The 114519-nt window shown below is 72.8% G+C and carries 98 protein-coding genes and 3 pseudogenes (1 of these 101 running past the window's edge); 47 read left to right on the top strand and 54 right to left on the bottom strand.

Annotated elements, in window-relative coordinates; translation table 11 throughout:
- From AC0680_RS21260 to AC0680_RS21285, 6 genes are all read left to right on the top strand, one after another.
- Positions 1–293 (top strand): NAD-binding protein (locus AC0680_RS21260; protein WP_478630961.1); only part of this gene is annotated, 293 nt, incomplete at its 5' end.
- 4 nt (positions 294–297) lie between these two features.
- Complete coding sequence (locus tag AC0680_RS21265; protein WP_478630964.1) at positions 298–1395, top strand: thiamine pyrophosphate-binding protein; 1098 nt, start codon at positions 298–300, stop codon at positions 1393–1395.
- A gap of 193 nt (positions 1396–1588) precedes the next feature.
- The gene (locus AC0680_RS21270; protein ID WP_478630966.1) at positions 1589–3055 is read left to right on the top strand and encodes a catalase; all 1467 of its coding nucleotides are present in this window, start codon (positions 1589–1591) and stop codon (positions 3053–3055) included.
- 572 nt (positions 3056–3627) lie between these two features.
- Positions 3628–4377 (top strand): hypothetical protein, encoded by a 750-nt coding sequence (locus AC0680_RS21275; protein WP_478630969.1) that lies wholly within the window; start codon positions 3628–3630, stop codon positions 4375–4377.
- A 117-nt stretch (positions 4378–4494) separates the two neighbouring features.
- The gene (locus tag AC0680_RS21280) at positions 4495–5010 is read left to right on the top strand and encodes a GNAT family N-acetyltransferase (protein ID WP_478630972.1); all 516 of its coding nucleotides are present in this window, start codon (positions 4495–4497) and stop codon (positions 5008–5010) included.
- Between the two features lie 103 nt (positions 5011–5113).
- Entirely contained in the window at positions 5114–5494 is a 381-nt protein-coding gene (locus tag AC0680_RS21285) for an MmcQ/YjbR family DNA-binding protein (RefSeq protein ID WP_478630974.1), read from the top strand.
- A 125-nt stretch (positions 5495–5619) separates the two neighbouring features.
- On the opposite strand, the gene AC0680_RS21290 is transcribed toward AC0680_RS21285, so the two are convergent.
- Positions 5620–6660: a hypothetical protein gene (locus tag AC0680_RS21290; RefSeq protein ID WP_478630977.1), complete on the bottom strand. Its 1041-nt coding sequence runs from the start codon at positions 6658–6660 to the stop codon at positions 5620–5622.
- Positions 6661–6807: 147 nt separating this feature from the next.
- On the opposite strand from AC0680_RS21290, the pseudogene AC0680_RS21295 reads away from it, so the two are divergent.
- A pseudogene (locus AC0680_RS21295) lies at positions 6808–7345 on the top strand (NUDIX hydrolase); the annotation flags it as partial.
- Positions 7346–7370: 25 nt separating this feature from the next.
- On the opposite strand, the gene AC0680_RS21300 reads toward AC0680_RS21295, so the two are convergent.
- The 9 genes and pseudogenes from AC0680_RS21300 to AC0680_RS21340 form a co-directional block, all read right to left on the bottom strand.
- Positions 7371–9011: an AMP-binding protein gene (locus AC0680_RS21300; protein ID WP_478630980.1), complete on the bottom strand. Its 1641-nt coding sequence runs from the start codon at positions 9009–9011 to the stop codon at positions 7371–7373.
- Positions 9008–9322, bottom strand: a complete 315-nt coding sequence (locus tag AC0680_RS21305; protein WP_478631295.1) for a hypothetical protein — start codon at positions 9320–9322, stop codon at positions 9008–9010. Before AC0680_RS21305 ends, AC0680_RS21300 begins: the two co-directional genes overlap by 4 nt.
- Positions 9323–9630: 308 nt before the next feature.
- Entirely contained in the window at positions 9631–10758 is a 1128-nt protein-coding gene (locus AC0680_RS21310) for a tetratricopeptide repeat protein (RefSeq protein WP_478630982.1), read from the bottom strand.
- Positions 10755–12020 (bottom strand): ATP-binding protein, encoded by a 1266-nt coding sequence (locus AC0680_RS21315; protein ID WP_478630985.1) that lies wholly within the window; start codon positions 12018–12020, stop codon positions 10755–10757. The genes AC0680_RS21310 and AC0680_RS21315 overlap by 4 nt, the downstream gene beginning before the upstream one ends.
- Positions 12021–12184: 164 nt before the next feature.
- Positions 12185–12598 carry a hypothetical protein gene (locus tag AC0680_RS21320; RefSeq protein WP_478630988.1) on the bottom strand — a complete coding sequence of 138 codons (414 nt, stop codon included), beginning with the start codon at positions 12596–12598 and terminating at the stop codon, positions 12185–12187.
- 68 nt (positions 12599–12666) lie between these two features.
- On the bottom strand, positions 12667–13506 hold the full coding sequence (locus tag AC0680_RS21325; RefSeq protein ID WP_478630991.1) for a hypothetical protein: 840 nt from the start codon (positions 13504–13506) through the stop codon (positions 12667–12669).
- Between the two features lie 149 nt (positions 13507–13655).
- Positions 13656–15197, bottom strand: coding sequence for an AMP-binding protein (locus AC0680_RS21330; RefSeq protein WP_478630994.1), 1542 nt, complete (start codon positions 15195–15197; stop codon positions 13656–13658).
- 245 nt (positions 15198–15442) lie between these two features.
- Positions 15443–15643: pseudogene (gene dmpI, locus AC0680_RS21335) on the bottom strand (4-oxalocrotonate tautomerase DmpI); the annotation flags it as partial.
- Positions 15644–15833: 190 nt separating this feature from the next.
- Positions 15834–16757 (bottom strand): LysR family transcriptional regulator, encoded by a 924-nt coding sequence (locus tag AC0680_RS21340; protein ID WP_478630997.1) that lies wholly within the window; start codon positions 16755–16757, stop codon positions 15834–15836.
- A 79-nt stretch (positions 16758–16836) separates the two neighbouring features.
- On the opposite strand from AC0680_RS21340, the gene AC0680_RS21345 reads away from it, so the two are divergent.
- Complete coding sequence (locus tag AC0680_RS21345) at positions 16837–17439, top strand: GNAT family N-acetyltransferase (protein ID WP_478630999.1); 603 nt, start codon at positions 16837–16839, stop codon at positions 17437–17439.
- A gap of 209 nt (positions 17440–17648) precedes the next feature.
- On the opposite strand, the gene AC0680_RS21350 is transcribed toward AC0680_RS21345, so the two are convergent.
- The 7 genes from AC0680_RS21350 to AC0680_RS21380 form a co-directional block, all read right to left on the bottom strand.
- Complete coding sequence (locus AC0680_RS21350) at positions 17649–18911, bottom strand: GNAT family N-acetyltransferase (protein WP_478631001.1); 1263 nt, start codon at positions 18909–18911, stop codon at positions 17649–17651.
- A 9-nt stretch (positions 18912–18920) separates the two neighbouring features.
- Positions 18921–20117 (bottom strand): winged helix DNA-binding domain-containing protein, encoded by a 1197-nt coding sequence (locus AC0680_RS21355; RefSeq protein WP_478631003.1) that lies wholly within the window; start codon positions 20115–20117, stop codon positions 18921–18923.
- A 195-nt stretch (positions 20118–20312) separates the two neighbouring features.
- Positions 20313–21506, bottom strand: a complete 1194-nt coding sequence (locus AC0680_RS21360; protein WP_478631006.1) for an XdhC family protein — start codon at positions 21504–21506, stop codon at positions 20313–20315.
- A 40-nt stretch (positions 21507–21546) separates the two neighbouring features.
- Positions 21547–23034, bottom strand: a complete 1488-nt coding sequence (locus AC0680_RS21365) for an NCS2 family permease (RefSeq protein ID WP_478631008.1) — start codon at positions 23032–23034, stop codon at positions 21547–21549.
- A 246-nt stretch (positions 23035–23280) separates the two neighbouring features.
- Positions 23281–25671, bottom strand: coding sequence for a xanthine dehydrogenase family protein molybdopterin-binding subunit (locus tag AC0680_RS21370; protein ID WP_478631011.1), 2391 nt, complete (start codon positions 25669–25671; stop codon positions 23281–23283).
- Between the two features lie 2 nt (positions 25672–25673).
- Positions 25674–26294, bottom strand: a complete 621-nt coding sequence (locus AC0680_RS21375) for a (2Fe-2S)-binding protein (RefSeq protein ID WP_478631014.1) — start codon at positions 26292–26294, stop codon at positions 25674–25676.
- Positions 26285–27172, bottom strand: a complete 888-nt coding sequence (locus tag AC0680_RS21380; RefSeq protein ID WP_478631017.1) for an FAD binding domain-containing protein — start codon at positions 27170–27172, stop codon at positions 26285–26287. The genes AC0680_RS21375 and AC0680_RS21380 overlap by 10 nt, the downstream gene beginning before the upstream one ends.
- A 260-nt stretch (positions 27173–27432) precedes the next feature.
- Here AC0680_RS21380 and AC0680_RS21385 point away from each other — a divergent pair, with 260 nt between their 5' ends.
- The 3 genes from AC0680_RS21385 to AC0680_RS21395 all read left to right on the top strand — a co-directional run bounded on the left by AC0680_RS21385 (position 27433) and on the right by AC0680_RS21395 (position 31538).
- Positions 27433–29094 carry a PucR family transcriptional regulator gene (locus tag AC0680_RS21385; RefSeq protein WP_478631019.1) on the top strand — a complete coding sequence of 554 codons (1662 nt, stop codon included), beginning with the start codon at positions 27433–27435 and terminating at the stop codon, positions 29092–29094.
- 319 nt (positions 29095–29413) lie between these two features.
- Positions 29414–30268, top strand: coding sequence for a hypothetical protein (locus AC0680_RS21390; RefSeq protein WP_478631022.1), 855 nt, complete (start codon positions 29414–29416; stop codon positions 30266–30268).
- Between the two features lie 394 nt (positions 30269–30662).
- Positions 30663–31538 carry a hypothetical protein gene (locus tag AC0680_RS21395; RefSeq protein ID WP_478631024.1) on the top strand — a complete coding sequence of 292 codons (876 nt, stop codon included), beginning with the start codon at positions 30663–30665 and terminating at the stop codon, positions 31536–31538.
- A 115-nt stretch (positions 31539–31653) separates the two neighbouring features.
- Here the strand turns inward: AC0680_RS21395 and AC0680_RS21400 are convergent, their stop codons facing one another.
- Positions 31654–32352, bottom strand: coding sequence for a GntR family transcriptional regulator (locus tag AC0680_RS21400; RefSeq protein WP_478631026.1), 699 nt, complete (start codon positions 32350–32352; stop codon positions 31654–31656).
- 161 nt (positions 32353–32513) lie between these two features.
- On the opposite strand from AC0680_RS21400, the gene AC0680_RS21405 reads away from it, so the two are divergent.
- Positions 32514–33353, top strand: coding sequence for a (2Fe-2S)-binding protein (locus AC0680_RS21405; RefSeq protein ID WP_478631029.1), 840 nt, complete (start codon positions 32514–32516; stop codon positions 33351–33353).
- A gap of 195 nt (positions 33354–33548) precedes the next feature.
- On the top strand, positions 33549–34652 hold the full coding sequence (locus tag AC0680_RS21410; RefSeq protein ID WP_478631031.1) for a DUF2637 domain-containing protein: 1104 nt from the start codon (positions 33549–33551) through the stop codon (positions 34650–34652).
- A 40-nt stretch (positions 34653–34692) separates the two neighbouring features.
- On the opposite strand, the gene AC0680_RS21415 is transcribed toward AC0680_RS21410, so the two are convergent.
- Entirely contained in the window at positions 34693–35052 is a 360-nt protein-coding gene (locus tag AC0680_RS21415; RefSeq protein WP_468978912.1) for an ATP-binding protein, read from the bottom strand.
- Between the two features lie 322 nt (positions 35053–35374).
- On the opposite strand from AC0680_RS21415, the gene AC0680_RS21420 reads away from it, so the two are divergent.
- A complete protein-coding gene (locus AC0680_RS21420) occupies positions 35375–38503 on the top strand; it encodes an alpha-mannosidase (RefSeq protein WP_478631035.1) in 3129 nt (1042 codons plus the stop codon).
- Positions 38504–38517: 14 nt separating this feature from the next.
- On the opposite strand, the gene AC0680_RS21425 is transcribed toward AC0680_RS21420, so the two are convergent.
- Together AC0680_RS21425 and AC0680_RS21430 are read right to left on the bottom strand one after the other, a co-directional pair.
- Positions 38518–40260: a pyruvate dehydrogenase gene (locus AC0680_RS21425; protein ID WP_478631037.1), complete on the bottom strand. Its 1743-nt coding sequence runs from the start codon at positions 40258–40260 to the stop codon at positions 38518–38520.
- Between the two features lie 111 nt (positions 40261–40371).
- Entirely contained in the window at positions 40372–41511 is a 1140-nt protein-coding gene (locus tag AC0680_RS21430; protein WP_478631039.1) for a protein phosphatase 2C domain-containing protein, read from the bottom strand.
- 147 nt (positions 41512–41658) lie between these two features.
- Here AC0680_RS21430 and AC0680_RS21435 point away from each other — a divergent pair, with 147 nt between their 5' ends.
- Positions 41659–42141 carry a DUF456 domain-containing protein gene (locus AC0680_RS21435; protein ID WP_478631042.1) on the top strand — a complete coding sequence of 161 codons (483 nt, stop codon included), beginning with the start codon at positions 41659–41661 and terminating at the stop codon, positions 42139–42141.
- Between the two features lie 50 nt (positions 42142–42191).
- Here AC0680_RS21435 and AC0680_RS21440 read toward each other — a convergent pair whose 3' ends face one another.
- Both AC0680_RS21440 and rsgA read right to left on the bottom strand, forming a co-directional pair.
- Positions 42192–43766, bottom strand: coding sequence for an AlkA N-terminal domain-containing protein (locus tag AC0680_RS21440; RefSeq protein ID WP_478631276.1), 1575 nt, complete (start codon positions 43764–43766; stop codon positions 42192–42194).
- A 114-nt stretch (positions 43767–43880) separates the two neighbouring features.
- The gene (gene rsgA / locus AC0680_RS21445; protein ID WP_478631045.1) at positions 43881–45008 is read right to left on the bottom strand and encodes a ribosome small subunit-dependent GTPase A; all 1128 of its coding nucleotides are present in this window, start codon (positions 45006–45008) and stop codon (positions 43881–43883) included.
- A 496-nt stretch (positions 45009–45504) separates the two neighbouring features.
- On the opposite strand from rsgA, the gene AC0680_RS21450 reads away from it, so the two are divergent.
- The 4 genes from AC0680_RS21450 to AC0680_RS21465 all read left to right on the top strand — a co-directional run bounded on the left by AC0680_RS21450 (position 45505) and on the right by AC0680_RS21465 (position 50160).
- On the top strand, positions 45505–46221 hold the full coding sequence (locus AC0680_RS21450; RefSeq protein ID WP_478631047.1) for a Crp/Fnr family transcriptional regulator: 717 nt from the start codon (positions 45505–45507) through the stop codon (positions 46219–46221).
- A gap of 116 nt (positions 46222–46337) precedes the next feature.
- Positions 46338–47117: a hypothetical protein gene (locus tag AC0680_RS21455; protein WP_478631049.1), complete on the top strand. Its 780-nt coding sequence runs from the start codon at positions 46338–46340 to the stop codon at positions 47115–47117.
- Positions 47114–49285, top strand: coding sequence for a hypothetical protein (locus AC0680_RS21460; RefSeq protein WP_478631051.1), 2172 nt, complete (start codon positions 47114–47116; stop codon positions 49283–49285). The genes AC0680_RS21455 and AC0680_RS21460 overlap by 4 nt, the downstream gene beginning before the upstream one ends.
- On the top strand, positions 49282–50160 hold the full coding sequence (locus tag AC0680_RS21465; protein WP_478631052.1) for a hypothetical protein: 879 nt from the start codon (positions 49282–49284) through the stop codon (positions 50158–50160). The genes AC0680_RS21460 and AC0680_RS21465 overlap by 4 nt, the downstream gene beginning before the upstream one ends.
- A gap of 16 nt (positions 50161–50176) precedes the next feature.
- Here AC0680_RS21465 and AC0680_RS21470 read toward each other — a convergent pair whose 3' ends face one another.
- Complete coding sequence (locus AC0680_RS21470; RefSeq protein WP_478631054.1) at positions 50177–50728, bottom strand: Pycsar system effector family protein; 552 nt, start codon at positions 50726–50728, stop codon at positions 50177–50179.
- Between the two features lie 105 nt (positions 50729–50833).
- Here AC0680_RS21470 and AC0680_RS21475 point away from each other — a divergent pair, with 105 nt between their 5' ends.
- On the top strand, positions 50834–52114 hold the full coding sequence (locus AC0680_RS21475) for an OmpA family protein (RefSeq protein ID WP_478631055.1): 1281 nt from the start codon (positions 50834–50836) through the stop codon (positions 52112–52114).
- Between the two features lie 63 nt (positions 52115–52177).
- On the top strand, positions 52178–53437 hold the full coding sequence (locus AC0680_RS21480; protein ID WP_478631057.1) for a hypothetical protein: 1260 nt from the start codon (positions 52178–52180) through the stop codon (positions 53435–53437).
- 25 nt (positions 53438–53462) lie between these two features.
- Here the strand turns inward: AC0680_RS21480 and AC0680_RS21485 are convergent, their stop codons facing one another.
- Positions 53463–54998 carry a long-chain-fatty-acid--CoA ligase gene (locus tag AC0680_RS21485; protein WP_478631060.1) on the bottom strand — a complete coding sequence of 512 codons (1536 nt, stop codon included), beginning with the start codon at positions 54996–54998 and terminating at the stop codon, positions 53463–53465.
- A 251-nt stretch (positions 54999–55249) separates the two neighbouring features.
- Here AC0680_RS21485 and AC0680_RS21490 point away from each other — a divergent pair, with 251 nt between their 5' ends.
- Together AC0680_RS21490 and AC0680_RS21495 are read left to right on the top strand one after the other, a co-directional pair.
- Entirely contained in the window at positions 55250–58120 is a 2871-nt protein-coding gene (locus AC0680_RS21490) for a SpoIIE family protein phosphatase (protein WP_478631062.1), read from the top strand.
- Between the two features lie 110 nt (positions 58121–58230).
- Positions 58231–58719, top strand: coding sequence for a hypothetical protein (locus AC0680_RS21495; protein ID WP_478631064.1), 489 nt, complete (start codon positions 58231–58233; stop codon positions 58717–58719).
- A 79-nt stretch (positions 58720–58798) separates the two neighbouring features.
- Here AC0680_RS21495 and AC0680_RS21500 read toward each other — a convergent pair whose 3' ends face one another.
- Complete coding sequence (locus AC0680_RS21500) at positions 58799–59284, bottom strand: DUF4118 domain-containing protein (protein ID WP_478631066.1); 486 nt, start codon at positions 59282–59284, stop codon at positions 58799–58801.
- Between the two features lie 264 nt (positions 59285–59548).
- Here AC0680_RS21500 and AC0680_RS21505 point away from each other — a divergent pair, with 264 nt between their 5' ends.
- On the top strand, positions 59549–61519 hold the full coding sequence (locus AC0680_RS21505) for an APC family permease (protein WP_478631068.1): 1971 nt from the start codon (positions 59549–59551) through the stop codon (positions 61517–61519).
- Between the two features lie 48 nt (positions 61520–61567).
- Here AC0680_RS21505 and AC0680_RS21510 read toward each other — a convergent pair whose 3' ends face one another.
- Positions 61568–61789 carry a hypothetical protein gene (locus tag AC0680_RS21510; RefSeq protein ID WP_478631071.1) on the bottom strand — a complete coding sequence of 74 codons (222 nt, stop codon included), beginning with the start codon at positions 61787–61789 and terminating at the stop codon, positions 61568–61570.
- Between the two features lie 187 nt (positions 61790–61976).
- Here AC0680_RS21510 and AC0680_RS21515 point away from each other — a divergent pair, with 187 nt between their 5' ends.
- Positions 61977–62813 (top strand): TetR/AcrR family transcriptional regulator, encoded by an 837-nt coding sequence (locus AC0680_RS21515; RefSeq protein ID WP_478631073.1) that lies wholly within the window; start codon positions 61977–61979, stop codon positions 62811–62813.
- On the opposite strand, the gene AC0680_RS21520 is transcribed toward AC0680_RS21515, so the two are convergent.
- Both AC0680_RS21520 and AC0680_RS21525 read right to left on the bottom strand, forming a co-directional pair.
- Positions 62789–63976, bottom strand: a complete 1188-nt coding sequence (locus AC0680_RS21520; RefSeq protein ID WP_478631075.1) for an acyltransferase family protein — start codon at positions 63974–63976, stop codon at positions 62789–62791. The two genes, AC0680_RS21515 and AC0680_RS21520, sit on opposite strands and share 25 nt — an antisense overlap.
- Positions 63973–66348, bottom strand: a complete 2376-nt coding sequence (locus AC0680_RS21525) for a glycosyltransferase (protein WP_478631077.1) — start codon at positions 66346–66348, stop codon at positions 63973–63975. Before AC0680_RS21525 ends, AC0680_RS21520 begins: the two co-directional genes overlap by 4 nt.
- A gap of 667 nt (positions 66349–67015) precedes the next feature.
- Here AC0680_RS21525 and AC0680_RS21530 point away from each other — a divergent pair.
- Positions 67016–67741 carry a transcriptional regulator gene (locus AC0680_RS21530; RefSeq protein WP_478631078.1) on the top strand — a complete coding sequence of 242 codons (726 nt, stop codon included), beginning with the start codon at positions 67016–67018 and terminating at the stop codon, positions 67739–67741.
- Positions 67742–67824: 83 nt separating this feature from the next.
- Here AC0680_RS21530 and AC0680_RS21535 read toward each other — a convergent pair whose 3' ends face one another.
- Entirely contained in the window at positions 67825–69402 is a 1578-nt protein-coding gene (locus AC0680_RS21535) for a solute carrier family 23 protein (RefSeq protein WP_478631079.1), read from the bottom strand.
- Positions 69403–69789: 387 nt separating this feature from the next.
- Here AC0680_RS21535 and AC0680_RS21540 point away from each other — a divergent pair, with 387 nt between their 5' ends.
- The 3 genes from AC0680_RS21540 to AC0680_RS21550 are packed head-to-tail and all read left to right on the top strand — an operon-like array spanning position 69790 to position 73644.
- A complete protein-coding gene (locus AC0680_RS21540) occupies positions 69790–72129 on the top strand; it encodes an FHA domain-containing protein (protein WP_478631081.1) in 2340 nt (779 codons plus the stop codon).
- Between the two features lie 16 nt (positions 72130–72145).
- Complete coding sequence (locus AC0680_RS21545) at positions 72146–72694, top strand: hypothetical protein (protein WP_478631084.1); 549 nt, start codon at positions 72146–72148, stop codon at positions 72692–72694.
- A complete protein-coding gene (locus tag AC0680_RS21550) occupies positions 72691–73644 on the top strand; it encodes a serine/threonine-protein kinase (protein ID WP_478631087.1) in 954 nt (317 codons plus the stop codon). The genes AC0680_RS21545 and AC0680_RS21550 overlap by 4 nt, the downstream gene beginning before the upstream one ends.
- An 18-nt stretch (positions 73645–73662) precedes the next feature.
- On the opposite strand, the gene AC0680_RS21555 is transcribed toward AC0680_RS21550, so the two are convergent.
- Positions 73663–74967: a streptophobe family protein gene (locus tag AC0680_RS21555; protein ID WP_478631089.1), complete on the bottom strand. Its 1305-nt coding sequence runs from the start codon at positions 74965–74967 to the stop codon at positions 73663–73665.
- Between the two features lie 414 nt (positions 74968–75381).
- Here AC0680_RS21555 and AC0680_RS21560 point away from each other — a divergent pair, with 414 nt between their 5' ends.
- Both AC0680_RS21560 and AC0680_RS21565 read left to right on the top strand, forming a co-directional pair.
- Positions 75382–76413 carry a DUF6777 domain-containing protein gene (locus tag AC0680_RS21560; RefSeq protein WP_478631092.1) on the top strand — a complete coding sequence of 344 codons (1032 nt, stop codon included), beginning with the start codon at positions 75382–75384 and terminating at the stop codon, positions 76411–76413.
- Positions 76414–76625: 212 nt separating this feature from the next.
- Positions 76626–77804, top strand: coding sequence for a L,D-transpeptidase family protein (locus AC0680_RS21565; RefSeq protein ID WP_478631094.1), 1179 nt, complete (start codon positions 76626–76628; stop codon positions 77802–77804).
- Between the two features lie 87 nt (positions 77805–77891).
- On the opposite strand, the gene AC0680_RS21570 is transcribed toward AC0680_RS21565, so the two are convergent.
- The 11 genes from AC0680_RS21570 to AC0680_RS21620 all read right to left on the bottom strand — a co-directional run bounded on the left by AC0680_RS21570 (position 77892) and on the right by AC0680_RS21620 (position 90291).
- Entirely contained in the window at positions 77892–78947 is a 1056-nt protein-coding gene (locus AC0680_RS21570; protein WP_478631095.1) for an aldo/keto reductase, read from the bottom strand.
- Positions 78948–79158: 211 nt separating this feature from the next.
- The gene (locus AC0680_RS21575) at positions 79159–81216 is read right to left on the bottom strand and encodes a phosphocholine-specific phospholipase C (RefSeq protein ID WP_478631098.1); all 2058 of its coding nucleotides are present in this window, start codon (positions 81214–81216) and stop codon (positions 79159–79161) included.
- Between the two features lie 258 nt (positions 81217–81474).
- Entirely contained in the window at positions 81475–82764 is a 1290-nt protein-coding gene (locus tag AC0680_RS21580; protein WP_478631277.1) for an MFS transporter, read from the bottom strand.
- A 5-nt stretch (positions 82765–82769) separates the two neighbouring features.
- On the bottom strand, positions 82770–83978 hold the full coding sequence (locus AC0680_RS21585; protein ID WP_478631100.1) for a PLP-dependent cysteine synthase family protein: 1209 nt from the start codon (positions 83976–83978) through the stop codon (positions 82770–82772).
- A gap of 104 nt (positions 83979–84082) precedes the next feature.
- Positions 84083–84469 carry a hypothetical protein gene (locus tag AC0680_RS21590; protein ID WP_478631103.1) on the bottom strand — a complete coding sequence of 129 codons (387 nt, stop codon included), beginning with the start codon at positions 84467–84469 and terminating at the stop codon, positions 84083–84085.
- Between the two features lie 250 nt (positions 84470–84719).
- On the bottom strand, positions 84720–85166 hold the full coding sequence (locus AC0680_RS21595; RefSeq protein WP_478631104.1) for a hypothetical protein: 447 nt from the start codon (positions 85164–85166) through the stop codon (positions 84720–84722).
- A 58-nt stretch (positions 85167–85224) separates the two neighbouring features.
- Complete coding sequence (locus AC0680_RS21600) at positions 85225–85740, bottom strand: ATP-binding protein (RefSeq protein ID WP_478631107.1); 516 nt, start codon at positions 85738–85740, stop codon at positions 85225–85227.
- Positions 85741–85933: 193 nt separating this feature from the next.
- On the bottom strand, positions 85934–88045 hold the full coding sequence (locus tag AC0680_RS21605; protein ID WP_478631109.1) for a xanthine dehydrogenase family protein molybdopterin-binding subunit: 2112 nt from the start codon (positions 88043–88045) through the stop codon (positions 85934–85936).
- 39 nt (positions 88046–88084) lie between these two features.
- Positions 88085–89098 carry an FAD binding domain-containing protein gene (locus tag AC0680_RS21610; protein WP_478631111.1) on the bottom strand — a complete coding sequence of 338 codons (1014 nt, stop codon included), beginning with the start codon at positions 89096–89098 and terminating at the stop codon, positions 88085–88087.
- On the bottom strand, positions 89095–89640 hold the full coding sequence (locus tag AC0680_RS21615) for a 2Fe-2S iron-sulfur cluster-binding protein (RefSeq protein ID WP_478631280.1): 546 nt from the start codon (positions 89638–89640) through the stop codon (positions 89095–89097). The genes AC0680_RS21610 and AC0680_RS21615 overlap by 4 nt, the downstream gene beginning before the upstream one ends.
- A gap of 264 nt (positions 89641–89904) precedes the next feature.
- A complete protein-coding gene (locus AC0680_RS21620; protein ID WP_384439972.1) occupies positions 89905–90291 on the bottom strand; it encodes a hypothetical protein in 387 nt (128 codons plus the stop codon).
- 211 nt (positions 90292–90502) lie between these two features.
- On the opposite strand from AC0680_RS21620, the gene AC0680_RS21625 reads away from it, so the two are divergent.
- Positions 90503–91321: a lipase family protein gene (locus AC0680_RS21625; RefSeq protein WP_478631114.1), complete on the top strand. Its 819-nt coding sequence runs from the start codon at positions 90503–90505 to the stop codon at positions 91319–91321.
- Here the strand turns inward: AC0680_RS21625 and AC0680_RS21630 are convergent.
- Together AC0680_RS21630 and AC0680_RS21635 are read right to left on the bottom strand one after the other, a co-directional pair.
- Positions 91293–91700 (bottom strand): VOC family protein, encoded by a 408-nt coding sequence (locus tag AC0680_RS21630; protein WP_478631116.1) that lies wholly within the window; start codon positions 91698–91700, stop codon positions 91293–91295. The genes AC0680_RS21625 and AC0680_RS21630 overlap by 29 nt on opposite strands.
- Positions 91701–91799: 99 nt before the next feature.
- Positions 91800–92495 carry an isochorismatase family protein gene (locus AC0680_RS21635; protein WP_478631117.1) on the bottom strand — a complete coding sequence of 232 codons (696 nt, stop codon included), beginning with the start codon at positions 92493–92495 and terminating at the stop codon, positions 91800–91802.
- On the opposite strand from AC0680_RS21635, the gene AC0680_RS21640 reads away from it, so the two are divergent.
- Both AC0680_RS21640 and AC0680_RS21645 read left to right on the top strand, forming a co-directional pair.
- Entirely contained in the window at positions 92488–92649 is a 162-nt protein-coding gene (locus AC0680_RS21640) for a hypothetical protein (protein WP_478631119.1), read from the top strand. The two genes, AC0680_RS21635 and AC0680_RS21640, sit on opposite strands and share 8 nt — an antisense overlap.
- 167 nt (positions 92650–92816) lie before the next feature.
- A complete protein-coding gene (locus AC0680_RS21645; protein ID WP_478631122.1) occupies positions 92817–94097 on the top strand; it encodes a serine hydrolase domain-containing protein in 1281 nt (426 codons plus the stop codon).
- Here the strand turns inward: AC0680_RS21645 and AC0680_RS21650 are convergent.
- Positions 94027–94596 (bottom strand): MarR family winged helix-turn-helix transcriptional regulator, encoded by a 570-nt coding sequence (locus tag AC0680_RS21650; RefSeq protein ID WP_478631124.1) that lies wholly within the window; start codon positions 94594–94596, stop codon positions 94027–94029. The two genes, AC0680_RS21645 and AC0680_RS21650, sit on opposite strands and share 71 nt — an antisense overlap.
- Positions 94597–94770: 174 nt before the next feature.
- On the opposite strand from AC0680_RS21650, the gene AC0680_RS21655 reads away from it, so the two are divergent.
- On the top strand, positions 94771–95022 hold the full coding sequence (locus AC0680_RS21655) for a hypothetical protein (protein ID WP_468979052.1): 252 nt from the start codon (positions 94771–94773) through the stop codon (positions 95020–95022).
- Between the two features lie 113 nt (positions 95023–95135).
- Here the strand turns inward: AC0680_RS21655 and AC0680_RS21660 are convergent, their stop codons facing one another.
- On the bottom strand, positions 95136–96581 hold the full coding sequence (locus tag AC0680_RS21660; protein ID WP_478631126.1) for a hypothetical protein: 1446 nt from the start codon (positions 96579–96581) through the stop codon (positions 95136–95138).
- A 188-nt stretch (positions 96582–96769) separates the two neighbouring features.
- On the opposite strand from AC0680_RS21660, the gene AC0680_RS21665 reads away from it, so the two are divergent.
- Positions 96770–98023, top strand: coding sequence for a molybdopterin-dependent oxidoreductase (locus AC0680_RS21665; RefSeq protein ID WP_478631129.1), 1254 nt, complete (start codon positions 96770–96772; stop codon positions 98021–98023).
- Positions 98024–98118: 95 nt separating this feature from the next.
- Positions 98119–98586 (top strand): hypothetical protein, encoded by a 468-nt coding sequence (locus tag AC0680_RS21670; RefSeq protein ID WP_478631283.1) that lies wholly within the window; start codon positions 98119–98121, stop codon positions 98584–98586.
- On the opposite strand, the gene AC0680_RS21675 is transcribed toward AC0680_RS21670, so the two are convergent.
- The 4 genes and pseudogenes from AC0680_RS21675 to AC0680_RS21690 form a co-directional block, all read right to left on the bottom strand.
- A complete protein-coding gene (locus AC0680_RS21675; RefSeq protein WP_478631132.1) occupies positions 98514–99263 on the bottom strand; it encodes a class I SAM-dependent methyltransferase in 750 nt (249 codons plus the stop codon). The genes AC0680_RS21670 and AC0680_RS21675 overlap by 73 nt on opposite strands.
- Before the next feature lie 8 nt (positions 99264–99271).
- On the bottom strand, positions 99272–99946 hold the full coding sequence (locus tag AC0680_RS21680; protein ID WP_478631134.1) for a TIGR04282 family arsenosugar biosynthesis glycosyltransferase: 675 nt from the start codon (positions 99944–99946) through the stop codon (positions 99272–99274).
- Positions 99943–100623, bottom strand: a complete 681-nt coding sequence (locus AC0680_RS21685; protein WP_478631286.1) for a glycosyltransferase family 2 protein — start codon at positions 100621–100623, stop codon at positions 99943–99945. Before AC0680_RS21685 ends, AC0680_RS21680 begins: the two co-directional genes overlap by 4 nt.
- A gap of 51 nt (positions 100624–100674) precedes the next feature.
- A pseudogene (locus AC0680_RS21690) lies at positions 100675–101742 on the bottom strand (NAD-dependent epimerase/dehydratase family protein); the annotation flags it as partial.
- 242 nt (positions 101743–101984) lie between these two features.
- Between AC0680_RS21690 and AC0680_RS21695 the strand changes: the two are divergent.
- Positions 101985–103055, top strand: a complete 1071-nt coding sequence (locus tag AC0680_RS21695; protein WP_478631136.1) for a PP2C family protein-serine/threonine phosphatase — start codon at positions 101985–101987, stop codon at positions 103053–103055.
- A gap of 129 nt (positions 103056–103184) precedes the next feature.
- Here AC0680_RS21695 and pcaG read toward each other — a convergent pair whose 3' ends face one another.
- The 3 genes from pcaG to AC0680_RS21710 all read right to left on the bottom strand — a co-directional run bounded on the left by pcaG (position 103185) and on the right by AC0680_RS21710 (position 105743).
- Positions 103185–103859 carry a protocatechuate 3,4-dioxygenase subunit alpha gene (pcaG, locus tag AC0680_RS21700; RefSeq protein WP_478631137.1) on the bottom strand — a complete coding sequence of 225 codons (675 nt, stop codon included), beginning with the start codon at positions 103857–103859 and terminating at the stop codon, positions 103185–103187.
- Complete coding sequence (pcaH, locus tag AC0680_RS21705) at positions 103859–104590, bottom strand: protocatechuate 3,4-dioxygenase subunit beta (protein WP_478631139.1); 732 nt, start codon at positions 104588–104590, stop codon at positions 103859–103861. Before pcaH ends, pcaG begins: the two co-directional genes overlap by 1 nt.
- 103 nt (positions 104591–104693) lie before the next feature.
- Complete coding sequence (locus tag AC0680_RS21710) at positions 104694–105743, bottom strand: YihY/virulence factor BrkB family protein (protein ID WP_478631142.1); 1050 nt, start codon at positions 105741–105743, stop codon at positions 104694–104696.
- An 18-nt stretch (positions 105744–105761) separates the two neighbouring features.
- Between AC0680_RS21710 and AC0680_RS21715 the strand changes: the two genes are divergently transcribed.
- On the top strand, positions 105762–107411 hold the full coding sequence (locus AC0680_RS21715; RefSeq protein ID WP_478631145.1) for an acyl-CoA dehydrogenase family protein: 1650 nt from the start codon (positions 105762–105764) through the stop codon (positions 107409–107411).
- 157 nt (positions 107412–107568) lie between these two features.
- Here AC0680_RS21715 and AC0680_RS21720 read toward each other — a convergent pair whose 3' ends face one another.
- Positions 107569–107997 (bottom strand): hypothetical protein, encoded by a 429-nt coding sequence (locus AC0680_RS21720; protein WP_478631147.1) that lies wholly within the window; start codon positions 107995–107997, stop codon positions 107569–107571.
- 267 nt (positions 107998–108264) lie between these two features.
- Between AC0680_RS21720 and AC0680_RS21725 the strand changes: the two genes are divergently transcribed.
- From AC0680_RS21725 to cysC, 8 genes are all read left to right on the top strand, one after another.
- On the top strand, positions 108265–109554 hold the full coding sequence (locus AC0680_RS21725) for a helix-turn-helix domain-containing protein (protein ID WP_478631149.1): 1290 nt from the start codon (positions 108265–108267) through the stop codon (positions 109552–109554).
- 157 nt (positions 109555–109711) lie between these two features.
- A complete protein-coding gene (locus AC0680_RS21730; RefSeq protein ID WP_478631151.1) occupies positions 109712–110389 on the top strand; it encodes a class F sortase in 678 nt (225 codons plus the stop codon).
- A 158-nt stretch (positions 110390–110547) separates the two neighbouring features.
- Positions 110548–111150, top strand: coding sequence for a GNAT family N-acetyltransferase (locus AC0680_RS21735; RefSeq protein WP_478631153.1), 603 nt, complete (start codon positions 110548–110550; stop codon positions 111148–111150).
- 92 nt (positions 111151–111242) lie between these two features.
- Positions 111243–111326, top strand: a complete 84-nt coding sequence (locus AC0680_RS21740) for a putative leader peptide (protein WP_352300790.1) — start codon at positions 111243–111245, stop codon at positions 111324–111326.
- A 215-nt stretch (positions 111327–111541) separates the two neighbouring features.
- Positions 111542–113263, top strand: a complete 1722-nt coding sequence (locus AC0680_RS21745; protein WP_478631154.1) for a nitrite/sulfite reductase — start codon at positions 111542–111544, stop codon at positions 113261–113263.
- 39 nt (positions 113264–113302) lie between these two features.
- Complete coding sequence (locus tag AC0680_RS21750) at positions 113303–113491, top strand: hypothetical protein (RefSeq protein ID WP_478631155.1); 189 nt, start codon at positions 113303–113305, stop codon at positions 113489–113491.
- Positions 113488–114177: a phosphoadenylyl-sulfate reductase gene (locus AC0680_RS21755; protein ID WP_384439913.1), complete on the top strand. Its 690-nt coding sequence runs from the start codon at positions 113488–113490 to the stop codon at positions 114175–114177. Before AC0680_RS21750 ends, AC0680_RS21755 begins: the two co-directional genes overlap by 4 nt.
- 23 nt (positions 114178–114200) lie before the next feature.
- Positions 114201–114519 carry the 5' portion of an adenylyl-sulfate kinase gene (cysC, locus tag AC0680_RS21760; RefSeq protein WP_384486513.1) on the top strand. 215 nt of this gene lie beyond the right edge of the window, so only the first 319 of its 534 coding nucleotides appear in the window; it begins with the start codon at positions 114201–114203; its stop codon lies off the right edge, out of view.

Below are 114519 nucleotides of genomic sequence, written 5' to 3' on the forward strand. Positions count from 1 at the left end.
TCGCCGCCGCCCTCGACGTCCTGGGCGGCGGCCTGGCCGGCTCCACCGTCCTCGCCCGCAAGAAGGACAACTTCAAAAACCGCGACTTCAAGCCCGGCTTCCGCATCGACCTGCACCACAAGGACATGGGCATCGTCACCGACGCCGCCCGCACCGTCGGCGCCGCCCTGCCCGTCGGCACCGTCGTCGCCTCCCTCGTCGCCTCCCTGCGCGCCCAAGGTGACGGCGGCCTGGACCACTCCGCCCTCCTGCGCGGCGTCGAACGCCTCTCCGGACACACCACCGAAAGCTGAGTCCATGGCGGCGCAGCGGATGCCCGCCATTCGGGCGGCCGTCCAGATCATGAAGGACGAGGGCGTCGACATCGCCTTCGGCTGCCCCGGCGCCGCCCTCCTCCCGCTGTACACGGCGATGGAGGAGGTCGGCGGCATCGGGCATCTGCCGGTGCGCCGCGAAGAGGCGGCCGCACACATGGCGTACGGCTGGACCCGTACCAGCCAGCGGGCCGGCGTCGCCGCGGTACCCGCGGGCCCGGGGGCATCGCGGCTGGTCACCGGCCTGTACGCGGCACAGCAGGACGCCGTCCCCCTGGTCTGCATCACCGGCCGGACGGGGACCGGCCCGCTGCGCCACACGGCCTTCCGGCCGCCGGACCTGGTCCGGCTGGCCGGTCCGGTCACCAAGCGCGCCGAGCGGATCGAGGATCCCGAGCGGATTCCGGGGGCCTTTCGCGAGGCCTTCCGCATCGCGCGGGAGGGCCGCCCCGGACCGGTCCTGATCGATGTTCCGGCCGATCTGGCCGCGGCGGAGATCGCGTACGACGCCGAGCGCGGCGCGGGGACCGGCCCGCGGCCTTCGGGGGCCGGATCCGTACGCGCAGCGGCGTCGCGACCGCCGGCATCGGTCGACCTCGGCGGCCTCCGCGTCCCGGGAGCCGGGGCCCTGGCGTCCGGGGCCCTGGCGTCCGGGGCTCTGGCGGAGATCGCCGGACTCTTCGGACCGAACCCGTACGTCGTCAGCGGTGCGACGGGCGGTTACGCCCGCAGCGGCCCTCCCGGCTGGGAGGTGCCCGCCGCGATCGGCGTCCGCAAGGCGCTGGACTCCCGGGGCGAGCCGGATGCCGAGGTCGTGGCGGTCGTCGACGGCCAGGGGCTGCCGCACATGGCCGAGGAGCTGGCGGCCGCGGTGCGGCACGAGGTGCCGTTCGTACTGATCATGCTCACCCCACTCGACCACGAGGCGGACTTCACCGACCACGTGAAGCTCGCCGAGGCGTACGGCTGTGCGGGCCGTGACGTCCTCGATCCGGCGGAGCTCCGCTCGGCGGCCGAGTGGGCCCGCAAGGAAGCCGTCTCCACGCGGCGGCCGGTCCTCATCGAGGTCCGGGCCGCGTAGGGCTTCCCACCCGCTTCCGGGCGGTGGCCGCGCCGACACCTGTCCTGTCGCGCCCAGGCGCGGCCGCCGCCCGGAATACCCACCCGCACACCCACCCAGGTTTGTTTCAACAAACTGTTGACGTTTGGTCGGAGCTGTTCTTACGCTCCGACATGCGGAAGCCAACTTCCGCGCTCTCGTACGGAAGGTCACCATGTCGAAGCCCACGCTGACGACCGAGTCCGGCGCCCCGGTCGCCGACAACCAGAACTCCTCCACCGCCGGCGTCGGCGGCCCGATCATCCTCCAGGACCAGCACCTGCTGGAGAAGCTCGCGCGCTTCAACCGCGAGCGCATCCCGGAGCGTGTCGTGCACGCCCGTGGCTCCGGCGCGTACGGCTACTTCGAGGTGACCGACGACGTCACCGGCTTCACCCGGGCCGACTTCCTGAACACCGTCGGCAAGCGGACCGAGACGTTCATCCGCTTCTCGACCGTCGCCGACAACCTCGGCGGCCCGGACGCGGCCCGCGACCCGCGCGGCTTCGCCCTGAAGTTCTACACCGAAGAGGGCAACTACGACCTCGTCGGCAACAACACCCCGGTGTTCTTCATCAAGGACCCGATCAAGTTCCCCGACTTCATCCACTCGCAGAAGCGCGACCCCTTCACGGGCAAGCAGGAGGCGGACAACGTCTGGGACTTCTGGGCCCACGCCCCCGAGGCCACCCACCAGATCACCTGGCTCATGGGCGACCGCGGCATCCCGGCGTCCTACCGCCACATGAACGGCTACGGCTCGCACACCTACCAGTGGACGAACGCCAAGGGCGAGGCCTTCTTCGTCAAGTACCACTTCAAGACGAACCAGGGCATCCGCAGCCTGAGCAGCGAGCAGGGCGCCGAGCTGGCGGGCAAGGACCCCAACAGCCACCAGACCGACCTGCTGCAGTCCATCGAGCGGGGCGTGTACCCCTCCTGGACCCTGTACGTGCAGATCATGCCGGCGGCCGAGGCGGCGAACTACCGCTTCAACCCGTTCGACCTGACGAAGGTGTGGCCGCACGCCGACTACCCGCTGCAGCGGGTCGGCCGCCTGGTCCTGGACCGCAACCCCGACAACGTCTTCGCCGAGGTGGAGCAGTCGGCGTTCTCCCCGAACAACTTCGTGCCCGGCATCGGCCCGTCCCCGGACAAGATGCTCCAGGGCCGGCTGTTCGCCTACGCCGACGCGCACCGCTACCGCCTGGGCGTCAACCACACCCAGCTGCCGGTGAACGCCCCCAAGGCTGTCTCTGGCGGCCAAGCCAACAACTACGGCCGGGACGGCCTCATGGCGGCCAACGGCTACGACCGGCACGCCAAGAACTACGAGCCGAACTCCTACGGCGGCCCGGTCCAGACGAACGAGGCGCTCTCCGCCCCGCTCGCCGTCTCCGGCTACACCGGCACCCACGAGGCCCCGGCGCACACCAAGGACGACGACTTCTTCCAGGCCGGTGAGCTCTACCGCCTGATGTCGCAGGAGGAGAAGAACCGGCTGGTGGACAACATCGCCGGCGGTCTCTCCCAGGTCAGCCGGGACGACGTGATCGAGAAGAACCTCGCGCACTTCCACGCCGCCGACCCGGACTACGGCAAGCGCGTCGAGGCCAAGGTCCGCGAGCTGCGCGAGGACTGACCGAGCGCAACGAGCTGCGCCAGGGCTGACGGGAGGTCAGTTCCCTTGCGCATCCGTGCCGGCCGGCCCGTTGAGGGGTGGTCGGCCGGCACGGAGAGGCAGCGCGAGCTCCGCGGTATGCGGGGAGGTCCCAGTGCGGTGGCCGTGCTCGTCCAATAGGGAGGACGAGCCACCTTCCCCACCGCGGAGCCCGCCTGCTCCCCCACCCCCACAAGACTCCGTCCGGCGGTGCGATGTCCTGTCGCGCCCAACCCTCGCGCTGTCGGACGGGAACCACTGCACAGGGCCTGGCATCCGTATACGGTCACGGATTCCGGGCCCTGTGCGTCGTTGAGCCGGTGCGCCGTCGGGGACACGGCGGGACGCGGCACGGCCCCCGGCGTGCCCGGGGCACCGGATGCGGGCGATGTGCGCCCGTCGTGCGCCCCGCGTGCGCCCTGGCTCCCCTCTGCGTTCCCTCTGCGACCTGGCGCCGTCGGAGGAAATCGTCCCCCGACGGCCGGCTTTGGAGGGACGATGGGGTCCGCAGCAGAATCGACCTGTCTGCCGTCCCAACCCGCCAGGAGCCGACCATGGCCGACAGCGTGCCGGTGCGGTGCCCCACGTGCCGCCGCGAGAACGCCTTCACCCCGCCCACCTTCCCGTGTGCCTGCGGTGCCCCGCTGACCATGCCCGTACTGCGCGGCGGCGTGCCCGTCGAGATACTCCATCGCACCTGGCAGTCCTCCTGGGTCGAGGTGCGCTGCGAGGTCTGCGGCCGGCAGGACGAGTGGCCGGCGCCGGAGTCCGGCTGCGCCTGCGGCACGGTCGTCCGGGTCCCGGTGGTCCCGGCACCCATCCCGCCCCCGCCGAACTTCCCCTCGCCCGGAAGGCCCGCGCCCACGTCCCCACCGGCCTCGGCCACCGGCACCGACACCCCGCACGCCGTCCTGCGGCCCGCCTTCCGCCCGGTCACGATCCGGACGGCCCGCGACTGCGTCACCGCCGCCGAGCAGTATCTGAAGTGGCTGGGCTACGCCGATGTCGCCCGTACCCAGGAGCGCACCGCCTCCGGCGTTGACCTGCGCGGCACCGGCGTCGTCGCCCAGGTCGACCCCTCGACCCGCTCCACCAGACTCCGCGAGATCGAATGCGTCTGGCTCAACGGCCTCAACGACTCGGCCATCGCGGTGTTCTTCTCCCTCGCCGGCTACGCCCGCGATGCCCGGGCCCGCGCCGACGATCTGCACATCCCGCTGTTCGTCATGGACCTCACCGGCACCCCGCAGCCGGTCAACGACCCGGCCGACGAACTGATCAAGTACGGTGCGGCAGGCCGGTGAGGGCCGCCAGCGGCCCCGCGCCGCACCGCCGCCGGTCCGCGGAGCGCGTCGCACCGCCGCCGGACGGGGCCGGGAAATCCGGTCGCCGCGCCGGGCGGGACCGGCGACACTGACCCGGTGATCATCGACGAACCGGCCCCCGCCGAACTGCCCGTGCTGCGGGCCGTCGAACGCGCCGCCGGGGCGGCGTTCCGGGCGCTGGGCATGGCCCCGGTCGCGGACGACGAGCCGCCTTCGTTGGCCCTGTTGGCGGAGTATCGGCGCGCCGGGCGGGTGCTGGCCGCCTACGAGGGCGGTCTGCCCGTGGGCTATCTGCTGTGGGAGCCGGTCGACGGCTCCACCCATATCGAGCAGGTGTCGGTGCATCCGGACCACGCCCGCCGCGGCATCGGCCGCGGGCTCATCGACCGGGCGGAGCGGGCCGGGGGACCGTTCGCGCTGACACTGACCACGTTCACCGAGGTGCCGTGGAACGCGCCGTACTACGAGCGCATCGGCTTCCGCACGATGGCCGAGGCCGACCTCACGCCCGGCCTGCGGGCGATCCGCGCTCAGGAGGCGGCACTCGGCCTGGATCGCTGGCCGCGGGTGTGCATGCGGCGCGCGCCCGGCCGGCCGGGCTCCGGGACCTGACCGGCCTGCGGGTCGCGGCCGGTGCGGCCGGTCGAGGCCTGCGACAGCAGGCACCGCTGTGACGGCCGGTCAGGGCACCGGGTGCGCCGCCTATATTGGCGGGATGATCAACGCCCGTGCGCTGCGCTCCGCCTGTCTGGACTTCAACGGCGCGATCGAGGAGTTCCCCTTCCCACGGCACCCGGACGTGTCGACCTTCAAGGTCGGCGGCAAGATCTTCGCGCTGTCCACGCTGACGGATCTGCCGCTGACCGTCAGCCTCAAGTGCGAGCCCGAGCTGGCCGAACGGCTGCGCGCGGCGCACCCGGAGGTGGTGCCGGGCTATCACCTCAACAAGCGGCACTGGAACACGGTGTCCCTGGAGGGCTCCCTTCCCGACCGGTTGATCCTCGACATGATCGAGGACTCCTACGACCTCGTGGTGGCCTCGCTCCCCCGCGCTCAGCGGCTGCTGCTCGACTGGCCTGGGGAACGGCAGCACTGAGCGACGGGCTGGGGCCCCGATCCCGCGGGCGGGCCGGGGCATCGGAGCCCGCGGGCGGACGGCCGGGGCGGCCAAGCCGGCGGACGGACCGGGGCGGCCGAGCGGCGGGCGGGCTCCAGCCGGTGCTATCCGGTCTTCAGCCCCAGGCCGTAGAACGTGACGTGGTATCCGCCCATGTACGTGGCCTCTCCGCCGACTATCAGGTCGGCGGGCGTCGCCACCCCCGCGGCCCGTGCGGTGGCCACCAGCGTCTCGGCCAGCGCCCGGCCCTTGGGCTCACCGGGGCCGCCGGCGTCGATACGCCAACGCGGGTCATCGTCGTCGGGCCACAACTCCCCCGTTCCGGGGTACTCGGTGACGGTGCCCCACCCCAGGGCCGCCGGGTCCGCGGCGTCCGGTGCGAAGCAGCCCAGCGAGAGCCGGTCCTGGCAGGTGAGGTCGAAGAGGATCGGGGCGCCGCCCTCGGCCAGCCGCCCGTAGAACGGCATGGCCAGGGACGTGCCGAGCGCGGTCGTCTCGGCCGGCAGGGTGTCCAGGAAGTCGCCGAGCGCCCTGGTCACCGTCTCCCAGCTCCGGGCATACCAGCCACCGGGGAAGCCCAGGCCCGCGTTCGACGCGTCGTTGCGGCTGCCGAAGAAGCCGGTGATGGAGTGCTCCTCGCCGACGCCCTGGCGCCAGAACCAGTTCTCCACCGGATCGGTGGGCTGGAGGACCAGCTCGGGGCCGGTCCTCGCGGCGCGGAGTTCGAGGGTGTCGGGCCGGTCGCGCCAGCGCACGAACGGGGTGCCCCACAGCGGCCCGGAGTCGTAGAACGGACCCAGGTCGCCGTGCACGCCCGTGATCGACGGCTCGCCGAGCGCCGCGGTCAGCTCCTCGCGCACCGCGCGGAAGGCGGCGGCCTGACTGGCCGCGTCCGGCGCTGCGAGCCGCACCGGCACGGCGAGTTCGAGATAGGTCTCCCCGCCGGCGTAGCGCTCCTCGATCGAGCCGACCGGGCGCAGCCGGGCGTCGCCCTCGGCACGCCCCGTGCCGATGACGGGCCCCGCGCCGGAGTCCTGCCAGGTCCAGCCGAGCCCGGCGACCAGCGCCCGTGCCCCCTCCGGCGTCCAGCCGCCGGCGTCCGCGCCCCTGAGCCGCCGCGCCAGCTCCACCACACTCTCGGTCATCGTCCCGTCCCCGCTTCCCCGTGGTACGTGCCCAGCGGCGCTTCCCCGCTGTTCGTTCACCCCTTCATCTTGCCGGGTGGGTCTGACAATCGACCGAGGCGGCCTGCCGTTTGGCCGTCCATGGGCGCGACGTACCCTGCTGCGATGCGAACTCCCCGGCAGGCGGCGCGAGTCGCCGTCCTCGACCCCGACGGCGCGCTCTTCCTCTTCCGATACGACAACGAAGAAGGTCGGTGTCCACTGGGCGATGCCCGGTGGCGGGCTGGACCCCGGGGAGACGCCCCGCGCGGGGGCCCTGCGCGAACTGCGCGAGGAGACCGGCTGGCACGATCTCGAACCGGGCCCGCTGCTGTGCACCTGGGAGCACGACTTCACCCTGCACTCGGCTGCCGGCTCCGCTCCCGCAGGGGAAATCCCGGCCGGCGTCCCCGTCCGCCAGCACGAGCACATCTACCTCGCCCACGGTCCGCGCAGGGAACCGGCCGAGGGGGTGGCGGCGGCGCATGCGGACGACCGGATCCTGGAGTGGCGGTGGTGGAGTCCGGCCGAGCTGGCCGGGACCGCGGACGCCCTCTGGCCTCCGCGGCTGCCCGGCCTGCTGGCCCCGTGGCGCGGCACGGCCGGCGGGGCCGCGGTACCTGAACCGGTCGATCTGGGCTATGTCCCGAACACGGCGGTGCGGTGAGCCCGCCCACCGCACCGCCCGCCCCTCATCGCGGTACCGGCCCCAGCTCCTGGGCCAGCCGCTCGCGCAGCTCGACCTTGCGCACCTTGCCGCTGACGGTCATCGGGAACGCGTCGACGATCTCCAGGTACCGCGGCACCTTGTAGTGGGCGAGCCGGGAGCGGCAGTAGCGGGCCAACTCGTCGCGGGTGAGGGGGTCTTCGGGGTCGCGCAGGATCACGCAGGCGGCGATCTCCTCGCCGTATTTGCCGTCGGGGACGCCGACCACCTGGACGTCGGCGATCTTGGGGTGGGAGTAGAGGAACTCCTCGATCTCGCGCGGGTAGACGTTCTCGCCGCCCCTGATGATCATGTCCTTGATGCGGCCGACGATCCGGACGTAGCCGTCGTCGTTCATCACCGCGAGGTCGCCGGTGTGCATCCAGCGCGCGGCGTCGATGACCTCGGCGGTGCGCTCGGCGTCCTCCCAGTAGCCGAGCATCACGCTGTAGCCGCGGGTGCACAGTTCGCCCGGCGTGCCACGGGGCACGGTCACCCCGCTCGCCGGGTCGACGACCTTGACCTCGATGTGCGGCAGCACCCGTCCGACCGTGGCGGTGCGGTGCTCCAGGTCGTCGTCGCGGCGGGTCTGGGTGGACACCGGTGAGGTCTCGGTCATGCCGTAGCAGATGGACACCTCGGCCATGTGCATCTCGGCGACCACCCGCTTCATCACCTCCTCCGGGCACGGCGAGCCCGCCATGATGCCCGTGCGGAGCGAGGAGAGGTCGTACGAGCCGAAGTCGGGGTGGTTGAGCTCGGCGATGAACATCGTGGGGACGCCGTAGAGGGAGGTGCAGCGCTCGTCCTGGACGGTCTGCAGGGTGGTGGCGGCGTCGAAGCCCGGGGCCGGGATGACGATGCAGGCGCCGTGCGAGGTGATGCCGAGGTTGCCCATCACCATGCCGAAGCAGTGGTAGAAGGGCACCGGCAGGCACACCCGGTCGTGCTCGGTGTAGGCGATGGTCTCGGCGACCCAGTAGCCGTTGTTGAGGATGTTGTGGTGCGAGAGGGTGGCGCCCTTGGGGAAGCCGGTGGTGCCCGAGGTGTACTGGATGTTGACCGGGTCGTCGGCGGTCAGGGCCCGCTCGCACTCGGCGAGCCGGGTGTGCGGGACGGCCGCGCCGGCGGCCAGCAGTCCGCCCCAGGTCGGGTCGCCGATGTAGACCACATCGCGCAGCGCCGGGCTCTCGGCGCGCACCTGCTCGATCATCCGGCGGTAGTCGCTGGTCTTGTGGTGGATCGCGGAGACCAGGACGGTGATGCCGGCCTGTTGGAGGACATACGCCAACTCGTGCACCCGGTAAGCCGGGTTGACGTTGACGAGGATCGCGCCGATCTTGGCGGTGGCGTACTGGACGAGGACCCATTCGGCGCAGTTGGGCGCCCAGATGCCGACCCGGTCGCCCTTGCCGACCCCCTTGGCGAGCAGGCCGAGGGCCACCTCGTCGACGGCCCGGCCCAGTTCGGTGTAGGTCCAGCGGCGGCCGCTCGCCACCTCCACCAGCGCCTTGCGGTCGCCGTACCGGGCGATGGTGCGGGCCAGGTCGGCGCCGATGGTGTGCCCCAGCAGCGGCCGCTCGGCGGCCCCGCTGGCGTACGACAGCTCCTGGTGCGACGGGCTCATCGGTGGTTCTCCTCCAAGTACTCGGCACCGCCGCCGCCCGGCGCGGTGCACTCGCGCGGTGCGACACGGCGGATCCTGCCGGAGACGGTCTTCGGTGGCTCGGCGAACTCCAGCCGCCGGATGCCCTGGTAGGGGGCCAGGACTTCTCGGGGGAGCTTGTGGTCGGACGCCGTGAACGGATCGCCGTTTCCGCGGGACATGTCCCGGCCCGGCATGAGCCGGCGGCCGACCCGCCCGCGAACCTCAGGGGGCAAAAGCGCCACCCCGCCGCCCGGGAGCGACTCCCCCGGCATATCAGTCAGTGTGTCCATGAGCTCCTCCCAGAAGCCCGCCTTCAGCCATCGCTACCACACGCCGGCTGGGTTGCCCGGTGGAGAAGAGAGGTCACTCCAGGGACAACCGGTACGCGCCTTGTGCAGCATGGCATCCAGCGTGCCCGGAGGATCCCTGGCGCGCCTACCCTTTCGCCTGCGAAGACCGCCTCGACCGACCGCCCAGGCGTCATCCGTCGTCCGTCATCAGGGGAACGTGGCGCGTCCGCCCGCGGAACCACGCGCCCGCACCGTCGTCGCGCCGGCGCCGAGTGACCGGCAGACCCGGTCGCGGCTCGGGCCGCACTTCACCGGGTCTTCTTCCGGTCGAACCACATAGTGCCCAACGTCGGCGCGAGCCCTGCCCAGAACAGCACCTGCGGCACCAGGCGGTCCGTCCAGGGAACTTCGGCGATCAGCAGGGCGCACAGCATGGCCCAGGCCGCCTGGGCCAGCACTACGCGGGGCCACCGGCGGCGGCGTATCAGTGACCGCACGTTGAGCTGGACGCCGGCACGCCGTCGCCGGTAGCGCAGCAGGGCGCCGACGAGCCAGATGGCGGTCGCCACCACGAGGAACCACAGGCGCTGGCCGAGTGGCACCGGCAGCTCCCTCTGCACCTCGCCCTCGACGGCGAACAGGTCCATCCCCGTCCCGGCGAAGGCGACGCAGAGCAGGGCGAGCCACCGCACCCCGCGCAGCATGCGGTACGTGGCCTGGTCGAGGCCGCGCCGCAGCTCGGCGGAGTCCGGTACGGCGGCGAGTCCGGTGGCGTAGAGGTCGGCGGCCCGGGTGGCCTTGACGCCCGGGGCCTGGGCAGCCTTCCGGGTCTGCGCGGCCAGTGCCTCCTCGTGGGTGGGGTCGAGCCGGAGGATGGCGCGTTCGAGCTGGTCGGCAAGGACGGTGTTGAGCGAGAAGGTGGCGATCTGGTGGGCGATCTCGTGGGCGTAGACCTCCTCGGGGCCCAGCCGCAGCGCCTCCGCGGCCAGGTCGGCCGCCTCGCGCAGGACGTGGTCGCGCTCGTGGTCCGGGGGGAACTGGGAGCCGTTGGCCTGGCCGTAACGGACCAGCGACATGCGGCACACGGCGTCCGCGAGCATCGCATGGCCGTACCAGTGGTGCGGGTCGGCCCGGACCGCTTCACGCAGTACGGGCTCGGCCTCGCGCCACGCCCTGTGGGGTATGCGGGTCAGTGCCTTGGCACGCAGGATGAGTGCGAAGAAGTCCTCGGGAGCCAGCTTAAGCGCCTCGTCGGCCGCCCGGAGGGCTTGTTCCGGCTGCTCCGTGTACAGATGGCAGTAGCCGATCTTGATCCAGGCGCGCAGGTCGCCGGGGTCCTCGGCGAGGTGCTGCGACAGCAGGGCCCGGGCCTGGTCGTAGCGCTTGAAATCGATGAGGGCCTGGGCCTGTTCGACGGCCGAGTTCGGTTCGGTCACAGCTTCCGCTTCTTCTTCAGGTAGGCCACCAGGTCGTCGTACATCCCGCCGTCGTTCGCGTACATCGCCACGTTGCGGGCGGCCGCGAACCACGGCTCCGTCGAGGGCGCGATCCGCCCTGCCGCGGCCAGCAGGTCCTTCATCCCGATCAGGCGTACGGTCCCGGTACGGGCCGAGTCCAGCAGCGCCTGTTCAGCCGCCGCCTCGCAGACATGGGCCAGATCGGCACCGGACAGGCCCTCGGTGGCCTTGACGAGCTTGCCGAGGTCGACGTTCTCGATGGGCCGCTCACGGAGGTGATAACGGAGAATCGCCTCCCGGGCCGGTCCGTCGGGCGGCAGCACCAGCAAGGTCCGGTCCAGCCGGCCGGGGCGGCGCAGGGCGATGTCCACGTCCCAGGGCACATTGGTGGCGGCGAGCACGAACACGCCCTCGTTCGCCTCCGCCTCGACGCCGTCCAGTTCGGTCAGCAACTGGTTGACGGTGTTGCGCATGCCGCTGCTCTGGGTACGGCTGCGTTTCCCGCCGAGTGCGTCCAGCTCGTCCAGGAAGACCACGCACGGTGCCTGGCGGCGGGCCGTCTGGAAGAGCTCGTGCATGTTCCGTTCGGAGTTGCCGATCCACATGTCGAGCACATCGTTGACCGACACGGACAGGAAGTTCGCCCCCAGCTCACCGGCGACGGCCCGCGCGATGAAGGTCTTGCCGCAGCCGGGCGGCCCGTACAGCAACAGGCCCCCGCGCAGACTCTTGCCGTACAGGCGACGCAGCTCCGGATTGCGCAACGGCGCCAGGAAAGCCGCCTCCAGCCGCTCCTTGACCTCCTGCATGCCGCCCACATCGGCAAGGCGGACGGCCCCGGGCCGCTCCACATCCCAGGCGGCGGCAGTCCCAGGATCATCGCCGCACCCGTCAACGGTGAGCGGCGCCTCCACGAACCGGGGCGGCACCACATCGCCGACCTGATCCTCGGCGGCGACCCAGTCGAAGCCCGGGCCCGGGGCCGGGACCTGTGATGGCGCGGAAGGCGCGGCTTCGCCGGGCGTGGTTGCCGAAGCACCTGTCAGGGCCCGGACCATCAGCTCGCGTGCCTGGACATCACCGGGCGCGTGCTGCAACGCCACGGAAATCTCCCCCACGGCGGCGTCACCGTGCCCCGCGCTCAGCAGCAACTCGGCGAGGTGCAGCCGCAGGGGCACGTCCTCGGGCGCCGCCGCGACGGCCGTACGCATGCTCTGTATAAGGGGGGATTCCGCCGACATGACCCACACTTTACGGAACCGAGGCGAGTGACTTTCGGGTGCCCTCGATGTGCTCTGCGCACGACCTGCTGAGAGGTAGTCGCATGCCCCGCCCACGGCGAGGACAGACTGCATCTGACCTCACAGAGAGAACGCCACACTTCCGCCGGGCGCGTGACGCTCGATCACCTCACAAGAACGGCGCCCAAGAGTCCTGCGGCGATGACCGACGAAACCGTTGCCATCGGGCACCACTTGGGGAACTCATATCCCTCCCGCTTTACTCCTCTGCGCTGTTCGTCACGGTATTGGAGATAGGGCTTTCTATAGGGAAGAAGACCGATCGTGAACCCCGTCCACGCGAACGAGTACAGGACCAGCATCTGCTCAGCGCTCCAGTGCTGGGCCTGGAGGCCCCCTACCGCGATCATGCCGATGCAGCACCCGACGGAAACCACGCAGCACAGCACTGTCGCCTTGCGCATCTTTACGTACCTGGCTACGACGAAGCAGAAGATGAAAGTGGCGAAAGCTGCCATGAGCAGCAGGTAAGCAAGGGGGAGGCGAGCCAGCACGCCGGGCCTTTCGATCGCGCTCAAGGGTTGGCGGCGAACACCCCGCCAACCCTTGAGCATTTTTTACAGCATACCCGTCCGATCCGGGCGGATTAGGATCCCAGCCAGCCGGTGATCGGCGATATGAGGTCGTGTCCGAACTCCGTGATTTTTGCGCCGATCTGCGTGAGCCGTCCGGCTTCCTTGAAGTCGGCCAACGCTCCGATCCACTTGGACTGACCGAAGGTGATCAGGCCCAGAGCGGCGCTTCCGACGGATTGCCTGAATTCATGACTGTGCACTCCGTAGCCAAATCCGGTGAACAGGACGTTGAGTCCGCCGGCGGCGAGGGAGGCGTATCCCGAGTACTTGGCGATGCCCGCGAAGACCGCTGCGGGGAGCTCGGCACCGAACACGCCGAGCGTTCCGGCGACGAGGCCGGAACCAGCAGCGACGAATCCGGTGATGATGCTGATCTGATTGGTGACGTCTGCCAGGTCCCGAGCCGTCTGCTGCCACCAGGGAAGTTTCTTGGTCTCGTCGTTCTCCGGGGTGTCGGCAGGGTTCTTTCCGGCCTTCTTGGCCTCGTGGGATTCCTGAGCTGCTTTCTTGGCGGCCGCCTCGATTTCAGCCTTTCGCTTGGCCATGGCGATCTGGTGCGCCTTGGTCGCGGCGGCCGCCGCCGTCTTGGCGTCCCTGCCGGCCTGGAGGGCGGAATCCCGGGCGGAAGCGGCCGAGGACTGGGCCGAGTTGGCCGAAGCCACCGCGCGACGGGCGGCGTCCACAGCGCGGTTGGCGGAGTGATTGACCGAGCGTCCGGCCGAGCGAGCGTTGGCGGCCGCCTGCTTGGCCTTGCCGGCCGAGGCCTGTGCGCCCTTCGCCGACTGCTCGGCCGCGTCCGCGTTCGCATCCGAGGGCGACGGAAGGGGCCGCGTCGACACCGCGACCACCATCCCCTACGGCGGCAGCTCCTGGAAGACCATGCGGCAGTTCGCCTGAACCACCGTCCGGCCAGAGGGGGCCCCGCGCCCGGGCCCGGCAGTGATGCGGGGCCCGGGCACACAAGGGAGGCAAGGGAGGCTTGGCGCAAGGCGCAGGCCCGTCAGTTGACTCCCCGGTCGAGGTCGGCCCAATACGGCTGGCGGAGTTTGAACTTCTGGATCTTGCCGGTGGCGGTGCGTGGGATCGTGTCGCGGAACTCGACCGACGTGGGGGCCTTGTAGCCGGCCATGTGCTGCTTGCAGTGGGCGATGATGTCGGACTCCCCGGCCGTCGCGCCCTCGGCGAGGACCACGAGCGCCTTGATGGTCTCGCCCCATTTCTCGTGCGGCACGCCGATGACGGCGACCTCGGCGACCGCCGGGTGGCTGAAGATCACGTCTTCCACCTCGATGGACGACACGTTCTCACCACCGGTGATGATCACGTCCTTCTTGCGGTCCGAGATCGTGAGGTGGCCGTCGGTCTCGTCGAGGATGCCGCCGTCGCCGGTGTGGAACCAGCCGTCCTCAAGGGCGTCCTCGGTCTCCTCCGGCTTTTCCCAGTACCCGTCGAGCACCGTGTTCGAGCGGGCCAGGACCTCACCGGACTCGGAGACCTTCAGCTTCACCCCGAGCCCGGGCAGTCCCGCTCGCGCCAGCTTGCGCGCCCGTTCCTCGGCGGGGAGGTCCACGTCGGCCGGCCGGGTGCGGTTGAAGGTGAGGAAGGGGGAGGTCTCGGTGAGGCCGTAGAGCTGTGTGAACTCCCAGCCCAGTTCCTCCTGCACACGCTGGATCGTCCTGGTCGGTGGCGGAGCGCCCGCGCAGACGATCCGCACACGGTCGCGGCCCGGGATCTCGCCCGCCCACGTCGCCGCCGCGTCGAGCACCATGTTCCACACGGCCGGCGCGCCGCACATGAGCGTGACGCCGTGCTCCTCGACCCGCCGCAGGATCTCCGTACCGTCCACCTTGCGCAGCACGACCTGCTTGGCGCCCAGGCCCGCCATGACGTACGGCATGCCCCAGCCGTTGCAGTGGAACATCGGCAGCGTGTGCAGGTACACATCGCGCTCCCATGCCCGCGTGTGCAGGCCGAAGGTCAGGCCGTTGACCCAGATGTTGCGGTGGGTCAGCTGCACGCCCTTGGGCCGGGCGGTCGTGCCCGAGGTGTAGTTGATGGTCGCTGTGGCGTCCTCGTCCGGGTGGGACCAGGGACGCGGCTCGACGCCGAACCGCATGAGCTCGGTGTCGGTCTGCTCACCGAGCACGAAGCGATGGCGCGCCTTGACGCCGGAGAGGGCGTCGTCCAGTTCCGGGTCGACGAGGAGGACCGAGGAGCCGCTCTGCCGCACCACGTACTCGACTTCGTCGGGCTTGAGGCGGAAGTTCACCGGCACGCAGACGCGGCCGCTCATGGGTACCGCGAACAGCAGCTCCAGCAGGCGCGCGGAGTTGTGGCTGACCACCGCCACTCGCTCGCCCTCAGCGATCCCGAGCGCATCCAGACCGGCCTGCCACGCACGGACTCGTTCACCGAACCGCCCATACGTCGACAGGGGGACCGGCTGCGCGGGCTGGTCCGGCTCGTCGACCACCCCCGGGCCGTCGCGGAAGCCCAGTTCGGCCCTGTCGAGGAAATCCGCGATCGTCATCGGTGTCCGCATGCTCTCTCCTGTACCCGGAACCACCACGTCTGGAAGGGGGAGTCTGCCACTTGACGCATCCACCAGCAGCGAATTCGGCAGCTTCCGCGTCGGCGGCGGTCGGAGGTCGGGAGGTCAGCCGCATGGGGCAGGAAATGGCCCCTGACCCGGACATTGCGGGCGCCGGGTGTCCGGGCACCGCCCCGCGTGCACCGCCCCGCGTGCGGTGGGGCGGCCCTCCTCCGGGCCGGCCCCGCCGCGTCGTCCTACTTGTCGGCGGTCAGCGTGCCCGCCGCGCCCCAGCTGTCGGTGGGCACCTCCTGGATCCAGACCTGAACGGTCTCGGCGGGAATCTTGTACGCGTCCACGAACGCGTCGGTGATCTGCTTGACCAGCTCCCGCTTCAGCTCGACGCTGCGCGGACCCTGCTGGACGGTGACGATCGGCATGGCTGAACTCCCTTTTCGAGTAAGGCCGTCCGGTGCTTGACCGGCATGTCCTCAGTCCATCGTGAACGGGGCGCGCGACCAAGAAGCGGATCGCGCACACAGCGATCACCGATCGAGATCGGGCGGTCGAGATCGGGCGGTCGGGGGGCCAGCGGACCTGAGCGGTTCAGGGCGTACCCCGCGACCACCGGTCCCGGCCGACCGGCCTTCAGCGGGCGCTCTGGTCGTGGCCCGTGGCCGCGCAGGCCCGCAGCAGCAGGTCGAGCCCGGCGGGCGGATCGCTGCGGCGTACCGCGAGGTAGGTCGTGAGCTCCATGCCCGGGTTGCGGAACGGGAGGAAGGCGACCCTGGGGATGCTCAGCCGGGCGGCGTGCGAGGCGTAGACGACGGTCCACAGGCCGTGCTCCGGGCCGCCGGGCGCGCCGATCGCGGTGAGGGTGTCGTCCAGGGAGCCGTACCGGGGGCCCGGCACGGGGGCGAAGCCGGCCTCGTGGCAGGCGTTGACGACCAGGTCGACCAGCGCGCGGTTGTTGCGCCGCTCGGTCAGCACCAGCGGGACGGCCGCCAGGTCGGTGAGCGCGATGGTGCCGGGCCGGGCGGCGAGCGGGTGCCGGGCCGGGACGACCGCGACCAGCGGGTCCTGCCACAGCGGGACGAAGCTCAGGCCGTCGCGTCCGGCGCCGTCCGGGTCGCCGCGCAGGAACGCCGCGTCCAACTCACGGCCGGCCACCTGGTCGAGCCGCTGCTGGGCCCGTGCGGACACCAGCTCCACCCCGACCTCCGGGGCGAGACCGGCCAGTGTGTCGAGCACCCGGTCCAGATGAGCGCCCAGGCCCGTGCTCGTCCCCAGGCGCAGGGTGCGGGCGCGGCCGGCGGTCAGTTCCGTGACGACGGCACGGGCCCGCTCCTCGGCAGCCAGCAGCGCCCGCGCCTCGGGCAGGAACCGTTCGCCGACGGGCGTCAGCCGCACCTGGCGCGACGACCGGTCGAACAGCTCGGTCTGCAACTCGCGCTCCAGCCGGCGGATCTGCTGGCTCACCGCCGACTGCACGATGTGCAGCCGCTCCGCCGCCCGGCCGAAGTGCAGCTCCTGCGCGACCGTGACGAAGTACCGCACCTGCCGCAGCTCCACGCCCTCCCCTTCCCGGCCGGCTCTTCCCAGCTGGTCAATTCGCTTGCCGCACGCCCCGCGGCCTCGCCATCATCCCCCCATGATCGATGCCAGCGCACTCTCCGAGAAGCCGGTCCTCATAGGTGACCGGATCCGGCTCACACCGCTCGCTCCTCGGCATGCGGTCGCCTTCCACGCCACCTTCCTGGACGAAGAGACCCGCCGGCTGACCGGTACGCACCACGACTGGACGCTGGCCGAGCTCCAGGCCTGGTGCGAGGGGGCCGCGGAGCGCGCGGAACGCCTCGACCTGGCCGTCGAGGACCGCGAGACCGGTGCGTTCCTGGGGGACCTCGCGCTGAGCCAGATCGACCGGGACAACGCGTGCGGCAGCTTCCGCATCGCCCTCGCCGCGGAGGCCACCGGCCGCGGTCTCGGCAGCGAGGCGACCCGCCTGCTCCTGGACTACGCCTTCGAGCGCGTCGGCCTGCACCGCGTCCAGCTGGAGGTCTTCGCCTTCAACGGGCGGGCCCGGCGGGCGTACGAGAAGTGCGGCTTCGAGGTGGAGGGCCGGATGCGGGAGGCGCTCCACTGGGACGGCGAGTGGCACGACGTGCTGGTGATGGCGGCACTGGCGCCGCGGCCTCAGGCCGATGGCGGGAGCGGGCGCGGCGCCGGCAGGCCCGCCTTGGACCGCCAGTAGGCCGGGGTGTGCTGCCTGTCGTCCTTGAGCCGGTCGGTGAGCTGCTGCGCCATCAGGAAGAACGCGAACCCCAGCGCGAAGGCCTGGGTGCTCCGCCGATCCTCATCGTGCGGCCGCTCGCCGGGCAACCGGTTTCGCGGCCGCGGCCCGGCGGACAGGCCCTGGTCCTCCCGCGGCGCGCTCCTCGTACGGCGCGCCGCGTCGACGGATCAGGAGTTCTCCCCCGTGAACGGCAGCCACTCGGTCTCCAGCGCGGCATCCAGCCGGCGGACCGCGCCCGGGGTGTGCTCGGTGGCCAGACCGGTGTGCACGAACCGCCGCAGCGGGCTGCCGCCCAGGTAGCAGGCGGCCAACTCCCGTACGTCCAGGGTGAGATCGGGGGCGTCGGTGGCGGTGGTCCAGGTCGTGGGCCGGCCGGGCCCCGCGGTCAGCCGGAAGCGGCCGGCGTTGGCGGGCAGGGCGGCGTCGCCGAGGTCGATGACGAGGTCGACGGGGGACGCCCAGGAGCGGGCGGTCAGGGCGGCGCGGACGTCCACCAACCGGACCCACAGGGACGGTTCCTGGCCGGTGACGCGTACCTGGTCGCGGTCGGCGACGAGGTACAGCAGCGGGTCGTCGGCGGGGCGGGCGTCGATCTGGACCTTCGTGGTGAGGTCGATGGAGCAGAGGTAGGACCACAGGGCCGCGGCGGCCGGTGCGCTCTCCGCTTCCAGCTCGTCGACACGGACCGCGCCGGGGCGGCCGTCTCCCGGCCCGCGGGTGCGGTAGACCGCGTAGCCACCGGGCACCTCGCCGGGCGCGCCCAGCACCACCACCCGCAGGGCGCCGAAGCCGTCCAGGTCCTCGGTGCTGCGGGCGCCGTCGAGGTCCAGCACCTCGTTGCGCCACCACGCCTCGTCGCGGGTGAACCGGCCCGCGCGGTGGGCCAGGCTCGCGTCGTAGCGCGGCGCGAGCACCGCGGCCGCCTCGGCCGGGGCGATCAGCCGCAGCGGTCGGGCGTCGGGGGCCAGGCGCAGTGCCAGCGGGCGGGAGGAGTCGATCTCGACGCGGTACGCCTCGGTGGCGGCGCCGAACCCGAAGCGGCCGTAGATGGCGCTCTCGGACGCCCAGAGGCAGGCGATCGGCCGGTCCTCGTCGGCGCAGCGGCGCCAGAGCCCGTCCAGCATCGAGGTGAGCACTCCGCGACGGCGGTGCGTGGGCGCCACGCAGACGAAGTCCACTGCGGCGCAAGGGAGTCGACCGCCGGGGACGGAGAGGGTGAGGCGGTGCGCACCGACCAGGCCGGCCAGCCGCCCGCCGTCGTACGCCCCGACCCGGGCGCAGGCCCGCAGCAGGTCGTGGTGGTGCTGACGGGTCTTGTCGGCCGGCTTCAGGTGGAAGGCGAGGTAGGCCAGGTCCAGGGCCTGGCCGAGGTCGGACTCGGGGAGGTCACGGATGTCCGTGGTGGCGTGGGGGTGGTCGTCGCAGGTCACCCAGGGACGCTAACCCGCCGCGCCGGGAGGTTCATCCGTATTTTGACGCGCCGCCCCGCTCCGGGCGACCCGGCCGTAGCGGATGTCGTGGGTGGCGTCCGGGGACGTCATCCGCAGTACGCCGGCCGCCTCGTCCTGAACCGCGGCCCGCTCGGGGCGGGTCAGCGTGTCGAAGGGCTCGATGGTCAGCCACGCGGCGCCGCCCGCCGTGTCGGTCCGCCACAGCCCGCGGATGGTTCCGTCGACGAGGAAGACGCGGTAGGCCACATTGCGGTCCCAGGTGCGGCCCTGGTACTCAGGCGCGAGGATGCGGGTGCGGTCGGCGTGCGAGAGCGCGACGTTGTCGAACTCCGGGAGGAAGCGGACCGGCGCCTCGGTGTCCGGGTCCGGCAGCGGCGCGTCGGGCAGGTCGAAGAGCTCGACGCCGTGCTCGTCGCGGAAGGTGCGCAGCCGCGGCCGCAGCGGCTCGACCACCTCGCGGAGCCGGGTCAGCCCGCACCAGGTCTGGATGTCCTTGACGGACGCCGGTCCGAATGCGGCGAGGTAGCGCAGGAGGACGGCGGGCAGGTCCCGTTGCGGATCGGGGTCGGCGGGAGCCGGCCGCCGGGCCCGTTCCGGCGCGGTGGCCAGCCAGTGGTCGAGGGTGGTGTGCGCCGCCCGGCCGGCACGCCCCCACAGGCCGCGCGGGGTGACCTGGACCAGGGGGAGCAGCTGGCGGGCGGCGAGGGCCAGCGACCGGCCCTCGTGCCGCGGCCACTCCTCCTGGAGCCGCTCCCCCAGCTCCTGGAACGTCAGCGGCTGCCGGTCGACGAGCGTGCGGGCGAGGTCGGCCAGCCGGTCCAGGTCGACGCCGGCCAGCCGCCGGGCGAAGTTGCCGCGCAGGACGCGGTCGTGCACCGGCTGGAGCAGCGGGCGCAGCAGCCGGGCGTCGCGGGCGCTGACGAGGTGGATGGTGGAGCGCATCGCGGAGATGCGGACGGCCTGCCGGCTCTCCAGGAGGTCGGACAGCTGTTGCGGCCGGAAGCCGGCCAGCCGGGCGGCGAGCGCGTGGTACGGCGGGCGCGGTGCCTGGGCCTGGAGTCCGAGCAGCCGCTCGACGGCGTCGAGTACCCCCATCTCGCCGCGGCGGAGCAGGAGTTGGCGGTCCAGGGTGGCCCGGCCGAGGGCGCGGGCGGTGAGCAGGGGGGAGGTGCGGCGCTGCGTCATGGCGACGACGGTAGCGGCCCTTGCGGACGACTTCGGTCCGCAAGGGACCGTCTCTTGATCAGCACCGTCCGCACCGCCATCGGAAGGGTGGCCCGGGACCGCCGCGGACGGCGGTCCCGTCGGAGAACGACGGAGGGCGCCGCCGCGGCGACGCCCTCCGATGGTCCGGGGCGGTGGAGATCCCCGGTACGGCCCTCAGGCCACCGACCCGATCCGCCCCACCGGCCGGGCCGTGTCGTGGTGGATGGGCGTGTGGGCACCGGTCAGCGGAGCACCGGTGCCGCCGCGGCGGTTGGCGACGATCTCGGCGGCGATGGACAGGGCGGTCTCCTCGGGGGTGCGCGCGCCGAGGTCGAGGCCGATGGGCGAGCGCAGGCGGTTGACCTCCAGCTCGGTCAGGCCGACGTCGCGCAGCCGCTGCTGACGGTCCAGGTGGGTGCGGCGCGAGCCCATGGCGCCGACGTAGGCGACCGGGAGTCTGAGGGCGCGCTCCAGCAGCGGGACGTCGAACTTGGCGTCGTGGGTGAGCACGCACAGCACCGTGCGCGAGTCGAGTTCCTGCGAGTCCAGATAGCGGTGCGGCCAGTCGACGACGATCTCGTCGGCGTCGGGGAAGCGGGTCCGGGTGGCGAAGACGGGCCGGGCGTCGCAGACCGTGACGTGGTAGTTGAGGAACTTGCCGACCTTGACCAGCGCGGAGGCGAAGTCGATGGCGCCGAAGACGATCATGCGGGGCGCGGGCACGGAGGATTCGACGAGGAGGACGACGGGGCTGCCGCACCGCGAGCCCTCCGCGCCGATCTCCAGGGTGGTGGTGCGCCCGGCGTCGAGCAGGGCGCGGGCCTCCTCGACCACGGTGTGGTCGAGCCCCGGGTGGCCGCCGAGGGTGCCGGTGTGGCCGCCGTCGGGGCGGACGAGCAGGGCCTTGCCGAGGAGCTCGGCGGGGCCCTGGACGACCCGGGCGAGGGCCGAGGCCCCGCCCGATGCGGCAGCGGTCAGCGCGGCGGCGAGCGTGTCGGCGGTGTGCTCCGCCGACTTCCCCGCGCCGCCGCTGTCGCCGGCGGGGCGCGGGACGCTCGTCCGTACCGGCTGGACGAGGATGTCGATGATGCCGCCGCAGGTCAGGCCGACGGCGAAGGCGTCCTCGTCGCTGTACCCGAAGCGCTCCACGACCGGCTCACCGGTGCGCAGCGCCTCCTGGCACAGTTCGTAGACCGCGCCCTCCACGCATCCTCCGGAGACCGACCCGATCGCCGTACCGTCGGCGTCGACGGCGAGGGCGGCTCCGGGCTGGCGGGGTGCGCTGCCGTTGGTGGCCACCACGGTGGCCACCGCGAACTCGCGGCCCTGCTCGACCCACCGGTGCAGCTCTTCGGCGATGTCCAGCATGTCGGTCTCCTTACGGATTGCGGATGAGTGGAGGGGCGGGTCAGTGGTGCACGCCCAGCCAGCTCTCGATCGGATGGAGCGAGAAGTAGGCCAGGAACACCAGGGAGAGCACCCACATCAGCCAGCCGGGCTCGCGCCACTTGCCCTGTACGGCCTTGATCGCGACGTGCGCGATGACGCCGGCCGCGATGCCCGCGGTGATGGAGTACGTGAACGGCATCAGGACCGTCGTCAGGAACACCGGGATGGAGGTCGCCGGGTCGTCCCAGTTGATGTGCTTGGCGTTGGTCAGCATCATCGAGCCGATCACCACCAGCGCGGCGGCCGCCACCTGGGTGGGGATGACCTGCGCCAATGGGGTGAAGAACAGGCACAGCGCGAAGCCCAGACCGGTGATGACGCTGGCGAAGCCGGTGCGTGCGCCGTCGCCGACGCCCGCGGTGGACTCGACGAACACGGTCTGGCCCGAGGCACCGGTCAGACCGCCGACCATGCCGCCGGCGCCGTCGATGGCCAGGGCCTTGTTCAGCCCCGGCATCTTGCCGTCCTTGTCGGCGAGGTTGGCCTGCTGGCCGATGCCGATGATCGTGCCCATGGCGTCGAAGAAGCCTGCCAGGACGAGGGTGAAGACGATGACGCCGATGGTGATCCCGCCGACGTCGCCCAGCCCGCTGAAGGAGACATGGCCCAGCAGTCCGAAGTCGGGGGTGGAGACGATGGAACCGGAGATCACCGGGGCGTTGCGGCCGCCCCAGTCGTTGACGCTCAGCCCGGCGAACTGGTGGACGAGCGCGGCGAAGACCGTACCGCCGACGATGCCTATGAGGATCGCGCCGGGGACCTTGCGGACCTGCAGCAGGAAGATCAGCAGCACGGTGAAGGCGAAGCACAGCACGGGCCAGCCGGTGAGCATGTCGGCGGTGCCGAGCTGGATCGGCTTGGCACCGGCGAGGCCGCCCGGGCCGGGCATGGAGGTGACGAAGCCCGCCTGGACCAGGCCGATCAGGCAGACGAACAGGCCGATGCCCATGGTGATCGCGTGCTTGAGCGGCAACGGGATGGCGTTCATGATCAGTTCACGCAGGCCGGTGACGACCAGCAGTACGATCACGCCGCCGTAGATGATGCACATCGCCCAGGCGTTGTCCCAGGTCATCTGCGGGGCGACCTGGAAGGACATCACGGCGGAGACGCTCAGGCCGGCGGCCAGCGCCAGGGGCACATTGCCCAGGAAGCCCATGACGATCGTGGTGACGGCGGCGGCGAGGGCGGTCGCCGTGGTCACCTGGGCGGCGCTGAGCGTGGCGCCGGTGATGTCCTTGGTCGTGGTCAGGATGACCGGGTTCAGGAGGATGATGTACGCCATCGCCATGAAGGTGGTGACGCCGCCACGCACCTCGCGGCCGACGGTGGATCCTCTGTCGGAGATGTGGAAGTACCGGTCGAGCCAGGACCGGCCGGCGGGCTGACGCGAGCCGTCGCCCGCGTCTTCCGCCGTGGTCCTCGGCTCAGTGGACTGCTGGGTCATGGTGCCTAACTCCCAAGGTTCACAGGGGCACTCGCGAGGGGGATGCGAGATTTGGGATGGATCTTCGGCTGCACGACCCGGGGGACGGCCCGAGACGAACGGGGTGCTGGCTGTGTGGGGGACAGCAGCGACTGCGTGGTGCGGGGTTGGGCTCCGGGCGGTACACGGAGGAGGACGGACAGGGACACCCCTGACGCGCACCGCCCGGAGGCCGGGGTCCGGGGGGATCGCCCCCCGGACGGCTCCTTATGTGCCGGTGAGGTGTTCGGGACGCACCGGCGTCTTGTTGAGCTCCAGCCCCGTCGCGTTCCGGATCGCCGCGAGGACGGCCGGGGTGGACGACAGGGTCGGGGCCTCGCCGATGCCGCGCAGCCCGTAGGGGGCGTGCTCGTCGGCGAGTTCGAGCACATCAACCGGGATGGTCGGGGTGTCGAGGATCGTGGGGATGAGGTAGTCCGTGAAGGAGGGGTTGCGCACCTTCGCGGTCTTGGGGTCGACGATGATCTCCTCCATGACCGCCACGCCCAGGCCCTGGGTGGTACCACCCTGGATCTGGCCGACGACGGACAGCGGGTTGAGCGCCTTGCCGACGTCCTGGGCCACGGCGAGCTCGATGACCTTGACCAGGCCCAGCTCGGTGTCCACCTCCACCACCGCGCGGTGGGCCGCGAAGGAGTACTGGACGTGGCCGTTGCCCTGGCCGGTGACCAGGTCGAAGGCCTCGGTGGGCCGGTGGCGCCACTCGGCCTCGATCTCGACGGTCTCGCCTTCGAGCACGTCCACCAGGTCGGCGAGGACCTCGCCGCCGTCGGTGACGACCTTGCCGCCCTCCAGGAGGAGCTCGGCGGTGGCCCACGCCGGGTGGTAGGTGCCCATCTTGCGGCGGCCGATCTCCAGGACCTTCTCGCGGACCAGCTCGCAGGAGTGCTTGACGGCGCCGCCGGTGACGTAGGTCTGGCGCGACGCGGACGTCGAACCGGCGCTGCCCACCTGGGTGTCGGCGGGGTGGATCGTCACCTGCGTGACGCCCAGCTCCGTGCGGGCGATCTGCGCGTGGACGGTGACGCCGCCCTGGCCGACCTCCGCCATCGCGGTGTGCACGGTGGCGACCGGCTCGCCGCCGATGACCTCCATGCGCACCTTGGCGGTGGAGTAGTCGTCGAAGCCCTCGGAGAAGCCGACGTTCTTGATGCCGACCGCGTAGCCGACGCCGCGTACGACGCCCTCGCCGTGGGTGGTGTTGGACAGGCCGCCGGGCAGCTGACGCACGTCGGCGCCCTCGCTGGACTCCCACTGGCGCTCGGGCGGCAGCGGACGGGCCTTGATGCGGCGCAGGATCTCGGCGACCGGCGCCGGCGAGTCGACCGGCTGCCCGGTCGGCATGATCGTGCCCTGCTCCATGGCGTTGAGCTGGCGCAGCTCGACCGGGTCGATGCCCAGCTTGGCGGCCAGCTTGTCCATCTGCGCCTCGTAGGCGAAGCACGCCTGGACCGCGCCGAAGCCGCGCATCGCGCCGCAGGGCGGGTTGTTGGTGTAGAGCGCGACGGCCTCGATCTCGACGTCGTCGATCACGTACGGACCCACCGACAGCGAGGCGGCGTTGCCGACCACGGCCGGGGACGCGGAGGCGTAGGCCCCGCCGTCCAGCACGATCCGGCACTTCATGTGCGTGAGCTTGCCGTCCTTGGTGGCGCCGTGCTCGTACCAGAGCTTCGCCGGGTGCCGGTGGACGTGCCCGAAGAAGGACTCGAAGCGGTTGTAGACGATCTTGACCGGCTTGTTCGTGCGCAGCGCGAGCAGACAGGCGTGGATCTGCATCGACAGGTCCTCGCGGCCGCCGAACGCGCCGCCGACGCCGGAGAGCGTCATCCGCACCTTGTCCTCGGGCAGGCCGAGGACCGGGGCGATCTGGCGCAGGTCGGAGTGCAGCCACTGGGTGGCGATGTAGAGGTCCACCCCGCCGTCCTCGGAGGGCACCGCCAGGCCGGACTCCGGGCCGAGGAAGGCCTGGTCCTGCATGCCGAAGACGTACTCGCCGGAGACGATGACATCGGCCTTCTTGGCGGCCTCGTCGGCGTCGCCGCGGATGATCGGCTGGCGGTGGACGATGTTGGGGTGCGGGACGTGCCCGGCGTGGTGGTCGTCGCGGCCCTCGTGGAGCAGCGGCGCGCCGTCGGCGGTCGCGGAGGCCTCGTCGGTGACGACGGGCAGCTCCTTGTACTCGATCTTGATCTTGGCGGCCGCGCGCCGCGCCGTCTCCGGGTGGTCGGCCGCGACCAGGGCCACCGGCTCACCGTGGTGGCGGACCTTGCCGTGCGCGAGCACCGGGGTGTCCTGGATCTCCAGGCCGTAGTTCTTGATCGAGGTCGGCAGGTCGTCGTACGTCAGCACCGCGTAGACGCCGGACTGGGCCAGCGCCTCGGAGGTGTCGATGGAGACGATCTCGGCGTGCGCGACGGTGGAGCGGAGCGTGAAGCCCCACAGCATGTCCTCGTGCCACATGTCCGAGGAGTACGCGAACTCGCCGGTGACCTTCAGGGTGCCGTCGGGGCGCAGCGTCGACTCGCCGATGCCGCCCTTGGTCTGGGAGCCCTGGGTGATCTTGGTGGGGGCTCCGGTCGTACGTGTGGATCCCATGCTCAGACCGCCTCTTCCTGACGGTCCTGGCGCGCGGCCGCGAGACGGACGGCGTCCAGGATCTTCTCGTAACCGGTGCAGCGGCAGAGGTTGCCGGACAGCGCCTCGCGGATGTCCGCGTCGGTCGGCTGCGGGTTGCGCTCCAGCATCTCGTCGGCCGCGACGAGCAGGCCCGGGGTGCAGAAGCCGCACTGGACGGCGCCGGCGTCGATGAACGCCTGCTGGATCGGGGAGAGTTCGCCACCCTCGCCGGTCTGGGAGTCGGTTGCCCGCGGGCGGAGCCCGCTGTCGGACCCGTGCGCCGACCACTGCTGGGCGTCCTGGAGAGAGGTACCGCACGCTCCGGTGCCGCAGCCCCCGTGCTCCGCACGCTGCTTGGCGAAGTCCGCCAGACCCTCGACGGTCACCACCTCGCGACCCTCGACCTGGCCCGCGGCGACGAGGCAGGAACACACCGGCACGCCGTCGAGGCGGACCGTGCAGGAACCGCACTCGCCCTGCTCACAGGCGTTCTTCGAACCCGGCAGGCCCATCCGCTCGCGGAGGACGTACAGCAGGCTCTCGCCTTCCCAGACATCGTCGGCCTCCTGCTGGCGGCCGTTGACGGTGAATGTCACGCGCACTGTGCGCTCCTCTCGTTGCCGCGGTAGGACTCCCAGGTCCAGCCGAGGGTGCGGCGCGCCATGATGCCGACCGCGTGCCGGCGGTACTTGGCGCTGCCGCGTACATCGTCGATCGGGTTGCAGGCGCCGGAGGCGAGCTGCGCGAACTGCTTGGCGACGGACGGCGGGATGGGGGCGCCGGACTCCCAGAAGCCGCCCTCCTCCAGCGCCGCGGCGAGGAAGTCCTCCGCCTCGCGGGCCCGTACGGGGGTGGGCGCGGCCGAGCCGATGCCGGTGCGCACCGTACGGGTCTCGGGGTGCAGCGCGATGCCGAACGCGCAGACCGCGATGACCATGGCGTTGCGCGTGCCGACCTTGGAGAACTGCTGCGGGCCGTCGGCCTTGGGCAGATGCACCGCGCGGATCAGCTCGTCGGGCTCCAGCGCGTTGCGCTTGACGCCGAGGTAGAAGTCGTCGATGGGGATCATGCGGCGGCCGCGCACGGACTCGACCTCGACCTCGCAGCCGGAGGCGAGCAGCGCGGGGTGCGCGTCGCCGGCCGGGGAGGCGGTGCCGAGGTTGCCGCCGACGCCGCCGCGGTTGCGGATCTGCGGGGAGGCGACCGTGTGCGACGCCAGGGCCAGGCCCGGCAGCTCGGCCCGCAGGTTCTCCATGATCTGGGTGTAGGGAACGGAGGCGCCCAGGCGTACGGTCTTCTCTCCGACCTCCCACTCGCTCAGATCACCGATGCGGTTCAGGTCGAGCAGGTACTCGGGGCGGCGGTGGTCGAAATTGATCTCGACCATCACGTCCGTACCGCCCGCGATGGGCACAGCGGTGGGGTGCTCGGCCTTAGCGGCGAGCGCCTCCTCCCAGCTGGCGGGGCGAAGGAAGTCCATGGTTGGCCTCTTCTGCGAAATCGGTCATTCGTTGCTCGGGGAGCGGGCGCCGGCCCTGGTCTCCGTCAAGCTGTTCATGTCTTGTTAACGCCGTTGGGCTTAGTGAACGCTCAGCGGCCCCACCCGGTGCAGTCACCGAAACCATGAAGCGGTTGGCTGGCCAAGCCACCTGTCTTGTAGATTCGAACGAAAGACGAGGCTCTGAAACCTCGCGGCATTCCACCGGCAACACCAGACAGCAAAGAACGGCGGGCGAGGTCATGCGGCTCCGCGCACTCCTGGACACCCACATTCTCGGCCTTCGGCTGCTCGGCGGCGAGGACGAACTGGACCGCACTGTCCGCGGCGTGATGACCACGGACCTGCGCGACCCCAGTCGCTACCTCTCCGGCGGGGAGCTGGTGCTGACCGGCCTGGCCTGGCGCCGCGAACCGGAGGACTCCGAACGGTTCGTGCGCATCCTGGCCGCGGCCAACGTCGCCGGGCTCGCGGCGGGCGAGGCCGAGCTGGGCGCGATCCCGGACGACCTCGTGCAGGCCTGCGCCCGGCACCGGCTGCCGCTGTTCTCGGTCGAGGAGGCGGTCTCGTTCGCCTCGATCACCGAGCACGTCGTACGCCAGGTCTCCAGCGAGCGGGCCGGTGACCTGGCCGCCGTGGTGGACCGCCACCGCCGCCTGATGACCTCGGGCCCCGCCGGCGGCGGTCCCGAGGTGGTGCTGGACCTGCTGGGCTCCGACCTGGACCTGCGGGCCTGGGTGCTCTCCCCCACGGGGCGGCAGATCGCCGGCTCCACGCTGGCGGACTCCGGGCCCGAGCTGTCCGGCGAACTGGCCGCCCGGCTCGCCGGCGAGCATCTGGCCGCCGCCCGCACCGGCCGCCGCGGCCCCCACCGGATCACCCTCGGCGGCGCCACCTACTCGCTCTTCCCGATCCGCTACGAGGGCCGTGACCTGCGCCAGACGCTGCTGAGCGACTGGCTGCTGGCCGTCGAGGCGGACGCCGGGGACTGGCCGGCGGAGCGGTTGGACCTGCTGCACGGCGTCACCCAGCTGATCGCCGTGGAACGCGACCGGCGCGATGCCGCCCGTACGGTCCGCCGACGGCTCGCCCAGGAGGTGCTGGAGCTGGTCCAGACCGGCGCGCCGCCCGCCGAGATCGCGGCCCGGCTGCGGGTGGCGGCCCCGGTGCTGCTGCCCGGTCTGGGCACCGCCCCGCACTGGCAGATCGTGGTGGCCCGGGTCGAGTGGGAGGGCGGCGACGTCCCCGGCGGGCCGGTGGCGCAGACGCTGCTGGAGGAGATGCTGGTCGACCCGGGCACCTTCGGTCCCGAGCCCTCCGACCGGATCGCCGTGGCGCACACCGGTGACGAGGCGGTGGCGCTGGTGCCGCTGCCCGTCCCGGACGAGTCCGGGGACCCCTCGGCCGCCGGTCTGCACGCCGAGGAGTTGCTCCGTGCCGTCCAGGAGCCGCTGGGCCGCGGTCTGGCGGACGACGGGCGGCTGACGGTCGGGGTGAGCGCCTCGGTGCACTCGGCGGAGGGGCTGCGCGGCGCCCTGGAGGAGGCCCGGCACGCCCGCCGGGTCGCCGCCGCCCGTCCGGGCCGGGTCTGCGCCGCCGGGCACGAGGAGCTGGCCTCGCACGTCCTGCTGCTGCCGTTCGTGCCGGACGACGTCCGCCGGGCCTTCACCGCCCGCCTCCTGGACCCGCTGCGCGACTACGACCGCCGGCACCGCGCCGAGCTGATCCCCACGCTGGAGGCGTTCTTGGACTGCGACGGCTCCTGGACCCGCTGCGCCACCCGTCTCCACCTGCACGTCAACACGCTCCGCTACCGGGTGGGCCGGATCGAGCAGCTCACCGGCCGCGATCTGTCCCGGCTGGAGGACAAGCTCGACTTCTTCCTGGCACTGCGGATGAGCTGAGCTGCCGCAGGACGTCCCCCCGGGCGTCCCCCGACGGAAGAGCGATGCGGATCCCGTCGCCGGACGGCGGAGATCCGCCATTCGCGTTCATCCGATCGGGCGGCATCGCGTCAACGGCGCGTACGGGGGCACCCGACGCGGCACGGCGCGGCACGGCCGATCAGCGCTGCGCGGGCGGCCGCGATCACCCCATGAGTGATTGTGAAAACATTCACCCACCCCCTTGGCCCCGCTGCGGAATTCGTGCTGAGATGCGCGCACGGCTTCCAATTTCCAGCTCAATGGCGCGCTCGGGGAGGGCAACGTGGCGGATACCGCCATGCCAGGATCCGCGGAATCCACGGATCCGGTCAGTTCTGCGGATTCGGTGCCGACGGTGGTACCGGGACCGGCACCCGCACCGGAAGTACCGGCAGCCAGAACGGTCGAGGGGGACGACCCCCTCGACCGCGCCGTTTGGCGGCTGCGCTCCCGCGGCTGCTGGTGCGACGCGGCCGCGCTCCTGGAACCGCACTCCGTCCGGCACGCCCCCTCCGCACTGCGCCGCGCCGCGCTCCTGGTGGAGCGCTGCATGTTCACGGCCACCGGCTGGGCCGAGGCCGAGGACGCGCTGCGCACCGCCGAGGCGCTGGCCGGTGACGACGAAGAGCGGGGCGGCGCGGCCTGCGAGCGCGGCCACCTCGCGTACGCCGCCACGGTCCTGGGCGTACGGGACCGGGCCGACGAGGCACGTTCGGCGCTCGGCCGGGCCGCCGCGCTGCTCGCCCCCACCGCGGCCGGCCGCCCGCTGCTGGACTTCCGCCGCGGGCTGATGGCCGAGCACCTCACCGACAGCCCGGACGCGGCCCGCGCCGCCTACCGCCGCGCCCATGCCGGCGCCACCGCGCAGGGTGACGACCTGCTGCTCTCCTTCACCTGGCGCCACCTGGCGGGACTCGCGCTGCGTGACGGCGAGCTGGCGGAGGCCCGGCACGGCTTCGCCGAGTCGCTGCGGATCCGCGAGGAGCTGGGCTTCCTCGTCGGTACGGCACCGGCCCTCGCCGCGCTGGCGGACGCGGCGCCGGAGGGCGACGCGGTCCGGTTGCGCGCCGAGGCCGCCCGGCTCTTCCGCCTCATGGGCGGCGTCCCCACCTGGCTCGCCGACCATCTGTCCACGGCTGCGGCCGCGACCTGACGCGCCGCCGGCGGTCGCTCACCCACCCGGCCAACCACTCCCGCTCCGGGGGTGGTTGGCCGCGTTCGTGCGTTCGTCTCATGGCGCCGCCGCCTGCGCGCCGTCAACCCCCCGCCGTCGGCCATGCCAGGTCCTCCGTCGATTGGCCGGAAACCGACGGTCCCCGCGGCGGATCGGCCGGGGTACGACGGTCCCGCCGCCGCCCCGGGTTCGACGCGCCGAGCGAACCGGGAGGTGGGACGATGAGCGGAGGCCCGAGGGCAGTGCCGCCCCATTACGCCCCACAGGCCCCGAGAATGGCCGCAAGTCGCACTGTGACGCGACGGTGGGCACTGGATGCTGGTCCGGGACCAGCGGGACCTCCCCCTTCACAGATCCTGTATGGAGGCGATCCATGACCGCAGGAGTGACCAAGACGACCGCCGGAACCGACTGGGGCAAGGCGGATTTCGAGGCGATCTACAACTGCCCTGATCCCCGTCGGTACTTCACCACACTGCAACCCCTGGACTACCAGATTCCTCACCACGGCCAGGCGGTGTTCCGCGCCGTGACCGAGATCCTGCAGCGGCACCGCAGCGACCGCCCCCCACTGAACGTGGTCGACCTGTGCTGCTCATACGGGGTCAACGCGGCCCTGCTGAACCACCGGCTGTCCCTCGCCGATCTCTACGGCCGCTACACGAGGTACCGCCCCGACGTCCCGACGACCCGCCAACTCATCGAAGCGGACCGTACGTTCTTCGCCACTCGGCGGCGTGACGAAGCGGTGCGGATCACCGGCCTCGACGCGGCCGAGAACGCGGTCGAGTACGCCAAGGCGGTCGGCCTGCTCGACCACGGCTTCGCGGAGAACCTCGAAGTCGACGAGCCGAGTCCGGCACTGCGGCGTACCCTGGCCGGCACCGATCTGATCACCGTCACCGGCGGCGTCGGATACATCACCGCCCGCACCTTCGGGCGGCTCGTCGACTGCATGACCTCGCCGCCCTGGATCGCCGCGTTCGTCCTGCGCGAGGTGTCCTACCGGCCGGTCTCCGCGCTGCTGGCCCGCGCCGGCCTGGTGACGGAGAAACTCACCACGCGCACGTTCCGCCAGCGGCGGTTCGCGGACGGCGATGAGCGCCGGGCGGCGTTCGAGGCGCTCGCCGGGCGCGGCCTGTCCATCGCGGGCAAGGAGTCCGACGGCTACTACCACGCCGACCTGTACCTGTCCCGGCCCGCCGCCGAAGTGGCGGCGATCCCCCTGGCGGAGCTGCTGCCGCGCTGAGCCGCGGCAGCCGGGCCTCGCGGCCACCCGTACGCGTCACGCCGTACGGGTGGCCTGCGTGCGGTGGCGCCGGGGCGGGCCGCCGGCTGCGGTGCGGGTGGCCTGCGGGGCTGCTTCAGTGCGGGTGGCGCGCCACCGAGACGTGCTCGCGGGCGATCCGTTCGGCCACCGCGTACTCCTGCGCGATCAGGGCGTCGAGCAGCGCCGTGTGCTCGGAGGCGTCGGCCAGCAGCTCGGCCGTACGCCGCCGCAGCCCGCCGGGCCCCGCCCAGTGGGTGCGCCGCAGCAGATCACCGGTGACCTCGGTGAGCCGACGGTTTCCGGTGAGCGAGATCATCGCGTGGTGGAAGGAGTGGTCGGCCTCGGCGTAGCCCGCCCGGTCCCCGCGGGCGGCGGCCGCGACACCCGCGGCGGCGAGCGGGCGCAGCTCCTCCCAGCGCTCCGGGGGCAGTGCCCGGGCCAGCCGGACGATCGCGGGCACCTCCAGCATGGCGCGGACCTCGGCCAGCTCGGCGAGGTCGCGGGCGCTGCGCTCGGCGACCCGGAAGCCGCGGTTGGGCACCACCTCGACGGCGCCCTCGACGGCCAGCTGCTGCATCGCCTCGCGGACCGGGGTCGCGGAGACGCCGTAGCGCTCGGCGAGCGCGGGCGCGGAGTAGACCTCGCCGGGGTTCAGCTCCCCTCCGGCCAGCGCCTGGCGCAGCGCGGCCAGCACCTGGCCGCGGACGGAGTGCCGCCGGGGCGCGGCGGAGCCGGGCTGCGCGGGCACCCAGGCCCGTGCGCGCGGCTGCTGTTGCGCTGTGCCCTGCTCCATGACGGTCCCTCCTGACGTTCCCAGCACCATAGGCGGCCTCGGCCGCAGTTCAAATCCGGGCGCGGGTCGGGCGGGCAGGACTGGCTTTCCGCGGGCGCGGGTAAAGTCTTCGGATAAGGTAAGGCTTACCTGCTAACGATCGCGATTCGGTGGTCTCCCGCATGACTTCAGCCCTCGCCGCCCCGCTCGCCGCCCACCCCGTCGCCGATGCCTACGCCCGGCTCTTCGAGGTCTTCCCCGGTCTGCAGGTGACCGCCTGGGAGTCCGCCCCGCCCACCGGCGACGGCTGGGTGAGCGCGGCCGGGCTCGCGGCTGGCGGTGAGGCCCTCGACACCTTCCTCGCCTGGGACGACGCCCAGATCCAGCGGGACTACGGACAGCGCGGCCGGAACGACGTGATCGCCAGCTTCGCGCTGCACCGCTACGCCTGGCCGGCGTGCCTGCTGATCACCGTCCCCTGGTTCCTGCACCGCCGGGTTCCGGTGCTGCCCGTGCAGGACGTCTCCTTCCAGCGCGAGCTGGGCCAGATGGCGGTGCGCATCGGCGCCTTCGGGTGCCTTCCGGACGATCCCGCGGCGGCGCTGCCCGGCGCCCGGGTCGTCGCGGACGAGGAAGCGCTGCGCGCGGAGGTGCGGGCGGCGGTGGCCGGGCACCTCGAACCCGTGCTGGAAGGTTTCCGCTCCCGGATGCGGCGCGGGCCGCGGGCGCTGTGGGGCATGGCGTCCGACGAGATCGTCGAGGGGCTCTGGTACCTGGGGCACCTGCTGGGCGAGGAGCCGCGGGCGGTGGCAGAACTGGAGCTGCTGCTGCCGGGCGCCACCGCCCCGTACGTGGGCGGCGCCGGGTTCCGCACACTGACCGGCCCGAACGGCGAGGCGCTGCCGACCCGGGACCGCGCCAGCTGCTGCATGTTCTACACACTGCGCCCCGAGGACACCTGCGTCACCTGTCCGCGCACCTGCGACGCGGATCGCATCACGCGCCTCACGGCAACCAGCTGACCCCCACACCCCCCTTTCGGGGCACCGAATTCGAACTCGACTCGCCACTCCCACAAGGGAGTTCGACGAGACGTCCACGATCCGCCGGTCCCCGGACCTCCTTGGCGTTCTCTTGCTCCGAAACCCTCTGCACGAGGGGCCGACTCCGCCAGGATGTCGCGCGAAATCGCCTACCCCGAGGCAAGGGATCCCCACATGAGAAACACGGACATATCGCTGGACTGGATGGTTCCCGGCGCGCTGGCGCTCGGTGCCGTCATGGCCGCCGCGGCCCTGGTGGTACGCGGCAGGCGCGCCGCCGCCCAGGCCGGCGGCGACGACTCCTGGGAGCGCAGCGAGGAGCGCCGCCGCCGCAAGGAGGCCGTCTTCGCCTCCGCCTCCTATCTGTTGCTGTTCTGCTGTGCCGCGGTCGCCGCCGCGCTGTCCTTCCACGGGCTGGTCGGCTTCGGTGTGCAAAACCTCAGCCTCTCCGGGGGCTGGGAGTATCTGGTGCCCTTCGGGCTCGACGGTGCGGCGATGTTCTGCTCCGTCCTGGCCGTACGCGAGGCCAGTCACGGCGACGCCGCGCTGGGCTCGCGGCTTTTGGTGTGGACGTTCGCGGGCGCCGCGGCCTGGTTCAACTGGGTGCACGCGCCGCGCGGCCTGGACCACGCGGGCGCCCCGCAGTTCTTCGCCGGCATGTCGCTGTCCGCCGCGGTCCTCTTCGACCGGGCGCTCAAGCAGACCCGGCGGGCGGCGCTGCGCGAGCAGGGCCTGGTGCCCCGCCCGCTGCCGCAGATCCGGGTCGTACGCTGGCTGCGCGCGCCCCGCGAGACCTTCGCGGCCTGGTCGCTGATGCTGCTGGAAGGCGTGCGGTCGCTGGACGAGGCGGTCGAGGAGGTCCGTGAGGACCGACGCGAGAAGCACCTCAGCCGGCTGCGCAGACGCGAGCAGGGCAAGATCGACCGGGCCCGCATCAAGGCCATCAACCGGCAGCACCGGCACCGCTCCTGGAGCATCGGCCGGGGCGGCGGCCGCCAACTGGCAGTGACGTCCGCGTCGGCGGCCCCCGCGGAGGTCGCCGGCCCGGACTCCGCCATAGCCGGTGATCCGCCGTCACTCCCCACCGTAGAACTGCCCGTGCGCTCCCGCCCGGCCCTCAAGGCGGTATCGGGCGCTGACGCCGACGGCGTCGACGGCCCGGCCGGCCCGGCCGGCCCGCGAGCCGTGGACCTCACCGCCGAGGACGACACCCAGACGCTGCCCCGTCTGGACTCCCTCGAAGAGAAACTCGCCGAGATCGAACGGCAGTTCGGCTGACCGGTGGCGGACCGCGCCGACCGACACCCCCGCATTCGGGTCAGGCCGGTCCGCCGCCCAGCTCGAACCACACGCACTTGCCCAGCCCCTCGGTGCGAATCCCCCAGGCGTCCGCCAGGGAGCGCACCAGCATCAGCCCCCGGCCGGACGTACCGTCCGCCGTCGCGGCGCGTACCTCGGGGCGCCCGGACGCGCAGTCCCGCACCTCCACCCGCAGCCGGTCGCCGATCCTGGCCGTGACGACCGCTCCGCCCTCCGCGTGCACCAGGGCGTTGGTGACCAGTTCGCTGGTGAGCAGCGTCGCCACCTCCGTGAGCTCGCCGCCGCCGGCCCAGCGGCTCAATAACTGCCGCAGCTCCCGGCGCACCTCGCCGACCGCACGCAGGTCCGCATGCCGCACCTTGCGCTCCAGCACACCCGGCGCTCGCGCGACTCCCCCGCCCCGGCCCCCCTCGGTCGTCCCCTGCTGTCTGTCCCGTTCCTCGCGCCGCACAGGCTGACGCATTCTCTCCCCCGCCCCCAACGAACATCGGCGCCCGGTCTCGAACAGCCTCACGGTCAGCATGCCCATCGGATCAGTCGCCATGCTTCCGCCCTCGCGCCCGCTCGCCGTACCCGCGCGCCGGGTGCGCCGGGCCGGGTTGCGGTGGGTATGCCTGACCTGAGCCTGCCGTCGGTCCGGCCGGGCCCGGATGCGTCCACGACGAGCGTGAGGAGCCGCTGTGCACGACGACCGCCTGCTGGTGGAGGGGCGCCTGGAGCGGGCGCTGAGGCAGTTCATCCGGCCCGCGCAGTACGCCGCGCGACTGCCGCTGCGGCTCGCCGTATGGCATGCGCCGGGAGAACCAGTGCCGGTGGAGGAGGCGTTGCGGGCCGGGTACGAGCCGTTCACGGCCGGCGAACCGTGGGGCCCGCCGTGGTCGACGAGCTGGTTCCGGCTGGCGGGCGAGGTGCCGGACGAGTGGGCGGGGCGCCGGGTGGAGGCCGTCATCGACCCCGGCTTCAGCGGCGACGGGCCGGGCTTCCAGGCGGAGGGCCTGGTGTACGACTCCGAGGGGGTGCCCCTCAAGGGCATCCATCCGCGCAACCGCCATGTCCCCGTCGGCTCCCCGGCCCGCGGCGGCGAGGAGGTGCGGCTGCTGCTGGAGGCCGCCGCGAACCCGGCGGTGCTGCGCGACTTCCGTCCCACCGACCTCGGCGACGTGCGCACCGCCCCGGACCGCCCGCTGTACCGCTTCGCCTCGGCGGATCTCGCGGTACTCGACGAAGACGTCTGGCATCTGCTGCTCGACATCGAGGTGCTCTCGGAGCTGATGCACGAGCTGCCCGCCGACCGTCCGCGCCGGCACGAGATCCTGCGGGCCCTGGAGGACATGCTGGACGCGCTGGATCTGCACGATGTCGGCGCCACCGCGGCCGCGGGCCGGGCCGCGCTCGGCGACGTACTGAGCCGGCCGGCCGCCGCCAGCGCGCACCGGGTGTCGGCCACCGGGCACGCCCACATCGACTCCGCCTGGCTCTGGCCGCTGCGCGAGACCGTGCGCAAGGCGTCCCGCACCTTCGCCAATGTCACCCAACTCGCCGAGGAGTACCCGGAGTTGCTGTTCTCCTGCTCCCAGGCGCAGCAGTACGCCTGGGTCAGGGACCACCAGCCGCACATCTGGGAACGCATCAAAGCGGCGGTACGCGCCGGCAACTGGGTGCCGGTCGGTTCGATGTGGGTGGAGTCCGACGCCAACATGCCCGGCGGCGAGGCGCTGGCCCGGCAGCTCGTCCACGGCAAACGCTTCTTCCTGGAGGAGCTGGGGGTGGAGACCGAGGAGATCTGGCTGCCGGACTCCTTCGGCTACACCGCCGCCTTCCCCCAGCTGGCCCGGCTGGCCGGCGCGAAGTGGTTCCTCACCCAGAAGCTGTCGTGGAACCAGACCGACCGGATGCCGCACCACACCTTCTGGTGGGAGGGCATCGACGGCACCCGCGTCTTCACCCACTTCCCGCCGGTCGACACCTACAACGCACAGTTCCACGCCGGTGAACTCGCCCACGCGGAACGGAACTTCGCCGACAAGGGCCGCGCCACCCGGTCCCTGGTCCCCTTCGGCTGGGGCGACGGCGGCGGCGGCCCGACCCGCGAGATGCTGGAGCGGGCCCGCCGGCTGCGCTCCCTGGAGGGCTCGCCCCGCGTCGAGATCGAGGCGCCGGCCCGGTTCTTCGCGTCCGCCCACGAGGAGTACGGGGCGGCGGCGCCGGTCTGGTCGGGTGAGCTGTATCTGGAGTTCCACCGCGGTACGTACACCTCCCAGGCGAAGACCAAGCAGGGCAACCGGCGGTGCGAGCACCTGCTGCGGGAGGCCGAGTTGTGGGCGGCGACGGCGGCGGTGCGCGCGGGCCACGCGTACCCGTACGACGCCCTCGACCGCCTCTGGAAGACCGTTCTGCTGCACCAGTTCCACGACATCCTGCCGGGCTCGTCGATCGCCTGGGTGCACCGCGAGGCCCGCGAGACCTACGCGGCGGTCGAGGCGGAGCTGACCGCGCTCACCGAGGCCGCGATCGGGGCGCTGGGCGGACCCGAGGAGGCGACCTGGCCGCCGACGGTGTTCAACGCCTCGCCCTACGACCGGGACGAGATCGTCGAACTGCCGGCCCGGGCAGCGGGCCCGGAGCCGGACGGTCCCACCGCCGTCGCTGTCCACGTCCCCGCGCTCGGATCCGCCCCCCTCCGCCCGCCCGGCCCCGACTCCCCCACCCCGCCGCCCCCTCCCGTCCGGGCGAGCACCGACGCCCACGGCACCGTCACCCTCGACAACGGCTTCCTCCGCGTCCGCGTCGACGCCGACGGCCTGCTGGTCTCCGTACGCGATCTGCACGCCGGGCGGGAGGTCCTGGCGCCCGGCGCGCGCGGCAATCTGCTGCAGCTGCACCCCGACCACCCCAACCAGTACGACGCCTGGGACCTGGACCGGCACTACCGCAACCGGCACACCGATCTGACCGACGCCGAGTCCGTCGAGCTGCCGGCGTGCGGGCCGCTGTCCGCCACGGTCCGGGTGACCAGGGCGTTCGGCGCGTCCCGCAGCACCCAGGAACTGATCCTGCGGGCCGGCTCGCGCCGTCTGGACATCCGCACCGACGTCGACTGGCACGAGTCGGAGAAGGTCCTCAAGGTCGCGTTCCCCCTCGACGTGCACGCCGAACGGTCCACCGCCGAGATCCAGTTCGGGCATGTCCACCGCCCCACCCACACCAACACCAGCTGGGACGCCGCCCGCTTCGAGATCTGCGCCCACCGCTGGCTGTCCGTCGCCGAGCCCGGCTACGGCATCGCCCTGCTCAACGACTCGACGTACGGCCATGACGTCACCCGCACCCCGCACCCGGACGGCCTGGGCACCACCGTCCGGCTGACCCTGCTGCGCGCACCGCGCAGCCCCGACCCCGAGACCGACCAGGGCCACCACCGCTTCACCTACGCACTGCTGCCGGGCGCCGGGCCCGGTGAGGCGGTCGCCGAGGGCCTGGCCCTCAACCTCCCGCTCCGCACCGCCACCACCGCCCCGCCCGTTCCCCCGCTGATCCGCGTCGACCACCCGGCGATCACCGTCGAGACGGTCAAGCTCGCCGAGGACCGCAGCGGCGATGTCGTGGTGCGGCTGTACGAGTCCCGCGGCGGCCGCGCCACCGGCACGCTCTCCCCCGGTTTCCCTCTCGAACGCGTCACCGTGACCGACCTGTTGGAGCGCCCCCTGCACGACGAGGAGGAGGGACCGACCTCGGATGTGACGCTCGCCCTGCGCCCCTTCCAGATCCTGACGCTACGGCTGCGCCCCCACCCCGCGGCCCACGGCTGACGCGAGGAGACGCCCTACATCCGGGGGATGTTGCGCAGGTTGGAACGGGCCATCTGCAGCATCCGGCCGACCCCGCCGTCCAGCACCATCTTCCCGGCCGACAGCGCGAAGCCGGACACCATCTCCGCGCTGATCTTCGGGGGGATGGACAGCGCGTGCGGATCGGTGACGACGTCGACCAGTGCCGGCCCCTTGTGCGCGAAGGCCTCGCGCAGCGCCCCGCGCAGCTGCTTGGGCTTCTCCACCCGCACGCCGTGCGCGCCGGCCGCGCGGGCGATGGCCGCGAAGTCGGGGTTGCGGTTGGTCGTGCCGTACGACGGCAGGCCGGAGACCAGCATCTCCAACTCCACCATGGCCAGCGCCGAGTTGTTGAACAGCACCACCTTCACCGGCAGGTCGTACTGGACCAGGGTGAGGAAGTCGCCCATCAGCATGGCGAATCCGCCGTCGCCGGACATCGAGACGACCTGCCGCCCGCGGTCGAGGAACTGGGCGCCGATCGCCTGCGGCAGGGCGTTGGCCATCGAGCCGTGGCTGAACGAGCCGATCACCCTGCGGCGCCCGTTGGGGGTGAGGTAGCGGGCCGCCCAGACGTTGCACATGCCGGTGTCGACGGTGAAGACCGCGTCGTCGGCGGCCTCCTCGTCCAGGACGGCGGCGACGAACTCGGGGTGGATCGGGGTGCGCTTGTCCACCTTGCGGGTGTAGGCCTTGACCACGCCCTCCAGCGCGTCCGCGTGCTTCTTCAGCATCCGGTCCAGGAACGTGCGGTCGGTCTTCAGCCGGACCTTGGGGATCAGACAGCGCAGCGTCTCGCGGACATCGCCCCACACGGCGAGGTCGAGCTGGGAGCGGCGGCCCAGGTGCTCGGGCCGGACATCGACCTGGACGATCTTGACGTCGTCGGGCAGGAACGCGTTGTACGGGAAGTCCGTGCCGAGCAGGAGCAGCAGATCGCATCCGTGGGTGGCCTCGTAGGCCGCGCCGTAGCCCAGCAGCCCGCTCATGCCGACGTCGTAGGGGTTGTCGTACTGGATCCATTCCTTACCGCGCAGCGCGTGCCCGACCGGGGACTTCACCCGCTCGGCGAACTCCATCACCTCCGAGTGCGCACCCGCCGTGCCGCTGCCGCAGAACAGCGTGACCTTGCCCGCCTCGTCGATCATGCGGGCCAGCTTGTCGATCTCGGTGTCTCCGGGACGTACCGAGGGGCGCGCGGTGACCAGGGCGTGCTCGATGGCGCGCTCGGGGGCCTGCTCGGCGGCGATGTCGCCGGGGAGGGAGACCACCGCGACGCCGCTCTGCCCGATGGCGTGCTGGATCGCGGTCTGCAGCACCCGCGGCATCTGCCGGGGGTTGGAGATCAGTTCGCTGTAGTGGCTGCACTCGGTGAACAGCCGGTCGGGGTGGGTCTCCTGGAAGAAGCTCGTGCCGATCTCGCTGGAGGGGATGTGCGAGGCCAGGGCGAGCACCGGGGCCATGGAGCGGTGCGCGTCGAAGAGGCCGTTGATCAGATGGAGGTTGCCCGGGCCGCAGGAACCGGCGCAGGCCGCGAGCGTGCCGGTGAGCTGCGCCTCCGCGCCGGCGGCGAACGCCGCGACCTCCTCGTGCCGGACCTGGATCCACTCGATCGCGGAGTGCCGGCGGACGGCGTCCACCACCGGGTTCAGGCTGTCGCCGACGACCCCGTAGAGCCGCCGCACCCCCGCCCGCGACAGGATGTCCACGAACTGCTCGGCCACGGTCTGCTTCGCCATGTCGCGCTCGCTCCTTCGGCGGGGTGCGGGGTCGGGGCTCGGCTCCCGGGTCCCTCCCATGAACCCACGCGGGGCCCGGGTGCGCCTCCGGGAGGGTCCGTGGCGAGGGCCCTAGGACTCCCAGACCCCGACCGCCGTCCGGTCCTTCGTATGGCCCCGGGCGCGCAGTTGTGCGGTGGTGGTGAGGAAGGGGACCAGGCCCGGGGGCTCGGGGGCGGACCACTGGGCCGCCAGGCGGGCGGCGAAGTCGGGCTCCTGCTGGAGGGGTTCCGCCAGGCCGGCGCTGCACAGCAGCAGGGTGTCCCCCGGACGGCCGAACTCCGCACGGAAGCGGAAGGGCTCCGGCCGGTTGGTCGCGGCCGGCTCCAGGTCCTGCCAGGCGCCGTCGCGCAGCCGGAACAGTCCGCCCGCGCCGGCGCCGAAGAACACCCTGGTACGGCACTCCGGGTCGGCGGGCAGCAGCAGGCACCGCAGGGCCGCCGTGTAGTTCTCCGGCGCGGATCCCAGGTCCAGCGCCCGGGCGCGCAGCTTGCCGTAGGTACGGTCGGTGAGCCGCTGCAGTCCGGAGACGAGGGCGCCGCGACGGTCCGTACGGATGTCCTGGGCCAGTCGGGTGCAACTGCGGCCCACCGCGCCGCCGATCCAGGCGCAGGCGTCGTGTGCGGCGCGGTGGGCGCCCTCGGCGGCCGGCAGCCCGGTGGCGACGGCCACCAGGATCAGGGTGTGCCGGCCGGTGCCGAAGCGGGCGGTGAGCAGCGCGTCTCGGCGTGCCTCACCGCGGTAGCGGGCCAAGGCGCCGCGCTGCGAGGCGGCACGCAGGGTCAGCGAGCCGTATTGGGCGCCGTCCAGCACCGTGTCGGGCACCAGCTCGTCGAGCGCGCCGGGGTCGGCGGCGGGCAGCGCGACCGGCTCGGCGGCGGGCGACGACGGCACGCCCCAAGTGGGGGCGGGTGGGCGCGATCCCGGGCCGGTGGCCCGGAGCGGGATCGGCGCGGAGGGTGCGGGCGGCGGCGGGAGCGTCCGCGCGGGCGGTTCGGTCCGTGCGGGCGGGGCCGCCCGCCCCGGGGCCCCGACCGCCCGCAGCGCCGACTCCACCCGGTCGTCGAGGGTGTCCGAGGCGTCGGCCGGACCCGCGTCGCCCACGGCGCCGCGCCCCGGGGCTCCGCCGGCCGTGCCCTCCCCGCCGCCCTCCCCGTACAACTGCCGCCACCAGTCGTCCTCCTGGCCGCGTCGTGCCCCCTGCTGATTCATGGGCCGTATTGTTCCTGCGCGGTGGTCACCGAAACAGGGCGCGCATGGGCGTGCGTACCCCCGGCAAGCGCTTCGGGGCCGCATCCGGCAGGCTTGGGCCATGGAAGAGCGCAACGTACGGCCCGTCACGGGGGGTGCAGCCGGCGCATGAGTGCCTGGCAGCTGGTCGCGGTGGGGGCGGTCATGCTGCTCGGACTGCTCGGCGTGCTGGTACCCGGCATCCCGGGGCCGCTGATCGTATGGGCCGGTGTGCTGTGGTGGGCGCTGACCGAGACGACCACCGCGGCCTGGACGGTGCTGTTCGGCGCCACCGCCCTCCTGCTCCTCAACCAGGCGGTGAAATGGCTGCTGCCGGCCCGCGATCTGCGGGCCGCGGGCACGCCGTACCGCACGCTGTTCCTGGCCGGCACGGCCGGCATCGTGGGCTTCTTCGTGGTCCCGGTCATCGGCGGTCCGCTGGGCGCGATCGGCGGCCTCTACCTGCTGGAACGGCTCCGGCTCGGCGGCCACGGCGACGCCTGGGCCTCGACGCGCAGAGCCATGCGCGCCATCGGGCTGAGCGTGCTGATCGAGTTGTTCGCCTGTCTGCTGGTGGTCGGGGCGTGGACCGGGGCGGTGGTCGCGGGCTGAGGGACGGGCGCCGGGGGCCGCGGGCCGCCGCAAAGGACCGGCGGCGAGGGTCACCCGGCCCGGACGGCGCCGGCGTACCCGGCCGGCTCGGGCACCGCGTCCGGCTCCGCGCCCCCTGCGGCCCCGCCTCCCGGCAGCTCACCCACCGGGAGCAACCCGGCGCTCCACAGATGGTGCAGGGCGTACGCCCCCCAGGGCCGCCACGCCGCGGCCGCCCCCACCCGCTCCCGCGCCGCCCCGGTCCCCACATCCGGGTCGCCCAGGGCCCGCATCCTGATGTACGCGGCCGCGCGCGGGCCGACCCCGGGCAGTGCGGCCAGCGTCCGCTCGGCCGCGTCCCGGTCGGCGCCCGCGTCCAGCACGACCACCCCGTCGGCGAGCGCCGCGCACAGTGTCCGCACCGGCTCCGCGACCTCCCCGCCCGTCAGCTCCGCGGGCGTCGGGAAGAGGTGGGTGAGGCCGCCGTCCGCCGCGTCCAGCGGCTTTCCGTACGCCCGCACCAGAGCGGCGGCGCGCGTCGGCGGGCCGCCGAGCACGATCCGTACGGCCAGCTCCACGGGGTCCGCGGCACCGGGCGCACGCAGCCCCGGGCGCGCGGTCACCAGCGGCCCCAGCAGCGGATCCGGGCCGAGCCGCTCGGCGACGGCGTACGGATCGGCGTCCAGGTCGAACAGCCGGCGCATCCGCTGGACGGCCGTCGGCAGGTCCCGCAGGTCGGTCAGCCGCAGCCGGCACTCCAGCCACCCGCCGTCCGTCCCCCGCGCGGCCGGGCACACCAGGCCGGCCGGCGGCCGGCGCCGTCCGCGCGGCCCGGCGGGCTCGTCGACCTCGGCGATCCCGCTGCCGTAGTCGAGCCGCAGCGTGCGGCGGTACGTACGCGAGCCGCGGCCGCCGCGTATCTCCTCGACCCCCGGTACCGCCCGTACCTGAAGGAAGTCGAAGACCTCGGCCGCCGCGTACGGCCCGCGGTGGGCGAGCCGCAGCGGAATGCCGCCGAGCGCCGCCGGGCTCCCCGGCTCCGCTCCGGACCCGGCGCCTGCCCCGGCTCCTGCCCCGCTGCCGCGCCCGCGCCCGACCGCGGCCCGCAGCTCGCTCGGCGTCCCCGCGTAGATCTCCCGCATCGTGTCGTTGAACTGGCGGATGCTGGCGAAACCGGCCGCGAACGCCAGCTCGGTGACCGGCAGCCCGGTGGTCTGCAGCAGCACCCGCGCGGTGTACGCCCGGCGGGCCCGGGCCAGCGCCACCGGTCCGGCGCCGAGCTCGGCCGTCAGCTGCCGCTGCACCTGACGCGGGCTGTAGCCCAGCCGCCGGGCGAGCCCGCCGACGCCCTCCCGGTCGACCACGCCGTCCCCGATGAACCGCATGGCCCGGCCCACCAGATCGGCCCGCACGTTCCACTCCGCCGAACCGGGCACGGCGTCCGGCCGGCACCGGCGGCAGGCCCGGAACCCCGCCGCCTGCGCGGCGGCGGCCGACGCGAAGAACCGCACGTTCACCCGCTTGGGCGTGACCGCCGGGCAGCTCGGCCGGCAGTAGATACCGGTCGTCACCACCGCGAAGAAGAACTCCCCGTCGAACCGCCCGTCCCGACTGGACACCGCTTCGTACCTGGCCTCATCGTCCATCACACCCCCAGTGTCCGCCGCGCCCGGCGCCATGACTGGCGGGAATCGGACATGGCGTTCGGGGCCGGCCCACACCGGCCGGCCCCCGGGGGAGACAGCGCAAGGCCGCTCACCTCACCCCCGCGCTCCCCGCTTCCGCTCCCCCATGTGCCGCCCCAGGGCCTGCTTCTGCTTCCAGTCCCGCCGGATCTCGGCACGCAGCCGGGCGTCGGTCTTCGCCACGATGCGCTGGTTCTCGCGCAGCAGCTTCCGGTAGCTCTCCAGCCGCCGTACGGGCAACTCCCCGTGTTCCACCGCCTCTTGTACGGCGCAGCCGGGCTCGGCCTGATGGGCGCAGTCCTGGAAGCGGCACTCCTCGGCCAGCTCCTCGACGTCCGCGAAGGTCCGGGCGAGCCCGCCCTGCGCGTCCCACATCCCGACGCCGCGCAGGCCGGGCGTATCGATCAGCACCCCGCCGCCGGGCAGCGCATGCAGATCCCGGGTGGTCGTGGTGTGCCGCCCCTTGCCGTCCCGGTCGCGGATCGCCTGGACGACCTGCACGTCCTCGCCGACCAGGGCGTTGGCCAGCGTGGACTTGCCCGCGCCGGACCGCCCCAGCAGCACGGACGTCCCCCCGCAGAGCACGGCGGACAGCACGTCCAGCCCCTCCCCGGTCGCCGAACTGACCGCCAGCACCTGCACACCGGGCGCCACCGCCTCGGTGTCCGCCACGAGGTGCGCCAGTCCGTCCGGCCCCCCGGCCAGATCCGCCTTGGTCAGCGCCACGAGCGGCTCCGCGCCGCTCTCCCAGGCCAGTGAGACGAACCGTTCGATACGCCCGAGATCCAGCGCATCGGCCAGCGACACCGCGATCACCGCGTGATCGACGTTCGCGGCCAGGACCTGCCCGTCGGAACGCTTGGACGAGGCAGACCGCACGAACGACGTGCGCCGCGGCAGCAACGCCCGCACCACACCGTCGACATGGTCGCCCACCCGGCCGTTCTCCAGGTCGACGACGGCCCAGTCACCGGTGCACGGCACCCGCAGGGGGTCGCTGGTCGCCACCAGCGCGGTGTCGGCGAGCACCGTACGGACGCCGGCTCCCTCGGCCACGACGGCGTCCACCCGCCCGCGGTCCACGCGGACGATCCGGCCGGGCACGAACCCCTGCCCGGCGAAGGGGGTGAAGCTCTCCGCGAACCCCTCGTCCCAGCCGTAGCCGGTCAGGGGGTGCGCAGCGGAAAGGTTGAACTCGAACAACGGGATGACCCTTCAGGAAGAAGCGGCCCCGGCTACGCGCGCAACGTACGGATATCGCGCAACGCGCAAAGAAATACAGTGAAGTGACGTGAAGTCAGCCGGAGACCGCGGGAATGAGAGTGATGGTCTTCTGAATGCGGGCAGCGCCCACCGCAATGACAGTCATCAGTACTCACCTCCGGGATTCCTCAACGGCCGAACGACGGCAGAACGACGGAACAACGGCAGCTCCAGGCCACCGTCAGGAACGTCTCCGAGCCTAGAACAGCAGCGCGCGGCAGAGCCAACCCTTTTTTCAGCGAACACCCCGCGCCGCCCCGGCGTGGGCCGGCGACCGGCGCTTGCGTAATCCGCTGTGCGCCCCAGCGTGCGCCCAGCGCATCAAGTCGGCCATGCGCACTCTCTGCCCTGGTGCTCTCCCAACTGCTCTTCTGTGTCACATGATTCGTACGGATCGGACGAATCACGGCGGCAGCTGAGGAGAAGAGGAACGCCCTTGACGACACAGTCCGAAACCCAGGGCCGGGAGGTGTGGCCCGTCCGCAACTTCCTCGGCGGTATGCCGGAGGCCGTGCGCACCGAGCTGCTCCGGCTCGGTACCCGCTGCCGCTATCTGCCGCAGGAGATCCTGATACGCGAGGGCGACCGCTCCCACCATGTCGTGCTGCTGCGCTCCGGCTTCGTGAAGGTCACCGCCCGCCTGGACAACGGCCATGAGGCGCTGCTGGCCATCCGTGTGGGCGGCGACATCGTCGGCGAGATGGCGGCCATGGACGACGCCCCGAGGTCGGCCACGGTCACCGCCTGCGGAGAGGTGGTCGCCAGTATCGTCCGCGAGTCCGATCTGCGGTTCTTCCTCGGCACCCATCCCGATGCGGCGCTGACCATCGCGGGGATCGTCGCCCAGCGGCTGCGCTGGGCCAACCGCCGGCGCATCGAGTTCGGCGGCTATCCGGTCAAGGTCCGGCTCGCCCGGGTCCTCGCGGAGCTGGCGGATTCCTACGGCCACCCGGTGCCGCGTGGACTGGTCATCGGTGTGGACCTCACCCAGCCGGAGCTGGCCGCGCTCACCGGTTCCGCGGAGGTCACGATCCACAAGGCGCTCGCCGACCTGCGCAAGGACGGCCTGATCACCACGGGGTACCGGCGCACCACCGTGCTGGACCTGAGCCGGCTGCGGGAGGTCGCCCGGATGGGCCCGGCCGTTCCGTAACGCCCGCCACTACGGCCGAAAACCGTATTTCTACGACCCACTCGGTGTTTTCCGCCTCCGGCCGCACAGTTGACGCCCGACCTCGGTCAACTACGGCAGACAGGTGGCGAGAGCCCATGACATCGCAGCCCCCGGCCCAGTCCCAACCGCAGCCGCACACACAGGAGATCATCACCCGCCATCTGTGCATGGCGGCCGACGTGGAGAAGTACAGCCGCCTCGACACTCCGAGCCAGGAAGTCGTTCAGGCCGACCTGGTCCAGGTGCTGGAGGAGGCGGCCGTGCTCAGTGGCCTCGACCGTACGACCTGGTCCCGCCAGCCTCAGGGGGACCAGGAGTTCGCCGTGCTGCCTCCGGACACCCCGGAGGCGGTGGTGCTGGGCGACTTCGTCCGGCACCTGGCCGTCCAGCTGGGCGAGCGCAACGCCAACCGCGCCGAAGGGGACCGGATGCGGCTCCGGCTGGCGATCGACATCGGTGTGGCCCGCACCGCCGCACTCGGGTACTCCGGTCCCGCCCCGATAGCCGTGGCCCGGTACCTCAACGCGCCCCAGCTGAAGCGGGTGCTGGCGGCCATGGACTCGACCGACCTCGTGGTCATCGTCTCCGACCGGCTCTACCAGGACGTCGTGCGGCTGCGGGGGCAGGGCCTGGACCCGCAGCGGTACGTCAGCGCGCACATCCGCCAGAAGGAGTTCAACGGCTACGGCTGGATCCACGTACCGGAGCACGGCCCCGAGGAGGTGCGGCCGCTGGTCGCCGACCCGGAACCGGACGGTGCGACGAGCGGCACCGGGCCCGCGCCCACCAACCTCGTGGAGCGGATCGACGGCGGCGTCGTCCACTTCGGAAGCGGTGACGCGGCCAACACCATCGAGAAGAAGTACTACCGGTGATGGAGGGGCAGGCGGTGGACGACACCACCGGCTCCGCCGACGAACCCGTGGACGAGCCGGTGGACGACGGGTTCGCGGATCCGTCCGGCGACTTCGACGACGAGGAGGGACGGCAGCCGCAGGACCGGTCCGAGGAGGAGCTCGCCGAGCAGGCCGACCACATCCGCCGACTGCGCCGGCAGGGCCTGCGTGCGCCGTTCGTATCGGGCGGGGTCGCCGGCTTCGGCGCCGGGGATGCCGCCGGGACGATCAACAAGCACTACTACGGCACGGCTCCGCAGGACGTCCCGTTCGACGGACGGGTCCCGGGGGGCGACCTCGACCGGCTGCGGGAGTTGTATGTGGAGCCCCGCTCGCACGGCGAGCTGCGCAAGCTGCTGACGCTCCACGGTGTCGCGGTGCTGCGCGGGGCGCCCGGTTCCGGGCGCTACACCACGGCGCTGCTGACCGCGCAGGAGGTGATGGACGCCGACGTCGTCTACCTGGACCCGGAGGCCGACCTCAAGCGGCTGCTGAACAAGGACCTGCCGTCCGGCGGCCTCCAGCCGGGCCGGGGCCATGTCGTCGAGGGCGACGGCAGGCCCTGGGCGTCCGCGCTGCGCGGACAGCTCCTCAACCGCCTGCGCGCCGAGACCTACCGGCGCTCCCCACTGGTGATCATCGTCGACGACCAGGTGCCGGTCGACGGGCTGGACGACCATGTCGTCGAGCATCCAAACACGGAGGACCTGCGGTTCGAGGTGCTGACGCGGCATCTGACGGTCCTGCTCGACGACCGGCCGGAGGGCGCTCGCAAGCTCCTGGAGCACGAGGCCCTGGTCGAGGAGTTGCGCGGCCGCACGTCCATGGCGGAGATCGCTCGCCTGGCCCGCCAGTTGGCGCAGGGCGAGCGGGACGGCCACGACACCGACCGGATCGTCCAGGGGCTGAACGCCCGGCTGCGCGCCAGGGCGGAGCGGCTGCTGCGTCCGCCGGCGCCGTCCGGGGACGGCGGGGCGGGCAAGGTGCCGGTCTCCCTGTGGTCCCGGGCGTTCCTGCTGGCCTGTGTGGTGCTCGACGGGACGCCGCTGAGCCGGGTCAGCCGGGAGTCCCATCGGCTGGCGGAACTGCTGCACGGCGTGCGCTCGCCGTCCTCCGTGCCGGAGATGCCGCTCTTCCAGGAGAGCCTGAAGGACTGGCTGGACGACTCCGACGTGGAGTTCACCGACCGTGAGGGCAACACCGTCGGGGCCCGGCACCCGGAGTGCCGGGTGCGGGTCAGTCAGCGCGGTCTCGGCGAGGCCGTGCTGGAGGTGCTGTGGCACGACCACAGCGGGGCCCGCCGGCCGCTGCTGGAGTGGCTGGACGACCTGGTGATCCGGGGCGAGGAGGACATCCGGGTCGCGGCGGCCCAGACCGTCGGCCTGCTGGCCACCTTCGACTGGACCTACATCCAGGAGGAGCCGCTGGTCCGCTGGGCGACCGACAAGGGCGAGCACGCCGCCCGGCGGCGGTTCGCCGCGGCGTGGGCACTGGAACGGGCGGCGAACGACGACATGCTCGCGCCCCGGGTGCGGCGGCTGCTGCGGAACTGGTCCCGCAGGCGCGACTACCAGGCGTGCGCCGAGGCGGCGTACGGCACCCAGATCGGCGTGCTCTTCCCCGCCGAGGCGCTGGGCAATCTGGAGAAGATCGCCCAGACGCAGCAGAGGAGCGTACGCGCCGCCATCCACGAGATCTACGCCGCGGGGTCGCGGACCCAGACCCTGGAGCGGCTGGCGGACTGGTCGCTCTCACCGCACTACCGGCTGCGCGACGACGCCGCCATGTGTCTTCAGCAGCTCAGCCGGTTCCGCGGCGAGCTGGCGATCACCGGCTTCCTCAAGGAGCCGGTTCCGCGCGGGCACCTGCTGCGGCTGACCCGGAACGTGCTGCTCAGCCGCGACCTCGCCATCTGGCGGCGGGGCTGGGACACCCTGCGGCTGTGGGTGGAGCGGACCGCGGACGAGCCGGGGCTGGACACCGCGCTGGCGGAGTTCGTCGCCGAGCTGCCGCCCGACACCGACGACCCCTCGGACCGCCTGCGCGAGCGGTTCCTCTTCTACCTGCGGCTGTGGGAGCACCAGGGCGTCGGTGTCGACGCGGCCGCACACATCGCTTCCCTTGTCACCGAAAGGTGGTCGATATGACCAGCACCTCGCGTCGTGGCCCGCTCACCTGGCTGCGCGCCCTCATCGGGCGCGGGCCGCAGGCCGCCGCCCCGCTCTTCGAATCCGCGGAGGTGCACGTCCCGGAGCTGCAGGCGGCGCACCAGGAATCCACCGTGTCGTTCGAAACCCCGGCCCGAGGCGGAGGATTCGACTTCCAGGTCGAGATCCGCTGCGACTGGTGCGCCGAGGGGCGACTGGACCAGGGCACGCTGAGCCGCGCCATCGACGGCTACCGCGCGACGATGCCGCAGCTGCTCACCGAGCGGGTCCGGGACATCGCCGGCCGGTACGCGCCGTTCCGTGTGGAGGAGGCGGAGCGCGCCGTCAACGACGCCCTGCGCGAGGGTGAGTGCTTCGAGAACGGGCTGGTCACGTGCCGCACCACGGCGATTCTCAAGCCCGCGCCCGAGGTGCTGGAGCAGCAGCGCAGGGCGGCACTGGAGATGCAGCAGATCGAGCACCGCTACGCCAAGTCCGCGCTTCAGGTGCGGTTGCTGAGCGAGGTCGCCGAGCAGTGGCGGGAGTTCCTGGCCGGCGGTCTGGCCGGGGTGCGGCACGACGACGAGGCCAGTTCCTGGCTCACGCCCTGGGCGGTGCTGCTGGCGGAGCAGCCGGACAAGGCCGCCACCGAGGTCGGCAGCATGTTCCGGCTGCGCCAGGAGCAGTTCGACCGGTACGTCAAGCTCCTGGGGCGGCAGCACAAGGAGTACGAGGCGCGCGATCTGTTCGAGTTCGTCGCGAAGAACGAGCAGCAACTCGGCCATGCGATGCGGCTCTTCGGGCTGGCCCTGCCGGGCGAGGACGGCTCCGGCGAGGGGCCGGCCGAGCCGCTGCCGCGGCCGGCCCGGACCTGAGCGGCCTCGGGGCGGCTCAGGCCAGCAGCGGACCGGCGAGGAAGGAGAGCCCGGCGGCCACTGCCATCAGCCCCGTCCAGACCACCCCCCGGGCGATGTACCGGTGCTTGGCCATCACCACTCGGGCCAGCACCGGGATCAGCTGCCAGATCTCCGCCCGCTCGCTGTCCTCGTCCGGCGGTGGGGGGCTGCCGTCGGCGGCGGCCAGCAGCGGCAGGCTGAACCGGTTCGGCGCGGGGGGCGGCCCCAGCCGGGGGCGGAGCGCCTGGACGACGCAGTACACGGCCGGCAGGAACGCGGCCACATGCAGCACGAGCAGGGCGACCGCCACCCCGGCTCCGGGGCCGCCGCGCCCCCAGGCCTCCCGCACCACGCCGCCCTGCGGGATCGCGGTGGCCGCCAGCGCCACCTGGACGGCCCCGAGTATGCCGACCTTCGTGTCGGCGAACTGGGCCGACGCCTGGAGCGAGGTGTAGACGGCCAGCCCCGACCGGAGGCCGGCGGCGCCGCCCCCGTCCTCGCCGGAACCTCCGGCGGTGCGGGGGGCTGGGGGAACGGAGCTGGACACGGAAACCTCCTGGCGCCGGGTGGTCGAAGGCTCCCAGTAACTCCCCTGGCGTGGCCCGACAACAGTCATAAATGCGGATTCCGCTCACTTTTGGAGAGCCCAGCAATGCCCCTGACACGCATATCCCCCCGCCGCTTCGTCGCCCTGGCCCTGACCATGACCGCGGTCATGGCGGGCAGCGGCTGCGGCGCCTTCGACATGCCCACCGCACAGCCCTGCAACTGGCTGGCCGGTGTCTCCGACGACGCGGGCAGCGCCCGCAAGCAGACCGTCGTGCTCGTCGACCGCAGCTCCTCCACCCGGCCCGGCAAGGCCACCGCGGCGACGGCCCGGGTACCGGACTGGGCGGCCACCCTGCTGGCCGCCCCTGGGCTCGCGCTGCCGGAGCTGGAGGGCGGACTGCTCTCCGTCGCCGGCTTCGACGGCACCAGGGCCACCGTGGACTGGCAGGTGGACCGGGTCTCCGTCACACCGGCGAAGGGCAACGAGACGCTGAAGGAGGACCGGCGCGACGCCCGGCGCGGCTGCCTGGAGAAGCGGCTGCGGCAACTGTCCGCCACGGAGCCGGGCGCCGATCGCACGGACGTGCTCGGTGCCCTCGCCGCGGCCGCCGACCAGCTCGCCCCGGGCAAGGGCCGCCGCCGGATCGTGATGGCGACCGACGGACTGGCGAACACCGGCTGCACCGACCTGCGCTCCGCCGGGTTCGACGGCGTGCCGGAGATCGAGGCCATCGTGCGGCGCTGCCGCACGGCGGGCGAACTCCCCGCCCTGAAGGGCGCCGAGGTGAGCCTGGTCGGCATCGGCCGCACCGCCCGGGGCCAGGCCCCGTCGTCGCCGCAGACCGCCTGGCTCACCTCGCTGTGGACCCGGCTGTGCGAGGCCTCGGGGGCCGCACGGTGCAAGGTGTCCGCCACCGCCCGGTCCCACGCGGCCGGAAAGCACACCGGGGCCGGGAAGAAGGCCGGCCAGGGCGAACCCGAGGTGGCCTTCCCCGCCGTCTCGGAGCGGCCGGCCGGCCGGGTCACCACCCTCACCCTCCCCGGCTCCGTCCTGTTCGCCACCGACAGCGCCGAGCTGTCCGCGGCGGCCCGCAGCACGCTCGACGACGTCGCACGCCGGGTGCGGGAGCTGCACCCGCTGTCCGTCGCCGTCTTCGGGCACACCGACTCGCGCGGCAGCGAACAGCACGGCCGGCAGCTCTCCCTGGCCCGCGCGAAGGCCGTACGGTCCGCGCTCGTCCAGCGCCGGATCGCCGTCGCCTCGGTGCGCGGCTACTCCGACGACCGGCCCAGCTGCACCCCCGAATACCGCGACGGCGTACCGGACTACGCGGCCATGGCCTGCAACCGCCGGGTCGAGGTCGCCGTGACGGTGCGCCGATGACCGGCTCCCGGGCCGCCATCCGACTCCCCGACGCAACCCGGCTCTGAAGCAAAGGACTCCTCCATGTCCCACAACCACCGAGGCATCCCCTGTCACCACGGGTGCGGATGCGACATCCGGCACCTGGTGAAGGGCGCCGAAGAGGGCCCCGAACGGGAGCCCGAGCACCTGGACAACGGTGAGATGCGGATGCTGCTGCGCGCGGCCCGCGAGGTCGCCGAACTCGTCGGCCAGAACCGCGACCAACTCGCCGCCGCACGGGCCCGCACCATCGACGCCCACGCCAGAACCGAGGAGACGCTCCACTCCCTGGCCCGCTTCGAGGCCGCCGCCTCCCTGCGGACGGCCCGGACGGCCCACGAGGCGGTCCAGGCCCGCCACGTGGCGGACGGGGCCCACGACCGGCGCCGCCGCGAGATGTGGATCCGGGTGCTGCGCTGGCCGGTCATCGGTGCCATGGCCGTGTTCGACGCGTGGTACTTCATGCGGGTCTTCCAGTACCTCACCGTCAGCGAGGCGGACGTCTCGCTGATCGAGCAGACGGTCTCCTTCCTGCCGGGTGTCGTGCTGGCCCTGGCCCTGATGCTGTCCGGGCACGCCATCGCGGCTCCGCTGCACCGGATACGCGAACGGCTGCACGCGCTCCGCGAGCGCCGCCCCGTCCTCGCGCTGCTCGGCTCGCTCGCCCTGCCCGCCCTCTACCTGGCCGCCGTGCTGTTCACCGTCACCGTGTGGGCGGTGCTGCGGGCCCGCGACACCGGAGTGGAGGAGGGGGCGATCGAGGGCGCCCGGTACGCGCCCGGATGGGTCGCGGTGCTGATGCTGGTGCTCGCGATCACCGCCGTGGCCATGAAGGTCGTCGCGCACAACCCGTACGCGGACAGCGCCGCCGAGGCCCGCCGCGGTCTGCTGCGCACCCGGATGACGTACGCCTGGCTGGTGGGGCGGACCGGCCAGGCCCTGCGCGAGCACGAGCAGGCGTGGAGCGACCTGTGCGCGCTGCGGGACGAACTGGCCTCCCACGTCCGGTTGGAGAGCATGCGCGTCTGGGAGGCGGCCATCCTCACCGCCCGTATGCTGCACGGCCAGGCCGGTCCGACGCCGCCCACCCCGGCGCTCCCGGGCGACGGGCCGGTGCAGGCTCCGACGACGGCCTTGATGGCGCCGCTCTTCGCCGGTGTGGTCGAGCCGCCGCCGGAACTCGGCCCGCTGGTCGAGGCGCACCGCATCGCCCTCACCTGCGCCCCGGCCGAACTGCGCCTGCGCCGCGCCGAACTGATCGGCCGCATCGACCGCCAACTCGGCCCGGCGCAGGCGGTGTGAGGCGCCGAGCGGCCCACTTCGGGCGTCAGGGGGCCGACAGGCGGGCGCGCAGCTCCTTCTTGAGGATCTTGCCCGTGGGCCCCTTGGGCAGCTCGTCGACGATCCGGATCTCGCGCGGGTACTTGTAGGCGGCCAGCTGCTGCCGGCAGTGGGCGGTGAGGTCCTCGGCGGTGGCCTGCGCGCCGGGGGTGAGGCTGACGACGGCGACGACCTCCTCGCCGAGCCGGTCGTCGGGGCGGCCGACGACCGCGGCCTCGGCGACGGCGGGGTGGGTGTGCAGGACCTCCTCGACCTCGCGCGGGTAGACGTTGTAGCCACCGCGGATGACCAGGTCCTTCTTGCGGTCGACGACGAAGAAGTAGCCGTCGTCGTCCCTGTGGCCGAGGTCTCCGGTGTGCAGCCAGCCGCCGCGCAGCGCCTCGGCGGTCTCCTCGGGCCGCCCGTGGTAGCCCTTCATGACGTTGTGGCCGCGGACGAGGATCTCGCCGACGTGGTCGGGGCCCGGTGGGAGTACGGCACCGGTGTCGTCGACGATGCGCACCTCCACGCCCCAGATCGGCTTGCCGATGGAGAGCACCCTGCGCTGCTCGGTGCTGATGTTGAAGGTCGTGGTGCTGGCCGTCTCCGACAGGCCGTAGCCCTCCAGGATGGCCACGCCGGCGAACTTCTCCTCGAAGGCGCGGAGGATCTCGCCGGGCAGCGGCGCGCCGCCGCAGACGCCGATCCGCAGCGCGCCGAGGTCCCGGCCGGCGATGTCGGCCTGCAGCAGGGCGGTGTACATGGTGGGAACGCCGGCGAAGATCGTGCAGCGGTGCCGTTCGAGGGCGTCGAGGACCGCTGCGGTCTCGAAGCGCGGTACGAGGGCGAGGGTCCCCCCGTGGCGTACGGCGATGTTGAGGACGCCGGAGAGGCCGAAGACGTGGAAGAGCGGCAGGACGGCGAGGCCGACGTCGTCGGGGCGGTAGCCGAACACCTGCCCGGTGACGGTGCAGTTCATATAGAGCTGGAAGTGGGTCAGCTCGGCGCCCTTGGGGCGGCCGGTGGTACCGCTGGTGTAGAGCAGGACGGCGGTGTCGTCGGAGCCGGTCGGCGCGATCTCGCCGGTGTCGTCCGCGGCGTACAGCTCCTCGTAGGGGCGGGTGCCGGCGATCGTCCGGTCGCTGCCGGGCAGCGGGACGACGTAGGTGGCGACGCCGTCGGCGAGCTCGGCGCCCTTGACGGCCTGGTCCGCGAACTCCTCGAAGGTGACGAGGAGTCGGACGCCGGCGTCGCGGAGCTGGTAGGCGATCTCGGGGGCCTTCAGCAGCGGGTTGAGCGGGACCATGACCAGTCCGGCCTTGAGGATGCCGAAGTAGGCGAACAGGAACTGCGGCACGTTGGGCAGTTGGACGGCGACCCTGGCGCCGGGCCCCAGGCCCAGGGCCCGCAGTGTGGCCGCGATGCGGCCGGACGCCTGGTCGGCCTGGGCGTAGGTGACGGTCAGCTCCCCGATGTGGCACAGGGCCTTGTCCGGGTGGGATCGGCGGGATTCACGCAGGGCGGTCGCGAGATTGAAGCTCATCCGGGCTCCTGGCGGGCTGCGGCTCGTATCACGCGGTGCATCGATGGTCGGTGCAACGATGGCTGCCGAGCATAGGGAGCCGCTAAGCACCGCTCAATAGGGCCTCCGTCCACCCGGGACCCCGGGAGCCGTGCGAGGGGTGCAATCCGGCCGGAGTCATGGGGAATCGACCTGCGGTCGCCCCCGAAGCGGCGGCACAACGCTGACGCAGCTGATCACCCCTCAGGGGATCAGAATGCTAAATATGGGGCATGACGGAAAAATTCCGGCGAGAGGGTGACGCCCCACAGCGGTCGTCGCCCTCCCCCCGGCAACCCCTCCGCTCGCTGCTGGAGGCGCACAGCGTCGCCGGCCAGGTGTTCGTGTTGCAGCTCGCCCTTGTGGTGCTGCTGGTCGTCGCGGCCGTGCTGGCCCTGGTCTTCCAGGCACAGGGAGCGCTCACGCAGGAGGCCCGTCAGCGCTCGGTCGTCGGGGCCGAGATCTTCGCGCACGCGCCGGGCACCCTCGCCGCCATGAAGTCCGCCGACCCCAGCGCGGTGTTGCAGCCCCAGGCGGAGGCGGCCCGGAAGGGCTCCGGCGTCGACTACATCGTCGCGTTCCGTCCCGACGGCATCCGCTGGACCCACCCGGACCCGCGCCTGATCGGCAAGCGTGTCGTCGGCGGCTCCTTCCAGCCGGCCCTGCACGGCAAGGCGTTCACCGCCACCGTCCCCTCGGCCCTCGGCCCCGCGGTGAACACCGTGGTCCCGGTCGTCGACCGGGACCGCTCGGTCGCCGGGCTGGTGTCCGTCGGCATCCGCATCCAGCGGACCGACGAGCGGGTGGTCGACCAGCTGCCGCTGCTGCTCGGCTTCGCGGCCGCGGCGCTGCTGCTGGTCGCCGGCGGAGCGGTGCTGATCAACCGTCGGCTGCGGCGGCAGACCCACGGGCTGTACCCGGCCGAGATGCGGCGGATGTACGACCACCACGACGCGGTGCTGCACGCCGTACGGGAGGGCGTGCTGATCATCAGCAGTGAGGGGCGGCTGCTGCTGGCCAACGACGAGGCACGGCGGCTGCTCGGCCTGCCCGAGAGCGCGGTGGCGGACCGGCTCCCGGTCGCCGGCCTGGGCCTGGAGCCCCGGTTGAGCGCGCTGCTGACCTCCGGCCGGGAGGTGACCGACGAGGTGCATCTGGCGGGCGACCGGCTGCTCGCCGTCAACGTCCGGCCGACCGCCCCCTACGGCGGCCCGGCCGGGTGCGCGGTGACGCTGCGGGACACCACCGAACTGCGGGCGGTCTCCGGCGCGGCGGAGGTGGCCCAGGAGCGGCTGAAACTGATCTACGACGCGGGGCTGGGGATCGGCACCACGCTGGATGTGTCGCAGACCTCCCAGGAACTGGCCGATGTCGCGGTCCCCCGGTTCGCCGACGTCGTCACCGTCGAGCTGCTGGAGCCGGTGCTGCGCGGGGACGAGCCGGAGAGCGGGTCGGGCACCGATCTGCGGCGGATGGCGGTCCGGGGCGTGACCGAGGACTCGCCCGTCTACCAGATCGGTGAGGTGCTCCGGTTCCCGCCCGGCACGCCGATGGCGTCGAGTCTGGAGAGCGGCCACCCGGTCCTCGTCGACGACATGGGCGGCTCCGACGAGTGGCGGGAGCAGGATCCCACGGCCACCCAGCGGATCCTGGACATCGGCATCCGCTCGGTGATCGCCGTCCCGCTGCAGGCGCGGGGGGTGGTGCTGGGACTGGCCAACTTCTGGCGGTCCGCGGGCTCCGGCGGCTTCACGGGGGAGGATCTGTCCTTCGCCGAGGAGCTGGCCGCGCGGGCCGCGGTCTCGATCGACAACGCCCGCCGCTACACCCGCGAGCACACCCTCGCCGTCACCCTGCAGCGCAGCCTGCTGCCGCAGGCTCTTCCCGCGCAGACCGCCCTGGAGGTGGCGCACCGCTATCTGCCCGCGCAGGCCGGCGTCGGCGGCGACTGGTTCGACGTCATTCCGCTGCCCGGCGCCCGGGTCGCACTGGTCGTCGGCGATGTCGTCGGACACGGTCTGCACGCCGCCGCCACCATGGGCCGGCTGCGTACCGCGGTGCACAACTTCTCCGCGCTCGACCTGCCGCCCGACGAGCTGGTCAACCACCTGGACGAACTGGTCAGCCATATCGACACCGACGAGGCGCGGGCGGCCGGCGGGGCCGCGGGCGAGGGGAACCCGGCGGACGACGAGGCCTTCTGGCCGGGCGTCAGCAGCGAGGGCGACAGCGTCCGCCCGGAGGGCAGCCGTACCGGGATCACCGGCGCGACCTGCCTGTACGCCATCTACGACCCGGTCGGGGGCCGGGCCACCGTGGCCAGGGCGGGCCATCCGGGACCGGCCCTGATCCGCCCCGACGGGACCGTCACCTTCCCCGAGGTGCCGGTCTCGCCGCCCCTGGGCCTGGGCGGCAGCGTGCCGGTGGAGACCGCGGAGCTCACCCTGGCCGAGGGCTCCCGGCTGGTGCTGTACACGAACGGGCTGGTCGAGGACCGCGAGCGCGATATCGGCACCGGACTGGAGCTGCTGCGCACCGCCCTGGCCTCCGGGGCGGACCGCACCCCGGAGCAGACCTGTACGGCGGTCCTGGACGCCATGCTGTCCGAGCACCCCAGCGACGACATCGCCCTGCTGGTGGCCCGCACGCGGCTGCTGGACCCCGCGCGGGTCGCCGAATGGGAGGTGCCCTCGGACCCGGCGGCCGTCGCCCCCATCCGGTCCGCCTGCCTGCGCAGGCTGGAGTCCTGGGGGCTGGAGGCGATCGCGTTCACCACCGAGTTGATCCTCAGCGAGCTGATCACCAACGCCATCCGCTACGGCGCCCAGCCCATCCGGGTCCGGCTGCTGCACGACCGCGCCCTGATCTGCGAGGTCTCCGACGGCACCAGCGCCTCACCGCATCTGCGCCGGGCCGCGACCACCGACGAGGGCGGCCGCGGCCTGTTCCTCGTCGCCCAGTTCGCCGAGCGCTGGGGCACCCGCTACGCCCCGGGCGGCAAGGTCATCTGGACCGAGCAGACCCTGGACAGCGGTGGACCGGAACCCGGCCCGGAGTCGGTGGACGACATCCTCGACCAGTGGGACGACCTGCCCACGAGGTGAGGTGGACCCGCGGCCGGCGGCCGGTCCGCTTCCGGTGGATCAGCGCGAGCGGTTCCACCGCGGTGGTCCTAGGCTCGGGGAAGGGGCCGACGACCCGATCTGGAGGCTCGATGGTGCCGCTGCCCCAAGCCCGTGATGTGGCCCCGCGACTGGCCACCGGCGCGTTCATCCTGAACACCGGGCTGACGAAGCTGCGGGCGGACCGGGCGACCGCCGAGGGCGTGCACGCGATGGCCCGTACGGCGTACCCGTTCCTGGAGAGGATTCCGGCCGAGCGGTTCACCCGGCTGCTGGCGTGCACGGAGGTCGCGGTGGGGAGCGCACTGCTCGCGCCGTTCGTGCCGACCCGGCTTGCCGGACTGGCGCTGACCGGGTTCGCCGGCGGGCTGGTCGGCCTGTATCTGCGGCTCCCCGGGATGCGGGAGCCGGGCAGTCTGCGACCGACCCCGGACGGGGTTGCGATGGCCAAGGACACCTGGATGCTGGGGATCGGACTGGGGTTGCTGAGCGCGTCGGGCAGAGCGCGGCGGGCGGCCCACTGCGGGCGGTGCGCCACCCGGCGCCGGCACCGCCACCGGTGCCGTTGCCACTGCCACTGACCTCCCTGCCTCCGGCTTCTGCTGCTCCTCACCTCCCTTCACCGCCTTGGCCACTGAGCGTCTTGTGCCGCGGCTCCGCTCAGCTGCCGGTGCCGGGTCCGGGGCCGGTGCCGGCCGCCGACTGCCGGCGGACCGCGCGTACGGCGGCCGCGCAGCCCGCGCCCGCAAGGCCGGCGAGCAGCAGCACCAGCAGGCTCGTCCGGTCGGACTGCTGGAAGGCGAGGTCCGAGCGCTGGTTGAGCACGAAGCCGTCGTAGAACAGCCAGCACACCAGGGCGACGGCGGGCACCAGCAGCGGTCTGGCCAGCGCGCAGACGGCCACGGTCAGCGCGGTGAAGACGGCGAGCGCCACGGCGGTGTGCGGCGTCTGGCCGGCCAGCAGCAGGGCGGTCGCCAGCAGCGCCGCGCCGACGGCGCCGAGCGGCACGGCGAGGTCGCCGGCGAGGGTGCGGGTGGGCGGCGCCCGGTGGGCGACGCGCGGAGGGCGCAGCGCGGCGCGCGGGAAGCCGGCGATGTGCACGATGCGCGGGCGCCGGAGCGGCGTCGGGGGGTGAAGCGCAGCCATGGGAAGCACCTCCTGCCGTAGGGCCTGGGCCCTGCCGTCAGTCTGCGCGCCCCGGCGGTGTCCGAGCGCCTCGGTGGCATCTGTTGACGCGGTACGTACGCACTACGGCCGGATTCTGACACGGCCTTGACGGCCGGGGTCGGCGCCGCCGATGTCGCCGGGCGCGGGGCGGGCCGGATCGCCGGGCACACGGTGTTGCATACTCGCTCCTCGTTGCCGAAAGCAGCCCGAACCCACGACCGACGAACGGCAGGACGCATCCGCATGACCACCCCCACACAGGCGGACCCCGCGCCTGCCGTCCCCGCCGCCCAGCGGTGGCGCGGCTGGCTGCTGGACGGACTGAGCAGTCGCACCGCCCGTCACTCCGGGCCGCACGGCACCCCGCCGGCCGAGCACAGGGGGCATTCCTGGTGGCGCGTCATGTGCCTGACGGGCGTCGACTACTTCTCGACCCTGGGCTACCAGCCGGGCATCGCGGCGCTGGCGGCCGGGCTGCTCTCGCCGTTCGCCACCCTCGTACTGATCGCGCTGACCCTGCTCGGCGCCCTGCCCGTCTACCGCAGGGTCGCCAAGGAGAGCCCCAACGGTGAGGGCTCGATCGCCATGCTGGAGCGGCTGTTGCCCTGGTGGGCGGGGAAGCTGCTGGTCCTGGTGCTGCTCGGGTTCGCCGCCACGGACTTCGTGATCACCATGACGCTGTCGGCCGCGGACGCCTCGGCGCACGTGGTGGAGAACCCGTTCGCGCCGCAGGCGCTGCACGGCGCCAATCTGTGGATCACGCTGGTGCTGCTGGCGGCCCTGGGCGCGGTCTTCCTCAAGGGCTTCCGGGAGGCGATCGGCATCGCCGTCGGGCTCGTCGGGACCTATCTGGTGCTCAACGTCGTCGTGCTGGCCACCTCGGCCTGGCAGGTGCTCTCGCACCCCGTGGTGATCGGCGACTGGTGGGGCGCGATGAGCGCCCAGCACTCCTCGCCGCTGGCGATCGCGGGGGTGGCGCTGCTGGTCTTCCCCAAGCTGGCGCTGGGCATGTCCGGCTTCGAGACCGGTGTCGCCGTCATGCCGCAGGTCCGGGGCGAGGCCACCGACACCGACGCGCGGCCGGCGGGCCGGATCCGCGGCACCCGCAGGCTGCTGACCACCGCGGCCCTGATCATGAGCTGCTTCCTGCTGCTGTCGAGCCTGGCCACCACCCTGCTGATACCGCAGAAGGAGTTCGAGACGGGCGGCTCGGCCAACGGCCGTGCCCTGGCCTATCTGGCGCACGAGCACCTGGGCGAGGCGTTCGGCACCGTCTACGACGTCTCCACCATCGCCATCCTCTGGTTCGCCGGCGCCTCGGCGATGGCCGGGCTGCTGAACCTCGTACCGCGCTATCTGCCGCGCTACGGCATGGCCCCGGAGTGGACCCAGGCGGTCCGCCCGCTGGTACTGATCTTCCTGGCGATCGCCTTCGGCGTCACCGTCGTCTTCGACGCCAGCGTCGACGAGCAGAGCGGGGCGTATGCGACCGGTGTGCTGGTGCTGATGCTCTCGGCGTCCTTCGCCTCCACCGTCGCCGCCCGCCACCGACGGCTGCGTGCGGCCACCATCGGATTCGGCGCCATCACCGTGGTGTTCGGCTACACCCTGGTCACCAATGTCATCGAGCGGCCCGACGGCCTGAAGATCGCGCTGCTGTTCATCCTCGGCATCCTGCTGACCTCGTTCGCCTCCCGAGTCCACCGCGCCTTCGAACTGCGCGCCACGGAGGTCGACTTCGACGAGACCGCGGTGCGCCTGATCGACGCCGCGGCGGCGGCCGGGCCGCTGCGGGTGATCGCCAACGAGCCGGACGAGCGGGACGCGGCGGAGTACCGGGAGAAGGAGTACAGCCAGCGCGAGGAGACCCATATCCCCGACGGCCGTCCCGTGCTGTTCCTGGAGGTGACCGTCCGGGATTCCTCGGACTTCACCAGCAGTCTGCACGTCCAGGGCGAGGAGCGGTACGGCGCGCAGATCCTGCGGGTGGAGGGTGCCGGTGTGGCCAACACCATCGCCGCCGTGCTGATGCAGCTGCGCGAGCACACCGGGCAGGTACCGCACGCCTACTTCAACTGGACCGAGGGCCACCCCTTCAGCCATCTGCTGCGGTTCCTGGTCTTCGGCGACGGCGAGGTCGCTCCGGTCACCCGCGAGGTCCTGCGCCGCGCCGAGCCCGATCTCGCCCGGCGCCCGCGCATCCACGTCGGCTGAACGGCCGGACGCACCACTGAACCCGCCCGGCCGGCCCGCCGGGCGGGTTCAGCCGCGTCGGCCGCGCGCCTTCGCCTTCGAGTGCGACCAGCCGGTCAGCAGCACGCCCACGGCGACCAGCGCCAGATGGGCGGTGAGCGCGCCGCCGAAGCCGCCGCCGAGCCGGCCCAGGAGGCCGGTGTCGTCGTGGTCGACGAGCAGCCGGATGGCGCCCTGCGCGAAGAGCACCATCACCACGGCGCCGATGCCCTGCAGGATGTCGTACTTCATCTGTGTCCCCAACGTCCCCTCGTAGAGTTCCGCGCCGCATTGCGCGTCGGATTTCCTGTCGCATTGCGCGTCGGTCATTGCGCGCCCTCAGGACGTTACGAACGTATCATCGAGAAAGTGACAACTGGCGGGCTATTCACCGGTGAATTCGCTTTTCGTCACACAATTTCAGGTGCGGGAAAGGGGAATGATGCGTGACGAAAAGAAGCCGGCGGCCGGGCCGGTGTGCCGGATGTGCCGTGTGCCGCTGCCCCCTTCCCGGCGCGGCCGGCCGGCGCTCTACTGCTCGCGCGGCTGCCAGGCGAAGGCCTACCGGCGGCGCAAGCAGACGCCGGCTCCGGCCGCCGAGCGACCGGCGGTGACCGACGCCCAGGCCCGCCGGCGCCGGCAGGTGGCCGAGGCGCTGTGGCGGATCGCCGCCGAGCGGGGGCTGCACGCCGCGAGCCTGCGGGAGGTGGCGGCCGAGGCGGGCGTGTCGCTGCGCGCGGTGCAGTACCACTTCGAGAGCAAGCACCATCTCCTGGTCACCGCGCTGCACATGCTCCATGAGGAGAACGAGCGGATCGCCCGCTCCCGCGTCCCCCACGACCCCGCCGACCCGCGCGCCCTGCTGCGCGCGGTGCTGGAGGAGTTCCTTCCGGTGGACGCCCAACGCGCCACCGCGCTGCGGGTGTTCGCCGCCTACTACGCCCGGAGCCTGACCGATCCCGCGCTGGCCGAGGTGTTCCTCGCCGCCGAACAGCCCCTGGAACGGCTGGTGGCCGACCTCATCAGGGCGGCGCAGGACGCCGGGCGGACCGCGCCCGGTCTCGACGCCTGGCACGAGGCCGATCTGCTGGTCTCCGGGGCGATCGGGCTGGGCGGCGATGTACTGCACCACCGCCGCACGCTGGACGACGTACGCCGCACCCTCGACTACCACCTCGACAAGATCTTCGCCGGGGACCCGGCGCGCACGGCGCGGGTCCCCGGCGAAGGGTCGGACGGACTCCAGGACGGTCAGCGGGCGGCGGGCTCCGGGTAGAACTCGCGCGGCCGGCCGCGGTGGTCCTTGAGGCGGCCGAGCAGACTCGCCGGGTATTCGACGAGCCAGTAGCTCGCCGCCGCCGCGGGCAGCGCCACCGCGAGGACGATCAGCAGGGCCGGAAGGAAGCCCGCCTGGCCGACGGGCAGCAGGCCGGCCTTGTGGAGCTGGAGCATCACCGGCTCGTGCCAGATGAAGAGGGAGTAGCTGACCAGCCCGACGGCGGTGAGCCAACGGGCCGTCAGCATCCGGTGCCGGCGGGTCTGCTGCCGCACGTGGACGGTGGCGAAGACCAGCCCGGCCCACAGGAGCGAGGCGAGCGGGTGGTAGAAGGTGAAGGTGAAGTTCTCCGGTCCGGAGTCCAGGGAGAGGGCGAACAGCCCGGCCAGCCCCAGCCCCGCCAGCGGCAGCGCGGTGCGCGGACCGAGCCGGCCCCGGTCGCCGAGCGCGACCACCGCCACGGCCAGCCCCATTCCGGCAGCGAAGCCGCCGAACCGGGCCTGCGGGCCGAAGTACACCACCCAGTCGGTGTGCGGCACGCCGAACACGTAGTGGGCGACGGCGATCCAGGCGAGCGGGGCGGCGAACAGCACCCCGCACCCCGCCGCGCACACCGCCACCCGGCTGCCGCGCCGCCGCAGCGGCCGGCAGGCGCGGACCGCCAGCGGCCCGAGCGCCACCAGCAGGAGGTAGAACAGCACCTCCAGCGAGAGCGACCAGGTGGGGCCCAGGGTGTAGAAGATCCGCTGCTGGTCGAAGACATGGGTGAAGGTGAGGTGCTCGACCAGGTCCCGCCAGTCGCCGGGCAGGGTCGGGTTGCGCGTCGCCCAGACGACCAGGACCGCCAGGACGTACAGCGGCAGGATCCGGATCGTCCGCCGGAAGAGGAACAGCCGGGCGGGCTTGGTCGAGCGCCCGTCGATCGCGGCCCGTGCGTACGACAGCGTCAGCAGATACGCGGACAGCACGAAGAACAGGTCGATCACCTCGAGGGACAGCACCGCACCGAGCGCCGGATCGTCGACCGGCGGGTGGGCGCCCTCGGCGTCGTAGCGGAAGTACTGCTGCCAGACGTGGAAGACGACGGTGCTCAGCGCGGCGAGCCCGCGGAAGCCGTCGATGGCGCTCGCCCGGGCGCGGGCGGGGGCGGCTTCGGCGCTCATCGGCGGGCCACCGCCTTGGTGGCGGCCCGCGGCGTGACCCGCCACTGCCGGTCGCCCAACGCCTCCTTCAGATGGGCCTGCCGGGCGACCATGTTCTTGAAGTGACTGTAGAAGAACGTCGAGACGAGGAAGTATGACCAGAACCACCGGCGGCGGGCGCGCAGTTCGGGTACCGCGAGCCGCCAGGCGAAGAGCGCCTGCACGGGGCCGGCCGCCATGGTGAACAGCACGGCCAGTACGCACACCGGCACGGCCCAGTCCAGCTTGTGCGGGCCGCCGGCCCGCCAGGCCGAGTACAGCAGGATCGGCAGGATCTGCAGCGTCAGCCAGGGCTGCACCTCGCGCCAGCCCAGCAGGACGAACAGGCCGAGCTTCTGACGGGCCGTGAACACCGGTGAACGCAGCCCCCGCCACAGGTGCTTGAGCGAGACCTGGAGCCACCCCTGCGCCCAGCGGGAGCGCTGGTTCCACAGGGCCTTCAGGGTGGTGGGCGCGAGCTCGCGGGAGATCAGGGTGCGGTCGACGGCGAACCGGGCGCCCTCGCCCAGTGCGCGCAGCGTGGAGTCGATGTCCTCGGTCAGCATCGAGCCGTGCATCCGGGTGCGGGCGAGCAGGTCGGTGCGCCAGAAGCCGTTCGAGCCGCCGAAGACACCGAATCCGTAGAGCCGGGTGCGGCCCGGGTGGCTGACCGCGTAGATCGCCTCGAACTCCACCGCGACCAGTTCGGCGACCCGGGAGCTGTCGCCGTTGCGTATCACGCAGTGGCCCTGGACGACGTCGTAGCCGTTGGACAGCCAGTGCCAGGCGTCCTTGAAGGCGGTCGGGGCGGGGTGGTGGTCGGCGTCGAAGATGCCGACGAACTCGCCGCGGACGCGGGTGACCGCGGCGTTGATGTTCTGCGCCTTGGAGGTGGAGCCGGCGACCGGCAGCAGCACCAGCCGCGGGTCGCGGGCGGCGATCTCGCGCAGGGTGTCCTCGACGGGCAGCGGGTGCGGCGTGTTGTACGCCAGCACGATCTCCAACTCGTCGGGGTAGTCCAGCCGCAGGAACGACTCGACCGTGTCGACGATGGTCGCGGCCTCATTGGGCAGATAGGCGGCGATGACGGCGCTGGCCGGCGGGTACGGCGCCCCGGGGCGCTCGGGGCGGCCCCCGGCGTCGAGCGAGAAGAGGCACTCCAGCACGATCAGCAGCGCGGACAGCACCAGTCCGGCCACCACCACCCAGTACATGGCCGAGCCCAGGTCCCAGCCCAGCGCATACGTCTGCTGGTAGAGCAGGAACGGCACGGCCACCCCGAGCAGCAGCGCAAGGACCGGGGAGAGCGCCGAGAGGGCGGGACGCAGCAGCGCGCTCAGCGGCCGGCGCCGGTGGCGGTGCGGTGCGCCGCGCATCCAGGGCGCGTACCGCACCGGCCGCAGATCCCGGTGGCGCAGCGCCTCCTGTACGGCGTCCCGGGCCTGCTCGACGGCCCCGGTGCCGTCGGCGCATCCGGTCAGCGGCAGCCAGCCGACGGCCGGGGTGAGGCGGACGTTCTCGTCGGCGACGATGAAGCGGGTGCCGGCCACGGTGGCGGCGAACCTCTCCAGGCCCCGGCGGGCGGTCTCCTCGTCGACGCCGGGCAGCAGCATCAGCAGACGGCCGTCGTCGTCCCAGCCGAGCCGGTCGCAGAAGCTGCCGAGTCTCTCGGCCAGACCCGCCAGCCGCTCGGCGACCTCCCGGCGTACCCGCTGCCCCAGCCGGGCTTCCAGGGCGGCCATCTCGGCCACCGAGACCACGGCGAGCACACCGCCGCGCCGGGCGGCTTCGGGGCGCTGCAGCTCGCGGTCGAGTTCGTCCAGGAAGTGCGGATGGGAGTACAGCCCGGTGCGCGGATCGCGCGGCAGGCTCTCGACCGGTACGGGCACCCGGCGGAGTTTGGCCTCGATACGGGCGGACAGCTCCCCCGGATCGAAGGCCTCGGATATGCAGTCGTCGGCGCCGTGGCGCAGCAGGTCCACCACGTCGGAGGGCTCCGGGGTGTCGGTGACCATGAGCAGCGGCAGCGCCCGCCCCGCGGACGCGGTACGGACCTCGCGGATCACCGCGAGGCCGCTCACGTGGGGGGTGCCGTGTTCGTCGAGGGCGACGACGGCGTCCGGGTGCGCCTGCCCCATGCGCCGGTCGACCTCGCCGGGCGGGGCGTGGCTGACCTCGTGGCCGGTGGCGAGCAGGGTCCGGGTGAGCCGCTCCAGGCGCGGTCCCGGAGCGCCGACGACCAGTACGTGCCCGCCGTCGCGGGCGTGGTCGGCGCGGTCGTGCGGGGCGCGGTCCCCGTCGTCGAGCAGGGCCAGGGGTGAGCCCTGGGAGTTGCCGTGGTGCGAAGTGAGCACCTGGGAATGTCCTTTCGTGCAAGGAGACATGCGAAAGCGGATCCGGTCGCCGGATCTGCGGCGTTTTCCGGACCTTCGGCCGTCAGCCGGCCGCCGGCCGCATGGCCGTCAGCTGCATGGCGGGCGCGACGCCTGGGTCGCTCTCGGCGTCCGTCTCTCCGCGGGACGGACGGGGAAGCGGCGGCGGGCCGCTAAGGCAGGCTCCAAGCTGGGGAACGCACAGGTGCGTTCGAGCACTGATCGCATATGAGGGGGTCCCATCCTGATCGGACTGTGGGGGGAGGACCGGATGTCGGTGTGCCGCCGGCCGGCTCCGCGGGACGGGGTCGGTCGGCAACGCCAGCCTCGGGGATCACTGTGACACCACCCCCTCATCCACGTAACGCTCTCATTACAGAGCGCCGTCCGGGCCATCTCGTGACGCGCTACCGCCCGGTAAGCACCGAGGCATCGGCTATACCCAGTAAGTGAGTTGATGAGCGAAATAGGACAGAAAGTGCACATCTCTCGCGCCGGCCCATCCGCCGAACCCGGAACCTTCGACTCCAAGGGAACTGGAGCTTCGTACGTATGGACCATCTGTTAATCTGCCCGCCCCTGGAGGTTCCTCCAGCCCCCCGCCCCCCAAGCACCCCTCGAACGAAGGGTGCAGCGAGGTGTCCCGTACGTGTACAGCACTCCCTTCTCTCCCGCAGAGGCCAGATCCGCGCGGGCCCGGGTGGGCCTGAGTACGGCTCAGGTCGCCCAGGCCATGACGGCGTGCGGCGCGCCGGTCCGTCCCGAGCTGATCGAGGCCTGGGAGTACGGCTCCCAGGCACCGACCGAGCCGCAGCTGTTCGTCCTCGCCGACGTCCTGTGGTGCCCGCCGACCGTGCTGATGGGCATCGAGCCGCGGACGCTCGCCGAACACCGGATGGCCCGCCAGTTGAGCGTGGAACGGCTGGCGCAGCTGATCGGCATGGACCCGGGCCGGTACTGGGCGGCCGAGTCGGCACAGCAGTGGAGCGGTGACTACCGGCAGACCAAGGCCCTGGTGGAGGCGCTGGGGCTGTCGCTGCGCAAGCTGATCGGGGTGATGGGCCGGGACGACGAACTGGCCGGGCATCTGCGGTCGGCCATCGACGGGCGCTGGAAGGCGCACGTCGGGGCGGTCACCGAGATCACCACGCTGAACAAGACCCGGGTGAGCGATGCGCTGCGCACGATGCACGCGGAGTTCGCGGAGTTCTCCGAGCGCTACATGGGGCATGTGGTGGCGCGGAACGACGACTCCCGGCTCAAGGAGGTCGCGGCCGAGCGCTCGGCGTACCTGCGCAGGCTCGCCGACCACTTCTGGGAGTTGATCGGCGAGGCGGGCGAGGCGCCGCCGTTCAACACCGTGACCACGCACTGACGGCACCGGCGGGGACGGCGGCGACAGGCGGGCGGGGAGGGGCCGGATCCCGGTTCCCTCCCCGCCCGCGGCCGTCGGCGGACTCAGTGGGCGGGGGTCCCCCAGGGCGGACCCTGCGGGTCGTGCGGGGCCTGCTCCTGGTAGCCGCCGCCCTGCGGGTGCTGCGGCGCCGGCGGGCCGTAGGTGCCCTGCGGGTGGTGCGGGCCCGGCCGGCCGTACGGCTCGGCCGGCTCGTGCGCACCGGCCGGCTGGTGCGCCTCCACCGGCTCGTCGGCCTCGATCTCGTCCCAGTCGATCTCCATCGACTTGCGGCCGGTGAAGACGTTGAAGAAGAGGTTCAGCAGGACGGCGGTCAGGCTGCCCAGGGTGATCCCGCTGTTGAGGACCGCACGGACGTCCTCCGGCATCCGCTCGAAGAACGGCGCGACCGCGCCCGGCAGCAGCGCGGCGGCCAGGCTGACCGCCAGGATCAGGGCGTTGCGCTCCTCGCGCAGATCGACCTTGCCCAGGATCTGGATGCCGACCGCGGCGACCATGCCGAACATCGCGATCGCGGCACCACCGAGCACCGGGTGCGGGATCGCGGCCACCACGCTGCCCGCCTTGGGCAGCAGCCCCATGACGATCATGAAGCCGCCGGCCGCGACCACCACGAAGCGGCTCATCACCTTCGACATCCGCACCAGGCCGATGTTCTCGGCGAAGGCCACGTAGGGGAAGGAGTTGAAGACACCGCCGAGGACGGTGGCGACACCGTCGGCGCGCAGCGCGTTGGCGACGGTGGTGTTGTCGACCTTCTTGCGCGTGATCTCCCCGATGGCGTAGACGTCTCCGGTGGTCTCCACCATCGTGATCAGCATGACGACGACCATGGCGATGATCGGGAACACCTCGAACTTGGGCATTCCGTAATGGAACGGCGTGCTGACGCCGAACCAGTCGGCACTGCCCACCGCGCTGAAGTCCGCGTCACCGAGGGCCCAGGCGACCGCGGTGCCGGCGACCAGGCCGAGCAGTACGGCAAGGCTGCTCAGGTACGGCTTCCCGAGCCGGACGACGAGCAGGATGAACACCAGGGTGCCCAGCGCGTACAGCAGGTTCTTGGTGTCGCCGTACTCGGGGTGCCCCTTCAACTGCGCGCCGCCGGCCGCGTCCTGCAGGCCCTGCGGGATGAGGGTGAGGCCGATGACGGTCAGGATCGTGCCGATGACGATCGGCGGGAAGTACTTCACCAGCTTGCTGAAGAAAGGCGCGAACAGGAAGGTCGCTATACCGGCCGTGATCACCGCGCCGTAGACGACGAGCAGCCCGGCGGTGCCGCCGCCCGCCCCCAGCCCGATGGCGATCATCGGCGAGACCGCGGTGAAGGTCACGCCCTGGACCAGGGGCAGCCTGGCACCGATCTTCCAGACGCCCAGGGCCTGGATGATCGAGGCGACACCGCAGGTCAGCAGGTCGGCGTTGATCAGATAGACGAGCTCCTCGCGGGAGAGGCCCAGGGCGTTCCCGAGGACGATCGGGACGATCACCGCTCCCGCGTAGAAGGCGAGGACGTGCTGAAAGCCGTAGAGGGTGAGTTTGCCGACGGGAAGGACCTCGTCGACGGGGTGCGCCCGCTGGCCGGGGAACTGCGGGGGGTCTTGTCGGGAGACTCGTGCCATCTCTGCCTTGCCTTCTAGAGGTAGGTGAATAAGAAGGGACCGGCACCGTCGTGTCCGGCATGACAGACGGGCCGGCTGGGTCCTACAAAGCCGACGTTTAGCGGTGTTGCCGGCACCACGTAGCCCTGTTCTGCACTTTGCGTCCTGGTTCGACAGGACTTCCTTCGATCAGCACGGCAAACTCCGGCATTTCCATGGAATTTACAGGTTCGGCTAATCGAATTGCTCACCTTAGTTGACCTGCGCCCTTTCTCGCGAGTAACCGGTCGTATTCGCTCGCATAAGGGGCGGTCATACCCCGAAATGCCGTTTTGGGCAGGGGCTTTGTGTGCCGGGCCTTCGGTTCGCGAACAGGCGGGGCGTGGCCGGCCGCCGTAAAATCCTGGTATGGCTGAGCGGCCGGACGCGTCCACCGCGCCTGAACTCGTCGTCGAGTCCGACGGCGGCACCCAGGTGATGAGCCCCGGGCACGTCTACCACGTGGGGCGGGACCCGCAGAGCGAGGTCGTACTGAACGACGCCAGGGTCTCCTGGCACCACGCGGTCCTGCGGGCCGAGGCCGGCCACTGGATGGTGCAGGACGAAGGCAGCACGAACGGCACCTTCGCCGACGGACGCCGCGTCCAGGAGTCCGGGGTCGGGCCGGGCAGCGTGATCCGGTTCGGCAACCCCGCCGACGGACCGTGCGCGGTGCTCTCCGGAGTGCCGCGGCCGAGCCGGGTCGACCGGCCGTCCGCCGTCTCCCACCCCGCCGGCACCCATACCTTCCGCCACCCCACCTCCATCCGGCCGATCCCGGCCGCCCGGACCACCCGGATCGGCCGCTCGCCCGACAACGACCTGGTCATCGACGACCTCTCGGTCTCCCGCCGGCACGCGGAACTTCGGGCGGGCCCCGAGGGCTTCGAGATCGTCGACCTGGGCAGCCACAACGGCACCTACCTCAACGGCCAGCCGATGCAGCGGGCCCCGATGGCCCCCGGCGACATCGTCGGCATCGGCCACACCGCGTTCGCCCTCGTCGGCGACGAGCTGCAGGAGTTCACCGACACCGGTGAGGTGTCGCTGGACGTGCAGGACCTGAGCGTCCGGGTGGACAAGGGCAACAAGACGCTGCTGAACCGGGTGTCCTTCCCGGTGGGTGAGAAGTCGCTGCTCGCCGTGGTCGGGCCCAGCGGCGCGGGCAAGTCGACGCTGCTCAACGCGCTGACCGGGCTGCGCCCCGCGGACGAGGGAACGGTGCTCTACGACGGCCGCGACCTCTACCGCGACTACGCCGAGCTGCGCCAGCGCATCGGACTCGTACCGCAGGACGACATCCTGCATCTGCAGCTCACCGTGCGGCGCGCCCTCGGCTACGCCGCGCAACTGCGCTTCCCGGAGGACACCGCGAAGGCCGAGCGGCAGGCGCGGGTCGACGAGGTGATCCACGAACTGGGCCTCGACCAGCGGGTCGACCAGCCCATCCACAGCCTCTCCGGCGGCCAGCGCAAGCGGGTGAGCGTGGCGCTGGAGCTGCTGACGAAGCCCTCGCTGCTCTTCCTCGACGAACCGACCTCCGGCCTCGACCCCGGTATGGACCGCTCGGTGATGCACATGCTGCGCGGCCTGGCGGACGACGGCCGCACCGTCATCGTCGTCACCCACAGCGTGCTGAGCCTGGACGTCTGCGACCGGCTGCTGGTGCTGGCGCCCGGCGGGACGATCGCCTTCTACGGACCCCCCGCGGAGGCGCTGCCCTACTTCGGTTACCCGCAGTGGCCGGAGGCCTTCGAGGCCTTCGAGAACGACCGGGGACGCGCCTGGGCGGACGAGTACCGTGCCTCGCCGCAGCACCGGCGCTATATCGCCATGGACTCCCACCAGCCCCCGCGCGCCCCCGAGGCGCCGACGGGCCCGGTGGAGGCGCACAAGGCGCAGAGCTGGGGCGCGCAGCTGAGCACCCTGGTCCGCAGGTACGCGGCGGCCCTGACCGCCGACCGGACGTTCCTGATCATCATGGTCGCGCTGCCGTTCGTGATGGGTGCGATGGCGCACGCCCTGGCCGGGTCCGTGCTCACCGGCGAATCGGCGATCAACGCCCTGCTGATCCTGTGCGTCGGGGCGGTGCTGACCGGCGCCGCCAACGCGGTCAGGGAGCTGGTCAAGGAGCGGACGATCTATCAGCGCGAGAGAGCCGTCGGCCTGTCCCGCTCGGCGTATCTGATGTCCAAGGTGCTGGTCCTGGGCCTGATCACGGTCGTCCAGGCCGTGGTGCTGACCTTGGTGGCACTGATCGGCGTCAAGCTGAACGCGCCGGGCGGCAAAGGCGTGTTGCTGCCGCCACTGATCGAAATCACCCTCGCGGTGGCGCTGTTGGCGTTCACCGCCATGATGCTCGGCCTGTTCGTGTCCGCCCTGGTGCGCAAGGAGGAGGTCACCATGCCGCTGCTGGTCCTCCTCGCGATCATCCAGGTCGTGTTCTGCGGTGCGCTGCTGGAGCTGAACGGCGTACCGGTGCTGGAACAGCTGGCATGGCTGGTGCCGTCCCGGTGGGCGCTCGGCGCCATGGCGGGCACCATCGATCTGCGCCGGCTGATGCCGCAGGGCGCCTCGGATCCGCTGTTCCAGCACACGCCGGGGGTCTGGCTGCTCAACATGGGCATGATGATCGTGCTCTCGCTGGTCCTCGGCTTCGTGGTGACCAAGCTGCTGCGGCGGCACGAGCCCGAGATCATGCGCACCTAGCACCGAGGAGCCGCCTGTGACCTCGCCGGACTTCCTCCCCAGCCATGTCGTCCCGCCGGAGGGCATGGCGACCTGGTCCGCCCCGGACTCGACCCTGCCCAGCTCCCCGCTCGACCCGCTGCTGCCCGTCCAGGTCGTCGACCGGCGCGGCGACTGGGCGCTGGCGCTGTGCTCCAACGGCTGGTCGGCCTGGGTCGACGGCCGGCTGCTGCTGACCGTGCCGCGCGAGCCGCCGGCCGCCGCGCAGCCCGCCGCCCGGACCGCGGACCCCCGGTCGCTGCTGGGCTCGGCGGAGGACGAACTGGGCAGGTACCGGCGGCTGGTCGAGGAGCTGGCCGCCGGGCAGCTCGACCGCGAGTCCTTCGCCGAGCGGACCCGCGGCACCCGGCTGGGCGTGGTCGTGGACGGCGAGGCGGTCTGGCTCTACGACGCCCGGCACGAGCGGTGGTGCTACTGCGACGGGGTGTCGATGCAGACGTGCGCGGTGAGTTCGGGACCGTCGTCGAGGGACTCCGGTCAGCGGCCGGGGCCCGCGTCCGGTCAGGAGTACCCGGAGTCACGGTGAACGGCGAGCCGGCCGACCGCAACCGGGAGCGCTCCACCGCCCCGGACTCCTCCGGGCTGCGCGGGCACCGGATCGCCGGATACCTGCTCCAGGACGAGATCGGCCGGGGCGGGATGGGAGTGGTCTACCGGGCCCAGGACGTGCGGCTCGGCCGCATCGTCGCGATCAAGCTGCTGGCGCCGGAGCGGGCCCGGGACGACACCTTCCGTAAGCGCTTCGAGCGCGAGTCGCAGGTCGCCGCCCGGCTGGAGCACCCGCACATCGTGCCGGTCTTCGACGCCGGGGAGGCCGAGGGGCTGCTCTACATCGCGATGCGGTACGTCGAGGGGCTGGATCTGGCGGCACTGATCGACCGCGACGGCTCGCTCTCCGGGGAGACCACGTGCCGGATCGGCCTCCAGGTGGCCTCGGCGCTGGACGCCGCCCATGCCCACGGCCTGGTGCACCGGGACGTCAAACCGGGCAACATCCTGATCGCCCAGGGCACCGACTACGACAGTCCCGAGCACGCCTATCTGACCGACTTCGGGCTGACGAAGCGGTCGATGTCGCTGTCCGGGGTCACCACCATCGGGCAGGTCGTCGGCACGCCGGAGTATGTGGCGCCCGAGCAGGTCTCGGGCGGCCCGGTGGACGGCCGGTGCGACATCTACAGCCTGGCCTGTGTGCACTTCGAGATGCTGACCGGGTCGCCGCCGTTCAGGTGCGACGACATCCTGGCCCTGCTGTGGGCGCATCAGAACCGCCAGCCGCCGGCCTTGACCGACCGGCGTCCCGATCTGCCGCCGGCCGTCGACGCGGTGTTCGCCAAGTCCCTGGCCAAGGCGCCCGAGGACCGCTACGAGACCTGCCGGGGCTTTGTGGCGGCGCTGCGGGAGGCCATCGCGGAGACCGGCCCGCCGCGCCCTCCGGTCTGGGCGGCCCCGGTGTTCCACAGCAGCAGGCGATAGCCGCCGGCCGGCGGTTCCTCAGGGCCCGGACACCTCGCCCGGATGCCGTACGCCCCGCGCCAGCAGGCTGCCGAGGAAGCCGGTGACCAGCCCCCAGGCGGCGCCCACCCCCACCAGCCGCCAGAGTTGCGGATACACGGTGACCTCGCCGCCCAGGTTGCCGCCGAGGTCGCCGACCCCGATCAGGGAGAGCCCGTAGTGGGCGTCGATCCGGGTGAGCAGTCCGACGACGAGGAGGGTCAGGGCCAGCGCCACGGCCAGCTCGACGGCGTGCCGCCAGGCCGGCAGCCGGGCCGGGGAGCGGACCGCCGCGGTGAAGGCGGCGGTCAGCAGCACCACGGCCGCCAGCGCCACCAGCAGCCAGGCGCGACCGTCGTGCTGGGCGATCGCGCCGACGTCGAGGGTCCGCTGCCCCCGGGCGCGCAGCACCTGGTCCAGGGCGTGCGGCATCGGCAGCCCGACGGCCTTGTCGACATGCCCCACCCAGCCGCCGCCGGTCCCCAGGCCCAGCGCCATCCAGGTCAGGTTCGGCAGCCCGAGGAGGAGCACCGCGAGGGTCTCCGCCGGACGGTCCTTGGTGATCAGCTCGACGACGCCGATGATCAGCCCGATCACCACGTAGATCAGCAGCGTCAGCAGCATCGCGAAGGCCGGCGGCCGTACGGAGTCCTGGAAGTGCAGCAGCCGGGAGGAGAGCGGCGCCCGGCGCGAGACGAGGAAGGTCAGCACGAGCACCGCCAGCACCCACAAGAGCCCGAAGCCGAGCGTCGCCGGCACATCGGCGGCGAAGCCGACGGTGGGGGTGCTGCCCAGCTCGGCGCCGATCTGGTCGACGAGGTCGTTGCCCACCGAGATCTGGAAGTCGTGCCGGGCGGCGAGCGTGAGGAGCAGCAGGAGCACCAGCCAGCACACCGCCGTACGGGCGATCCGGCCGAGCAGCTCCCGGGTGCCGGCGACCGCTCGGTGGCGCAGCGGCAGCAGGAAGACGGCCCCGGTCACCAGCGCACCGGCCAGGGTGACCGACAGCGGTACGACGTCGAGGGTGGCCTGTGCCTCGCCGATGATCCCGGCATCGCCGGCCAGGGTGACCGAACCGCCCGCGGCGCTCAGGACCGCGGCGGCGACCACCGACGGGAACGCCCCGCCGGGCAGGTCCGCCGCGCCGGCCGCCCACAGGCCGAGCGCGGCGACCACGAGCATGGCGGCGACGCCCGCCACGGCCGCGCCCAGCGCCTCGCCCCAGGCGCGTACGGCCGGCGGTACGCCAGGGGTGTGCACCGGGCCGGGGGGAACGGTGGACGCGGGGCCTCGCGACTGGCTCACGCTCTCTCCTGACCTTTCGCTGCGGATGCCGCGGCCACGGCATGTGGCGCATGCACCCACCACCGTAAGCACGCCGCGTGCCGCCCCGCTTGCGGAGAGTGCCGAACCCGAGCACACAATGGTGTGGACATCGACAAACTAGGGCAATTCGCTTCATCGGATGGCCCGCACGCGCCGGAAGAGGGACCCGTGACATCGCCACCGTCGCCCGACAGTCGCCCCACCGGGCCGCCGGCTGGCCCGCTCACCCCGTCCGAGACCCCGTCCGACACCCCGCACGAGCCGACACGGGTGGACACGCCGCAGCCGCGGACCGAGGCCGGGGGTCCGCCTCCCCCGCCCCGCGGTCCCGGCAAGGGTGGCGGCGGCGGTGGCGGTGGCGAGTCCGGGGGCGGCGGCCCCTGGTGGCGGTCCGTGCCGAAAGTCGCGATCATCGCGGCCGCCGTGGTCGCCGCCGTCATCCTGACCCTCGTCCTCAGCCGCCCGGACGGCGCCGGCACGGCCGAGATCTTCGCCGAACCGGCCGGCTCGACCGGCCGGGACCCCGTCACGGAGTCGACGGCGACCGAGTCCGGCCCCACCCCGTCCGAGACCCCGAGAAAGCCGGTCAAGGGCACCAACAGCAATATCTCGGGCGCGATGCCCGGCCTCTACGGCGGCACCCAGAACAGCGCGAGCTGCGACGTCGAGAAGCAGATCAGGTACCTGGGCAGCGTCCCCGCGAAGAACCGGGCGTTCGCCGCCGTCGTGGGCCAGGCCCCGGAGAACGTCCCGGCCTATCTGCGGTCGCTGACGCCCGTACAGCTGCGCTACGACACCCGGGTCACCAACCACGGCTACAAGGACGACAAGGCCTACCCCTTCCAGTCGGTGCTGCAGGCCGGCACCGCGGTCCTGGTCGACGCGTACGGAGTCCCGCGGGTGCGCTGCAAGTGCGGGAACCCGCTGACGAAGCCGAAGGCCCTCACGGGGGCGAGGACGGTCGGTCAGAAGTGGGCCGGCTACCAGCCCTCCAACGCGGTCGTCGTGAAGCCCTCGAAGAAGGCGGTCCGCGCGTTCACCCTGTGCGACCCGAAGACGGGCAAGTGGTTCAAGCGCCCCAAGGGCGCCGAGGGCCCCACCGAGGACCGCCCGACCGCCCCGCCCTCCGAGACCCCCAGCGGCCCCACGACCGAGTCCCCGCCGACGGAGTCCTCGCCCCCGCCCACCGAGAGCACCACCGGGCAGACCGGCGCCACGACATCGGAACCCGGTACGCCGTCCACCGGCACCGGGACGGAGACCACCGGAGGCACCGGCACCACCGGCGAAACGACCGAGCCGCCCACCGGCGGCACCACCGGGGACACCTCGCCCAGCGTCGAGCAACCGGGCGAGGGGACCACCGGCAGCAACGGGTCATCCGGCGTCGAGCCCCACTCCGAAGGGACCGCACCGGCGACCTGACGCACCGCCCGGCGCCCCGCGCCGGGCGCCCTGCGTACCGAGGCGCGCACCTTCGATACCGAACCGTGTCCTGAATGTTCGGTGCACCGGACAACCACCACAGCGGACAGACCCTCTGCATATGCGGCGGGTGCATTGGCGGCCTTTGACGGTTACGCCCTCACAGGGCCGGGCCCCGCCAACGCCAGTCGTTCTGCTTTGGAGGGTCCCCAGTGCATGCCGCACTCCGTCGCCACCCCGCCCGGTTGATACCCGCCCTGATAGCGGCGGCCGGCCTGCTGACCGCGTGCGGGGGCGGTGCCGAATCGTCGAAGGCGGACGAGCCGGCGGCCAAGGTCACCGTCACCCCGGCCGCGGGCACCAAGTCGGCCAAGCTCGGCTCGCCGATATCCGTCCGGGCGGACCGCGGAAAGCTCACCTCGGTCGACGTCAAGGACGACAAGGGCGGCGAGGTCACCGGACGGCTGGCCGGTGACGGCACGTCATGGACGTCGGACGGCAAGGTCAGGCCGCAGACCACCTACACCGTGAAGACCAAGGCGAAGTCGGCGGCGGGCGAGGAGTCCGCCGCCACCGCGGTCTTCACCACCGAGCAGGCCGACAAGGTCAACAAGCTCACCAACACCCCGGGCGGCGGGCAGACCGTCGGCACCGGAATGCCGATATCGATCCTCTTCGACCACCCGGTGGCCGAGAACAAGCGCGCCGAGATCGAGAAGGCGCTGAAGGTCACCACCCAGCCGAAGGTCGAGGGCTCCTGGGGCTGGGTCAAGGACTGGAGCGGCAAGAACCGGATCGACTGGCGCCCCAAGGACTACTGGCCGGCCGGCACCAAGGTCTCCGTCAAGGGCGCCCTGGGCGGTATCGACTCCGGCGCCGACGGCGGCTGGTTCGCCCGGGACTACAACTTCGGATTCAAGATCGGCGCCGACCACAAGGCCGTCATCGACGTTCCCTCGCACACCCTGACGATGTACGAGAACGGCAAGAACGTCGGCACCATCTCCGGCTCCGCGGGCTCCCCGCAGGACCCGACCCGCGGCGGGGTGCACACCGTACGCAGCAAGAACGCGGCCGAGACGATGGACTCGTCCACCATCGGCCACGGCGACGAGTGGATGCTGGACTCCAAGTGGGTCACCCACCTCACCGCCTCCGGGACCTTCCTGCACTCCGCCCCGTGGAACAAGCAGATCGGTGTGGTCAACAACAGCCACGGCTGCTTCGGCATGACCACCGAGGACGCGAAGAAGGTCTACGACTTCCTGACGATCGGCTCCACGGTCGAGGTGAAGGGCACCAGCAACCCCAACAAGACCGACGTCGGCAACGGCCTGGAGGTCTGGCAGGAGACCTGGCAGCAGTGGCAGCAGCGCAGCGCGCTGAAGTAGCCCCCGCCTCCCTCCCCGCACACGCCGCCGCCCGGACTGCCGGACGGCGGCGTGTGCCGTGTGCGGCCCCCGGCACACGGCCTGCGGTCAGCGGACCTCCGTCGTCGTCCGGCGGTACGTGGAGCGCCGGTCCTCGATGTCGGCCCAGCGGTCGCCGTAGACGTTCTCGACGATGCCCGGTTCCCGCAGGAAGTCGTGCGGGAAGCCCAGCGGCACCGCGCTCACCGCGTCGAGCCGCGCCAGCGCGTCGGCGTCCAGCTCGACGTCGACACTCGCGAGGTTGTCGGCGAGCTGGCTCTCCTTGGTGGCGCCGATGACGGGGATGACATTGCCGGGCCGGCTGCGCAGCCACGCCAGCGCCACCTGCGCCGGGCTCCAGCCGCCCTGCTCGGCGATCTCCAGCACCGCGGTGACCGTCTCCTCCGGGTTGTGGTCCCGCGCGACGCTCTCGACGGTGTCCAGCCGGCCCGTCTGGCCGCGGCGGTACTTGCCGGTCAGGCGGCCGGCCGCCAGCGGCGCCCAGGCCAGCACGGCCAGGTCGAAGGCGCGGGCCTGCGGCAGCAGTTCCCGCTCCGGCGTGCGCTCCAGCAGGTTGTAGCGCAGCTGCGAGCCCGCGAACGCGGTCCAGCCGCGCAGTTCGGCGAGGGTGTTGGCCTGCGCGATCTCCCAGGCGGGCCAGTCGGAGACGCCGACGTAGCTCACCTTGCCGGAGCGCACCAGGTCGTCGAGCGCCCGCATGACCTCCTCGACCGGGGTGAAGTTGTCCCGTGCGTGCACCCACAGCACGTCGAGGTGGTCGGTGCGCAGCCGGGCGAGGCTCTCCTCCACCGAACGGACCAGGTTCTTGCGGTGGTTGCCCGCCGCGTTGACCTGGCCCTTGCGGGTCGCGCAGGTGTACTTGGACGCCAGCACGAAGCGATCCCGGCGGCCTTCGAGCAGCTCCCCCAGAATCCGCTCGGCCGTGCCGTCGGTGTAGTTGTTGGCCGTGTCGACGAAGTTGCCGCCGGCGTCCGCGTAGGCGTCCAGGATGCGGCGGCTGGTGTCCTTGGCGGCACCCCACCCCCACTCCTCGCCGAAGGTCATGGTCCCCAGGCTCAACTCGCTCACCCGCAGACCGGTCCTGCCGAACAGTGTGTAGCGCACGGTGTTCCCCTCGTCTCCTCGCTCGACGTGTGGCCTCACGCTAGGAGCTGGAGCGCGCTTGAAGGCAAGTCGTGCGCGAGCGCGGGTGCGCGTTCACGAGTGCGGGCGAGTCGGGTCGACGCACGAAGCCCCGGCCCCGCGCCCCTGGGAACGCCGTTCGAGCGGCGTGCTTTCAGGGAGCGGGCCCGGGGCCCGTTCGGCTGCCGGTGCGTCAGCCGGTGATGATCGCCGGGTCGCTCACGCCGACCGCGCCGTTCTCCACGTGCCCCGCAAGGCGCCGCAGGAACGTGCGGTCGGTGTCGGACACCACGGTCAGGTCGTACCAGCGCTTGCTCGCCCGCAGGTCCACGGTGTGTTCGACGGTGGCGCCGGCGCGCACCTTGAACGTCTCCTTGGCGCCGCCGTAGGCGTTGGTGACGGTGAGGTCGCAGTCGGCGCCGCCGGCGTTCTTCAGGGTCAGCTTGAGGTTGCCGCTCGCCTTGTCGTGGCGCGCCGTCACCTCGGGGCCGGCGGTCTTGCCGGGGCCCTGGAAGGTCCGCAGGAAGCCGTTCGGGCCGAACACCGACAGGTCGTAGGCGCCCTTGGAGTACTGGGTGTTCCAGGTGTCGGAGATCTGCTTGCCCTTCTCCGTGGTGTACGTCCAGGGCCCGTCGGTGCGGTTGCCCGACCGCACGTGGAAGCACGCGCCGGCCGCGTCACCCGCGCTGAAGGTGAGGGTGAACTTCCCGGCCGCCGGGTCCGCGGAGCCGTCGACCAGCGGGGCGTACGGCAGCGGCCGCGCGGGGCGCGACCCGGCCTCCTGCTTGGGCAGGGCGGGGTTGGCGGGCGGCTTGGGGAGGTAGTCGGGGTGCCGCTCGTGGTCCGGCGGCTGGTAGCCGTCGGTGTCCGGGAGCCGGGCGGGGTCGGTGTCCTTGCCGCCGAAGTCGAAGGCGGAGGTGAGGTCGCCGCAGATCGCCCGCCGCCACGGCGAGATGTTCGGCTCCCGCACGCCGAACCGCCGCTCCATGAACCGGATGATCGACGTGTGGTCGAAGACCTCGGAGTTCACGAAGCCGCCGGTGCTCCACGGCGAGACGACGATCATCGGCACGCGCTGGCCCAGGCCGTAGTGCCCGGCGGAGTACGACGCGTTGCCCGGGAAGTAGTCCAGGGCGGTGTCCACGGTGGACAGGCCCTGCGCGGCGGAGGACGGCACGTACGGCGGAACGATGTGGTCGAAGTAGCCGTCGTTCTCGTCGTAGGTGACGAACAGGGCGGTCCTGCTCCACACCTCGGGGTTGGACGTCAGCGCGTCCAGGACCTGCGAGATGTACCAGGCGCCGTAGTTCACCGGCCAGTTGGGGTGCTCCGAGAAGGCCTCGGGGGCCGCGACGTAGGAGACCTGCGGCAGCTTGCCGGCCTTCACATCGGCCTTGAGGAGGTCGAAGTAGCCGTCGCCGGCCTTGGCGTTGGTGCCGGTGCGCGCCTTGTCGTAGAGCGGTTCGCCGGGCTTGGCGTTGCGGTACTTGTTGAAGAACAGCAGCGAGTTGTCGCCGTAGTTGCCGCGATAGGCGTCGTCGATCCAGCCCCACTTGCCGGCCGCGTCCAGGCCGTCACCGATGTCCTGGTAGACCTTCCAGGAGATCCCGGCCGCCTCCAGGCGCTCGGCGTAGGTCGTCCAGTCGTATCCGAGCTCCTGGTTGCCCAGGACCGGCCCGCCGCCCTTGCCGTCGTTGCCCACGTGCCCCGAGAGCATGTAGTAGCGGTTGGGGTCGGTGGCGCCGATGAATGAGCAGTGGTAGGCGTCGCAGATCGTGAAGGCGTCGGCGAGCGCGTAGTGGAAGGGGATGTCCTGTCGCTTGAGGTACGCCATGGTGCGGTCGCTCTTGGCCGGCACCCACTGGTCGTAGGCGCCGTTGTGGAACGCCTTGTGGCCGCCCGCCCAGTCGTGGTCGAGGCCCGCGATGAACTGCATGCCGAGGTCCTCGGCATCCGGGTGGAAGGGCAACACCTCCTTGCCGCCGTCCGGCTGGTTCCACACCGGCTTGCCGCTGGGCAGCGTCACCGGGCGCGGGTCGCCGAAGCCGCGTACGCCCTTCATCGTGCCGAAGTAGTGGTCGAAGGAACGGTTCTCCTGCATCAGCACCACGACATGCTCGATGTCGTTGATGGAACCGGTGCGGCGCTTGGCGGGGATGGCGGCGGCACGGGCGATGCTGCTCGACAGTGCGGAGGCACCCGCGGTGGCGCCGGCGATCTGGAGGAAACGCCGCCGATTGAGTTCAGGCATGAGTCTGAGGACCTCTTCGGGTGTGTGGGGAAGCTCGCGATATTGGGGGACGCTGCTGTGCCGTCTTGTGAGGGGCTGTGGAGAAACCACAGTCAGCAGAGTGTTCCAAGAGGAACGAGTGTCAGGGAAGGGGGGGTGTCTCACATGTGACACATCGCGGTACGCGCGCCGAACTCCCCGCTCGTGAGCGCGACGCGACGGGCCGTTCAACGGTGGTGGTCCCGGTGCCTTCGCTCACCGGGACCACCACCGCCGCGCTCATCGGCCCAGCGCCACCTCCAGCCCGGCGGCCCGGGTCAGCCGGCCCGTGCGGTGCAGTCCGTACAGGGCGGCGCCGCAGGCCGCCCCGAGTGCGGGCAGGGCGAGCCAGGGCAGGGCCGGCAGCCCGGCCGCCCTGGAGGCGTCCAGCGCGGCACCGGTGAGCAGATTGCCGAGGGTGATGCCGATCCCGCAGACGGTGTTGTAGAGCCCGTAGTGGGTGGCGACCAGGCGGTCACCGGAGAGCCGGACGATGGTGTCCATCTCGAACGGGTAGGTGATCATCGTGCCGAGGGCGAGCAGCAGCGCGCACAGCGCCGGCGGAACCGCCGCCAGCGCCCAGCGGCCCGGGCCCTGGGCCGGCACCGGCAGTGCGGTGGCCGCCAGCAGCGGCAGGAAGGCCAGACCCATGGTCAGCAGCCCCCAGGCGAGGGCGCGTCCGGCCGGCATCCGGGCCTTGCACCAGCGGGTCACCCGGGTCTGGCCCAGGATGGTGCTCAGCCCCGACACCGCGAACAGCACGGCCACCGCCGCCGTACCCGACTCCCCCTCGCCGGCCAGCCGCCGTACCTCCAGCGGCAGCGCCAGATAGACCTGGAACGACAGCACATACGAGCCGATCATGGCTCCCGAGAACAGCAGGAACGGCCGGTTGGCCAGCACCTCCCGCCACTGGGACATGACCCCCGCTCCCCGGCCGGCACGCTCCGCCCGCGCGGACCCGTCGTCCCAGGCCGGCAGCGCGCGGATCTGCACCACGCTCAGCACCGCGAAGATGCCCGCCGCCACCAGGCAGGTGACCCGGAAGTCGACACCGGTCAGCACCATGCCCACCAGCGGGCCGAGCAGGATTCCCGCCTGGTAGAAGACGTTGAACAGCGCGAACGCCTCCAGCCTGCGCTCCCCCGCCGCGGCGGCCAGATACGCCCGGACCGCCGGGTTGAACAGCGCCCCGGCCAGGCCGGTGGCCGCGGACGCCGCCAGCAGCGCGGTCAGCGAGTCCACCAGCCCGAGCGTCGCGAAGCCGGCCGTACGCAGCACACAGCCGGCCACGATCAGCGGCTTGTACCCGAACCGGTCGGCCAGTGTGCCGCCGACCAGGAACATGCCCTGCTGGCTGAAGTTGCGCACGCCCAGCACCAGGCCGACCAGCCAGCCGGCCAGGCCGAGGGTGCCGGACAGATGCCCGGCCAGATACGGCATCAGCATGTAGAAGCCGAGGTTGATGGTGAACTGATTGACCATCAGCAACTGGACGCTGCGGTCGTAGGAACGCACCTGCGTGAGCATGCCGGTCACCGGACGACCTCCCGCGGCGCGTCGGCGGGCACCAGGCCGGCACCGTCGGGGCGTCCTGCCACCGACGGCCCGGTCGCGGCCAGCGGATCCACCACGTTCGCGCACCGGCTCCAGGCGGTGACCTCCCGCTCGTCCGGGTGGCTCAGGGTCTGCGGCGCGTCCGCCGGCGGGGTGTCGAGCAGGCCGTGGGCGGCGCAGTACTCGTCGTCGTACACGGTGCTCAGATACCGCTGCGGTCCGTCCGGGAAGACCGCCGCGATGCGGGTGCCGGCCGGCTGGACGCGGCTTTGCCAGGCGGCGACCAGCGCGACCGCCCCGACGCTCCAGCCGCCGGTGGCGTAGTGCGAGGAGGCCAACTGGCGGCAGGTCCATACCGCTTCGCCCGGTGCGACCCAGTGCACCTCGCCGAACTGGTCGTAGGCGACGTTGCGCGGATAGATGCTCGACCCCAGCCCGCGCATGAGCCGGGGGCGGGCGGGCTGGCCGAAGATCGTCGAGCCGATGGTGTCGACCCCGACGAGCCGCAGCTCGGGGTAGAGCTGGCGCAGCACCCGCGACACCCCGGCGGAGTGCCCGCCGGTACCCACACTGCACACCAGGACGTCGATGTGGCCCAGCTGGGAGGCGAGTTCGAGGGCCAGCGGCAGATAGGCGGTGGTGTTGTCGGGGTTGTTGTACTGGTCCGGGCACCACGATCCGGGGTGCGCGGCGAGCAGCTCGGTCACCCGGTCGCGGCGGGCCTGCTGCCAGCCGCCGGACGGATGGGGTTCGCCGACCAGCTCGACCTGGGCGCCGTAGGCGGTCAGCAGCCGGGTCATCGAGGGTTCCAGGCCGGGATCGGTGACCAGGCTGACCGGATGGCCGTGGACCATCCCGGCCAGCGCCAGACCGAGCCCGAGGGTGCCGCTGGTGGACTCGATGATCCGGGCGCCGGGCCGCAGCTCGCCGCGGGCGCGGGCGCGTTCGACCATGTGGAGGCCCGGCCGGTCCTTGATGCCGCCCGGGTTGCGGCCCTCCAGCTTCGCCCAGAAGCCGCGGCCGGGCGGGGTGAGCGGCTCGGAGATGTGCAGTACGGGGGTGTTGCCGACCAGGCCGGGGATGCCTGCGGCGGGGCCGGGGGTGCCCGGGCCGTGGGAGACGCCGGGGGCCGGGTGGTCCGGGACCCCGAAGGGGCCGGAGCCGGCAGCCGTGGAAACAGAGTGCATGATTCGCTCTCGCTACGGTGTGGGGAGTGACAGGGACGCTCGTCGCGCGTCGCCCGCGGTGGCGCTCGGCGGCACCACCGCGCGGCGGGACGCGGCCGCGGCTCCTATATCCGGCACCGGCAGAGGGCGGCGAGGGTGGACCGGCCGTCGCACACCGGTCTGCGGGACCCGCCCGCGCGCCGGGGCGCCGGCCGCCGCACGGCGGTGGCACAGGCGGCCCCGAGGACCGCGGGTGCGGCGCCCTGCGCCTCCGGGGCCGTCCGGCCCTGCGGGAGGTGCCCCTGCGCGCCGGGCCCGCACTCGGAGGCGGAGTGGCCGTCGTCCGTTGCGGCGGGCGCTGCGGCCGCGGGCTCGGACCGCGCCGAGGCCACGGCCGCCGGTACGGCCACATGGTGGTGCCCGTCCGTGCCGTCGGAGCACGGCAGGAGCACGGACAGCAGCCCGACGGCCAGGAGGAGAAGGAACGTCGGCCGGACCGTCCGGCGGAGCACCGGCCGAAGCGGTGACCGGGGCGCGGGGCGGGGCGCGGGGGGAAGCGTCGCACCGTGTGGAATGCGGTACGAAAGGCGGTACGGGAGGCGGTGGGGCATCCGATACCGGATGCGGAACGGGGCAGGGGCGGGCACGGGTCCTCCGAGAGGCTGCCGTCGCCGCGTCGCAGCAGAGCAGGCGAACGCGCACGCGGGCAGGCGAAGTCAGCAGGGCGTGAACCGGAATTGGCCGGAAACCGGACCTGCGGCTCTACACCTGCCGAACGACGGAACCCGTGGCGCCGTTCAAGGGCGGAGGCGCGGCGGCGGCGCCCGGGAGCGGCCCGGAGCGGCCCTGCGTCGGCGCGCGCCAGGACGAGCCCGCCAGGGGCTTGGCGCACGGATGCGCCACCGAAGTGCCCTGCTGCGGCGGCGCCGACACACACAGCTCGTGGGAGTGCTGACCCGGGTGGCCGGGGTGGCCGGGGCGCTCGGCTCGGCCGCCGTCCTCGGGGGCGAGCCAGGCGCCGGAGTCCGCGGACGCGGCCGAAGCGGCCGCGATCGGCACGGCGCTCACCAGGTGCCCCTCGGCGCTCTCCGCCCGGGCACCGTGCGCGACCAGCACGCTGATCAGCAACGCGGCCAGCCACAGCAGACGAAACGGAACCGCTGAACCGCGGTTCCGCACACTGCCGTTGATCGAACGGGCCGTCGCCATGCCCCGATCGTAACCGGGGCGGGCGGCCGTCGCCGGTATCCCGGTGCCCGCCAGACGGTTATCGGCCTGCCGGTGAGGCGTGCCGGCGGTGCTCGGCCGGCGGCTCGACCGGGAGGGCCGGCGGCATGGCCGGCTGCCCCTTCGCGTCGGGCACGCTGCGCAGCGGGGCCTGGCTCGTCAGCGGGGCGCTGCGGGTCTCCTTCACCCGCCGGGTGAACCAGATGACCTTGCCGTCCGGGGTCCCGCAGGTGCCCCAACTGTCGCTCAGCGCCGCCACCGTGGACAGTCCGCCGCCGCCGGCACTGCGCAGCTTCGGCAGCCGTGGGCCCTCGTCCGCGACGGAGGCCGTCAGATGGCGTCCGGACCAGCGGAGTTCGACGACGCAGCGGGCGTCCGGGCCGATATGGCGATGGACGTTGGTCAGGAGTTCCGCCACTCCCCGGCATACGGGCGGAATATGCAGCTCGAGACTCCAGTACCGCAGGTGCGCGGCCAGGATCCGCCGGATCTGCGGCACACGCTCCGCCGAGGCATGCAGTTCGACCGTGTAGTGCCGGTCGCTGGGAAGTGTCATGTCGTGGCTCCTCACCGCGAGGCTCACGCCCTCACCTCGTTGGACCAACGAACCCCGAACACGAAGAGTGAGCATCAATCACGTATGGGTCATTTGTCATGGTGTCCCGACGGCGAGGCTTCCGCAACAGATCTTGGGCCACCGGAGCCCCCCGCCCTCGTCCGCCCCGGCCGCCCCGGCCGGCCCGACCGCCTCACAGATGCGGCAGGAGCTTGTCGGGCGTGAGCGGCAGATCCCGCAACCGGACGCCGGTGGCGTGCCGCACGGCGTTGGTGACGGCCGCGGCGGTGCCGACGATCCCGATCTCCCCGATGCCCTTGCTGCCCATGGGGTTGAGATGGGGATCCTCCTCGTCGAGCCAGTACGCCTCGATCCGCGGGACGTCGGCGCAGGCCGGCACGTGGTACGAGGCCAGATCGCACTCCGCGAAGTCGCCGAAGGCGGGGTCCAGACCGCTGCCCTCCATGAGGGCCATCCCGAGCCCCATGGTCATGCCGCCGATGAACTGCGACCGCGCCGTACGGGAGTTGAGGATCCGCCCGGCCGCGAACACGCCCAGCAGCCGGCGCACCCGGGCCTCCCCGGTGACGGTGTCGACCTGGACCTCCGCGAAGGTGGCGCCGAAGGAGTGCCGGGCAAACGGGGACCGCTCGGCCGCCTCCTGGCGGGTGTCCGCGGTGACCGTGAACCCGTCGGACGGGAGCGGCCCGACATGGTCGCGCAGCCGCGCCCGCAGCCCCGTGCACGCCTTGTGCACGGCCCAGCCCCACGACCCGGTGCCCGCCGAGCCGCCGGCCAGCATCGCGGGCGGCAGATCGCTGCTGCCGATCTCGATGCCGACCCGCTCCTCCGGCACGCCCAGCGCCGCGGCGGCGACCTGCGCGAGGACGGTGCGGGCGCCGGTGCCGATGTCGGTGGCGTTCAGACGGACACGGAAACCGCCGTCGGCGTCCGCGTGCGCCTCGGCCTCGGAGGCCGCCTGGAGGACGGGGTAGGTGGCCGAGGCTACGCCGGTGCCCAGCAGCAGGCGGCCTTCCTGCCGGACGGCCGGCCGTGGATCGCGCGGCTGCCAGCCGAAGCGCCGGGCGCCCTCCCGAAGGCAGCCCACGAGGTGCCGGCTGCTGAAGGCGCGGCCGCTGTCCGGCTCGGTGTCCGGTTCGTTGCGCATCCGCAGTTCGACCGGGTCGATGTCCAGGAGGACGGCGAGTTCGTCGACGGCCGACTCCAGGGCGAACATCCCGGGCGCCTCGCCCGGCGCGCGCATCCACGAGGGGCTCGGCACGTCGAGCGGGACGACGCGGTGCACGGTGCGGCTGTGGGGCGAGGTGTACATGACGCGCGCCGGGGCCGCGGCCTGCTCCACGAACTCCTTGACGGTGGAGGTGTGGGTGACGACCTCGTGCGCGAGGGCGGTGATGACACCGTCCTCGCCCGCACCGATGCGCACCCGTTGGACGGTGGGCGCCCGATGCCCGACCACGGCCGGCATCTGGCGGCGCGGCAGGGACAGCTTGACCGGCCGCCCGGTGTGCCGGGCGGCCATCGCGGCCAGTACGACCTGCGGGCGCGGCGTGCCCTTGGAGCCGAAGCCGCCGCCGACGTGCTCGGAGACGACGGTGACGTCGCTCTTGTCCAGTTTGAACAGCGCGGCGAGGTCCTCGCACACCTTGGTGGAGCCCTGGCTGGAGTCATGGACCGTCAGATGGCCGTCGCTCCAGTGGGCGGTGGAGGCGTGCGGTTCCATGGGGTGGTTGTGCAGCGGGGGCACGGTGTAGGTGGCGTCGACGGTGACCGGAGCGGCCGCGAACGCCGCGTCGAAGTCGCCGCGCTCCCGGGTCCCCGGATAGCCGCCGTTGGCCGTCTCCGGCGCGTACAGGCGCGGATGCCCGGCGCTCAGCCGCACGTCGTGCGCGTCGGACTCGTAGGTGACGCGCACCGCCTCGGCGGCGGCGCGGGCGGCTTCGAGGCTGTCCGCGACGGCCAGCGCGACATACCAGCCCCGGTGCGGCACCCGGTCCTCCTGGAGCACCGACAGCGTCGGATCGTCGGCGGCCGCGAGACGGGGCGCGTTCTCATGCGTCAGCACCGCGCACACCCCCGGCAGCGCGAGCGCCTGCGCGGTGTCCACAGCGGTGACCCGGCCGCGGGCGACGGTCGCCGGAACCGGCCAGGCGTAGGCGCAGTCCGGCGGGGTGTGTTCGGCCGCGTAACGGGCGGCGCCGGTCACCTTCAGCCGGCCCTCCCGCCGGACGAGGGGCGCACCCAGGGGATAGGGAGGTGGACCTGACGGGAACTGGGGGGTCATGGCGGGGTCCTTGGGGGTGGGGGTCGGTTCCGTCAACCGTCAACCGCGCGCTGCCGGGTCCGGCCGGTCCGACAGGTCCGCCAGGTCCGACAGCACTCCGACGGCCAGATTGCGGGCCAGGGGGACCTTGAAGCCGTTGTCGCGCAGCGGCCGGGCCGCGGCGAGTTCGGCGTCGGCGGCGCGTGCGAAGGTCTCCTCGGTGGCCGGCGCGCCCTGCAGCACCTCCTCGGCCGCGCGGGCGCGCCACGGCCGGTGCGCGAGCCCGCCGAACGCCAGCGCCGCGCGCCGTACGACACCGTCCCGGACCTCCAGTACGGCGCCGACGGAGGCCAGCGCGAAGGCGAACGAGGCGCGGTCACGGGCCTTGCGGTAGCGCGAGCGCGCGCCGGGGCTCGCGGGCGGCAGCTCGACGGCGGTGATCAGCTCGCCGGGCCGGATCACGGTGTCCTGTTCCGGCTGCTCGTCCGGCAGCCGGTGGAAGTCGGTCACCGGCACACTGCGCTCGCCGTCGGGGCCGTGCAGGTGCACGGTGGCGTCGAGGGCGGCCAGCGCGACCGCCATGTCCGACGGCTGGGTGGCGACGCAGTGTTCGGAGTGGCCCAGTACGGCGAGGTCGCGATGCGCGCCCTCACGGGCCGGGCAGCCGCTTCCCGGGGCGCGCTTGTTGCAGGGCTTGGAGGTGTCCTGGAAGTACAGGCAGCGGGTGCGCTGCAGCAGGTTGCCGCCGGTGGTCGCGGTGTTGCGCAGCTGTCCGGAGGCACCGGCCAGCAGCGCCTGCGACAGGACCGGGTAGCGCTCGCGTACCGGGACGGCCGCGGCGAGATCGCTGTTGCGGACCATCGCGCCGATGCGCAGTCCGCCGTCCGGCAGCTCCTCGACACGGTCGAGCGGCAATCGGGTGACGTCGATGAGCAGCCGCGGCGTCTCCACGCCCAGCTTCATCAGGTCGACGAGGTTGGTGCCCCCGCCGAGGAACCGTGCGCCGGGCCGGCCGCCGGCTGCCCGTACGGCCTCCTCGATGCTCGCCACGCGGACGTATCCGAACGGCTTCACAGGGCCACCCCCTGACCGGCCGGCGAACCGGCCGCCGCGCCCTCGGCACCGACGTCCCCGACCGCTTCGACGATCCGGGGGTACGCGCCGCAGCGGCACAGGTTTCCGCTCATCCGCTCGCGGATCTCGTCCGCGCCGAGCTCCACCGGGGCCCCGGGGTCCGCGGTGGCCGGGGTGACGTGGGACGGGAAGCCGTCGGCCGCCTCGGCCAGCACCCCGACGGCCGAACAGATCTGGCCCGGGGTGCAGTAGCCGCACTGCAGGGCGTCCCGCTCCAGGAAGGCCTCCTGCAGGGGGTGCAGCCGCTCCCCGCCGGCCAGGCCCTCGACGGTGACGATCCGCCGTCCGTCCTGCGCCACCGCCAGCAGCAGGCAGCTGTTGGCGCGCCGCCCGTCGACGAGCACCGTGCAGGCGCCGCACTGCCCGTGGTCGCACCCCTTCTTGGCGCCGGTGAGACCGAGGTGCTCACGGAGCGCGTCCAGGAGCGTCGTCCGGTGATCCAGGGTCAGCGGGTGCGTCCGGTCGTTGACGTGCAGCACCAGCTCGGACGCCTGACCGGCCTCCGGCCAGGCGCCGTCGGGGTCGGCCGGGGCGTTGCCGTCGGCGGCCGGCGGGTCGTTGCGGCCGTCGGCCGGCGGGTCGTTGGTGGGCTCCACTCGGTCATACCTTCCGGTGCGGGTCGTGCCGTACGTGTTCCCCCGCCGCTTGTCTTTCCCCTCCGCCCACCCCCTCCTTTGGTTTTTCCCCTCCGCCCACCCCCCTTACGGGGGGTGGGCGGGTGGAGTGACGCGGATGCCCACCGCCCGTCAGCGGGATTCCAGGCGCAGTTCGACTTCCTTTTCCTGGTCGCCGGCGGCCATGCCGAGAATCTGTACCGCGAACGCCGGCTGCAGGCCCTTGACCAGTTGGTCGACCGCCCAATAGCCCCCCTGGAGGCTGACGATGACGGGCGCGCTCAGCCGCCGGGGCTCGGCCTCGGCCTTGCGCTCGCTCACATCGAACGTCGAGGTCCACACGGTCGCGCCTGGCCCCGCCATCTCCTCGGGCACGTCATCGGCGGCCCGGTCTGAGCTGAACGAGGTACGCAGCGCACTGAAGACGGCGTGTGCGTCCTGCGCGGCGCAGCTCTCCAGCTCCACCACCACCTCGGCCGATACGTGTTCCGCGTGTGATGCCTGATCCGCGCTGTTCACTGTGGGGCCTTCCTCTGCGGGCCTTCCTCCGGGGCCGAACGCTTCCAGGCTCGCGCCACGGCCCGGTGTGTGCGACCTGAGGCTCGAACGAGTGGTTTGAACGGCGCAACGTTGCGACGCCCCGCATGAATGTTACTGTCTGTAATCGATGACTGCTCTCTGTGATCGTCAGCAGTCAGTGTCCACCTCCGACCCCCACCAGGAGCCCACTTTGACCAGTACCGTCATCGATCAGAAGGCCACCAGCTACAGCGTCCGCCATGCGCTGTGCATGGCGCGCGCCGCCGAGCTCGCGTACAAGGACGAGAAGTCCGTCGAGGCCACCGCCCACAGCTGGGGCTTCGACCGGGTGCGCCATCATCACACCGAGTTCCGTCAGCCCTTCCCGCTGGAGGACACCCAGGCGTACACCCTCGGCGGCGAGAGCATGATCATCACCGCTTTCCGGGGGACGGAGCCGGCGGAACTGCGCGACTGGCTCTCCGACTCCACCACGCCGCCGTGGCCCGGCCCCGGCGGCAAGGGGTACATCCACTACGGCTTCGGCGAGGCGCTGGCGGGCATCTGGCCGCAGGTCCGCGCCGCCGTCGACGAGTTCCGCGACAACAACCAGACCGTGTGGTTCACCGGCCACAGCCTCGGCGGCGCGCTGGCGATGCTGGCCGGCGCCCGGCTGCACTTCGAAGAGCCGCATGTGACGGCCGCCGGCGTCTACACCTTCGGGCAGCCGCGGACCTGCGACCGGCTGCTGTCGCAGGCGTTCAGCGCGGCGTTCACGGACCGCATGTACCGCTTCGTCAACAACAACGACATCGTGCCGCAGCTCCCCCCGGAGCCCGCCTTCCACCACGTCTCCGCGCTGCGCTACATCGATTCCAAGGGCACCATCCACGACTCGATGCCGGTGATCACCGGCCTGTTCGACCGCGCCAAGGGGCTCACCGCCGATGCGTTCGCGCCCGCCTCCGACGGGGTCCGCGACCACTTCATGAACGCGTACATCAACGCACTGGAGAAGAACCAGAACTGACCGGCTGGGTGAGGTTGACGGCATTGCCGTCCGGGTCCTGGATGTGGGCCACCCGCTGGCCCCACGGCATGTCATTGGCCGGGCCGCGCACCGTGCCACCAAGGGGCGCGACCCGGTCCAGGAGGTGGTCCACGTCCTCGACCGCGAAGCTGAGCAGGATGCGGGTCGGGGTGCCGGTCTCGACGTCCTTGTCCGCCACGATGCCCAGCTCCGAACCGCCGAGCCGCAGCCCCACGAAGAAGACCGGCCCCTCTTCGGGCACACGGGTGAACTCCTCGGCGCCGAGCAGCTCGTGGTAGAAGCTCCGCAGCCGTTCGAGGTCAGGGGTGACGATCACGGGCTGGACGGCGGCGGGGGCGGGGGGCGTGGTGTCGGGCACGGTGTCCTCCTGTTGCGAGGTGCAGGGACTGCGAGGCCCAAGGGTCCGGGGAGGTGAACCGCTCGGTCCGGGGAGGTGGACCGCGCCCGGGGCGCGGATTCATCGGTCGGGGCGGGACGCGGTGGACGCGGTGCGGGTGAAGGCGACGTCGGCGGCATGGGCGACGATCTCCACCTCGTCGCCCAGGGCCCATTCTGCGGCGCGGGAGGACATGGCCGCCGGGACGACATCGCTGATGCCCGGAGCCGCCGGGATGTCGTAGGTGGCGTGTGCGTCGTGCGGCAGAACGACCCGGAAGTCGCGGTCCAGGGCCGTGCGGGCGGTCGCGGCGACGCACATCTCGGACAGGACCCCGCAGACGGCCAGCGCCTGGACGTCGGTGTCGGCGAGCAGGGCGCCCAGTGCGGTGCCCTCGAAGCCGTCGTCCTCGGTCTTGCGGACCACGACCTCACGGGGTCCCGGCTCGACCGGCAGATGGAGTTCCCAGCCGGGCGTGTGCGGCTCGTCGACGGTGCCGGGCGCGCCGTCGTTCTGCAGATGAACGACGAGGGCGCCGGCGGCGCGGGCCCTGGCGAGCAGGTCGCGGCTCCGGTCGAGCACCCGCGCCGCGTCGGGCACCGCTTCGTCGCCCGCGACGAAGGCCGACTGCAGGTCGACGAGGAGGAGGGCCTCGACGGGGAGGAGGGGGCCGGCGGGGTGAATCGGGTCGCCGGTCGCGGCGACGGCATGCGCCCCGGTCCCGCGCCGCGCCTCGGCCCCGGCGTGCGGGCCGGTCGTGGTGCTGGTCGTGGTCATGGTGACCATGGTGCGGGCGCGGACCGGCGGTGATCACCGAGTACGGCGGGATCCGGCCAGGGACTCCACCCGGCGGACGGCGGTAGCGCAGAGCCCTGACGGCCAGGTGCCGGTGCTCCTGCTGCGCTCCGGCGGTCCGGACACGCACCGCTGAGCCGTCCGGGCTCACCTCGTTGCCATGGACACCGACCGGGCGGATCATCCCGTCGAGCACACCGTACGCAGGCACCCGCCGCACGTACGCGCCCTGCGTACCAGCCCAGGTACGCGCCGTACGGACTCACGGGACACGCACAAGGACGACGCGAGGAGAGAGCCACCGTGGGACCAGCCACCGTCAACGGCTACTGCGCACCGGACTTCGCCGGCGTACGGGAAGCGTTCGAGCGGAACTTCGGCGAGCACGGCGACGTCGGCGCGGCGGTCGCGGTGACCGTGGACGGCACGGCGGTGGTCGACCTGTGGGGCGGCCACGCGGACGCCGCCCGGACCCGCGCCTGGGAGCGCGACACCCTCGTGAACGTCTACTCGACGTCCAAGGGGATGACCGCGCTGTGCGCCCATCTCCTCGTGGACCGGGGCGAGTTGGACCTCGACGCGCCGGTCGCCCGCTACTGGCCGGAGTTCGCGCAGGCCGGCAAGCAGGACACCTCCGTACGCTGGCTGCTCAGCCATCGCGCCGGACTGATCGCGCCCGGTGAGCCGCTGCCCGCGGGGCGCGCCTACGACTGGGACCGGGTGTGCGCCACCTTGGCGGCCACCGCGCCGTGGTGGGAGCCGGGCACCGCTCAGGGCTACCACGCGGTGACCTTCGGCTATCTCGTCGGCGAGGTGGTACGGCGGGTCACCGGGCAGTCCCTCGGCGCGTTCCTGCGCAACGAGATCACCGGGCCCATGGGCGCGCGGGTGTTCATCGGGACCCCCTCCCAGGAGCACACCTCCTGCGCGGACATGATCGGGCAGCTGGACGAGGCATGGCTCGGGGAACGGTTCCCCGACGCGCCGAAGCCGCCGTTCCGGTCGATCACCGATCATCCGCTGACCGCCGTGCTGCTGGCGCTGACCTATATCCCCACCGGGGACGTCAACAGTGCCGCCTACCGCTCGGCCGAGATCCCGGCGGGCAATGGGCACGCCACCGCACACGGGCTGGCGGCGGTGTACGGCGCGCTGGCGTGCGGCACGCTCGTCGGCCCGGCCACCCTGGAGGAGATGCGCCGGTCGCAGAGCCTGCCCGGCGAGCGCGACCTGGCCCTCGGCGCGCTCGCCCCGACGGGCTTCGAGCACCGCTGGGGCCTTGGCTACCTCCTCAACCACCACGGCCTGACGGGCCCCAATCCGCGGGCCTTCGGGCACGGCGGGGCGGGCGGTTCGTACGCCTTCGCCGACCCGGAGAACAGGCTGTCGTACGCCTACGTCATGAACAGGTGCGGCGGCGGCACGGCCGGCGACGACCCGCGCAACCTCGGTCTGGTCACAGCGGTGTACACGGCCCTGGAGCGGGTGCGGGGCGGACGCCCCGGCCCGGCTGCTACGGGGTGGCCGATTCGGGCGGCGGGGCGGGCCTCGGGGCGACGGGCGGCTCGCCGGCGGCATCGGTGAGCGCGCGCAGTGACGCCACGAGCCCGGCGCGCTGGGCGACCGGCAGCCGGGCCACGACCGCGGCGATCTCCGCATGCCGGTGGGCCAGTACGCGCTCGACGAGCTCGCGGCCCTGCGCCGTCAGGCTCAGCACCACCTCCCGGCGGTTGCCGGGATTGGCCTGCCGGGTGACGCTGCCGGCCGCCGCCAGCCGGTCGACCATGCGCATCGCGGTCGACGGATTGACGCCCAGCGCGGCGGCCAGCGTGGCGAGCTTGACCGGCCCCCGGCCCTCCAGCACCACGAGGGCCCGCAGCTGGGGCAGCGTGAGCGAGGGATCCGTCCGGGCGAGCGCACGGGCCGAGATCCCGACCAGCAGCCGGGAGGCGGTCAGCACGGCGGCGATGACCTCCTCGACGTCATGGTCGAGACCGACGTCGTGGTCGAGATCGTCGTCCTGATCGAGATCGTCGTCCCGGCCGGGATCGTCGCCGTGCCCCGCGGCTGCCTTTGGCCCCATGGCTGCCTTTATACCGCTGACGGCATCGCACCTGGTGAGGGGCCCCTTCGGGCGCTGCCGGCGGTCTGGAGGTCTGCCCCGGCGATCGCGGTTGCACGGCGCAATAATGGGAGGTGCGGCAAGTATCCGGCCCCGGCGCGAGCGCGGTGGGGCCGGGGAGAGGGCGTGGTGACCATGGAACGGGACACCGAGACGGTTCACGAGGCGTATTCGTTCGTCTGTCTGCACTGCGGGCACGGCTGGGAGGAGGAGTACGAGATCCGGCACACCACGGACCTGTCCGGGCATCGGCGCGCCGACTACTTCACCCGCGGCGTCCGGGTCGCCTCCCCGCTGACCCGCAACGACTGCCCGTCCTGCAACCTCGGCCCGATCCGGATCCTGCGCCCCGGCCGGGTGAACACGGCCCGTACGTACCTCGCCTGAGGCCGGTTTCCCCTCCGTACGCGCCCGGCGTACGGACCGACGACCACGCCTGCCCGGCGCCCCCGACCGACCCCCGACCGACCCGACAGCCCACCCCGCCCACTGATGCCACGTCACCAGCCCGTGTACAGCAGATGGTTGACGCCCAGTGCCAGTACCGCCTGCGCGGTGAGCCAGTGACGGTGCCGGGCGGTGGGCAGCAGGGCGCAGGCGGGCAGGAGCCAGACGGCGAAGGGGAGCCAGATGCGCTCGGTCTCCGCCTTGCTCATGCCCGACAGGTCGGCGACCAGCAGGGCGAGCAGCGCGGCCAGGACGAGGATCGCCAGGCGGTCGACGGGCCGGTGCAAGGGGCCGGTGCCGGCCCGTCCGGTGGCGGAAGGGGGCCGGGAGCGGAGCTGCCGTACCGCGGCGGGGGCGGCCGCGAAGACACGGCGCAGACCGGCGACCGTCGCCAGGCCGGCGATCAGGACGGCACAGGCGAGGTTGCCCCAGACCCAGTACGCGTACGGGCGGACCGCCGCGGCGCCCTGGTAGTAGCGCTCCACCAGCAGGCGGTAGCCCTCCCACCAGTCGAAACCGGCGAGGGTGAAGACCGCCGCCACGGCGGCGACCCCGGCGGCCAGGAAGGGCAGCGGCCGCGCGGTACGGGCGAGCAGCAGCACGGCGGCGGCGATCAGCGCGACGAGGGTGAGGCCGTAGGAGAGGTAGCAGGTCAGGCCGAACAGGAGCCCGGAGGCCAGGGCCACGGCCGCGGGGTGACGGGTGCGGCGGGTGGCGGCGAGGGCGAGCAGCGCCGACGACCAGGCGGCGACGGCGGCGAAGTAGCCGTCGGCGGAGGTGCCCACCCACACCGCGGCCGGGGCCAGCGCGAGGAACGGGGCGGCCCGGCGCGCGGTCGGCTCGTCGGTGAGCGCGCGCAGCGCGATGAGGACCGCGGCCGCGGCGGAGGTGCCGACGGTGATGCACCAGGCACCGGCCCAGGCCCCGCCGCCCAGGCCGACACGGTCCAGGCCGACGAAGGTGAGCACCGCGGCAGGAGGGTGCCCGGCGACATGGGCGGGCCAGTGGTCGGGCGCGGTGTTGAGGATGTGCGCGGTGAAGTCGCGCAGTGCCGGGCCGAGATCGTCGAAGCGGCGGATGACGGTCAGATACTCGTACTCGGTGGTGAGGCGGCGGGCGACACCGGTCTGCCAGCCGTCGACCAGGGCCAGCGACCACGTCCAGGCCAGGGAGGCCGCCCAGGCCGTGAGGACCAGCCGGCGCCAGGGCAGCCGGTCGGCGAGCGGCGGCCCGTAGGCGATCACGAGGACGGCGACCGCGAGCGCGGCGGGGGTGCCGGGGCCCAGGTGTGCGAACCATGAGGCGTACAGCGGCGGCACGTTGACGTGCAGGCTGCCGTTGGCGCGCTGGATGACGCCGCCGACGACCGCGGCCAGCACGACGAGCAGGGCGCCGGCCGCGGCGGCCAGCAGATCGGCGCGGCGCGCGGCGCGCTCTTCCGGAGTCCGGCGGGCGGCGGCCGCGTCGGCGCGTTCTTCAGACGTCGGTCGGGAGGTCACACCGGCACGCTAGGGCGCCGGCGGGGTGACCGGGGCCCGCCGTTCCGCCGACGTCAGAGTTTCGTCATGCGTCGCGTCCCCCTGGGGGCCCGGGTGGCGGCATACCGTCGGAGCGGACGTGCTCGTCCGGGCGGCGGAGCGCCGTCGCGCCGACCTCCGAGGGCTCATCGAACCGCCGAGGACTCATCATGGGTGCCCACCACCGTCTCGTTCCCCCCACCTCGCCGTCGTTCTGGCGCAGCCCGCTGCGCGGTCCCCGGCTGACCGCGGTGCTCGGCGTGGTGCTGCTGGCCGGGATCACGCTGCTGTTCGTCACCGGCCTGCTCTCCTACGCCGCGTACAACCCGGACCTGGCCGGCGGTGTCAACGACAAGACGCCGGGCAAGGGGCTGCTGGGCTTCTACCTCTTCAGCTGGCCGACCGACCCGCACTGGATCTACCGGCTCACCCAGGGGGTGCATGTCACGCTCGGCGTCGCGCTGGTGCCCATCCTGCTGGCGAAGCTGTGGTCGGTGATCCCCAAGCTGTTCACGCTGCCGCCGGCCCGGTCCGTCGGGCACGGGCTGGAGCGGGTCTCACTGCTGCTGCTGGTCGGCGGCGCGCTGTTCGAGTTCGTGACCGGCATCCTCAACATCCAGTTGGAGTACCTCTTTCCGGGGTCGTTCTATCCGCTGCACTTCTACGGCGCGTGGGTGTTCATCGGCGCCTTCGTCGCCCATGTGGTGCTGCGTCTGCCGCGGACCGTACGGGCGCTGCGGGAGCGCACGGACCCCGGGGCGGAAGACGACGACACCGGACTGGCGGCGGTCCGGCCGGACCGGCCGACGGTGTCCCGGCGCGGTGCGCTGGGGCTGGTCGGCGCCGGATCGCTGCTGCTGCTCGCGACGACCGCCGGTCAGAGCATCGGGGGATGGTGGCGGCGGACGGCCGTGCTGGCGCCGCACGGTGGCCGTGACCCGGGCAGCGGACCGAACGGCTTCCAGATCAACAAGACGGCCGCGTTCGTGGGGATCAGGCCGCAGGACACCGGCGACGACTGGCGGCTGACGGTCGAGGGGGGCGGGCGGCGGGTGCGGCTGGACCGCGCCGCGCTGCTGGCGCTGCCGCAGCACGAGTCGGCGCTGCCGATCGCCTGTGTGGAGGGCTGGTCGACGGACGACCAGCTGTGGAGCGGGGTGCGGCTGCGTGACCTCGCCGCACTGGTGGGGCTCGGCGCGCAGCCGCCCGACCTGCTGGTGGAGTCGCTCCAGTTGCACGGCGCGTTCCGCCGGGCCGCGCTGCGCGGCAACCAGGTGCGCGATCCGCGGTCGCTGCTCGCGCTGCGGGTGGGCGGTGCGGAGCTGTCCGCGGACCACGGCCATCCGGCGCGGATCATCGTTCCGGCGGCGCCCGGGGTGCTCAACACCAAGTGGGTGTCGCGGCTGACGTTCGGGGAGTGGTGAGGGTGCGGCGCGCGTGGCGGGAGCGCGCGGCAGGGTGGCGGCGGGCGCTGACGCGTCACCACTGGTACGGCGAGGGGCCGCTGCATCTGCTGCTGATGCTCGCCTCGTTCGCGCTCACCGGCTATGCGGGGCTGCGGCTGCTGGGGGGCGGGCAGTGGCCGCTGGTGGTCGTGTGGTTCGTCGGGGCGGCGCTGCTGCACGATCTGGTGCTGCTGCCGCTGTACTCGTCGGCCGACCGCGGGGTGGCGGCGTACACGGCGGGGACCGCCCGGCACGCGGCCTGGACCGGGTACGTCCGGGTCCCCGCCGCGCTGTCCGGGCTGTTGCTGCTGGTGTGGTTCCCGCTGATCGCGGGCTCGGCGGGAAGCGGGTCGGCGGCGCACTTCGAGGCCGCCACCGGGCTGTCCGGCCAGGGGTTCCTGACCCGCTGGCTGCTGATCACCGCGGGGCTGTTCGCGGTCTCCGCCCTGTGGCTGCTGTGCCGTACGGTTCAGCCGCGCCGGTCGGGCAGGGCCCGGCGCCGGCGCAGGGAGACGAAGCAGCGGCCGGGCGCCGGGGACTGAGCGGACTCCGGTGCGACGGTCCACCGCTCGGCGGGCGTCCAGCCGGTGGCGGCCGCGTACCGCAGCAGCGCGCGGGTGCCGACCCGGGCCCAGGGGAACGGGGCGCCCGGTGCGCGGTGTCCGTCGTCGTGGCCGCGGCCGGCGACGGCGTACTGCCCGGTGTCGACCCGGACCTCGACGCGTTCGTCGAGGTCCGCCGGGGCGGTCTCCACTATGAGCAGGCCGGACGGGCCGACGAGTTCGGCCGTCCGGGCGAGCAGGGCGCGCGGGTCGCCGCCGATGCCGATGTTGCCGTCCAGGAGCAGTGCGGTGCCCCAACTCCCCTCGTCGGGCAGGGGGTCGAAGACGGAGCGGTGCAGCGCGGCACCGCCGGCCGCGGCGGTGCGGGTCACCGCGGCCCGGCTGACGTCGATGCCGAGCACCGGCCGGCCCTGTGCGGCGAGCGCGGCGACCAGCCGGCCGGGGCCGCAGCCGATGTCGAGGACGGCGCCCTCGCAGCGGTCGAGCGCCGACAGGTCGGCGGCGTCCGCCCCGGCGCACCAGCGCTCGACCTCCAGCGGCAGCAGCCAGCCGTCGGTACGGCGCAGGAAGAGCGGGCCGCGGCCGCGGCGCAGGGCGTCGGCGTAGGGGTCCGCTCCCCAGGAGGCGGTATCGGGCGGGGCGGTCGCCGATGGCACGGCGGGGCTCATCGCTCGCCGGCCCGGGTCAGTCGGGCGAGGGTGGCGGCGAACCGTCCGCCGGGGGCCGCGGCCGCCACCCGCTCGGCGTCGTCCGCGGTGTCGACGTCGCACAGCGGCGGCAACTCCGCCACCCGGAGTCCGGCGGCGGTCAGCCGGGCCCGCTGGGCGGCGCCGGTGCGGTCGGTGGACATGGGGACGCCGCGCAGCAGCCGGGGGTCGGGCACGGCCAGGCCGAGTGCCCAGAACCCGCCGTCCTCGGCCGCGCCGAACCAGGCGTCGCAGTCGTCCCACGCGCCGACGTCCGTTGCGGGGGCGAGGAGTTGCGGGGTGATCTGCGGGGTGTCCATGCCGATCAGCAGGGTCGGTCCGGTGCTGTCGGCGAAGGCCTGGGCGAGCCGCTCGTCGAGGCCGCCGGTGCCCTGCGGCCGCACGTCGAAGCCGGCCGGCAGCCAGCTTCCCGGCCGGCCGTCGAGCACCACGACCCGTCGCCGGGCGGGCATGGCGCGTACGGCCCGGAGGGTGTCGTACAGCGCGGCCTCGGCCAACTGGGCGGCCTCGGCGGGGGTGTACGGCGGGGTGAGCCGGGTCTTGACCCGGCCGGGCACCGGCTCCTTGGCGATGACCAGGACCGTGGTCGGCCCGGGGCCCGGCAGCGGCTCCGGACGCTCGGGGGCGGTCATCGGACCGCCTCCTTCGTACGGGGTGTCAGCGGCGGCTGGTGCAGGACGCCGCGCATGTCGCGGACCGCGTGCCAGGTGCCGCGCCAGGTGCCGGTGACCTTCGAGCGGCCGGTGCGCGGCCGGTAGGGCACATCGCGCTCCTCGATGCGCCAGCCCGCGTCGGCGGCCCGGACGACCATCTGGAGGGGGTAGCCGCTGCGGCGGTCGGTGAGGCCGAGGCCGAGCAGCGCGGTGCGCCGGGCGGCGCGCAGCGGGCCGAGGTCGTGCAGCCGCAGTCCGGTGCGGCGGCGCAGCATCCGGGCCAGGGCGAGGTTGCCGGCCCGGGCGTGCGGCGGCCAGGCTCCGCGCCCTTCGGGGCGCCGGCGGCCCAGCACCAGGTCGCTGTCGCCGTCGCGGACGGCGGCCACGAACGGGGCGAGCAGGGCCGGGTCGAGGGAGGCGTCGCAGTCGCAGAAGCAGACGATGTCCGCCTCGGCGGCCAGCAGTCCGGCGTGGCAGGCGGCGCCGAAGCCGCGGCGCGGTTCGTGGACGACGGTGGCGCCCAGGTCGCGGGCGATCTCGGCCGAGCCGTCGGTGGAGCCGTTGTCCACGACGATCGCCCGCCAGCCGGCCGGGATGCGCGCCAGTACCCAGGGCAGCGCGGCGGCCTCGTCGAGGCAGGGCAGGACGACGTCCACCGGGGCAGGGAGGGCGGCGCCCGCCGCGGCACCGGTCGCCCCGGCCGCCGGACCGGCCGTCGCCCCGGCCGTCGGGCGCATCTCCTCCCGGGCGAACTCCGCCATCCCTTCGGCGAATCCGATCGCCGCCCGCCAGCCGAGGTCCTCGGCGATCCGCCGCGACGACGCCGTGATGTGCCGTACGTCGCCCAGCCGGTACTCCCCCGTCACCACCGGCGCCGGCCCGCCGTGCGCCTCGGCCAGGGCGTGCGCCATCTCCCCGACGGTGTGCGGCTGCGAGCTGCCCGTGTTGTACGCGGTCAGGGTGTCGGGCGCCCGCTCCGGCAGAGCCTCCAGCGCCACCACGTTGGCCGCCGCGATGTCCCGTACGTGGACGAAGTCCCGTCGCTGGCCCCCGTCCTCGTAGACGGTCGGCGCCTCGCCGCGGGCCAGTGCCGAGCGGAAGAATGAGGCGACGCCGGCGTACGGGGTGTCGCGTGGCATTCCTGGCCCGTAGACGTTGTGATAGCGCAGCGAGACGGCCCGGCCGCCGGTCGCCCGCGCCCAGGAGGCGGCCAGATGCTCCTGGGCGAGCTTGGTGGCGGCGTAGACGTTGCGCGGATCGGTGGGCGCGTCCTCGCCGACCAGCCCCGGTCGCAGCTGCGCACCGCACCGCGGGCAGCGCGGCTCGAACCGTCCGGCGGCCAGCTCGGCGGCGCCGCGCGGACCGGGCCGCACCGCACCGTGCGCGGGGCAGGTGTAGCGCCCCTCCCCGTAGACCACCATCGACCCGGCGAGCACCAACCGGCGCACGCCCGCCGCGGCCATCGCGGCCAGCAGCACGGCCGTCCCCAGGTCGTTGCAGCCGACGTAGCCGGGCGCGTCGGCGAAGTCCTTGCCCAGGCCCACCATCGCCGCCTGATGGCAGACCGCGTCGATGCCCCGCAGGGCCGCGTCGACGGCCGCCCGGTCGCGTACGTCCGCGACGATGCGGCGCTCCTGCGGGCGCGGCGGCGGGGGCTCGGGGTGCGCCGAGGGAAGCAGCGCGTCGTACACCACGGGCTCGTGGCCGCGCGCGATGAGAGCGGTGACGACCTGCGATCCGATGAATCCGGCGCCTCCGGTGACCAGTACTCGCATGCCCGTCACGCTAAGCGGGACCGGGCCGTCCGGCGCGCGCCACGACCGCCGTGTCACCGGTCCGTAAGATCCCGCTGCTCGCCCCGGGCCACTGCGATTCGGTAACAGGCGCATTCGAGGTATTTCGGTACGGCATAGGTTGCATATGCTCAGGTCGGGGGTTGGGGGGCCGTTTTCGGACACTCCGACGGCCGACGGCCCCCGTAGCCCGATCACCGGACACGACACCGTCGGAGAACACCTTGGCCGTGGAGAACGGGGAGCTGCGCACCGGCTCCCGTGTGCTGTCCGTACTCCCCTACACGGTGATGGCCGTGGTCAGCGTCGTCGACCTCACGGCGGGCCCGGAAGTGGGCTTTCTGCCCCTGGTGTCCCTGGGGCCCGCGTTCGCCGGACTGGTGGGCGGCTGGCGGCGCACCGCCCTGGTCGGACTCACGGCGTTCGTCCTCTGCCTCGGCCTGGGCGTCCACAGCGGACTGTTCGAGAGCCGGCGCGGGCTGACCGCACTGCTGTCGGTGGCCGGGGTGACCGCGGCCGGTGTGGTCGCGGCGGTGATGCGGCAGCGCCGCGAGGCGGAGCTGGCCAGCGTCCGTTCGATCGCCGAGGTCGCCCAGCGGGTGCTGCTGCGCCCCGTGCCGCGCAGCGCGGGCCCGCTGCGGATCGCGGTCTCCTACACCTCGGCGGTGGCCGAGGCCCGGATAGGCGGCGATCTGTACGAGGTGGTGACCTCGCCCGCCGGTGTACGGATCATCGTCGGCGACGTCCAGGGCAAGGGCCTGGAGGCCGTGGAGAGCGCCGCGGTGGTGCTGGGCGCGTTCCGGGAGGCCGCGCACGACGAGCCGGATCTGCCGGCCGTCGGCGAGCGCGTCGAGCGGGCCCTGAACCGCCATCTGTCCGGCGAACGGTTCGTCACGGCGGTGCTCGCGGAGATCGGTGACGGTCCGCGTGCGACGCTGCTCAACTACGGCCATCCGGCCCCGCTGGTCGTCCGCCCCGCCGGCACGGTCGCCTTCGCCGCGCCGCCCGACCGGGCCCTGCCGCTCGGCCTCACCCTCACCGGCCCCGGTGCCCCGCTCCCCTACGAGGTGCCGTTCACCCCCGGCGACCAGCTGCTGTTCTACACCGACGGGGTCACCGAGGCCCGCGACGCGGCGGGCCGCTTCTACCCCCTCGACGAGCGCTCCGCGCTGCTGAAGGACCCCGACCCGGAGGCCGCGCTGCGCTCCGTCCGCGAGGACGTGGTCGAGCACGCCGAGGGGCCGCTGCACGATGACGCGGCGATGCTGCTGGTGCGCTACCGGGAGCGCCGCTGAACCGGCGTCACTCCAGGCACAGCCCGGTGTAGTTCTCCGCCGGCTCCGCCACGGCGCGCCCGGAGGCGGCGATCCGGCCGGACCGGGAGAGCTGCGGCCGGGTGTCGAACGGGCCCTGGTCCGGGGCGGTCAGCGGTGGGCGAGGAAGACCGTCTCCTCGTGCGAGCCGTCCGCCGGCCGCTGCAGCCGTACGTCGAAGCGGTACCGGCCCGGTCCGTCCGGGCGGGCGAGCAGGGTGCGCGCGCGGGCGGCGGGCAGCCGCGTCAGCAGCGGGTCGGCGGCGTGGGCGGTGGGGTGCTCGGGGAAGTAGACGCGGGTGAAGAGGTGGTCGATCAAGCCGCGGGCGAAGACGCACACGGCGAGGTACGGCGCGGCGTCCGGGCGGCCGGCGGGGGCGGTGGCGGGCAGGGTGCGTACGGCGTAGTGCCCGTCGGCGTCGGTGGGGACGCGGCCGAAGCCGGTGAAGTCCACGCCGTCGCGGCCGATGACCGCGCCGGTGGCCGGGTCGTGGCGCAGCGAGCCGGGCGCGCCGGTCAGGCTGCCGTCCGGTGCCGCCTGCCAGAACTCCAGCAGCGCGTCGGGCACCGGGGCGCCGGCTCCGTCCCGTACGCAGCCGTGCACGGTGATCGTGTCGGGGTGGCCGGCCGGCGCGATCTGCCCGCCGCCGGGGAACGGGAGCGCATGGCCGTAGAACGGGCCGATGGTCTGCGAGGGCGTCGGGGCGAGCGGCGCGGCCGGCGCTGCGCCGGGCGCAGGGTCGGGCGCGGTGCCGGTCCGGTCCGGCCGGGTGGTGGCGCGGGGCATCAGCGGCCCTCCTCGGTCCAGGTGGCGGCCGGGCCGTCCAGGACGATGTCCCAGCGGTAGCCCAGGGACCGTTCGGGGTCGGACAGTTCGTGGTCGTAGGCGGCCACCAGGCGGGCGCGGGCGGCGGGGTCGGTGACCGAGCCGAGGACCGGGTCGTACGGCAGCAGCGGATCGCCGGGGAAGTACATCTGGGTGATCAGCCGCTGGGTGAACGCCGCTCCGAAGAGGGAGAAGTGGATATGGGCCGGGCGCCAGGTGTTGTCGTGGCCGCTCAGCGGATAGGCGCCGGGCTTGACGGTGGTGAAGGCGTAGCGGCCCTCGTCGTCGGTCAGCGCGCGGCCGGTGCCGGTGAAGTTCGGGTCCAGCGGGGCGGGGTGCCGGTCGCCCCGATGGGCGTACCGGCCGGAGGCGTTGGCCTGCCAGACCTCGACGAGCTGACCGCGTACGGGGCGGCCGGCGCGGTCCAGGACGCGGCCGGTGACGGTGATGCGCTCGCCGAGGGGTTCGCCGGCGTGCTGCCGGGTGAGGTCGGCGTCGAGTGCGCCGACGTCCGTGCCGCCGAACACGGGTCCGCGCAGCTCCACGGCCTCCGGGTCGGTGCGGTGGTCGATCTCGACCAGCGGCAGGTGGGGGCGGCGGAGTTCGCCGCTGCGGTACGGGACGTGGGCGCGGGCGGGGTGCTCCGGGGTGCGGGGACCACCGAGGGGGGTGGACTGCGGGGTCGGGGCCATGTGCCGTCTCCCTGCGGTTGAGGACGGGCCTGGGCGGACGCGTACCTGGTCACTGAAGCAGGCCCGGCCGCCGGAGCGACAGGCGATACCAGGACGACCACGCTCAGCCGGCGCGCCCCTCGCCCTTGCCGTCCCCGCCCTCGTCCCCGTCCCCGCCCCCGCGCTCGTCCGCGCTCTCGTCCCCGTCGCCGTCCCGCTCCGCCGCCCGGCGTGCGATCTCCTCGCGCGCCGCGGCCGTGGCGACCGACGGCCACACCCGGTCGAGCGAGGCGTTCATCGCGGCACCGACCAGCACCGCGAAGGCGGACACGCCGATCCACAGCAGTACCGCGACCGGCGCGGCCAGCGACCCGTAGATCGTGGGGCCCTCCACGGTCGAGGTGAGGTAGAGCCGCAGCAGGAAGCTGCCGAGCACCCAGATGCCGAGTGCGACCACCGCCCCCGGAATGTCCTCCTGCCAGGGCGACCGGACCGGTACGGACAGGTGGTAGAGCGTGGTGAGGAAGGCGACGGACACCAGCAGGACGAACGGCCAGTACAGCACCCGGATGATCTGCTCGCTGGCCGGCAGCCAGCTCACCACGGTGTCGGGCCCGGCCACCATCAGCGGCAGCGCGACGGCGCCGACGACCAGCCCGCCCAGGTAGAGCGCGAACGCCAGCAGCCGGGTCCTGACGATGCCGCGCCGGCCGTCGAGCCCGTACATGATGGTGATGGTGTCGACGAAGACGTTCAGCGCCCGGGAACCGGACCACAGGGCGATGGCGAAGCCGAGGGAGATGACGTCGGGGCGGCGGCCGGTGAAGACGTCGTCCAGCAGGGGGCGGGCGATCTGGTCCACGCCCTTGCCGGACAGCACGGTGCCGGCGGCGCCGAGGATGCGTTCGCGGACGCCGTCGATCGTGTCGTGCCCGATCCAGGCCTGGGTGTAGCCGAGCACGCCGAGGAGTCCGAGGATCAGCGGCGGCAGCGACAGCAGACACCAAAACGCCGCCTCGGCCGCCAGCCCGGTGACGCGGTAGGTCATACACGAGTGGACGATGTCCTTGAGCAGCAGCCAGGCCAGCCGGCGCTTGGAGACATTGCGGTACAGCACGCGGGCCCTGGTCAGACGCCCCGCGGGCCGCTCGGTTGGTTCGTTTGCCGGCTGCACCTCCTTACCGTATCCGGCATGGCAGCCACCACTCACACGGTCACCAACCAGCCCCCGCCGCTGGTCGGCTACGACGTCTTCGGCAGCGACCCGGCCCTCACCGAGGGCGTCGCCCGGTACCTCGACGACGCCCGGCTCACGGAGGTACGGGCGGAACTGAGCCTGCTGGGCAGGGCGGCCGGCTCGGCGCACGCCCAGCGCTGGGGCGAGCAGGCCAACGCCCATCCGCCGGTCCTGCGCACCCACGACCGGTTCGGCCACCGCATCGACGAGGTGGAGTTCCACCCGGCCTGGCACCGGCTGCTCGGCCACGCCGTCTCGGCGGGCCTGACCGACGCCTGGTCCCGGCCCGACGGCCACCTTCGCCGCACCGCCGGCTTCCTGGTGTGGACCCAGGCCGAGGCCGGACACGGCTGCCCGCTGTCGATGACCCATGCGGCGGTGCCCGCGCTGCGCGCCGAGCCGGAGCTGGCGGCCGTGTGGGAGCCGCTGCTCACCTCGCACATCTACGCGCACGAGCTGCGGCCGGTCGCCGACAAGGGCGGTGCGCTGGCGGGCATGGCCATGACCGAGAAGCAGGGCGGCAGCGACGTACGCGCCAACACCACGCGCGCCGAGCCGCTGGCCGCGCCCGGCGAGTACGTGCTGACCGGGCACAAGTGGTTCTGCTCGGCGCCGATGTCGGACGCCTTCCTGGTGCTGGCGCAGGCGCCCGGCGGGCTCACCTGTTTCCTGCTGCCGCGGGTGCTGCCGGACGGCGGCCGCAACGCGTTTCGCATCCAGCGGCTCAAGGACAAGCTCGGCAACCGCTCGAACGCCTCGGCGGAGGTCGAGTTCGACGGGCGGAGCTGGGCGCGCCGGGTCGGGGAGGAGGGGCGCGGGGTGGCGACGATCATCGAGATGGTCGCGGCGACCCGGCTGGACTGTGTGACCGCCGCGGCCGCGGTGATGCGGCAGGCGGTGGCGCAGGCGCTGCACCACACGGCGTACCGGGAGGCGTTCGGCGGCCGGCTGATCGACAAGCCGCTGATGCGCAACGTGCTGGCCGACCTGGCGCTGGAGTCGGAGGCGGCGACCACGCTCGCGCTGCGGCTGGCGGCCGCGTACGACGGCGGCGGCGAGCAGGACCGGCACCTGCTGCGGCTCGCGGTCCCGGCGGCGAAGTACTGGGTGACCAAGCGGTGCACGCCGGTGGTCGCGGAGGCGCTGGAGTGCCTGGGCGGCAACGGCTACGTCGAGGAGTCGGGGCTGCCCCGGCTGTTGCGCGAGGCCCCGCTGAACTCGATCTGGGAGGGCTCCGGCAACGTCCAGGCGCTGGACGTGCTGCGGGCCCTGCGGCACGACCCCGAGCCGCTGCACGCCTTCCTGACCGAGATCGGCACCGCGCGGGGCGCGGACCACCGGCTGGACCGGGCGATCAGGGGGCTGCTCACCGAACTCGCCGACCTGGAGGGCATCGAGGCCCGGGCCCGGCGTCTGGTGGAGCGGATGGCGCTGGTGCTGCAGGGCTCGCTACTGGTGCGGTACGCACCGCCCGAGGTCGCGGACGCGTTCTGCGCCTCCCGTCTGGGCGGCGACGCGGGCGCGGCGTTCGGGACGCTGCCGCACACGCTGGATCTGGCGGCGGTCGTGGCGCGGGCGCGGCCGGTCCTGGACGACGCGCCCTGAGCGGCGCCGGCCCCGTAAGGCGTCGGCGCGGCGGCGGTTCCCCGTCACCTCCGGGCCGTTGCCTCGCGGGGGGACGGGGACAGGGGGTTACCGCCGCCGCGCCCGTCGGGGAGCGGTGCCGCGCCGACTCGGCACCGCTCCCGGTCTCAAAGGCCCGCTAGGGCGGGTCCGTCGGGTCGTCGGGCGGGTCCACGGCGGTGCGCCCGCGCAGCGCCGCGTCGACGGCCATGATGATCTCGCCGTCGGGTGTGCCCGGCGGGAAGGACGCCAGCACCCCGCGCGCCTCGTAGTACCGCAGGACCCGGCAGGCCTCCCCCGTGCCGTCGCACTCGGCTTCGTGCAGCACCACGACGAGGTCGGCGAAGGCCAGCGCGGGCAGCAGACCGCCGACACCGGCCACCCGGTCGAGCAGTTGCGGGGCGCCGTCGATGACATAGCCCTCGGCGGGCGGCGGCTGACGCCTGATCAGGACGTCGACCGCGGGCAGCCGGGGGACCCGGTAGTGACCGGCCAGCCGGGCGGCGCGCGCGATCCGCACCCCCTCGCTCGCTCCGATCACCACGACGCGCGGAGCAGCGGCCACCATGGTGAGCCCCCCTCGCACCGTGCCGACGTCGCGCCGCGGCCGATGGATCCCGACGTCACCGGCGGGTCCTCCGACGGGTGACCGGCGAACCTCGCGGTGGCGGGAAGCCATCGGCCGCTGTGATCAGCGTCCTGTTTACGCGTCATAGGCCACAACGGTTGCAGTGCGTTGCAGTGCGCACCGGCGGATCTGGACAATGGCGCCTCCCGGAGGGCCTGGTGACGGCACGATGGGCACCGACCGGTGGACCGCACAACGGAGAACAGCGTGAGCGACAGACCGATCCACAGCGCCATCTGGTCGGCCCGGGACATCCGCTCGACCGCCCGCCGCCTCGCCACCGTGCACGAGGCCGCGCTCGCGGGCGAGGCGTCATCGGGCGCACCGCCAAAGTCGCCCCGCGCGGTCATCGGCGAGTCCTGGCGCCGGGTGCTGGGCTCCGGCGTGGACCCCGACCGCGATCCGCCTCAACTCCTGCTGTCCGTCGCAGAGTTGGAGCACCGTCGGCAGAAGTCGCAGCTGGCGACGGTGCTGCCGGTGCTCAACGAGGGACTGCTGGCGACGGCCGACGCGGCTCAGCAGATCATGGTCGTCACCGACGCCGAGGGCCGGGTGCTGTGGCGGGAGGGCAGCTCTCCGGTCCGGCGGATGGCCGACCGGCTGGGCTTCGACAAGGGCGCCGACTGGACGGAGGGCGTCGTCGGCACCAACGCCATCGGCACCGCGCTGGTGGCCCGCCGCCCGGTACTGGTGCACTCCGCCGAGCACTTCGTGCGCAGCCACCACCAGTGGACCTGTGCCGCAGCACCGCTGCACGACCCGCGCGACGGGCGCCTGCTGGGCACCGTGGACATCAGCGGACCGGCGCACAGCTTCCACCCCACGACGCTGTCCCTGGTGTCCACGGTCGCCCGGCTCGCGGAGGGCGAGCTGCGCACCCGCCACCACACGTCCCTGGAGCGGCTGCGGTCGAGTGCGGCGCCGGTGCTGGCGCGGCTCGGCGGGCGGGCACTGGCCGTCGACCCCAACGGCTGGGTCGTCGGCGTGACGGGCCTGACGCCGCCGGATCGCGTGGCGCTGCCCAAGGCGCCCGAGGCCGGGCCGCTGTGGCTGCCGCGCTACGGCATGTGCGCCCTGGAGCCGCTGCCCGGCGGCTGGCTGATCCGGGTCGGGCGACCGGAGCCGGAGGCCGGGCCGAGCCGGGTGGTACTGGACGTCAGCGGACGCGACGGCGCCACGGTCACGGTCAGCGGGCCGGCCGGCAGCTGGTCGCACGCGCTGACCCCGCGCCATGCCGAGCTGCTGTTCGCCCTCGCCGCGCATCCGCCGGGGCGCAGCGCCGCCGAGCTGGCCGAGGACCTGTTCGGCGACGGGAGCCGTACGGTCACGGTGCGCGCCGAGCTGTCCCGCCTGCGCCGCCATCTCGGGGGCGTGCTGGCGCACCGGCCGTACCGCTTCGCCGACGGTGTGGAGGTGGAGCTGCTGCTGCCGCCGCGGCCCGTCGAGCTGCTGCCGCAGTCGACGGCGCCGGCGGTGGTGGCGGCGCGGCGGGGGTGAGGGGACCTGCGTCCGGCGGCCGGGGCCACGGCGGGCCTCGAGCGCGGCGGGCCGCCGCCACCCGTTCGGCGGGCTGCGCTCGCCGCCGCTCCGGCGGCGCCCTAGCGTGCCGACCGGGGCCGCGCACTTCCCGGCGTGCGGCCGCGGGAGGTGAGCGATGGGCCCGGCAGGCTCGCCGAGGACACCGGAAGCGGCCCAGGGGCGGCCGGCGGCCGGGCGGCGGCCCCGGTGGGGCGCGCTGGTGCTGGCCGGTCTCGTCGGGTTCGGCATGCTGCGCCACGGCCTGTCCGGCGAGGCGGACGGACCGCCGCAGCCGGACGCCGCGCTCTCCCTGTTCGCCGGTGGTCCGCCGCCCGGCGGCCCCGCCCCGCCCGCACTGCCCCGTTCCGCGCCCTCGCTGGTGGCGATCCCGTCGATCGGGGTGTTCGCCCCGGTGCTGCCGCTGGGCCTGGACGAGGACGGCTGGATCGAGGCGCCGCCGGCGTCGGACGTCCATCTGGCGGGCTGGTACAAGGCAGCGGCGTCTCCCGGGGAACGCGGCACCGCCGTCCTCGTCGGCCATGTCGACAGTGCGAGCGGACCGGCGGTCTTCTACTCGCTGGGCGCCCTGGAGAAGGGCAGGACGATCCGGGTGACCCGCGAGGACGGGCGGATCGCGGACTTCGAGGTCTACGGCGTCCGGGTCTTCGACAAGCGCCGCTTCCCCGCCCGGAAGGTCTACGGCGACACCGGGCGGCCCGAGCTGCGCGTGCTGACCTGCGGTGGGGCGTACTCCGCGGGCTCGGGCTACACGGGCAACGTGGTGGTCTTCGCCAGGATGGTGAAGACCGGGTAGCGGCGCCGGGCGGGCGGCGGAGCGCACCACCGCGCCGTCCACACGGTGAGCCGATGTCTCACCATCCGGATGGTGCGCCGCCGCGCGACGCGACGGTGCCCCGTCCCGGCGCCCGGACCGGATCCGGCCGCCGCGGGCCGGTGTGATGTGCTGGCCGCATGAGCCTCTCGGTCACCACCTGGTACCTCGAACAGACCGCACGCGCCGACCTGTGCCCCGCACAGGAGCCGCCGGCCGAGCAAGGCGTCCGCATCGTCCGGTCCGAGCGGCCGTCGCCCGAATTCAGCCGGTTCCTCTATACGGCGGTCGGCGGGGACGTCGCCTGGACCGACCGGCTGGGGTGGCCGTACGCGCGGTGGGCGGAGTACCTGGGGCGGCCGGGCGTGGAGACCTGGGTGGCGTACGAGCGCGGGACGCCCGCCGGGTTCATCGAGCTGGAGGCGGCCCGGGACGGATCCGTGGAGATCGTCTACTTCGGGCTCGTGCCGGCCTTCCGCGGGCGCCGGATCGGCGGACACCTGCTGGCGTACGGGATCGAGCGGGCCTGGGACCTGGCCGAACGGTGGCCCGGACAGGCCCCGACGAAGCGGGTGTGGCTGCACACCTGCTCCCTGGACGGCGCGCACGCGATGGCGAACTACCAGCGGCGGGGGTTCCGGCTGTACGACACCACCGTGACCGAGGAACCCGACGCGCCGGCCCCGGGACCCTGGCCGGGCGCGGGACCGCTCATCGCGCCCCACGCCCCCGCCGGGGAGTGATCGACACCACACTGTCCCGCCATGCGAGACGTCGATGTCCATATCCTGGATAACGGTGGACTGGCCGGAGAGCGGCGTGCCACGCTTCCGTCATGTCTCGAGCTGGAATTGCCTTGGTGAGTCGGCGGCACGTCGACCTCGGCCGCATGTCCAGCGCCATTTGTCGGACGGGCTGAGGCTGTACCCACCTGGGGCGATCGGCCCCGGACAGCACCCAGCACCACCGAACACCCCGCCGTCCCCATCGTCGCGGACGCGCTGAGACCCCACGATCCGCAGACCCACCTCCGACGCGTCACCACGCGCCGCACTTCGGTGTGTCCGCGCAGGTCACCGTGGGCGCCCGGCGCCGGTCCCGATCCCTTGAGCCTGCCCAGAAGGACGTACGCCCATGGCCGCCACCCCAGATGCCCCCCAGCCTTCGGCCGGGGGTGCCCGCACCGCAGCCACGACCCGCCGCAAGGCCGGACGCCACCGCGGCGAGGGCCAGTGGGCCGTGGGCCACTTCACGCCCCTGAACGGCAACGAGCAGTTCAAGAAGGACGACGACGGTCTCAATGTGCGGACACGCATTGAGACGATCTACTCCAAGGCCGGATTCGACTCGATCGACCCCAACGACCTGCGCGGCCGGATGCGCTGGTGGGGCCTGTACACCCAGCGCAAGCCCGGGATCGACGGCGGCAAGACCGCGATCCTGGAGCCCGAGGAGCTGGACGACAAGTACTTCATGCTGCGGGTCCGCGTCGACGGCGGACGGCTGACCGTGGCGCAGCTGCGCGCCATCGGCGAGGTCTCCGAGCAGTACGCCCGCGGCACCGCGGACATCACCGACCGGCAGAACATCCAGCTGCACTGGATCCGCATCGAGGACGTCCCTGCCATCTGGGAGAAGCTGGAGGCCGTCGGGCTCTCCACGACCGAGGCGTGCGGTGACTGCCCGCGAGTGATCATCGGTTCCCCGGTCGCCGGCATCGCGGCGGACGAGATCATCGACGGCACCCCGGCCGTCGACGAGATCCACGAGCGCTACATCGGCAGCAAGGAGTTCTCCAACCTGCCGCGCAAGTTCAAGACCGCGATCTCCGGCTCGCCGGTCCAGGACGTGGTCCACGAGATCAACGACGTCGCCTTCGTCGGCGTCGTCCACCCCGAGCACGGCCCCGGCTTCGACCTCTGGGTCGGCGGCGGCCTGTCCACCAACCCCAAGCTCGCCCAGCGCCTGGGCACCTGGGTGCCGCTGGACGAGGTCGCGGACGTCTGGGCCGGTGTCGTCGGGATCTTCCGGGACTACGGCTACCGCCGGCTGCGCACCCGCGCCCGGCTGAAGTTCCTGATGGCCGACTGGGGTCCGGAGAAGTTCCGCCAGGTGCTGGAGGACGAGTACCTCCAGCGCAAGCTGGTCGACGGCCCGGCACCCGAGCAGCCGCTCTCCAAGTGGCGCGACCACATCGGTGTGCACCAGCAGCAGGACGGCCGCTTCTACGTGGGCTTCGCCCCGCGCGTCGGCCGGGTCGACGGCACCACCCTCACCAAGATCGCCGAACTCGCCGCCGGGCACGGCTCCGACCGGCTGCGCACCACCGTCGAGCAGAAGATGATCATCCTCGACGTCGAGCAGGACCAGGTCGACGCGCTGGTCGCCGAGTTGGAGGCGCTGGACTTCCAGGTCAACCCCTCGCCGTTCCGGCGCGGCACAATGGCCTGCACCGGTATCGAGTTCTGCAAGCTCGCCATCGTCGAGACCAAGGGCCGGGGCTCCCAGCTCATCGACGAACTGGAGCGCCGGATGCCGGACTTCCAGGAGCCCGTCACCATCAACCTCAACGGCTGCCCGAACGCCTGCGCCCGCATCCAGGTCGCGGACATCGGCCTCAAGGGGCAGCTGGTCCTGGACGACGACGGCAACCAGGTCGAGGGCTACCAGGTGCACCTGGGCGGCGCGTTGGGCCTGGAGCCCGGCTTCGGCCGCAAGGTGCGCGGCCTGAAGGTCACCGCCGACGAGCTCCCCGACTACGTCGAGCGGGTGCTGCGCAACTTCGAGGCACAGCGCGAGGAGGGCGAGCGGTTCGCCACCTGGGCGGCGCGCGCCGAAGAGGGTGCGTTGAAGTGAGCGCGCGTCCGAGCGCGCCCCGGCTGAGCGGGAGGCACGGTGAGTGAGCGCGCCGCGCCGTTCTTCTGCCCGTACTGCGGGGACGAGGACCTGCGTCCCTCCGAAGAGGGCCACGGTACGTGGGAATGCCGGTCCTGCAGCCGCGCGTTCCGGCTGAAGTTCCTGGGCCTGCTGGCCCAGGGAGCCACCGGCCAGTCCCCTTCCGCTTCCGACGGAGGTACGTCGTGACCACCGCTACCGACCTTCAGCAGCTCGCCGAACAGGCGGGCCGCGACCTGGAGGACGCGCCCGCCCTGGAGATCCTCAAGTGGGCCGCCGAGACCTTCGGTCCGCGCTTCTGCGTGACCTCCTCGATGGAGGACGCGGTCGTCGCGCACCTGGCCTCGCGGGCCTTCCCGGGCGTGGACGTGGTCTTCCTGGACACCGGCTACCACTTCCCCGAGACCATCGGGACCCGGGACGCGGTCGCCGAGGTGATGGACGTCAACGTCATCACCCTGACGCCGCGGCAGACGGTGGCCGAGCAGGACGCCGAGTACGGCCCGAAGCTGCACGACCGCGACCCTGACCTGTGCTGCGCGCTGCGCAAGGTCAAGCCCCTCGAAGAGGGCCTGACCGGGTACGACGCCTGGGCGACGGGCCTGCGCCGGGACGAGTCGCCGACCCGGGCGAACACCCCGGTCGTCGGCTGGGACCCCAAGCGGCAGAAGGTGAAGGTCTCGCCGATCGCCCGCTGGACGCAGGCCGACGTGGACGCCTACGTGGCCGAGCACGGCGTGCTCACCAACCCGCTGCTGATGGACGGCTACGCCTCCGTCGGCTGCGCGCCCTGCACCCGTCGGGTGCTGGCGGGCGAGGACGCCAGGGCCGGCCGCTGGGCCGGGAGCAACAAGACCGAGTGCGGGCTGCACTGATGACGACGCATCAGGAGATATCCATGACGGGCGCCACGATCTGGCTGACCGGACTGCCGAGCGCGGGCAAGACGACCATCGCGCGCGAGCTGGCCGACCGGCTGCGCGGCGAGGGCCACCGCGTCGAGGTGCTCGACGGCGACGAGATCCGCGAGTTCCTCTCCGCGGGCCTCGGTTTCACCCGCGAGGACCGGCACACCAACGTCCAGCGCATCGGCTTCGTGGCCGAGCTGCTGGCGAGCAACGGCGTCAAAGCGCTGGTGCCGGTGATCGCGCCGTACGCGGACAGCCGCGAGGCGGTGCGGGGGCGCCACCAGAACGAGGGCACCGCGTATCTGGAGG

The sequence above is a fragment of the Streptomyces sp. NPDC043738 genome (assembly GCF_056436545.1).

Excerpts from the sequence above, each read along its gene's own strand:
- AC0680_RS21580 (WP_478631277.1), bottom strand. The coding sequence starts at position 82,764 with ATGCTCACGCAGGTGCGTTCCTACGACCGCAGCGTCCAGTTGCTGATG.
- AC0680_RS21680 (WP_478631134.1), bottom strand. The coding sequence starts at position 99,946 with ATGACCGCCCCCGAGCGTCCGGAGCCGCTGCCGGGCCCCGGGCCGACC.
- pcaG (WP_478631137.1), bottom strand. The coding sequence starts at position 103,859 with ATGCCCCGCGCCACCACCCGGCCGGACCGGACCGGCACCGCGCCCGAC.
- AC0680_RS21715 (WP_478631145.1), top strand. The coding sequence starts at position 105,762 with ATGGCAGCCACCACTCACACGGTCACCAACCAGCCCCCGCCGCTGGTC.
- AC0680_RS21575 (WP_478631098.1), bottom strand. The coding sequence starts at position 81,216 with ATGCCTGAACTCAATCGGCGGCGTTTCCTCCAGATCGCCGGCGCCACC.
- AC0680_RS21395 (WP_478631024.1), top strand. The coding sequence starts at position 30,663 with ATGACCGCAGGAGTGACCAAGACGACCGCCGGAACCGACTGGGGCAAG.
- AC0680_RS21745 (WP_478631154.1), top strand. The coding sequence starts at position 111,542 with ATGGCCGCCACCCCAGATGCCCCCCAGCCTTCGGCCGGGGGTGCCCGC.
- AC0680_RS21485 (WP_478631060.1), bottom strand. The coding sequence starts at position 54,998 with ATGAGCTTCAATCTCGCGACCGCCCTGCGTGAATCCCGCCGATCCCAC.
- AC0680_RS21495 (WP_478631064.1), top strand. The coding sequence starts at position 58,231 with ATGGTGCCGCTGCCCCAAGCCCGTGATGTGGCCCCGCGACTGGCCACC.
- AC0680_RS21635 (WP_478631117.1), bottom strand. The coding sequence starts at position 92,495 with ATGACCACGACCAGCACCACGACCGGCCCGCACGCCGGGGCCGAGGCG.
- AC0680_RS21325 (WP_478630991.1), bottom strand. The coding sequence starts at position 13,506 with ATGGTGGTCGCGGTGTCGACGCGGCCCCTTCCGTCGCCCTCGGATGCG.
- AC0680_RS21465 (WP_478631052.1), top strand. The coding sequence starts at position 49,282 with ATGACCAGCACCTCGCGTCGTGGCCCGCTCACCTGGCTGCGCGCCCTC.
- AC0680_RS21300 (WP_478630980.1), bottom strand. The coding sequence starts at position 9,011 with ATGAGCCCGTCGCACCAGGAGCTGTCGTACGCCAGCGGGGCCGCCGAG.
- AC0680_RS21585 (WP_478631100.1), bottom strand. The coding sequence starts at position 83,978 with ATGCACTCTGTTTCCACGGCTGCCGGCTCCGGCCCCTTCGGGGTCCCG.
- AC0680_RS21515 (WP_478631073.1), top strand. The coding sequence starts at position 61,977 with ATGATGCGTGACGAAAAGAAGCCGGCGGCCGGGCCGGTGTGCCGGATG.
- AC0680_RS21315 (WP_478630985.1), bottom strand. The coding sequence starts at position 12,020 with ATGTCGGCGGAATCCCCCCTTATACAGAGCATGCGTACGGCCGTCGCG.
- AC0680_RS21425 (WP_478631037.1), bottom strand. The coding sequence starts at position 40,260 with ATGGCGAAGCAGACCGTGGCCGAGCAGTTCGTGGACATCCTGTCGCGG.
- AC0680_RS21430 (WP_478631039.1), bottom strand. The coding sequence starts at position 41,511 with ATGAATCAGCAGGGGGCACGACGCGGCCAGGAGGACGACTGGTGGCGG.
- AC0680_RS21355 (WP_478631003.1), bottom strand. The coding sequence starts at position 20,117 with ATGACGCAGCGCCGCACCTCCCCCCTGCTCACCGCCCGCGCCCTCGGC.
- AC0680_RS21360 (WP_478631006.1), bottom strand. The coding sequence starts at position 21,506 with ATGCTGGACATCGCCGAAGAGCTGCACCGGTGGGTCGAGCAGGGCCGC.
- AC0680_RS21285 (WP_478630974.1), top strand. The coding sequence starts at position 5,114 with ATGATCAACGCCCGTGCGCTGCGCTCCGCCTGTCTGGACTTCAACGGC.
- AC0680_RS21490 (WP_478631062.1), top strand. The coding sequence starts at position 55,250 with ATGACGGAAAAATTCCGGCGAGAGGGTGACGCCCCACAGCGGTCGTCG.
- AC0680_RS21670 (WP_478631283.1), top strand. The coding sequence starts at position 98,119 with ATGCTCGCCTCGTTCGCGCTCACCGGCTATGCGGGGCTGCGGCTGCTG.
- AC0680_RS21665 (WP_478631129.1), top strand. The coding sequence starts at position 96,770 with ATGGGTGCCCACCACCGTCTCGTTCCCCCCACCTCGCCGTCGTTCTGG.
- AC0680_RS21330 (WP_478630994.1), bottom strand. The coding sequence starts at position 15,197 with ATGCGGACACCGATGACGATCGCGGATTTCCTCGACAGGGCCGAACTG.
- AC0680_RS21475 (WP_478631055.1), top strand. The coding sequence starts at position 50,834 with ATGCCCCTGACACGCATATCCCCCCGCCGCTTCGTCGCCCTGGCCCTG.
- pcaH (WP_478631139.1), bottom strand. The coding sequence starts at position 104,590 with ATGGCCCCGACCCCGCAGTCCACCCCCCTCGGTGGTCCCCGCACCCCG.
- AC0680_RS21605 (WP_478631109.1), bottom strand. The coding sequence starts at position 88,045 with ATGACCCCCCAGTTCCCGTCAGGTCCACCTCCCTATCCCCTGGGTGCG.
- AC0680_RS21455 (WP_478631049.1), top strand. The coding sequence starts at position 46,338 with ATGACATCGCAGCCCCCGGCCCAGTCCCAACCGCAGCCGCACACACAG.
- AC0680_RS21270 (WP_478630966.1), top strand. The coding sequence starts at position 1,589 with ATGTCGAAGCCCACGCTGACGACCGAGTCCGGCGCCCCGGTCGCCGAC.
- AC0680_RS21440 (WP_478631276.1), bottom strand. The coding sequence starts at position 43,766 with ATGGACGATGAGGCCAGGTACGAAGCGGTGTCCAGTCGGGACGGGCGG.
- AC0680_RS21410 (WP_478631031.1), top strand. The coding sequence starts at position 33,549 with ATGAGAAACACGGACATATCGCTGGACTGGATGGTTCCCGGCGCGCTG.
- AC0680_RS21400 (WP_478631026.1), bottom strand. The coding sequence starts at position 32,352 with ATGGAGCAGGGCACAGCGCAACAGCAGCCGCGCGCACGGGCCTGGGTG.
- AC0680_RS21740 (WP_352300790.1), top strand. The coding sequence starts at position 111,243 with ATGTCTCGAGCTGGAATTGCCTTGGTGAGTCGGCGGCACGTCGACCTC.
- AC0680_RS21735 (WP_478631153.1), top strand. The coding sequence starts at position 110,548 with ATGAGCCTCTCGGTCACCACCTGGTACCTCGAACAGACCGCACGCGCC.
- AC0680_RS21535 (WP_478631079.1), bottom strand. The coding sequence starts at position 69,402 with ATGGCACGAGTCTCCCGACAAGACCCCCCGCAGTTCCCCGGCCAGCGG.
- AC0680_RS21405 (WP_478631029.1), top strand. The coding sequence starts at position 32,514 with ATGACTTCAGCCCTCGCCGCCCCGCTCGCCGCCCACCCCGTCGCCGAT.
- AC0680_RS21290 (WP_478630977.1), bottom strand. The coding sequence starts at position 6,660 with ATGACCGAGAGTGTGGTGGAGCTGGCGCGGCGGCTCAGGGGCGCGGAC.
- AC0680_RS21595 (WP_478631104.1), bottom strand. The coding sequence starts at position 85,166 with ATGGCGACGGCCCGTTCGATCAACGGCAGTGTGCGGAACCGCGGTTCA.
- AC0680_RS21510 (WP_478631071.1), bottom strand. The coding sequence starts at position 61,789 with ATGAAGTACGACATCCTGCAGGGCATCGGCGCCGTGGTGATGGTGCTC.
- AC0680_RS21275 (WP_478630969.1), top strand. The coding sequence starts at position 3,628 with ATGGCCGACAGCGTGCCGGTGCGGTGCCCCACGTGCCGCCGCGAGAAC.
- AC0680_RS21655 (WP_468979052.1), top strand. The coding sequence starts at position 94,771 with ATGGAACGGGACACCGAGACGGTTCACGAGGCGTATTCGTTCGTCTGT.
- AC0680_RS21520 (WP_478631075.1), bottom strand. The coding sequence starts at position 63,976 with ATGAGCGCCGAAGCCGCCCCCGCCCGCGCCCGGGCGAGCGCCATCGAC.
- AC0680_RS21380 (WP_478631017.1), bottom strand. The coding sequence starts at position 27,172 with ATGGACTTCCTTCGCCCCGCCAGCTGGGAGGAGGCGCTCGCCGCTAAG.
- AC0680_RS21365 (WP_478631008.1), bottom strand. The coding sequence starts at position 23,034 with ATGACCCAGCAGTCCACTGAGCCGAGGACCACGGCGGAAGACGCGGGC.
- AC0680_RS21435 (WP_478631042.1), top strand. The coding sequence starts at position 41,659 with ATGAGTGCCTGGCAGCTGGTCGCGGTGGGGGCGGTCATGCTGCTCGGA.
- AC0680_RS21480 (WP_478631057.1), top strand. The coding sequence starts at position 52,178 with ATGTCCCACAACCACCGAGGCATCCCCTGTCACCACGGGTGCGGATGC.
- AC0680_RS21500 (WP_478631066.1), bottom strand. The coding sequence starts at position 59,284 with ATGGCTGCGCTTCACCCCCCGACGCCGCTCCGGCGCCCGCGCATCGTG.
- AC0680_RS21600 (WP_478631107.1), bottom strand. The coding sequence starts at position 85,740 with ATGACACTTCCCAGCGACCGGCACTACACGGTCGAACTGCATGCCTCG.
- AC0680_RS21650 (WP_478631124.1), bottom strand. The coding sequence starts at position 94,596 with ATGGGGCCAAAGGCAGCCGCGGGGCACGGCGACGATCCCGGCCGGGAC.
- AC0680_RS21390 (WP_478631022.1), top strand. The coding sequence starts at position 29,414 with ATGCCAGGATCCGCGGAATCCACGGATCCGGTCAGTTCTGCGGATTCG.
- AC0680_RS21345 (WP_478630999.1), top strand. The coding sequence starts at position 16,837 with ATGATCGATGCCAGCGCACTCTCCGAGAAGCCGGTCCTCATAGGTGAC.
- AC0680_RS21540 (WP_478631081.1), top strand. The coding sequence starts at position 69,790 with ATGGCTGAGCGGCCGGACGCGTCCACCGCGCCTGAACTCGTCGTCGAG.
- AC0680_RS21385 (WP_478631019.1), top strand. The coding sequence starts at position 27,433 with ATGCGGCTCCGCGCACTCCTGGACACCCACATTCTCGGCCTTCGGCTG.
- AC0680_RS21305 (WP_478631295.1), bottom strand. The coding sequence starts at position 9,322 with ATGGACACACTGACTGATATGCCGGGGGAGTCGCTCCCGGGCGGCGGG.
- AC0680_RS21720 (WP_478631147.1), bottom strand. The coding sequence starts at position 107,997 with ATGGTGGCCGCTGCTCCGCGCGTCGTGGTGATCGGAGCGAGCGAGGGG.
- AC0680_RS21265 (WP_478630964.1), top strand. The coding sequence starts at position 298 with ATGGCGGCGCAGCGGATGCCCGCCATTCGGGCGGCCGTCCAGATCATG.
- AC0680_RS21505 (WP_478631068.1), top strand. The coding sequence starts at position 59,549 with ATGACCACCCCCACACAGGCGGACCCCGCGCCTGCCGTCCCCGCCGCC.
- AC0680_RS21730 (WP_478631151.1), top strand. The coding sequence starts at position 109,712 with ATGGGCCCGGCAGGCTCGCCGAGGACACCGGAAGCGGCCCAGGGGCGG.
- AC0680_RS21370 (WP_478631011.1), bottom strand. The coding sequence starts at position 25,671 with ATGGGATCCACACGTACGACCGGAGCCCCCACCAAGATCACCCAGGGC.